The organism is Dermacoccus sp. GAS27A (assembly GCF_044909235.1).
GTDB classification, from domain to species: domain Bacteria; phylum Actinomycetota; class Actinomycetes; order Actinomycetales; family Dermatophilaceae; genus Dermacoccus; species Dermacoccus nishinomiyaensis.
Map to the genome: position 1 here is coordinate 1 of NZ_JBIYDW010000005.1, position 115,343 is coordinate 115,343.

The following is a 115,343-nucleotide window of genomic DNA, read 5'->3' on the forward strand; positions in this document are numbered from 1 at the left end:
CCACGCGCGAACGGCTCGCCACCGCCCACGGCGACGTGGTCGCTGCTGCCGGTGACGCCTCGAGCGCCGCCGACATCGCCGAGGTCATCGCCCTCGCCGAACGCGAGTTCGGTGCGCCGGTCGACGTCTACGTCGCGAACGCAGGCGTCGGCGTGGGCGCAGGTCTGGCCGACGAGGCGAGCTGGGCCACCGCGATCGACGTCAACCTCATGGCGCACGTGCGCGCCGCGCAACAGCTCGTGCCGGGATGGGTGGAGCACGGCCGCGGCTACTTCGTCTCGACGGCGTCGGCTGCCGGCCTGCTCACGCAGATCGGCTCGTCGACGTACGCGACGACGAAGCACGCGGCGCTCGCCTTCGCCGAATGGCTCGCCGTGTCGTACGGCGACAAGGGCGTCGGCGTCAGCTGCCTGTGCCCGATGGGCGTCGACACGAACCTGCTGACCGAGACCGGCGGCGCCTCGCGCGTCGCGCAGCGCGCCGTCACCGAATCGGGCCCGGTGCTCACGCCCGCGCAGGTGGCGGACGACGTCATGCGCGCGATCCAGAACGAGACGTTCCTCGTGCTGCCCCACGCGAACGTGCTCGACATGTACCGCGCCAAGGGCGCCGACTACGACCGGTGGATCCGCGGGATGCAGCGCTTCCGCGCGCACTTGGCGTCGAACTGACGTACGCGACGGTGGGGCCGGGCGACGGTCGACCGGAGGGAATACCCCCTGGGGGTATGGTGTTGTGTCAGAAAAACACGACGAAGGAGCAGTCATGGCTGAGCAGAACACCAGCACCTACACCGTCATCGGCATGACCTGTGGCCACTGCGAGATGAGCGTGCGCGAGGAACTCGAGGAGATCCCCGGCGTCAGCGACGTCGTCGCCAACCACGAGAGCGGCGTCGTGACGTTCACCTCCGAGCAGCCCGTGAGCCGCGAGCAGGTCGACGCCGCCGTCACCGAAGCCGGATACCAGCTCGCCTGAGGATGATCGAGCCGACCACGCAGACCCCGACCCCCACCCCAGCGGCGTCAGTAGCCCCCAAGGCTCCGGCAACGCCGACGCAGAGTGTCGAACTGGCGCTGACGGGCATGACGTGCGCCTCGTGCGCGAACCGCATCGAACGCAAGCTCAACAAGCTCGACGGCGTCGAGGCCAGCGTCAACTACGCGACGGAGAAGGCACGCGTCGCCTTCGCCGACGACGTGACGCCCGACGACCTCGTCGCAACGGTCGAGAAGACCGGCTACGGCGCGAGCGTCATCACGCCGGAACCGGTTTCCCCGCCGTCATCGGCCGACGCTGACGCCGCGCACCTCGGCGCTCACGCCCGCGAAGCGGGCGAATCACCGGCCGACGCGCACGTGCGCGAGCTGCGGCAGCGCCTCGTCGTCAGCGCTGTGCTGACCGTGCCCGTCGTGCTCATGGCGATGATTCCGCCGCTGCAGTTCACGAACTGGCAGTGGCTGTCGCTGACGCTCGCGGCGCCCGTCGTGGTCTGGGGTGCGTGGCCGTTCCATCGCGCCGCGTGGACGAACCTCAAGCACGGCGCGACGACGATGGACACCCTCGTCAGCGTCGGCACGATCGCGGCGTTCGCGTGGTCGCTGTACGCGCTGTTCTTCGGCGACGCCGGCATGCCGGGCATGAAGCACGGCTTCGACTTCGGCGCGACGCGAGGGCACGGTGCGTCGAACATCTACCTGGAGGCGGCCGCCGGCGTCACGACGTTCGTGCTGCTCGGACGCTTCGTCGAGGCGCGTTCGAAACGCGCGAGCGGCGCCGCGCTGCGCGCCCTGCTCGACCTGGGGGCCAAGGAGGCGACCGTCCTGCGCCCCGGCCCTGACGGCGTCGAGCGCGAGCAGCGTGTGAACGCAGGCGAACTCGTCGTCGGCGACCGCATCGTCGTGCGACCCGGCGAGAAGATCGCGACCGACGGCGAGGTCGTCAGCGGTGACAGCGCCGTCGACGCCTCGATGGTGACGGGCGAATCGGTGCCCGTCGACGTCGGCCCCGGTGACGCCGTCATCGGGGCGACGCTCAACACGAGCGGACGGATCGTGGTGCGCGCCACCCGCGTCGGCGGGCAGACGCAGCTCGCGCAGATGGCGAAGCTCGTCGAGGACGCCCAGAACGGCAAAGCGGACGTGCAGCGGCTCGCCGATCGCGTCTCCGGCGTCTTCGTGCCGGTCGTCATTGCGCTGTCGGTGCTGACCCTCCTCGGCTGGCTCGTCGTGACGGGCGACGTCGAAGCGGCGTTCACCGCAGCCGTCGCGGTGCTCATCATCGCGTGCCCCTGCGCGCTGGGTCTTGCGACGCCGACGGCGCTCATGGTGGGTACCGGGCGCGGCGCGCAGTTCGGGGTGCTCTTCAAGGGCCCCGAGGTGCTCGAGGCGACGCATCGCATCGACACGGTCGTGCTCGACAAGACCGGAACGCTCACCTCCGGCGAGATGTCGGTCGGTGAGATCGTCTGTGCCGGTGGTGAATCCGAGGACGACGTGCTCGCTGTTGCGGCAGCCCTCGAGAGCGGCTCGGAGCACCCGATCGCTCGCGCCATCACCGACGCGGGCCGCGACCGCGTCGGCGATCTGCCGACCGCCGACGGTTTCATCAACATGCCCGGCGAGGGCGTGACGGGGCGAATGCGCGTGCCCGGCCCGAACGCGGAGGCAGCCGCCATGGTCGACGTCATCGTGGGCCGCCCGGATGCTCTCGCGGCCCGGGGCATGGCTCTCGACGGCCACCTGCGTGGAGCCTTCGACGATCTCGAATCGGGTGGTGGGACGGTCGTCGCCGTCGGATGGGGCGGCGCGGCGCGTGGCGTCATCGCCGTCACCGACACCGTGAAACCGACGAGCGCGGATGCCCTGCGCGGACTGTCGCGCCTCGGCCTGCACACCGTCCTGCTGACGGGCGACAACGAGCGCGCCGCGCGGAGCGTCGCCGACGCGGTCCGCATCGACGACGTCATCGCCGGTGTGCTGCCGGCGGGCAAGGTCGACGTCATCACGCGTCTGCAGGGTGAGGGGCGCGTCGTCGCGATGGTCGGCGACGGCGTCAACGACGCTCCCGCGCTCGCGCAGGCCGATCTCGGCATCGCGATGGGAACGGGCACGGACGTTGCGATCGAAGCGGCTGACGTCACCGTCGTGCGCGGCGATCTGCGTCTCGTCGGCGACGCGATCCGCCTGGGCCGCAGGACGCTGAACACGATCAAGAGCAACCTGTTCTGGGCGTTCGCGTACAACGTCGCAGCGATTCCGTTGGCCGCCGCGGGGCTGCTCAACCCCATGATCGCGGGCGCCGCGATGGCGTTCAGCTCGGTGTTCGTCGTGCTCAACAGCTTGCGGTTGCGCCGCTTCGCCGGGACGGCGGAGCAACGGCCGAGTCATCGATCGAACGAGGAGGGTGGGCGCGCGTGAGCGAGACGAAGTCGAAGGAGCCGGCCGTGGAGGCGATGCGGCAGGAACCCGTCGTCGACGCACTGACGGGGGCTGAAGACGCCATGGTTGACGCTGTGGAGCCGGGCAACGGGGTGTCCGATGGCGGCGATCACGCCGCGGGGTCGTCGTGCTGTGAACCGTCGAAACCGGGGTACGAGAACGCCGGGTCGAAGGATGCTCTGTCCAAGCGGCTCAAGCGCATCGAGGGGCAGGTGCGCGGCGTCGAGAAGATGGTCGCGGACGACCGGTACTGCATCGACGTCCTCACCCAGATCGCGGCCATCCAGTCGGGGTTGAAGGCCGTGGCGCTCGGGCTGCTCGACGACCACATGGCCCACTGCGTCGTCGAGGCTGCTCGAGCCGGGGGCGACGAACAGGCCACCAAGCTCGCCGAGGTCAGCGACGCCCTGCGCCGATTGGTGCGCTGACGCTCGCCCGCCTCGCGCAGCCGGGTCAGTTGATGCTGGCCGAGTTACGCAGGACTGACTCGGCCGGCACCAACTGACTCACCTGCGCGGCGCCTCGGTGCGAGCGCTGGATCGATCACGCCCCACACACTCGAGCACGCGAAAGGCGTCAGCTGTTCATGCCCCGCGCTGCGACGGCCCAGGTGTCCACGAGCGTGCCGTTGCGTACGACGTCGACCGCGTTGGCCAGGTTGATCGCGTTGCAGCAGTGATTCGGCACGACGCGCGCCGTCGAGCCGAGCGCGGGCAGGGAGGCCCCGGCCATGTCGACGACGGCGTGATGCTCGGACATCTGCACGATGCGCGCGTCGGGATGGTCGAGCAGTCGACCGTGGCCGCTCGCCCAGGGCGCCTTGTCGGCAGCGAGCGTCTTCGACCCGGCATCGAGCACGAGACGCCCACCCGAGTGTGAGACGACCCGCGCGTGTGCGGTGAGCGCGATGTCCCCGGCCGTGCAGGCTCCGAGTTCCCACTGCTGCGCATCGTTGAAGACGTACGCACCGGGCCGCATCTCCGTGGGGGCGACATCCGTCGACGGGCCCGCGCCGTCGTTGACGGCGGAGGTGGCGCCAGGCAGGCTCGTGAGGGCGCTCCCCGACGACGACGCAGCCCCCGGCATGCCCGCGCGCGCGCCTTCGCCGGCGCCGTTGCGTGCAGCGAACGCCATGCTCGGGCTCGACCCGCCGCTACGAACGTGCGGTTCGATTCCCTTGGCGCGCAGGGCTCGTGACGCGCCGGCGAGCGCAGCGCGTTCGTCGTCAGCGGACTGGGCTCGGCCTTCCGGCGAGTACGAGTGGCCGGGAAAGGTGAAGACGCCGCGCACGTCGAAGCCGAGGCTCGCGATGCCCGCGGCGAGCTCGCCTGCGTCACGCGCCGGGATGCCGGTGCGGTGCTGACCCGAGTCGAGCTCGACGAGGACCTCGACCACCGCAGAGCCGAGCGGCTTGCGCAGCTGGCGCGCGGCCGTCATCGAGTCGCAGCCGACGCCGACGCGCGCGCGTTCCGCGAGGGCGCGCAGGCGCCGCCCAGCCTCGTCGTCGACCCACAAGGGGTAGGCGATGAACACGTCGTCGAAGCCCGCGTCGACGAAGACCTCGGCCTCACCGATCGTCGCGACGGTGATGCCGTGCGCCGCCGCGTCACGCTGCATCGTGGCGATCTCCGGCATCTTGTGCGTCTTGACGTGCGGCCGCAGCGCGACACCGGCGTCACGACCCAGGCTCGCCATGGCGTCGATGTTGCGTTCGAGCACGTCGAGGTCGGCGACGAGGCGGGGCGTGGCGGTCACGAGCACTCCTGACGGTCGGATGCATTCATTCTGCCGGTCGCCGGGCCGCAATCTTTTGCTCCCTGCGCGGGAAACCTCGCTTCACGTGATGCGTGGCGACGAATCGTGACGTGCGCGGGCGCGTCACCAGTCCGCGCGGGTCGTCTCGTGCTGTCCTTCGAGTTCGGTGAATCCGGCGTCGATGATGCTGACGCGGCCCGGCGTCGCGGCCCAGTGCGCCTCTGTATCGCGCACGATGCGGACGCGGTGGTCGTCGGCCGCCCACCGTGCGCGCTCCTCGCCGCTCATCGATTCCCACGCTCGCTGCGCCGCGTGGGCGCACTGGGCGGCGCTCTTTCCGCTCGTCATCGTGACGAGGGGGCTGAGGCGGACGGTGACCATCGCATCCACGTCCTGCGGGTCGCGAGCGTCGCTCGTTCCATCGTCGGGGTGCGACGGGAGCTGCGTGCCCTCGACCTGCATCTTCTTCAGCTCGGGCGGCAGCGGTGACGTCGGCGCCGGCGTGAACGTACGAGCCTCGGCGCTGCCGTGACGCGCCGTCACCCCGTCGAGGGCCTGCGCGTCACTCCAGCGCTTGCCGCTGCAACGCCTCACGATCTTGCGGATGGCGATGCCGCGCCAGGCGTCGACGGCGTCGAGCATCGCCGTGTCGGGGGCGGGCGTCTCGATGCCGCCAGCGGCGCCGCCGTCGTCGGTGCCGTCGGCGCCCTCGGCGTCAGGAGACATGACGGGGTGCGCACGGCGCTCGGCCTCGACGAGCAATCCGACGCAGGCCTGCGCGGCCGCGGCGCAGGCGTCGAGTTCGTCCGGTGGCGCGGTCTTCTCGACGCGCAGCGCGATCTGCATCGCCAGAGGCGGGGCGTCGGTCTCGGGCGCGGGTCTCGTCTCACTCATCGCACCATTGTGGTGCAGGCGCGGCCCGGGCGCGAAGAATGGCGACGATGCGAGCTGCCCCGTGTCCGACGCCGCGAAGGCCGCGCCCGAGGCGTCGGGCGCGGCCTTCGCCGTCACGGCTGGCGGTGCGAAAGTGACCGAAATTCGCGGATGGAATCAGGAATCGCGAAGGTGGCCGATAATCGCAGATGTGGCCAGGAATCGCAGATGGTCACGGCGTGCGGGTGGGGGAGGCGGAGTCGTTGGCGGTGTTGCCCTCTGTCACGTTCGGGGCGGTCTCCTTCTGGAACCACACGACGGGCAGCACACAGATCGCGACGACGGCGATCATCGCACCGGGCGCGGGCGCCCAACCCGTCGAGTCGATGAGCTTCTGCCCAACGAGCGGCGCGAACCCGCCGAAGATGGCGGTCGCCGTCGTGAATCCGAGCGCCATGCCCGACATGCGGGCCTTCGACTTGAACTGCTCCGCGATGGCCGACGCGGCCACGGCGCTCCACCCGCCCGCGACGGCGGCGAGCACGAGGGCGCCCGCGAGCGCCGCGCCCGTCGAGCCGTCCGCCATGAGCTGGAACATCGTCAGCGACGTCACGGCCGCGAGCACCCCGAAGATGAGCAGGATGGGACGGCGGCCGAACCGGTCGGCGGCGAGGCCCGCCAGCGGCGTCACGAGGATGACGGCGATCGCCGCCGCGGTACCGAGCCACAGGGCGTCGGACTCGCTGAACTTGCCTGCGGACTGCAGGAACGTCGGCGCGTAGCCGATGCCGACGTAGTACGTGATCGACCCGAGCGCCGAGATGGCGAAACCACGCCACACCGCGGCGGGCTCGGTCTTGAGCACCTCGACGAGCGGGTTCTTCGACTTGTCCGCCTCGGATTCCTCTTCGAACACGGGCGACTCCTCCATGCGTGAGCGCATGAACAGGGTCGTCGCAGCCATCGCCGCGCCGATGAAGAACGGCACGCGCCAGCCCCAGGAATCGAGGTCGTCACCGACGAAGTACGACGTCGTAATCGCCGAGAGGCCGACCGCCAGCAGGCCACCGATCTCGCTCGCCGCGGAGGCCAGCGACGTGACGAAGCCGCGGCGGTGCGGTTCGGAGCCCTCGACGAGGTACGTCATGACGCCCGAGTACTCGCCGCCGACGCTGAACGCCATGAGGGCGCGCAGCGCGATCATCAGGTAACCCGCCATGGGCCCGATGGAGGCGTACGTCGGCAGGCATGCCGTCGCGAGCATCGCCAACGTCATGAGGGCCATGGAGATGAGAAGGACGGGCTTGCGCCCGATGCGGTCGCCGACATGGCCGAAGAACGCGGCGCCGACGGGGCGCATCAGGTAGGTGCCGGCGAAGACCAGCAGCGTCCATGCGGTACCGCTCGTGCCGCCGCCGAAGAAGACGCGCGAGATGACCGTCGTCAGGTACAGGTACAGCGTGAAGTCGTACCACTCGATGACGGTCGACGACCCCGCGACGGCGAGCGACGTCTTGCTCAGCGGGCGATGGGCGTCGAGGGCGCGTGGCGCGTCGACGGGGATGGCTGCCATGGGAGATCCCTTGTGCTGGAGGCGTCCTCGGCTCGGGTGGTGCATCGAGCGTCATGGTGCGAGGGGCGGGCGCCAGGGGCGAATAGGTGACCTCCAGCCAAGCACGATGGTGCGACGAATGCCACGCCCGTGACAGTGACATGTGAAGGTTCGCAACCTTTGCGCGTAGACTGGATGCTTCGTGCAGGTGGCCGACTCGCCCCTGCGCCTCCCCTCGAATCGGAGCGCCCCGCGCTCGTCGTGCGCCCGGCGCGCGGCAGCGCCGAACCGGGCAGCCCACGTCGTCGAACGACGCCCTCCGATCTCGGGAACGCGTGGCGCATGAGAGTCGGACGATCGTCGAGATGCGAGATCGCCTGCGACGCGCGGATTCACCGCGCGGGCTTTCACCATCGATCGTTCGTCTTTCCATGCAACCTCTCCAGGAGTCATCTGTGCCCTCGTTCTCCGATCTCGGCGTGCCCGCCGTCCTCGTCAAGACCCTCGACAAGCTCGGCATCGACACGCCGACACCCATCCAGGCCGCGACGCTGCCCGACTCGCTCAAGGGCCGCGACGTCCTCGGCCGCGGCCGTACCGGCTCGGGCAAGACGTTCGCGTTCCTGCTGCCGCTCGTCGCCCGTCTCGACGAGACGCGCTACGAGATCGACGCCTACCGCCCGCGCTCGCTCGTCCTCGCGCCGACGCGCGAGCTCGCCAACCAGATCGCCGACTCGCTCAAGCCGCTGGCCGCGGCGGCCGGGCTGTCGTACACGACCGTCTTCGGCGGCGTCGGGCAGAACCCGCAGGTCAAGGCTCTCAAGGCGGGCGTCGACGTCCTCATCGCGTGCCCCGGGCGTCTGGAAGACCTCATGGGCCAGGGCTTCTGCGACCTGTCCGACGTCGAGGTCTGCATCCTCGACGAGGCCGACCACATGGCCGACATGGGCTTCCTGCCCGGCGTCAAACGCATCCTGACGAAGGTGCCGCGCGAGGCGCAGCACCTGCTGTTCTCCGCGACGCTCGACGGTGGCATCGACGTGCTCGTCAAGAAGTTCCTGTCGAACCCGGTGACGCACCAGGCCGATTCGGCGCAGTCGCCCGTCGCGACGATGGAGCACCACGTCTTCGCCGTCGACTCCGACTCGCGCATCGACGTGCTCACCGACCTCGTCTCCGCACCCGGACGCACGGTCGTGTTCACCCGCACCAAGCACGGCGCGAAGAAGCTCGCTAAGCAGCTCGCCGGCCGCGGCATTCCCGCCGTCGACCTGCACGGCAACCTGTCGCAGAACGCTCGCGTGCGCAACCTCGACGCGTTCCACTCGGGCGCCGTCGAGACGCTCGTCGCGACCGACATCGCCGCGCGCGGCATCCACGTCGACGACGTCTCACTCGTCGTCCACGCCGACCCGCCCACCGAGCACAAGGCCTACCTGCACCGCTCGGGCCGCACCGCCCGCGCCGGCGCCGCGGGCACCGTCATCACCCTCATGACGCCGGATCAGCGCGGCGACGTGAAGTCGCTGCTGCGCATGGCGAAGATCAACGCAACGACGACGAACGTCACCGCCTCGCACCCGCTGCTCGAGAAGCTCGCGCCCGGTGAGCGTCGCACGATGAGCGCCGACGAGGTCGCCGCAGCACTGCCCACCGCACCCGTGCAGGAGCCCTCGCGCAAGAAGGCTCCGAAGGACGGCGGCGAGCAGCGTCAAGGCGGACGTGGCCAGGGCGGACGCTCCGGCGGCCGCAACCAGGGCGGAGGACGCTCCGGTGGCCGAGGCGCTCAGAGCGGCGGCCGCGGCGGTCAGGACGGCGCCGGCCGTGACAACCAGGGCAGCGGACGCTCCGGCGGCGCTGCGACCGGTGGTCGCGACGGCAACCGGGCGGGCGGGCGTCCGTCCGGTGGCTCGGGTTCACGGAGCCAGGGTGGCTCGCGTGGTGGTTCGGGTGCGCGTGGCCAGGGTGGCTCGGGTGCGGCAGGACGCTCCGGCGGCGCTCGTCGCAGCGGCGGTGCAGCCGGGTTCTCGTCGAACTCGCGCGCCGGGCGCTGACCCTCCCGCGATTCCCGTCCACATCGGCGAACGGCGTCCACATCGGCGATTCTCGTCCCCTTGTGCGCTTTTCGGTCACATCTGCAGATCTGCAGATGTGACCGAGAACCGCCGGTGGGTACGGGCGTCGATCACAACCCTGCGGCGTCGAGGGTCTCGGCCATGATGCGCTGACCGTCCTCGACGGCACGTCGCTGCACGTCCTGAGCGCGGCCGACGACGGAGATGCGCGCGACGTCGGCGGGCGGCGCCACCTGCGTCACCCGGTCGTCGTGCGACATGAGGTGCTCGAGCTCCTGCTTGCGCAGGTTGCGGCGCGTCCAGGCCGCGCTCGCGCCGGGCGCGTGACGGGACATCCACCGCGCGACGAGTCGCTTCTCGACCGCCTTGTCGCGGCTCAGATCCAGCGACGGCGCCTTGGTGCGCAGCACGAGCACGTGCGTCGCGCCCTGGGCCAGTGCTGTCTCGACGGGGATGTTCTCAGCGATCCCGCCGTCGATGAAACGTCGCCCGTCGATCTCGACGGGTGCGCCGCCGAGAACCGGCAGCCGCGCCGTGGCGCGCAGTGCGTCCTGCAGGCTCGCCCTGTCGTGGATCATCGGCGCCAGGTCGACCGCGTCGCCACTCGCCGCGTCGGTGGCGATGGGGTGGTACTCGACATCGCTCGCGAGGATCTCCTCGAACCCCATCGGCGTGACGTTCTCGTACAGGTCGTAGACGATGACGTCGGTGTCGACGACGGGTTTGCGACGCAGCGCGTTCGACGGGCGGATCGTCGCATTCATGCTCTCCGGCGCCCACCAGCCGTGCAGATTGGCCCGGGCGCGGCCACAGATCAGCCAGGCGCCGTTGAGAGCTCCGGCCGACGCGCCGTAGACCGCATCGACGGTCGTGAGCAGGTCGCGAGCCTCGAGCTCGGCCACCATGCCGCCGCCGTAGGCCGCGCGGGAACTGCCGCCTTCGAGGACGACGGTGACGCGCGCGTGGTCGTGACGCCGCAGGGGCTGGCTCGAGTTGTCGCGCCGGTGGCGCATGACGTCGAGGACGGTCTTCACGGTTCCCCATCCTGACGCGCGTCGGCCCCACGGGCCAAACGCGAGGGTGAAACCCTCCCGACCGCCCCAGGCCACCAACGCGGCCCGCTGACCAGAGGAACGGCGGCGGGGGACGACCTGCTTGGATGTGCGGATGGAGTTCACCGCCGCGATGCTCGCCGCCGTCGTCGCGGCGATCCTCGTCGGCGCGGTGCTCCAACGCCTGTCGGGTTCGGGCATGGGGCTCGTCCTGGCTCCGACACTGACGCTCATCATGGGCGCCGCCCATGGCGTCCTGCTCGCGAACGCGACGACGACCGTTTCCGGCCTGCTGCTCACCCTGACGTTGCGACGTGACGTCGACTGGCGGCGCGCCGGCATCATCTGCGCCTGTGTCGTGCCGGGCGCTCTCGTGGGTGCCGTGGTCGTACGCGAGGTCAGTGCGGCCTGGCTGCAGGTCGTCGTCGGAGTGGCGGTGCTCGGCGCGATCGGCTTCACCGTCGGCGCCGATCGCCTCGGCCGTCTACCGCACGTCACGTCCGCGTGGGTGACGCCCGTCGCAGGCGTCATCGGCGGATTCTTCAATACGCTGTGCGGGGTCTCGGCGCCCGTCCTCGTCATCCACTCCCGGCTGACGCGGTGGGAGCACCGATCGTTCGCCGCGACCCTCCAACCCATCTTCATGACGATGGGGGCCATCTCGGTCATCGCGAAGACGACGCTCGGGTCGACGGGCTCGACCGAGTTGCCGCCCTGGTGGCTCATGCCGCTCGTCGTCGTGCTCGTGCTCATCGGTGTCCGCATCGGCGAGGGTCTCACGCCTCGCGTGACGACGGCGCAGGCGAAGCGACTCGCGATGGCGCTCGCCGCGCTCGGTGGCGCGTCGGCGCTCGTGCGGGGTCTTCTCACGCTCTGACGCTCACCTGACGGGCATCTGCGACGCGCCGCCGCCTGCCCCCAGGCCGACGTGGTCGAATGACGCATGAGCACTTTCACTCTCGCCGGTCATCGCGTCGGACGCGTCGGGTACGGCGCCATGCAGCTTCCCGGGCCGGGCGTGTTCGGTCCGCCACGCGATCACGACGAGGCCGTCCGCGTGCTGCGTCGCGTCGTCGAGCTCGGCATCGACCACATCGACACGTCGCAGTTCTACGGCCCGAACGTCTCGAACGAACTGATCAAGGAGGCGCTGCACCCCTACGCCGACGATCTCGTCATCGTCTCCAAGGTCGGCGCCGTGCGGGGCCCGTCGGGTGAGTGGCTGCCGGCGCAGCGCCCCGACCAGCTCGTGGCCGCGGTCCGCGAGAACCTCGTGACGCTCGACGTGGAGCGGCTGCCGGTCGTCAACCTGCGCGTCCTGCCCGTCGACGAGATCGGCGAGGAGAACGCCTGCCCCCTCGAGGAGCAGCTCGGTGCCATGCAGGGCCTGGTCGAGGCGGGGGAGCTCGAGGCGTTCGGCGTCAGCAACGTCTCGACCGAGCAGGCGCGCGTCGCGCTCGACGCGGGCGCCGTGTGCGTGCAGAACGCCTACAACCTCCTCATGCGCGACGACGACGCCACGCTCGAGCTGTGCCGTGAGCGTGGCGTCGCCTACGTGCCGTTCTTCCCGCTCGGCTCGGCGTTCGAGCACCTGCCGAAGGTCGGCGACGACCGGACGGTGCGGCGCCTGGCCGCCGAACGCGGCGCCACGCCGGCGCAGGTCGGCCTGGCCTGGTTGCTCGCGCGCGCCGAGAACGTTCTGCTCATCCCTGGCACATCGTCGATCGCGCACCTCGAGGAGAACACGGCGGCTCGCGACGTCACCCTCACCGACGATGACCTCGTGACGCTGAACGCCCTGCGCTGAGCGGCGCGTGCCGCGCACCGTCGGAGCGGCAGCATCTGACGTCGACGGGAGCGTTCTTCCGTGCCCTCACAGACCAGATGCTGCCCTCCGACGTGCGTCAGATGTCGGCGCCGAGCGACCGAGCCAGGCGTCGCACCGGGGCGGCCTCGTCCTTCTTGCCCGCACGCTCGAGCGAGCGGGCCAGCAGCACGGCGGCGTCGACGTTCGTCGGGTCGACGTCGAGCAGTTCACGGGCCGCGACGGTGGCCTTCGTCAGCTGCGCCGAGTGGTAGTAGCTGCGGGCGAGCAGTTCGCGAGCATCACGCGACGCGCCCTCCGGCGTGCCGGTCATGCCCTTGATGAGACGCGCCGCCTCGGTGTACTTGCGCGCGTCGAACAGCTCCTTGGCCGTGCGCAGGGTCTCGTAGGGGTCGCCGCTCGGGTCGGTGATCGTGTGCAGGCCTGACGGGCTGGTCGCCGCGCCGAGCATCTGCTCCATCGTCGGCGTGGCCGCCGGCTCGTGCGCCTTCATCGGCGTGGTGGGCTCGAAGGTCTCGTCGCTCATGGCTGCTCCTGTGCGTCGCGGTGTCCGCGTCAACCATCGCTGCGGCGCCGCTGTTCCCGATCACCTCGCCTCCGAACCGCGCTCCGACGAGTGGTGGCAGCACACCGCGGGGTTCGTCAGTCCGTCGTGCGTGCCGCTTCGGACGTCGACTCGTCCTCCGCGTCCTCCGCGGCGTCGAGGGGTACGGCATCGACGTCGGGCGAGTCGTGCGGGCCGTCGTATCCGGCGAGGGAGCGGCGGCTGCCGCGGGCGACGAGCGCATCGTCGCCGGTGACCATCCCGCGCAGCGTCGTCGCACCGCCACGCAGTCGCGAGAGGAAGCGCACGAGCGAGCGGCGCTCATCGGGGTTCGTGCGCTGGTCGATCTGTCGATCGCGAGGGTCGTCGTGCGCGGCTTCGGGGTGCTGCATGTGCTCGACGGTCAAGGCGGCCACGGCGCCGGCGTGCGCGTACATGACGGAGTGCGCGGCGCTCGGGATCTCCCAGGCGCGTGCGTGCGGCGTGATGTCGCACAGGTGCCGTGCCCAGGAACGCGGGCTGGTCGCGTCGTGCTGCCCACGCAGGATCAGGGTGTGCGCGCGCACGTGCGGGAGCCGCTCTTCGATCGGGTAGTGCATCATCTTCGGCAGCACCTTGAAGAACCACCACGGCCCGCAGAGCACGTAGGAGATGAGGACGTGCACGGTGATCGCGAAGGGTTCGCGCCCGGCGCACTGCGCGAGGCGCCACGCCTGGCGCGGGATGCTGCTCTCGGCAGAGTTCACGACGGGGCCGATGAGGACGATGGTGCTGAGTTCCGAGCGTCGCGCCGCGACCTCGGTGACGACCTGTGAGCCCATGGAATGCCCGACGAGAACCGGGTCGTCCAGGTCGAGCTGGGTGATCGCGGCCTCGACGAGATCCGCGAATCCTTCGATCCCGGGCGCTTGCTTGCCGTGCGGAACACCGCCGAACCCGGGAAGGTCGATGGCGTGGACGGTGCCGACCTGATTGAGATCGAGGGCGAGGCGAACGTAATAGTCGGAGGCCACTCCGATGCCGGCGACGAGGACGAAGTCGCGACCGCGGGGGCCGCTGATCGAGGTGACGCGCGCTTGGGAGGGGCCGTGCTGCACGCGCGAGACCGTCACGTTTCCGCTCGTCGCGTGTTGCTCGGGCTCTGTCCGCATCGTCGCTCTCCATCGTCCCGCAGCGCCGGCGAACCCACACGCGCTCGCCCTGTCTATCCCGCGATCCTACCCAGGGGTAGTGGCGGCGTCCGCGCGACGGGCGAGGCTCGTCCAAGGCTGACGAGACGGGGCCCGGAGAAAACTTCTGCGACGGGGAATGAAGTGCGGATCAAACAAGTTGAGTCAAGTAACAGCAACTTTGGTGAGCCGAGGGTTGACACTCACGGCGAAACAGAGTTGAGTCATCATCAGTCAATCTGACGGTGTGGGCCACGCCTGCAGGGCGCGCGCACAGATCGTCGTTTCCTCGAACGAAGGAGATCCCACCATGGGTCGCGCAGTCGGTATTGACCTCGGTACCACCAACTCGGCCGTCGCCGTTCTCGAAGGCAACGAGCCCAAGATCATCGCGAACGCCGAGGGCGGTCGCACCACCCCATCCGTCGTCGCGTTCACGAAGAACGGCGAGATCCTCGTCGGCGAGATCGCGAAGCGCCAGGCGGTCACGAACGTCGATCGCACCATCCGTTCCGTCAAGCGCCACATGGGCACGGACTGGACGACGGAGATCGACGGCAAGAAGTACACGCCGCAGGAGATCTCGGCCCGTATTCTCATGAAGCTCAAGCGTGACTCCGAGGCCTACCTCGGCGAAGAGGTCACGGACGCCGTCATCACGGTTCCCGCCTACTTCGACGACGCCGAGCGTCAGGCCACGAAGGAGGCCGGCGAGATCGCGGGCCTCAACGTCCTGCGCATCGTCAACGAGCCCACCGCCGCGGCCCTCGCCTACGGCCTCGACAAGGGCAAGGAGGACGAGCTCATCCTCGTCTTCGACCTCGGTGGCGGTACATTCGATGTCTCCCTGCTCGAGGTGGGCAAGGACGCGGAGGACGGCTTCTCCACCATCCAGGTGCGCGCCACCTCCGGTGACAACAAGCTCGGTGGCGACGACTGGGACAACCGCATCGTCGAGCACCTCATCAACAAGGTGAAGAGCGAGTCTGGCGTCGACCTGAGCAAGGACAAGATCGCCATGCAGCGTCTGCGTGACGCCGCGGAGCAGGCGAAGAAGGAGCTGTCGAGCTCGACCTCGACGAACATCTCCCTCCAGTACCTGTCGATGGGCGAGAACGGCCCGATCCACGTCGACGAGACGATCACGCGTGCTCAGTTCGAGCAGATGACGAAGGACCTGCTCGAGCGCTCGAAGAAGCCGTTCGAGAACGTCATCAAGGACGCGGGCGTCAAGATCTCCGACATCGACCACGTCGTCCTCGTCGGTGGCTCGACCCGCATGCCGGCCGTCGTCGAGCTCGTCAAGCAGTTGTGCGGTGGCAAGGCGCCGAACAAGGGCGTCAACCCGGACGAGGTCGTCGCCGTCGGCGCCGCGCTGCAGGCCGGTGTGCTCAAGGGTGAGCGCAAGGACGTGCTGCTCATCGACGTCACGCCGCTGAGCCTCGGCATCGAGACGAAGGGTGGGCTTTTCACCAAGCTCATCGAGCGCAACACGGCCATCCCGACCAAGCGCACCGAGGTGTTCTCGACGGCTGAGGACAACCAGCCGTCCGTCGACATCCAGGTGTTCCAGGGTGAGCGCGAGATCGCCAAGGCCAACAAGGCTCTCGGCAACTTCGAGCTCACGGGCATCGCTCCCGCGCCGCGTGGCGTGCCGCAGATCGAGGTGACGTTCGACATCGACGCCAACGGCATCGTGCACGTCTCCGCGAAGGACCGTGGCACGAACAAGGAGCAGTCGATGACGATCTCCGGTGGCTCCGCGCTGCCGAAGGAGGACATCGAGCGCATGGTCCGCGAGGCCGAGGAGCACGCCGCCGAGGACGCGAAGCGTCGCGAGGAGGCCGAGGCCCGCAACACGGGCGAGGCTCTCGTCTACTCGACGGAGAAGTTCCTCGAGGAGAACGGCGACAAGGTGCCCGCTGACGAGAAGTCGGCCACCGAGAGCGCCCTCGCCGAGCTCAAGGAGGCCCTGAAGCCGGAGTCGTCCGCGACGCCGGAGGACATCAACGCGAAGGCCACGGCGCTGTCTGAGGCCAGCCAGAAGATGGGCGCCGCGATGTACGCCGCGCAGGCCGAGAACGGCGACGCCGCGGGTGCGGCCGGTGCCGAGGGCGCTGCAGGCGAGCAGAAGCAGGGTGGCGACGACGTCGTCGACGCCGAGGTCGTCGAGGACGACGACGACACCTCCAAGTGAGTGCCTGACCGGGGTGCCACGCGCACCCCGGTCGGCGCCTGACACGAGTACGGCCGGTGGGCTGCCCACGGGGAGCCCACCGGCCGCTTCGCCACCAGGAGGTGGCAGGAAGGAGTCCGTCATGACGGACCAGAACACGAGCGGCGCCACGCCCGACAACGCCGACGGTGCGACGCAGGGCGAGACCGACAACTCGTTCGCCGGCGGTGTGGGTTCCGACCTGCCCGGCGGAGAGCAGCCCGAGAACCTGCAGACGCGTTCCGACGAGGCCGCCACGCAGGACGGCCCCGACGCGACGAGCGCTGACGACGCGGTCGCCGAGCACCCGGACACGAAGCTCGCTGCGGAGCGCCTGTCCGACCTGCAGCGCATCCAGGCCGAGTACGTCAACTACCGCAACCGCGTCGAGCGCGACCGGGCTCGTGAGAAGGAGACGACGATCGGCTCGGTCGTCGAATCCCTCATCCCGGTGCTCGACGACATCGAGCTCGCGCGCCAGCACGGCGACCTCACCGAGGGCCCGATGAGCAAGATCGCCGACAAGATCGAATCGACGCTCAACCGCTTCGGTGTGGCACGCTTCGGCGCGGTCGACGAGGCGTTCGATCCCAGCGTCCACGAGGCGCTCATGCACGTCGAGGCCGAGGCGCCCGAGGGCGTCGACGGAACCTTCGTCGTGCAGGTGCTGCAGCCGGGCTACAAGGTGGGCGAGCGCGTCGTGCGTCCCGCCCGCGTCTCGGTCGCAGGCTGATCGAGCGCGCCGCGGCCGAGCCGAGTCGCTTCGTGCCGCGGGGCAACCTGCTTCGCTGACGTCGCGGCGGCGCCCCCACCGGGCGCCGCCGACACACAACTGAAAACCCCATTCGCACGCGCACGCGATGCACGCCCGGTCCGAGGCCGGCGGGCGTGAAACCACGAAGGAGGTGCGCATGGCCAGTCAGGACTGGTTCGAAAAAGACTTTTACGCCACCCTCGGTGTCGCGCAGGACGCGAGCGAGGAGGACATCAAGAAGGCCTACCGCAAGCTGGCCCGCAAGTACCACCCGGACAAGAACCCCGGTGACACCTCCGCCGAGCAGAAGTTCAAGGAGATCGGCGAGGCCAACCAGGTGCTCTCCGATCCGCAGCAGCGTCAGGAGTACGACGCCGTGCGTCAGATGGCGCGAGGCGGCGCCCGCTTCAGCGGCGGTGCCGGCGGCGCCGAGGACGTTTTCTCGTCGATGTTCGGCGGGGGCGGCGGCAGCGGTTACCGCACCTATTCGAGTGGGGCGGGTGGCCAGCAGGGCATCAACCTCGAAGATCTGCTCGCCCAGTTCGGTGGCGCCGGCGGAGGCTTCGGGGGCGGTGGGTTCAGCTCCGGCTTCGGCGGCGGCTCCCGTCAGCGCGCCGCCCAGAGAGGCGAGGACGTCGAGGCGCGCGCGTCGATCACGTTCCGTCAGGCCGTCGAGGGCAGCGAGGTGCGCATCAGCGACGCCGATGGTCAGAGCTTCACCGCGCGCATTCCGGCCGGGGTGAAGGACGGGCAGAAGATCCGGTTGCGCGGCAAGGGCCGTCCCGGCTTCGGCGGTGGCCCGAACGGCGACATGATCCTGCACGTCAGCGTCGGCACCGACCCGGTCTTCGGCCGCGACGGTGACAACCTCACCGTCGAGCTGCCCGTGACGTTCGCCGAGGCCACCCTCGGCGCCACGGTGCAGGTGCCCACCTTCGACGGCAAGAGTGTCAAGGTCCGCGTCGCGCCCGGCACGCCCTCGGGCCGCAGCCTGCGCGTCAAGGGCCGTGGCGTGAAGACGAAGAAGGCGACCGGCGACCTCATCGCGAAGGTTCACGTCGTCGTGCCGAAGGAGCTCACCGACGAGCAGCGTCAGGCCGTCGAGACCCTCGCCGCGGGCGAAGCCGACCCGCGCGAAGAGCTGCTCGCGAAGGCGCGTCGGGCCGCGTCGTGACGCCGTCACGGGTCGAACGGCGGCTCGGCGAGATCGTCGACGACCACAACGGACGCGTCGGTGACGAGCGGCTGCACGGCCTCGACGATCCGGCGAAGCCGGTGTACGTCATCTCCGTCGCCGCCGAACTCGCCGGGATGCACGCCCAGACGCTGCGCCAGTACGACCGTCTGGGGCTCGTCACCCCCGAACGCACGGGTGGCGGCGGTCGCCGCTACTCGATGCGCAACATCGCGCAGCTGCGTCGGGTGCAGGAGCTGTCGTCGGAGGGAGTCTCGCTCGCCGGCATCCAACGCATCATGGAGCTCGAGCACCAGGTCACGGCGCTGCGGGCGCGGATCGAGGAGCTGAGCGAACAGAACGCGCAGTACCGGGACGCACTCGAATCGCGCTCTCACACGCGCGTCTTCGCGGCCGGACGCGACGGCATCGTCGCGCTGCGGCCCGGCGAACGACCGCGCCCGCGCTCGATCGGGCGTTCGCTCGTGCCGTACAGCACCCGCTGAGCCCGAGCTCGTCACGACACACGTCGCACCCTTCAGCGGCGGCGCGACGCAGCGCCACACCGTCGTCGTACGACACCTGCATGGCCGAGGCCCTCATCCCCGACTCGGGATGAGGGCCTCGGCGCGCGATGCGGGCGTCAGGTTGCCGTCACAGGATGCCGTGCTCGCGCAGCAGCACGCCGATCTCGGTGGAGTCGAGCCCCTTCGCGATCTTGCGGCGCAGTACGGCGGGGCCGGGCAGCTCGGTCTTCTCGCCGTCCTTGAGGCGCGCCGAGGCATCGAGCAGCGTCCGCACGTCGTAGGTCGAGTTGAACACCTCGGGCACACCGCGCTCGACGCGGAACAACTGGTAGGTGGCTTCCATGCCGGTGCGCACCGAGTACTCGGTCGTGAAGATGCAGTCGCGGCTGGTCTCGGCGAACTGGCCGATGAAGGCGAAGTTCTCCGCGCCCTCCGGCACGACGTCAGGGCGGTCACCGGCCTTGCGGGGCATGAAGAACGACGTCACGTACGGCATCATGACCGGTACGCACTTCGCGCCCGTCGCGGCGAGTTCGGGAATGTCAGCCTCGGGCACGCCGAGGTGGTAGAGCCACTCGGCGGTGATCTCCTCGCCGGTGCACTCGCTCATCGGCTTCTTGACGTAGTCGCCGGGCGTGTCGACGAACAGGCTGTAGACCCACACGACGATCTGGTCCTTCGGCTGCTTCTTGAAGTGCGGCTGGCGGTTCACCGTCCAGCTCATGAGCCAGCTCGAATCCTTGACGGTGACGATGCCGCCCGTCACGACCCGTCCGCTGAAGGGGTCGCGCTTGGCGATGCGCCGGATGTACTCGGGGATGCGCTCATCGAGCGTCGTGACGGTCGCCGACTCCCACTTCGTCTCGTCGATGGAGCTGCAGAACACCTCGGGGCGCCCGAACGACGGATCCTTGCGCGCGATCTTCTTCCACAGGTCCCACGCCGACGCAGGGCCGCGGTTCAGCGTCGCGGCGGTGTGGTGGTCGCCCTCGTCGGAGTTGTCGACGAGCGAGCCGATCGTCAGCAGGACGTAATCGTCGTCCCCGAGGTTGACGCCCGTGTCACCGGCGTGCTCACCGGTGCGGGTCCACTCGATGCGGGTCGCGCGCTTGGCCGACGCCGTCAGGTCGAACTCGACGTCCGTCACCTCCGTGTCGTACTGGAAACGCACGCCCTGCTCGCTCAGCCACTTCGTCATCGGCAGCACGAGCGACTCGTACTGGTTGTACTTGGTGAACTTGAGCGCCGAGAAGTCCGGCAGTCCGCCGATGTGGTGGATGAAGCGGTGCAGGTACAGCTTCATCTCGAGTGCGCTGTGCCATTCCTCGAACGCGAACATCGTGCGCCAGTAGAGCCAGAAGTTGCTGTCGAGGAAGTCGCGGCCGAACACCTCGTCGATGCGCTTGTTCTCCATCTCCTCGCGCGTCGCGAGGAACACCTTGACGAGGTCCTTCTGCGCCTTCTTGTTCAGCGTGAACAACCCGTCGGTGTGCGCGTCCTGGCCGCGTTCGACGGTGGCGCGCTGCAGCGAGTAGTTCGGGTCGTCCTTGTTGAGCCAGTAGAACTCGTCGAGCACGGACGCGCCCTCGACCTCGAGGCTGGGGATCGTGCGGAAGCAATCCCACAGGCACTCGAAGTGGTTCTCCATCTCGCGTCCACCGCGGATGACGAACCCCTTCTCGGGCTCCTCGATCCCGTCGAGGGCGCCACCGGCGAGGGAGCCCTTCTCGAGGATCGTGATGTTCTCGCCGGGGACGGCGGCGTCACGGATCATGAAGACGGCCGCCGCGAGGCCCGCGAGGCCGCTGCCGACGATCCAGGCGTGCTTGCTCGCGGCGTCCTTCGGCGGGCGGGGACGGGCGAAGGCTTCGTAGTTTCCACTGCTGTAGTACATGGGACCTCCTCGAGGTCGGGTGCGCGAGATCATCGCGCCGGACGATGGATGAGCGGACGTGCGCCGTCAGGGCTGCAGGATGAAACGGATCGGGTTGCCGTCCTTGCGCGCGAGCCGCTCGAGCACCTCGGGCGCTTCCTCGAGCGGGAAGACCCCGCTGATCGACGCCGACAGGTCGAGCCGCTTCGTGCGGGTCAACGCGACGAGCTGGTGGACGTCCGTTCCCTCGCTGCCGTAGTGGCCGCGCAGCGTCAGCTGCTTGTAGGCGAATGCGGTGTCGGACGGAATCTCGATGGGCCGCCCGGCGAGGCCGACGATGACGAGACGTCCCTGCGGCGCGAGGGAGGCCATCGCCTGGGCCCGCACGGGGGCCACGCCCGCGAAGTCGAAGGCGACGTCGAGACCGCGGGGCGAGAGCTGGCGGATGGCGTCCTCCGCGTCTTCAGGGGCGCACGCCACGTCGGCGCCGACGGCGAGCGCCCGTTCGCGCGCGGCCTCGAGCGGGTCGATCGCGACGATGGGGGAGGCGCCGATGAGACGCAGCAACTGCACGGCGTGAATGCCCAGCCCGCCGAGGCCCCAGACGCCGACGGCCTCGCCGGCGCGCACGCGCCCGCTCGTCTGGATGGCTGCCCACGGCGTCGAGACGGCGTCGGGGATGATGGCGGCCTGCTCGAACGGGAGGTCGTCGGGGATCGGGACGAGCGTCTCGGCCTGCGCGAGGGCGTATTCGGCGTACCCGCCGTCGTAGTCGACGCCGCGCGTCAGGATGCGGCCGTTCGGGAGGCGGTGGCCGGCCTGCAGCAGGACGCGGCTGCCCACCTCGATGCCGGGCAGTGCCGGCACGCCGTCACCGAGGGCGGTGACGACGCCCGCGACCTCGTGACCGAGCGTCACCTTCTCGCTGTCGAGGAACTGCGGCGCGATGAGCCCTTCGAGCAGGTGCACGTCCGACAGGCAGACGCCCGCCGCCTTCACCTCGATGACGGCTTGGCCCGGCCCTGGCGTCGGGACGGGTACCTCCTCGACGTTCAGGGTGTGGTGCGTGACGTCGAGGCGTGCGGCCTTCATGGTGTCCATGGTGTCTCCTTCGTTTCCGGATATTTTTGACTGTACTCATTTTTTGTGGCGCCGCCAGGGCCTTTCGGCCCGGGTAATGTTTCGATCCATGTCGCTTCCCCTCAGCGCCACGGCCGCCTCCGCGGCACCGTCGGCCGGTTCGACGGCCCCGACGAGGCCGGCCCCCACACCGGGTACGCCTGACGCCACGGTCGTGACCCGCCGACGTCCCGTCGTGAGCGGCGCGGACCAGCAGGGTCGTCGCGCACGCAACAAGGCTGACAAGCAGGCCCGCATCCTCGCGGCTGCCGAGAGCCTGCTCGGTGAGGTGGGGTACGAGCGCATGACGACGGCCGAGGTGGCCAAGCGCGCCAACGTCGCCGCCGGCACCGTGTTTCAGTACGCCCCGACGAAGGCGGAACTGCTCATGATGGTCGTCGAACACGAGTGGCGTGATCTCGTCGACGATCACCTGCCCGACGACGCCGGTGACGGTGGGGTGCGCGAGCACGTCCTGCGTCTGCTCGAACCGTTCGCGCAGCAGGCCCGTGACTACCCCGAGAACGCGATGGTCGTCGGACGGGAGGTGCTGTTCGGTGCGCCCGGACCGTATCGCGAGAAGGTCGTCGCGCTGGTCGCCGGTCTCGAGGACGCCATCGCGGGGCTGCTCGTCGCAGCGGGGGGTGACGCGGAGCGCAGCGTCGTCGCCGCGGGCCTCATCGTCTCCGGTGGGGTGCTCGAGCTGAACCGCACGCGTACCGGGCGCGCCGAGGTCGAATCCGTGGCGCGCCGCCTCGGGGATCTCGTCGACGTCGCGGTGCGCGGCGCGGGCGTCTGATCGCCCGTAACGCGGGCGCTCAGCCGGCGTGGCGTTCACCTGCGCGTGCCCTGACCTCGACGGCGTCGCCCGCGCGCGCACGGGCCAGTCGCTTCATGCCGTCCGCGGGGCGGATCGGTTCGGGCCACTTCGGGGGGAGCGTGTCGCCCTCACGGACGCCGTTGATGCGGCGCCGGAAGAGAGGGATCACCTCGGTGGCGAGCCATCGGCTCTCGGTGCGGATGCTCTCGCGCCAGTGCGGCGCCTCGAACGGAGGCAGCTCCGGCAGTTTGAGCGTGTGGGGGATGCCGAGTTCGGCGAGCACGTAGGCGGCGAGGTGCTTGTGCCCGAGCCGGCTCATGTGGATGCGGTCGAACGCCCACATGCGCGGGTCGTCGAACTCGCGAAACTGGGTGTGATCGACGAGCAGGCAGCCGTACTGGCGGGCCAGTTCGCGCACGGCGTCGTTGTAGAAGACGATGCGCCGCCGCAGCGGCTCGAGCGCCGTCGAGATCTTCACGTCGAACGTCGTGAACAGCAGCACCTCCGCGCCCGATCCGACGAGGCGCTGCAGCGCGGCCTCGTAACGCTCCATGATGGCGGGCATGTCGGAGCGGACGGCGAGGATGTCGTTGCCGCCGGCGTAGAACGAGATGAGCGTCGGTTCGAGCGCGAGGGCGGCGTCGAACTGCTCGTCGACGATCTCGTCGAGACGCTTGCTGCGGATGGCGAAGTTCGCGTACTCCCACGTCGCGTCCACGCGCCCCATCTGGCGGGCCATACGATCGGCCCACCCGCGCACGCCGTTGGGGTACATGAGGTTCGCGTCACCGACGCCCTCGGTGAACGAGTCTCCGACCGCTACATAACGTCCCTTCATCGGGCTGACGGTAGGTCGTTCGCGTGGCCCGATGTCGGCGTCCGGCTGGCCGTGGCTGATCCGGGGCATGAAGCCTGGGTGAACTCAGGTGGACGAGCAGCTATCGACGAGACGCCGTGACCCTCTGCGATTCCCGTCCACATTCGTCGATATGAGCAAGAATCGCGAATGTGGACGTAGATCGCAGGTGAGGAGCGGGCCACGAGAAGAGTGACCTGACGCGGCTTGACGCGCTCTGACGCCGGCGGCAGGGGCGCCAGTGGCACGTCAGAGCTGGGGGTTGTTCTTGGCGATGACTTCGACGGCGTTCTTGCTCTCGAGCAGGCCGAGGCCCGTCGCGCTGCGATACATCGCGATGGCCTCGATCTCGCGACCCTTGTGCACGAGGTAGCTGACGCGCTCGGACAGATCCTGGCCCGCACGCAGATCGGTGATCTCCTCCTGCAGGTGACGCACCTGCTTCTGCAGCGTCAGGTTGCTCCACCCGATGAGCAGGAGCAGGACGACGGCGACGACGAGGGCCCACACCATGACGATTCCTCACATTCGATCCACGCGCTTGACTCGAGCCGCTCGACTGGAGTCGTCTGACTCGAGCCGCCCCACTCGAGTCGCCAATCTACCGCCTCGCGTGGGCGCGGCGACGATGACAATCCCCAGGTTTCCTTGGCACAGTAGTGCCCATGACCGAGTACCTCATGTTGTTTCCCGAGCGTGATGTCGCCGAGGAGATCGCGGACGACCTGCTCGAATCGGGTGACTTCACCGACGTGCGCGTCGTGCGTGAGGCGCTGGCGGGTGAGGAGGACGACGAGGATCACGAGTGGGGCGTCTACGTCAAGCAGGACACCGTCGACGATCCTGCCTCGGCCGTCGCGCAGGCCCTCACCGAGCGTTTCGACGCGCTCGCCAAGGAGCATGACGGCTGGCTCGACCCCAACCCCGCGCAGCTGCCGACGCGCTGAGCGACGCGGCGTCGGAAGAGCTGACGCGACGCACGTCGCGCCGCCGGTCGTGCTGACGCGTTGAGCTAAACGCCGTCGGGCGTGCTGACGGGCCAAGAGACGCGCCGGGTGGTGACTGCGCGACCTCACCGACGCGTTGCCGCCGTCGACCGGCACATCGGACTAGTTGCTCCCAGCATCGGTGAGGCCCCATTCCCGCGCGGGAATGGGGCCTCACCGATGAACGGGCGTCAGTTCGACGTGGCGCGCTCTTCGAGCTTCGCGAGCGACTCCTCGAGGGCGTGCTTCTCGACGAGGGGGAAGTGCACCTTCTTGAGCAGTTCCTTGTCGGTGACCTTGCTCCAGTCGTACGTCAGGGTTACGGCGGTCTCCTTCGGGCCGTGGGCCTCGAGCTCGTACATCCACTCCCAGCCCTTGGGCTCGGTGCCGGCGGGCGCCGTCTGCCACGCGACGAGCTTGTCATCGGCGTACCCGGTGACGTGGTTGTCGGTCTGGTATTCGCCCCCCATGTGCTCACCGACCATGTTCATGGTGAACACCTGGCCGACCTTCTGGATGCGGTCTCCGTGGTCGACGCTGCGGATGAAGCCCGAGCCGTCGAGCTTGACGTGCTCGGCCGGGTTGGTGAGGACGTTGAAGATGTCCTGCGCCGGGGCCTCGATGGTGCGGGTCACGATGATCTTTTTCTCGTCAGTCATGTCTTCACCTTGGCTCACGGCGCGCGTCTTCGCAAGGCGTCCAGGGCGTTTCGGCGTCGATGCGGGCGACGTGTGTGGGCGGGCGCGCTCGCGGCGAAGGGGCGGCGGCAGGCTGAGGGCCATCGGGCGCCGTTGTCGAATCACGCACGTGGCGCGTGCACCTGGACGGCAGCCGCGCCCTCCCGGTGAGCGCCTGGCTCACCCCGAGAGAGCATCGCGCCGTGACGGGCGCTCGGGTAGCGTGATCGTCGAACGGGGCCGCCATGGCCCCCAACCGATCACGGGCGCAGCGGGGTGCCGCGCTCACCCCACGAAGGAGTCTGCAGATGACGAAGAACCGCCCTGACGAGCGTCCCTTCGACGCCGAGGCCTACGAGCAGGACACGCGTCAACAGGCTGCCGGAATGCGTCGCGATGGCGTGGGCGCCGACGAAGCGGGCGTCGTCCTGCACGAGGAGCGTCTCGTCGCGGGTGTCGAGCGCGCCGAGGCCGGGCGCGTCGAGGTGCGCAAGCGTGTCGTCGTCGAAGAGGTGACGATCACCGTCCCCGTGCGCCGCGAGGTCGTCGATGTCGTGCGCGTGTACGACGACGGCAGCGAGGAAGCCGTCGACGTCCCCGCCTCGACGTGGCAGCCGCGCATCGAGAACCTCGACGGCGGTTCGGCGCTGGGCGAGCACACGCATGCCGAGGGTGAGGTGTACGACGTCGAAGCCGCAGAGGGCACGCACACGCGTGACGCCGACCGGCGCGACGAGGACGGCGTCATCGTGCTGCACGAGGAGCGCCCCGTGCTCTCGACGCGGATCTACGCCGTCGAACGGCTGCACCTCGGCATCAGTGCGACGAAGGAGAACGTCACCGTCACCGAGCCGGTGCAGCGCGAGGTCGTCGAGGTCGACGAGGTCGACGAGGTCGACGACGTGCGCGACCCACGTGGTGAGGGCGGTTCGGCGCGCGCGTGACGACCTTCCCCCACGCGATGACGTGCCGGGCAAGCTGCTGAGCAGCGCCTCCGTGGGCGCCCAGTGCAGCGTCAGGAGGGCGGTACCCGATCGGGTACCGCCCTCCTGACGTTCCGGCCGAGCCGAGCCGTCAGTAGATACCGTCGACGGCACCCGCCGGGCGGAAGTCGCCGATGACGCTGGAGGCGACCGTCTGCCCGAGCGCGACGCTCTGGTCGCGATGACGATCGGAGCTGCCGCTGTTCCTAGAACCGTCCGCGTATGAGGCAATGGTGCGGGCCAATCGGTTGTACTCCGCGACCTTGGCGTCGTAGTAGTTCTGGCACGCAGCGCCCTGCCCGGACGTGAGGGCGATGGGCTCGAGGGTGGGCGGCAGGGGCGTGTTGGGCATCAACGGGGTGATGCGGATCTCGTTCGTGATGCGGCCCCTGAACATGAAGCCGTCCTGTCAGTGGAATCAGAAGTCCGCCTCGTTGTCGCCCTTGCCACAAGCGGGACAGTGCCGACGAACGTCCAGGTGTAGGTGAGGGTTCCCGTCGTCTTGTCGAAGCCACCGCGCGTGATGGTGTGCTACGAGGTGGACGGCCAGGTCCCCGCCCGCTCGGTGTCCTTGGGTCCGGTGCGCCCGACGACGTCGACGCGCGGCGCCAGGGGGTGGTCGGCCGCGAAGCGCAGGGGGACGTCGCTGTCGTTGCGCAGGTTGAGCCAGGATTCGCCCTCGAATCCATTGGCGCTCAGGACCAACTGGTAGAAGTTGACCGTCAGCGAGCCCTGCTTCGTCGGCAGGTCGGCGAAGGCGAGATCCATGGTCGCCCTGCTCTCAGGGCTGCGTGCGGTGTTCGAGGCTGTGCCGGACGGGCTCGCCGCGGCGATCGTGACGGCGGGGATGCTCCACGCGGTGCCTGGGACGACGGTGCGGCGGGGTCATCAGAGGAAATTGACCGGCCGTCCAGAGTGTTCTCTGAGGCCGCTCAGGGGCGAGGCGGCGCTGGTGAGCACCCTCCACACGCGCATCCGATCCTGTCGCGGAGGCTCTCCGCCCCGCGCTAACCTCGACGCATCGGCCGGCCATCGGGTGGCTGCCGACGCGCGCGAGAGGCGCGCCGGACACAGGAGGGTGGCTCCATGGGGATGACATCACGACGCGCGACCATACGCGCCGATCTGCCGGGCACCGACGCGGCGTCACGGCGAAGCGCAGCCGCGCGCGGCCGCATCATGCGGGGCACGGTCGTCACCGTCGCGGCCGCGCTTGCCGTGACGGGGTGCACGAGCGCCACGACCGGTGGCTCCTCGGCGCCCACCTCGGCGCCCGCCTCGGCCACCACCTCGGGACACACCGGCGCCGCGTCGTCGCCGTCCGCGAGCACCCCCGGATCGCAGGCGTCCACCTCGAGCCAGCCCATCGATGTGTCGAAGGTCGTCGTGCGAGGCGACCGGCGCAGCGACGCCGCGAAGCTCGCGACGGCCGCCGTCGCGGACCTCGAACGCTACTGGGGTCGGCAGCTGCCAGCGGTCTACGGCTCGGCGTTCACACCCATCAAGGCCTACTACTCCGTCGACACCAAGGCGGGACGCCGTTCACCGTCGGTCTGCGGTGACGTCACCGGAAATGCCTACTACTGCTACGAGGACGGGGCGATCGCCTGGGATTCGACGGGCCTGCTCACCGACATGCGCAGCGCCTACGGCGACATCGCGCCGCAGGTCATCATGGCGCACGAGTTCGGGCACGCGGTGCAGCACCGTTTCGGCTACCGCGGCAAACCCGTCGTGCAGGAGCTGCAGGCCGACTGCTTCGCCGGCGCCTGGCTCCATCACGCGATCGACGACAAGGTCGTCGCCGCCTCGTCGGAGACGCCGACGCAGGCCGCCGCCGCGATCCTCGCGGTGAAGGACCCGGTGGGTGAGGACCCGCGCTCCGAACAGGCGCACGGCAACGGCTTCGACCGCGTCAACTCCTTCCAGACGGGCTACGACGACGGCCTGAAGGCGTGCAAGGCGTACACGAGCGAGGAGCCCGTCGTCACCGAGCTGCCGTTCACGAGCTACACGGACGCTGCGAGCGGCGGGAACCTGCCGTACGAGTCGGCGATGCAGAGCGGCGCCTACGACCTCGACGACTACTGGGAGCACACCTACCCCCAGGTGACGAACGGTCAGCAGTGGAAGCCGATGGGCAAGCTGACGCCGTTCGCGACGAGGAAGCCGGCCACGTGCGGCGACGAGACGGTGACGGACGCCGTCGCGTACTACTGCCCGAGCGACGACTCGATCGGGTGGAACGACGACGTCACGCGTGAGATCTACCGGGAGACAGGCGACTTCGGCCCAATCGTGCTCCTGGCCGCGCAGTACGGCAAGGCGGCCCTGAGCCGCTCGGGCAAGCCGCTCGGCGACGACGCCGCCGATCGCGGCGTCTGCTACGCGGGTGCCTACTCCGCCGACGTCATCCTGCACAACCGTCCGCAGACCAGCTCGTTCACGATGTCGCCTGGCGACCTCGACGAAGCCATCCAGGCACTGCTCATGGTCGGTGGCTCCGACGGTTTCGACCTCATCCGCGCCTACCGCAAGGGTGCGCTCGACGGGCCGAAGGGCTGCGCCGGCGCCAAGGTGTCCTGACGGCGGTGCTCACCCGGCGATGTCGTAGGCCTTGAGGCGCTTCTTGTCGCGCTTCGACCCCGACGCCTGCAGGGCGAGCAACTCGGCGTAGATGCCGCCGGAGGTGGCGAGCTCAGCGGGCGGGCCGACCTCGTCGATGCGTCCGTCGCGCAGGGTGACGATGCGGTCGACGGCGCTGATCGTCGACAGGCGGTGGGCGATGATGAGGGACGTGCGGCCCTCCATGAGCTCGTCGAGGCCGGCCTGCACGAGTCGCTCCGACTTGGTGTCGAGCGCGCTCGTCGCCTCGTCGAGGATGAGGATCGGCGCGTCCTTGAGCATCGCTCGCGCCACGGCGATGCGCTGCTTCTGGCCGCCGGACAGCTTGAGGCCGCGTTCGCCGATCGTCGTGTCGTAGCCGTCGGGGAACTGGCGGATGAACACGTCGGCGTTGGCGCGTTCGGCCACGGCCCGGATCTCCTCGTCGGTGGCCTCGGGGTGGCCGTAGGCGATGTTCTCGCGAATCGTGCCGCTGAACAGCGACGCGTCCTGGAACACGACGCCGAAGTCGCTGCGCAGCTCGTCGAGCGGCGTCTCGGCGGTGTCACGGCCGAAGACGCGCAGGTGCCCGTCATGCACCGTGTACAGCCCGAGCAGGAGGCTGATGAGCGTCGTCTTGCCGCCGCCGGACTCGCCGACGAACGCGACATGTTCACCCCGTTCGACGGCCAGCGTGATGTCCTTCAGCACGTCCCGGTCGGCGTCGTAGCCGAACGAGGCGTGATCGAACTCGATGACGGACCCGGTGCATGCGGCGGCGCGCGCCCGCGCGGCGTCGATCGTCGCACCCGGCGCGGTGTCGGCGTCGCCGAGCAGGTCGAGGCCCTCCCGCTCTGGTCGTTCTTCGAGGACGCGGAAGTAGTCGCGGCTGCCGGCGACGGCCCGCTGGCCCGAGTCAATGAGGTAGCTCATCATCATGACGGGCTGACGCGCCATGTTGACGAGTTGGATGAGCAGCACCATGTCACCGATGGAGAAGTGCCCCTCGACGGTCTGCACGAAGATGATCGAGTAGACGCCGAAGAAGATGACGTTGAGGGCGCCGCGTCGCGCGCCATCCATGAGGTGCCAGTAGCGCGACTGCTCGCGCGTCGTCGCGACGGTGCTCGCGTACCGCTCGTCGAACGACGTGAGCTCGCGGCGCTCCTGACCGAAGCTCTTGACGACGCGGATCTGCCCGACGACCTCGGCAAAACGTCCGCCGGCGATGTCGAACTGGCTGTTCTTCTCGCCCTCGAGCACCTGCCACTTCTTGCTCGTCAGCGTCGTCAGGTACATGAAGACGGGGAAGACGATGAGCAGCAGCAGCGCGAGCGGCCACGAGTAGATGGCGGAGATGACGAGCACCGCGAACGTCGTCAGCAGCATCGGCAGGAAGTTGTTCGCGAACGAGTTGAGGAACTGTGTCGTCTCCGAGATGTTCCGCGAGAGGCGGTTGATGATCCTGCCCGTCAGCTCACGGTCGAAGTAGCTCTGCGGCAGCGTCAGCAGCTTCTCGAAGTAGCGCGTCGACAGGATGCGGCGCAGCCGCACCGCCGTCACGTCGCCGATGTACCCGCCGATGTTGCTGATCGCCGTGTTCGCGAGGTCGGCCACGAGCAGGGCCACCGCGAACCACATGATGGTCGTGACGTGCCCCGACGGGTTCGCGCCCGTCTTGACGACGGAGACCACCTCGTCCGTCGCACCCGAGATGATGAACGGCATGACGAGCGACGTCGCCGTGATGAGAACCGAGCTGACGACGATCGCGAGGTACGACGGCCACAGCGCGCGGGTAGAGGACAGGATCTTGCCGATGCTTCGCACGGATGAAGCGTGCCACCCGGCGCCGACAACCCCGAAATCTCGCGGCGACGCGGTTTCCGGTGGCCGACACGACGACGCGGGCCGCCCCGGAGAAAGAAGGTGCAGCCCGCGGTGTCGGAGCGGCCGGTGCGTTCGGCGTCGCAGCGGTGTCGTCAACACTTGTTCGATGCGTCGAGCGACTTGACCTGGTACGGCAGCGTCGTGCCGTCGGACAGCGTGACGGTGACGTCCTGCACGTAGCTGAGTCCGCCCTGCGCCACACCGCACCAGGGCGGGGCGTCGACGTTCGAGTAGTTCGTGATGAAGCGACCCGAAGGGCCGGTGGTGAAGTTGCGGCACGTCGTACCCGTGTCGTAGATGACGCCGCCGCTGACACGAGGTGTGGGGGCGCCACAGGTGGATGCCGCCATCACGGGGGCAGCGCCCGCAACGGTGACGGCGGGGATGCTCCCGGCGGCCCCGCGGGCGACGGAACGGCGTGAGATGGGTGTGGTCATGTGGATCCCCAGGCGATGAAACGTTTTTTGAGCACACTCAGTTGTGCATTCGAGGTCGCCGTCATCAAACGAGGGCCGTCCGTGTGGACACACTCATGAGCTTCGTGTGTACCCGTGAGTTGAGTGGAATACGCGCAACTTTGTTGCGGTTGTGCCTGACAGGAAGATGCGCGACCAGCCATACTGAAGGTGCGGTCGCTGTCGAGCCACCGGGCCGTCAGCGAACGTCGTGCATTGCAGCAAAAAGACGTTCAACGACAAGGAGTCAGCAGTGGATCTTCAACTGACCACGAAGGCGCAGGAGGCCCTCTCGGCCGCCGTGACGGCCGCGCAGTCGGCCGGCAACCCCTCGATCGAGCCCGCGCACCTCCTCAAGGCGCTCGCGGAACAGACCGACACGACCACCGGGCCGCTGCTCGAGGCGACAGGCACCACTCCGCAGGCCGTCATCGCGCAGGCCGAGGCCGACCTGCGCACATTTCCTAGCAGCTCGGGTGCAAGCGTGGGCCAGCCCGGCATGAGCCGTGAGCTGCTCAACGTGCTCGAGAAGGCGCGCAGCGACATGAGCGCCATGGGGGATGCGTTCACCTCGACCGACCACCTGCTGCTCGCGCTCGCTCGCACGGGCAAGTTCTCCACGCTGAACGCGGAGGCGATCGAGCAGGCGATCCCCGCGACGCGCGGTGGCCGCAAGGTCACCTCCGCCGAGCCCGAGGGCACGTTCGAGGCGCTGGAGAAGTTCGGCACCGACCTGACGGCCCTCGCCCGTGAGGGCAAGCTCGACCCCGTCATCGGCCGCGACAGCGAGATCCGTCGCGTCGTACAGGTGCTGAGCCGCCGCACGAAGAACAACCCCGTTCTCATCGGTGAGCCCGGCGTCGGCAAGACGGCCGTCGTCGAGGGTCTCGCGCAGCGCATCGTCGCCGGGGACGTGCCGGAGAGCCTGCGCGACAAGCGCCTCATCTCCCTCGACCTCGGTGCGATGGTCGCCGGTGCGAAGTACCGCGGCGAGTTCGAGGAGCGCCTCAAGGCCGTCCTCGAGGAGATCAAGAACTCCGACGGGGAGATCGTCACGTTCATCGACGAGATCCACACCGTCGTCGGCGCGGGTGCCGGCGGCGACTCGTCGATGGACGCCGGCAACATGCTCAAGCCGATGCTCGCGCGCGGCGAGCTGCGTCTCGTCGGCGCGACGACGCTCGACGAGTACCGCGAGAACATCGAGAAGGACCCGGCGCTCGAGCGTCGTTTCCAGCAGGTGTTCGTCGGTGAGCCGAGCGTCGAGGACACGATCGCGATCCTGCGCGGCCTCAAGGAGCGCTACGAGGCGCACCACAAGGTCGCCATCGCCGACCAGGCGCTCGTCGCCGCTGCGACGTTGAGTGACCGCTACATCACGAGCCGACAGCTGCCCGACAAGGCGATCGATCTCATCGACGAGGCCGCGTCGCGTCTGCGCATGGAGATCGACTCGAGCCCCGTCGAGATCGACCAGCTGCGCCGCAGCGTCGACCGCATGAACATGGAAGAACTGCACCTCGAGAGCGAGACCGACCCGGCCTCGCGCGACCGACTCGCGAAGCTGCGGGCCGACCGCGCCGACACCGAGGAGCAGCTCGCCGCGCTGACGGCGCGTTGGGAGGCTGAGAAGGCCAGCCTCAACAAGGTCGGTGATCTCAAGGCCCAGATCGACGACCTGCGCACGCAGGCCGAGAAGCTGCAGCGCGAAGGTGACTACGGCAACGCCTCGAAGTTGCTCTACGGCGACATCCCGGCTCTTGAGAAGCAGCTCGACGAGGCGCAGGCAGCCGAGGCGACGTCCTCGAAGGCCGGCGGCGAGGCGCCGATGGTCTCCGACGAGGTGACGGCCGACGACATCGCCGAGGTCATCGCCAGCTGGACCGGCATCCCCGCCGGGCGTCTGCTCGAGGGCGAGACCGAGAAGCTGCTGCGCATGGAGGACTTCCTCGGCGAGCGCCTCATCGGTCAGAAGGCCGCGGTCCAGGCTGTCAGTGACGCCGTGCGCCGTTCGCGCTCCGGCATCGCCGACCCCGATCGTCCGACCGGTTCGTTCCTGTTCCTCGGCCCGACGGGTGTGGGCAAGACGGAGCTCGCGAAGTCGCTCGCCGACTTCCTCTTCGACGACGAGCGCGCCATGGTGCGCATCGACATGTCGGAGTACTCCGAGCGTCACGCCGTCGCGCGCCTCATCGGTTCGCCCCCCGGCTACGTCGGGTACGAAGAGGGCGGTCAGCTGACCGAGGCCGTGCGCCGTCGCCCGTACTCGGTCGTGCTGCTCGACGAGGTCGAGAAGGCGCACCCGGAGACGTTCGACATCCTCCTGCAGGTGCTCGACGACGGGCGCCTGACGGATGGTCAGGGCCGCACGGTCGACTTCCGCAACGTCATCCTCGTCATGACGTCGAACCTGGGCAGCCAGTTCCTCGTCGATCCGACGATGGCGCCGGACGCCAAGCGTGACGCCGTCATGGGTGCGGTGCGCGCGCAGTTCAAGCCCGAGTTCCTCAACCGTCTCGACGAGGTCGTCATCTTCGACCCGCTGACGCAGGACGAGCTGTCGCACATCGTCGAGCTGCAGGTCGCGTCGCTGAGCAAGCGGCTCGCCGACCGCCGCATCACCCTCGAGGTGACGCCGGCCGCCCGCGAGTGGCTCGCCGAGACGGGGTACGACCCCGCGTACGGTGCGCGTCCGCTGCGTCGCCTCGTGCAGAAGGAGATCGGCGACCGTCTGGCTCGTGCGCTCCTCGCCGGCGAGGTGCTCGACGGCGAGAAGGTGACGATCGACGTCGAACGTGGCGCGGCGCTGAAGCTGCCGGAGGGCGTCACGGCACCGGAGGGCGTCGAGCCTCCGGTGACGGGTCTGCGCATCGTGTCGGAGAGGATCGAGCCCGACGCGGGCGTCGAGAGCTGATCGTCACGACAGCTGCCTGAGCAGCGTGCCGCACACTGAAACGGGCCGGACACCGATCACGGTGTCCGGCCCGTTTCGCGCGTCCCCTCTGCGATTCCCGTCCACCCTTGCGATTTTCGATCACATTCGTATCGCGGCGCTGATGGCACGGCATCGGGGCAGGTAGATTTGACGTATGACAGAGAACACACCCGCAGTGACGACTCCTGGCACGCGCTACCTCGTGGCCTGGGGTGGGGACAAGCGTTCCGAGGACGCCCTCAAGCTCGGCGCCGTGCTCGCGCGCACCTTCGAGGCGAAGCTCGACATCGTGTACGTCGTCTTCCAGCAGACGAACGGTTTCACCGTCACCGCGGGCGACCGCACCTTCGAGCAGGAGGTCGGGCGTGAGGCGGCCGGCTGGCTGAAGACGGCCGCGAAGTCGGTCGGCGAGGGCATCGAGGTCGAGACGCACGTCGTCTACGGCGAGTCGATCACGCAGGGCATCCTCGCCGCAGCCGAGCAGCTCGGCTCGCAGGCCATCGTCATCGGTGCCGGTTCGGGCGCGGGTCAGCCCGTCGCAGCGAACGCCATCGTCGGCGGCCTGTTGCACTCGAGCCCGGTCCCGATCGCCATGGCGCCGCGCAACTACCGCAAGGTGAAGTTCGACTCGCTCTCGTCGCTGTCCGCCGCCATCGGCCCGCGCCCCGGCGCGCACCAGGTCGCCATCGAGGCCGCAGACGCGATCAAGCGCGTCGGCCTGCCGCTGCAGCTCATCTCGCTCGTCTCGCTCAAGCAGGACAAGCAGTTCCACGTCGACGGCTTCGACGAGGCCGAGCGCGTGCTCGCCGACGCAGCCAAGCGCGTCGGTGACCGCGCGGAGGTCACGACCGTCGTCGGTCAGGGCCGCTCGCTCAAGCAGGCCGTCAAGAAGATCGATTGGGACGAGCGCACGGCGCTGTGCGTCGGCTCGTCCCGGCTCGCGCAGAACCGACGCACCTTCCTCGGCTCCGCCGCGACGCGCATGCTCTCGTCGCTGCCTGTGCCGATGATCGTCGTCCCGCGACGCGACGCCTGAGCCGCCACCTCGCGCACAGGCGTCTCGAGCGGGACGCCTGAGCGCGGCCGCGGCAGGCGCACGATGGCCCCGGCGTCACGCGGACGTGACGTCAGAGCCCTGATCGTTCGCGCCGGCCTGCGTGATGACGTCGCCGATGGCGTCGGTGACGAGGTCGGGCTCCTCGTACGTCAGCATGTGGCCCCGGCCGTCCACGATGTCGAGGTGAGCGTCGGGCATGGCCTCGGCGAGAGCCATGGAGTGGCGCTTCGGCGTCAGCAGATCACGCGAGCCGACGAGGATGCGCACGGGCACCTTGCTCAGCGCGGCCAGCGCGGCGAGCTCGTCGTGCGCCATGAGCGCGGTGTAGAACGCGCCGCTCGTCGAGATGCGCGTGGCGGCGATCTGGTCGCGCGCGGCCCGGACGTCTTCGTCGCGCGGGTCGATGCCGAAGCCGCCGCGGCGCTGTGAGGCGAGGGTGACGAGACGGCCCGGGCGGAGCGGAACGTGCTTGAGCGCCTTGACGATCCACTTCTCGCCGGGGACGGTGAAGCCGCGCAACTGCCCTGACGACGTCGAGACGAGCACCGCGCCGACGACCTTTTCACCCAAGAGCTCAGGGTGCAGCCCGGCGAACGCCATCACCGTCATCCCGCCCATCGAGTGACCCGCGACGATGACCGGTGATCCCTCCGGTGCCGTCTCGGCGACGACGCTCGCGAGGTCCTCGCCGAGCGCGCGCACGGTCTCGTCGCCGGGGCGCATGCGGCCGCCGGCGAACGTCGAGTCGCCGTGCCCGCGCTGATCCCACAGCACGACTCGCACGCCGCCGCGATCGAGCAGACGCTGCGCAACGGGTTCCCACGAGCGGTGGCTCAGTGTCCAGCCGTGGGACATGACGACGGTCGGCGCGTCGGGCGCGAGATCGGCCGGTTCGGCGGTGAAGACGGCGAGGCGCGCGCCGTCGGCGGCGGTGACGGTGGTGCGGGCGAATTCGTGGTTCACGCGACCCACTCAAACACACCCGGAGACGGTGAACCGCCCCGTTTCGGAACCTGCATTGCATAGGCTGCGTCACAACGACAGGTGAGCATCCGCTCACGACCCCCGACGGACAGGTGAGCTCATGACCTCCCACATGCCCACGCGCCGCAGCGTCATGACGGCAGCGCTCACGAGCGTCGCCCTGACGGCGTGCTCGTCGGCGAAGAAGTCCGATTCGAACGCCTCCAGCGGCGAGGACGTGACGAAGCGTCTCAAGGCCGCGCAGGACAAGCTCGGCAAGACGTCCGGGTACCACACGAAGGTGACGTGCTCGGCCGCGCCGAAGGACGAACCGGCGCTCAAGGCGGGGGAGGGCGACGTCGTCAACTCGCCCGCCGCTTTCAAGGGTGACGTGACGGCGAGCACGCAGGGCAACGAGATCAAGGCCGGCATCATCAGCATCGGCGAGAAGAACTGGGTGAGGCCGAGCTTCTCGCCCAAGTACCTGACGGTGAACCTCAAGTCGCTCGGTGTGCCGTCCCCGACGTCGCTTTTCAACGCGACGAGTGGCATCCCGGCGATGCCGCTCATGAGCAAGGACATGAAGCGTTCGGGCGAGAAGCTCGTCGGCGGCGAGAAGGTGACGACGTACAAGGGCACGCTCGACGGCCCGAGCGCCGCGAAAGCGATGGGTTTCGGCAAGACGCGCGGCGACTACACCGTCGAGGTCGGCCTCACCGACTCCGACGAGGTGCGCACCATGATCATCACGGGCCCGTTCTTCGACTCGGCCGACGCGACGTACACGATCGACATCTCCAAGTACGACCAGAAGGTCGAGATCAAGCAGCCGTGATCGCCGCCTGCCGGTGATGCAGCCCTGCTCGTGACGCACCCGGCCGCCGACTGACCCCCGACGCGAGAGACCTCGACGACCCATGACGCTCACCGCTGCCACCGCGCCCGACGCCGACGTTCCGGCGATCGCCACCCGTTCGAAGGCGCTGCTCGTGACGGCGGCACTCGCCGTGCTGCTGACGGCGGCCGACACGTACGTCGTCGTCCTCGCGCTGCAAGACATGATGGCGGGCGTCGGCCTCGGCATCGACGAACTGCAGCGGGCGACGCCGATCGTGTCGGGCTTCCTGCTCGGTTACATCGCTGTGCTGCCGCTCATCGGACGGCTGTCCGACCTCGTCTCGCGCCAACGCGTGTTGCTGTGGTGCCTCGTGCTGTTCGGCCTCGGCAGCGTCGTGACGGCGCTCGCCGTCGACCTGCCCGTCATCGTCGGCGGGCGCGTCATTCAGGGCATCGGTGGCGGTGGGCTCGTGCCCGCGACGCTGGCCCTTGTCGCGGATCTGCTGCCGCGCGGGCGACGGGGCATGGCGCTCGGGATGGTGTCGGCGGTGCAGGAAGTGGGGTCGGTGCTCGGCCCACTGCTCGGCGCCGCGATCCTCGCCGTGTGGTCGTGGCGGGCGATCTTCTGGGTCAACGCTGCAGCGGCCGTCGTGCTCGCCGTCATGATCGGTGTGTTGGGGCGATGGACGAGCGCGCAGGTGCCCGAAGTGGGTGATGACGTTGAGCTGGTGGGCGGACGCGGCGCGTCGACATCCGCGGCTGGCGACGGCGCGCACCGCGTCGCTGCCGCGTCGTCAGGCCCCGGGCGCGTGGCCCGCATCGTCGGATGGTTGGGGTGGCTGGCGTTGCTCGTCGGCACCCTCATCGTCCTGCTCGCGCTGTGGGCGCCGGAGCGGCTGACCTCCGACGTCGACTACGGCCTGCCGTTCGTCCCGTACGACGGCTACACCTCGCGCATGGCGACGCCCATCGCATTGCGTGGCCTCGGCGTCCTCGTGCTGGGCATCGCGCTGACAGCACGGATCTGGTGGCCGCGGCTACGCGCCGTCGACCTGCCCGGCGCCGTGCTGCTGACGGGCGCGCTCGCCTGCATCGTGTGGGCGTTCGCCGCGGCCGACACCTCGAAGGAGGTGCTCAGCCCCGCCGGATACGTGCTGCTGCCGGTGGCGGCGGTGCTGCTCGTCGGGTACGTCATCCGTCATCGCACGGCGCGGCGACCGCTCATCGAACGCGGCGTCCTGGCGGGTCGGGTGCCTGTCGCGCTACTGGTGTCGTTCCTCGTCGGCACGGCGCTCGTCGCGATCGTCGTCGAGATCCCGGTCCTCGCGCGACTGACGCTGACGGACTCGCAGACGGCGGCCGCGTTCGTCCTGCTGCGCTTTCTCGTCGCCGTGCCCATCGGGGCGTTCCTCGGCGGGTTCCTGCTGCGCCGCGTGGGGCCGGCCCTCGTCGCCGCTCCCGGTCTCATCATGGCCGGGGCCGCGATCCTCGCGATGAGTACGTGGGGGCGCGACACGCTCGGCGGCGTCGTCATCTCGACGCTCGTGCTCGCCGTCGCGGGCCTCGGCATCGGCCTCGCCATCGCGCCCGTCAACGACGCGGCGCTCGCCGACTCGCCCGACGACGCGCACGGCGTGACGTCGGCACTCGTCGTCGTCGGCCGCATGATGGGCATGGTCGTCGGCCTCGCACTGCTGACGGCGATCGGCCTGCACCAGTTCAGCGTCGAGATGCAGAAGGCCGCTCATACGAGCGAGCAGACCGTTCGCGACGCGGGCGTCGTGCAGGTGCACACCGTGTTCGTCGGCGCAGGAATCGCGGCGCTCGTCGCGGCGGTGCTGGCGTTCTTCTTCCTGGGGCGCCGGGTCATCGGTTCACGCCGCGTCGAGAGCTGAACGGCCGCGGCGCCGACAGGGCCGATGACGGTGGCCTCGACCGCTGGGCGTCGACGTTGACCTCGGCGGCCTGCATGCCCGGCCCGCCATCAAGGGCCTGCCGGAACCTCGCCGTCGAGGGCCCGACGTGGCCGCGATGCGGGATGAGCGGGCCCTGGGCGCCGCCGCAGCGCCAGCTCGGAGCAGCCTCCGTCATTGCCCCACCGGCCGCGTTGCGTCAGTTCGCGCGCCGCAGGATCTGCTCGGCCTGCTTGAACACCGGCCCGTCGACCATCTGTCCCTCGAACGTGAACACGCCGCGTTCGTGCTTCGCCGCGTCCATGAGGCGCGTGGCCCAGTCGATCTGCTCATCGGTCGGGGCGTAGGCGTCGCGGATCGTGGCGACCTGCTTGGGGTGAATGGCGACCTTCGCGTCGAAACCGATGGCGACGGCGTCGTCGGCCTCGGCGCGCAGGGCGAGGAGGTTGCCGATGTCCATGAACACGGAGTCGAGTGCGAAGCAGCCGTGCGCCTTCGCGGCCAGCAGGACGTTGCCGCGCACCTGCTGAACGATCGGGTGGTAACTCCCGTCGGCCAGGCGACTGCGGCGCCCACCGAGGCCCGCCGTCAGGTCCTCGGAGCCCCACATGAACCCGGCGACGTTCGGGGCGGCAGCGATCTCGGCGGCGTTGACGGCGCCCAGAGGAGATTCGATGAGGGCGATGACGTCGTGGTCTGGCAGCGCGTCGACGTCGGCGCGCGTCTCGGTCTTGGCGAGCATGACGCGACGGACGGGTAGCTGCTCCAGGCAGACGAGGTCGGCGGCGAACTCGTCCGTCGTCGCGGCGTTGACGCGCACGACGATCGCCTCGACGTCCGGTGCGCCGTCACAATTGAATGCGTCGATGAGGGCCTGACGTGCCGCGGGCTTGTCCGCCAGGTTCACGGCGTCCTCCAGATCGAGGATGACGATGTCCGCCGCCGCAGCGGCCTTCGCGTAGCGCTCCGGGCGGTCCGCCGGGCAGAAGAGCCAGCCCGGCCCCGGCATCGTCCACGAGGTGCTTGTGTCCATGAGTTCCTCCGGTCGGTAGACGGTGACGGTTGGGGTGGATGGTGACGTCTGAACGTCCCCATCCACCCCAACCGTCACCAGGTGTGCATCAGGCCGACGGCGCGCACTTCACGAGCGTCTGACGCACCGCGACGGCGACGACGTCACCGAGCTGGTTCTTCGCGACGTGCCGCAGCGTGACGATGCCCTGGCCGGGGCGCGACTTCGATTCGCGCTTGTCCTCGATCAGCGTCTCGGCGTACATCGTGTCACCGTGGCGCATCGGCTTGGGAAAGCTGATCTCGCTGAACCCGAGGTTCGCGACGATCGTGCCCATCGTCAGCTGGGCGACCGACAGCCCGACGAGCGTCGAGAGCGTGAACATCGAGTTGACGAGGCGCTCGCCGAATTCCGTCCCCGCGCCGTACTCGGCGTCGAGGTGGAGGGCCTGAGTATTCATCGTCAGCGTCGTGAACAGCACGTTGTCGGCCTCGGTGACGGTGCGTCCGGGGCGGTGCTCATAGATCGCGCCGACCTCGAACTCCTCGAACCACAGTCCACGCTGCGTGATGCGCTTGGGCTGTCGCTCGCCCGATTCGGGGCCGGTAGCGGCGTCGTCGCCCGAGGCGTCTTGGGGTGTTTCAGGAAGGGGCATGACGGCCTTTCGTCGAGTCGATCTTTCGTCGAGTCGATGTTGCCCGGGTTTCGGGGCGCCCGCGCCCCGAAACCCGGGCAACATCGGGGGTCACAAGGACAGTTCGCGGGCGATGAGCATGAGCTGCACCTCGGTGGTGCCCTCGCCGATCTCGAGGATCTTCGAGTCGCGGTAGTGACGCGAGACGACGTACTCGTTCATGAAGCCGTAGCCGCCGTGGATCTGCGTGGCGTCGCGGGCGTTGTCCATCGCGGCCTCCGACGCGACCATCTTCGCGATCGACGCGGCCTTCTTGAACGGCTTGCCGGCGAGCATGAGTGCCGCCGCGTTGTAGTACGCCGAACGCGCCGTGTGAGCCCGCGCCTCCATGCGGGCGATCTTGAACTGAATGGCCTGGTACTCGCCGATCGCGTGCCCGAACGCCTGACGTTCCTTTGCGTACTTCACCGATTCGTCGACGCATCCCTGCGCCGCACCGACCGCCAGGGCCGCGATGGCGATGCGGCCCTCGTCGAGGATGCGCAGGAAGTTCGCGTACCCGCGGCCGCGTTCGCCGAGCAGGTTCGCCTTCGGCACGCGCACGTCCGAGAACGACAGCGGATGCGTGTCGGAGGCATTCCAACCGACCTTGTCGTAGGCGGGTTCAGCCGTGAAACCCGGCGTGTTCGCCGGCACGATGATTGTCGAGATCTCCTTCTTGACGCGCCCATCAGCCGTCTGCGACTCGCCCGTCACCGCCGTCACCGTCACGAGCTTCGTGATGTCGGTGCCCGAGTTGGTGATGAACTGCTTCGAGCCATTGAGGACCCACTCGTCGCCGTCTTCCTTGGCCGTCGTGCGCGTGCCGGACGCGTCAGAACCGGCGCCGGCCTCCGTCAGACCGAAGCCGCCGAGCGCCTCACCGGACGCGAGCATCGGTAGCCACTGCTCCTTCTGCTCCTGCGAACCGAAGCGGTAGATCGGCATCGCGCCGAGCCCGACGCCCGCCTCGAGGGTGATGGCGACGCTCTGGTCGACCTTCGCGAGTTCCTCGAGCGCGAGGCACAGGGCGAAGTAGTCGCCGCCCATGCCACCGAACTCCTCGGGAAATGGGATGCCGAACAGGCCCATCTCGGCCATGCCGGAGACGACCTCGTACGGGAACGTGTGGTCCTTGTCGTGCTGCGCCGACACAGGCGCGACGACACGCTGCGCAAAGTCGCGCACGCCCTTCGCGAGGTCGGCGTACTCGTCGGGCAGATTGCCCTGCGCGATGAAGTCGGTCATGGCGGTCTCCTACGGGTGTGTGGGCGTCTACCCCTTCTGCGTGCAAGTGCACCCGGGTGCACTTGCACGCAGAGTTTCAGGGCTCGGCGGGGGGCTGAAGAGGCGGAAAGAGTGGGGTGGGATGCGGAGGGATGGGGTCAGGAGGCGTCGGGCGGTGTGATGCGAGCGAGCACCTCGTCGACGGCCACCTGAGTGCCTGCGGGGGTGAGGATCTCGACGGTGCCGTCGATCGGTGCGGTGAGGGAGTGCTCCATCTTCATCGCCTCGACGATGACGACGACGTCACCCGCCACGACCTCGGCACCATCGGCCACCTGCACGGCGATGACGGCGCCCGGCATCGGGCTCGTGATGCCACCACCGGCGCTGGCCGCAGCCGACGACCGCAGGCTGACGTGTGGTGCTTCCTTGAGCGCGAACGTCCCGTCTGGTGAGTCGACCCACACCGTGCGGGTGCCGCTCTTGTCGCTCGAGATCGCGGTGCGATACGTGCGGCGTTCGCCGTCGGCGTCGATGACGAATCGCGTTCCGTCGCCGGTGTCTTCGCCCGCGATCACGACGGCGAGTCGCGTCGACTCACCGTCGCCGCGGGCCGCCGTCACGGAGGCGGGCACGTCGCGGCTGATCGTGACGTCCTCGCCGTCGCGGTGGTGGGTGAGGGCGACCTCGACGATGCCGCTGGCATCCTCACTCGGGTCGGTGACGGCGAAGCGGGCGCGCCGAGGGCTGTTGTGGCCGGTGCGCCATCCGTCTCGCCCGGCCCACAGGTCGCCACCGTCGGCGAGCCCCAACGAGGCCGACGCTGCGGCGACGAGCACGCCGTCGGGCGCGGGGGTGGCGACGTAGTCGGCGACGCGCGCGTCGAGCAGGCCGGTGGCGAGGCGCCCGGCGACGACGTCGGGGTCGGCGAGCAGGAAGCGGCAGAAATCGATGTTGGTCACGACGCCGCCGATGTGCGTCTTCGCCAGCGCCGCGTCGAGGCCTCGCAGGGCGGACGCGCGGTCGGGGCCGTAGGCGATGACCTTGCTCAGCATCGGGTCGAAGTTGCTGCCGACGATCGTGCCGACGCGCAACCCCGAGTCGACGCGCACCCCGGCGCCCGTCGGCTCGGACAGCGAGATGACCTCGCCGCCCGTGGGCAGGAAGCCGCGCGCCGGGTCCTCGGCGTACACGCGCGCCTCGATGGCGTGGCCCGTCAGCGTCACGTCGTCCTGCGTGAACCCGAGCGGCTCACCGGCGGCCACGCGCACCTGCCACTCGACGAGGTCGAGGCCTGTGACGAGTTCGGTGACGGGGTGCTCGACCTGTAGGCGCGTGTTCATCTCCATGAAGAAGAACTCGTCGGGCACGTCGGCGCTGACGATGAACTCGACCGTCCCCGCACCGACGTAGTCGACGGATCGTGCTGTGTTGCAGGCCGCTTCGCCGATTCGTGCACGCGTGGCGTCGTCGAGCAGCGGTGACGGTGCCTCTTCGATGACCTTCTGGTGACGGCGCTGCAGCGAGCACTCGCGCTCGCCGAGATGCACGACGTTGCCGTGCTTGTCCGCGATGACCTGCACCTCGATGTGCCGCGGGCGCAGCACGAACCGTTCGAGGAACAGCGTGTCGTCGCCGAAGCTCGAGGCGGCCTCCCGACGGGCGCGCGCGACGGCGTCGGCCATGTCCTCGGCGCGCTCGACGGCGTGCATGCCCTTGCCGCCGCCGCCGGCGCTCGGCTTGATGAGGACGGGGAAACCGACCTCGCTCGCGGCCGCGACGAGCTCGTCGTCGCTCAGGCCGGGTCGGGCGAGGCCGGGCACGACGGGCACGTCGAACGCGCTGACGGCTGTCTTCGCCGTGATCTTGTCGCCCATCGTCTCGATGGCGCGGCTGCCGGGGCCGAGGAAGGCGATGCCCGCCTCCTCGCACGCAGCCGCGAACGCGGTGTTCTCCGACAGGAACCCGTAGCCCGGGTGCACGCCGTCGGCGCCACTGATGCGGCACGCCTCGATGACGGCGGGGATGCTGAGGTAGTTCGTGCGAACCGGGGCGCTGGCGTCACCGCGCGCAACGTCGAGACGGTCCAGGTTGATGGCGACGTCGGCTTCGCGCACGTGCAGCGCGCTCGCGTCGGCGTCGGTGTAGACGGCGACGCTGCGGATGCCCATGCGGCGCAGCGTGCGCATGACGCGGACGGCGATCTCGCCGCGGTTGGCGATGAGAACCGTTGCGATGTCGCGCTTCTCGACGTTCGCGTCGGGGGCGGAGGTCGTGTTCGAGGTCATCTCACTCACATCCGGAAGACGCCGTAGCTGACGTCGGGCAGGTCGGTGCCGGAGCAGGCCTCGAGGGCGAGTCCGACGAGGTCGCGGGTGGAGGCGGGGTCGATGACGCCGTCGTCCCAGAGGTGGGCGGTCGAGTAGTAGGGGTTGCCCTGCGTCTCGTACTGCTCGCGGATCGGGGCCTTGAACGTCTCGGCGTCGTCGTCGCTCCACGGGGTGCCGGCGGCTTCGAGCTGGTCGCCGCGCACCGTCGCGAGCACGCTCGCGGCCTGTTCACCGCCCATGACGCTGATGCGCGCGTTGGGCCACATCCACAGGAATCGCGGCGAGTAGGCGCGCCCGCACATCGAGTAGTTGCCGGCACCGTAGCTGCCGCCGATGACGACGGTGAACTTCGGTACGCGCGCGCAGGCGACGGCCGTCACCATCTTCGCGCCGTGCTTGGCGATGCCCCCGGCCTCGTACTCGCGGCCCACCATGAAACCGGTGATGTTCTGCAGGAACAGCAGCGGCGTCTTGCGCTTGTCGGCAAGCTCGATGAAGTGCGCGCCCTTCTGCGCGGATTCGCCGAACAGCACGCCGTTGTTCGCGATGATCGCGACGGGGTGGCCGTAGATGTGCGCGAACCCGGTGACGAGCGTCTTGCCGTACTCGGCCTTGAACTCGTGGAACCCCCCGGCGTCGACGATCGTCTCGATGACATCGTGCACGTCGTACGGTGTGCGCAGGTCGACGGGGACGACGTCGTAGAGGCGCTCCTGGTCATGGACCGCGTCGCGGGGTTCCACGGTGCGCCAAGGGATTTCGGGCTTCGGCCCGAGCGTGCTGACGATGCTGCGCACCGTCATGAGCGCGTCGTGGTCGTCATCGGCGAGGTGGTCGGTGACGCCGGAGACCTTCGAGTGCAGGTCGCCGCCACCGAGATCCTCGGCCGTGACGACCTCGCCCGTCGCAGCCTTCACCAGCGGCGGGCCGCCGAGGAAGATCGTGCCCTGCTCGCGCACGATGACGGTCTCGTCGCTCATCGCGGGCACGTAGGCGCCGCCGGCGGTGCACGAACCCATGACGGCGGCGATCTGTGGAATGCCCTTCGCCGACAGCGTCGCCTGGTTGTAGAAGATGCGGCCGAAGTGGTCGCGGTCGGGGAACACGTCGTCCTGCTTGGGCAGGAACGCTCCGCCGGAGTCGACGAGGTAGATGCACGGCAGGTTGTTCTCGCGCGCGATCTCCTGCGCGCGCAGGTGCTTCTTCACCGTCATCGGGTAGTACGTGCCGCCCTTGACGGTCGCGTCGTTCGCGACGATGACGCACTCGCGACCCTCGACGCGGCCGATACCGCCGATGACGCCGGCGCCGGGGCACTCGTCGTCGTACATGCCGTCGGCGGCGAGGGGCGCGAGCTCGATGAACGGGCTGCCCGGATCGAGCAGCGTCTCGACGCGGTCGCGCGGCAACAGTTTGCCGCGGGCGACGTGGCGCTCGCGCGACTTGTCGCTGCCACCCTTCGCAGCGCGGGCCAGCTTGTCGTTCAGCTCGTCGAGCAGGCGCAGATGCTCGGCTCGGTTGGCGGCTTGGTCGAAGGCCATGCGTTCGCTCACCCCGTGACGTCGGTGGGACGGGTCGGTGCGAGCGATCAGGTGACCTGCGTCACTCGCGCATTCAGTTAATCACAATTAACTCAAGTGTGGTGAGCGGGGAGGTCTGCCCGGTGTCCTCGCCCGAGCACGTGGCGGGAGTCGTCGCAGTGAGCGGTGGGCGGTGGGCCGCTCGCGGCGCGCAGCGTCGTCATCCGGCCGTGTCGCATTCGTGTCACGGGGTTTCCGAGTCGGCGAGGCGAGCGTCATGGTGAGTGGGGTTGCGCATGCGCGCGGCTGGATGGCGACGGCCGTACGTGCCGCGGCATCGCATGTGAAGGGGTGGCCGCGAGCGCGGCCGGCTCGCGCGGCGCGTGTGAGCCGCAGTGTCGTTTCTTGACGGGGTGCCGCAGTTCGCTTCTGCGCCGTGGCGGCACGACCGGCATAACCCGGCACCCGGTGTCGGGTGGCGGGGCCCTGTGTCAGGGGCAGGTTTCGTCGAGCTTGACGGTCTTGAACCGCACGTCGACGCCGTCCTTGACCTCGGTTCCGGCCGCAGGGGTCTGTGAGCAGACCTTCCAGTGCTTGTCGAGCAGTTGGGGGCGGCTCGTGCCGAGCGCGTCGTCCGAGTACGAGACGTAGAGCGGGTTGCCGGAGACCCGCTGCACGTCGTCCTGCGCGGCTTGCAAGGTCTTGCCGGTCTCGTCGGGCATGGTGAACGGCTCGGCCTGTGCCCCGACGGCCTTGGAGCTGGCATCGCCGGCTGCGCTCGATGCTGCGGAGCCTGCGCTCGCCACCGCGCTCGTGGCCTGCGACGCAGCACTGGTTGCGGCGTCCTCGGCCTTGTCGGTGTCGTTGCTCGAGCAACCGGCGAGGGCGAGGGCCGCGGTCAGGGCGAGGAGGCTGGTCTTGTTCACGTGTCGAGGGTATCGGTCGCAGCGCGGCCCCGTGCGGGGTTCGAGCGTCATGGCGCGACGAAGCCATCGCGCGGCCGGGTCCACTGCCCGTCAGTCCGCGGTCCTGCGAGCGGGAGCCGCGGATGTTCCGGGCAGCGGGGCGCTGGCACGGGTGTCGAACGTGGTGCTGGCGAGGCGACGCTCTGCCCACGTGATGGTGTCGAGGACGCCGGGGCAGACGAAAGCGCGACGAGCGTCGCCGATCGACTTCGTCTCGAGAATGCCCGCCGAGCAGAGCTTGTCGAGAGCGCGCATGGCTGCCACCTCGGAGACGTCGTGGATGCTCGCGACGGTGGCGGCCGTGAGCACAGGCGTCGCGGGAAGCTGCGAGAGCACCCTGGCGGTGGCGGAGTCGGCGCGCGGTCTGGTGCGGGTGCCGCGCTCCCGGCGTGCGCGGGTGACCTTGTCGTCCCAGTCCGCACGAATCTCGTGCAGTTCGTGTGCGATCCGACCGGCTTACTCGCAGGCGAGCAACGCGGCCTCGGCGAACGAGTGGACCCACTGCGCGCGCGCCCGCAGACCGGCAGGCGTCAGGGGCGGCGCATCCGTACGGTAGATCGTTAAACCCTCGACGTAGGTCTCGCGCAGCGTCGAGAGCGCCAGACTGATGGGCAGGATGGCGTCCGTGGTGAACCCGCGGCGGGCCAGCACCGTGTGGATGAGGGCTCGTCCGACGCGTCCGTTGCCGTCGGTGAACGGGTGGATCGTCTCGAACTGGGCATGAACGAGGGCGGCCTGCGCGATCGGTGAATGCGCGGCGCCGTTGACATACGCCGCGAGGTCACCCATGCGGGGGCGCACCTCGTTGGGGGGCGGAGGAACGAAGTCTGCGTCGATAGGGTGCCAGTCGGAACCGCCGATCCAGTTCTGCACGGTTCTCAGGCCGTGACGTCGCGGCTCGTTCGGCAGGAGGGCGGCGTGGACCTCGACAATTGCCTCCGTCGTGAGGCCGGGCATCTCGACGAGTCGGCTCGTTGCGTCGCGCACAACCGTCATGTTGTCGGCCACCATCTGGGCCTGTTCGCTGATTCCGTGTACGGCCTCACGTTGCCCCAGCTCTGCGAGTGCCACCTGGCGAGCTGACGGCGCGATTCCCTCGATGCGCGACGAGGCGATCGCCTCCGATCGCAGCAAGAAACTGGGGATGCCCGCGAGGTCGCCCGCTGCCTGCGAGAGCGTGCGGACGCCACGTTCGGCTGCGGCGAGCAGTTCGTCCGTCTCCGGCGGGCGTGCTCCCCGAGCAGCCTGCGCAGTGAGTGGCCGCTGGGAGGCGGGTGAGGCTCGAGGGCATCGTCGGACCTCCGCAATTTCAGTTCATTGTGATTAACTCAATCGTTGGTATCTGTCTCTCGCCCACGGGGGTTCGCATGGCGCTCGACGTCGCGGCAGGCGCGGAGCTGACGGCCCGGGAGCGCAGCAAGGCTGCCCGGCGTCAGCAAATCCTCGATGCCGCTGCGGGCCTCATCGCCGAGCGTGGGCTCGCGGGGGTGCGTCTCGAAGACCTGGGCAGCGCAGTCGGCATCAGCGGCCCCGCCGTCTACCGCCACTTCGCGAACAAGGAAGCGGTGCTCGCCGAACTGCTCGTCGGCATCAGTCGATATCTCCTCGAGAACGGTTCGCGCGTCGTCGCCGACGCCGCCACGGCTGACGAGGCGCTCGAGAACCTCGTCGACTTCCACATCGACTTCTCCCTGACCAAGCCGGCGCTCATCCGCGTGCAGGGCCGCGATCTCGCAAGCCTCGACGCAGCCGCTCGTCGCGACGTGCGACAGCTGCAGCGCCAATATGTCGAGATCTGGGTCGGCGTGCTGCGCGACGTCGACCCCTCTCTCAACGACGCCGAAGCCCGCATCAAGGCCCACGCCGGCTTCGGCGCGCTCAACTCGACGCCGCACTCGACAGGCAGGACGAAGACCGCGGTCGAAGCTCACCGCGAACGCACCCGAGCCGTCCTGCGCGCGATGGCGCTCGCGGCGCTGCGCCCTGCTGGGTGAAGCCGGGTCGTTCCGCCCGTCGAGAAATTCAGTTAAGAACCATTAACCGAGACGGTGTGATGTGGTTCACTGAAATCCTGTGATGCGAGTCACGGATGACTCGACCGGAGGAGAGCCGATGTCCGCCACCGACACCCTCGAGAACGACCTCGACCCGACGCTCAGCCACACGCGTGGGGCGCCCGAATCGCCTCTGATCGAGCAGACGATCGGCGACAACCTCGACGCGACCGTCGCTGCACATCCCGATCGTGAGGCGCTCGTCGACGTGGCGAGCGGCCGTCGCTGGACGTACACCCAGCTCCTCCACGACGTCGACGCACTTGCCCTGGCCCTGCTCGACGCCGGCGTCGCGACGGGCGACCGCGTCGGCATCTGGGCGCCCAACTGCCCCGAGTGGACGCTCACCCAGTACGCGACGGCCAAGATCGGCGCCATCCTCGTCAACATCAACCCCGCCTACCGCAGCCACGAACTCAAGTACGTGCTGGGCCAGGCCGGCATCACGACACTGATCGCCGCCCCGAAGTTCAAGACGAGCAACTACGCGCGCATGATCGAGCAGGTGCGCGGCGAGTGCCCCGACCTCGCGTGCGTCGTTCTCATCGGCGAGACGTCGTGGAGCGACCTCGCCGACGCGGGCGCGAAGGCTCTCGCTGACGGCGGACGCGAGCGCCTCGCCGCCGTCCAGAAGTCGCTGAAGAACACCGACGCCATCAACATCCAGTACACGAGCGGCACGACCGGCTTCCCCAAGGGCGCGACGCTGAGTCACCGCAACATCCTCAACAACGGCTTCTTCGTCGGCGAACTCTGTTCGTACACAGCCGAAGACCGCGTCTGCATCCCCGTGCCGTTCTACCACTGCTTCGGCATGGTCATGGGCAACCTGGCCTGCACCTCGCACGGCGCGACGATGGTCATCCCCGCGCCGGGCTTCGACGCCGCCGTCACCCTGCAGACCGTCGTCGACGAACGCTGTACGAGCCTCTACGGCGTGCCGACCATGTTCATCGCCGAACTCGCGCTGCCCGACTTCGACCGCTACGACCTGACGAGCCTGCGCACCGGCATCATGGCCGGCTCGCCCTGCCCCGAGCACACCATGCGTCAGGTCATGGCGCGCATGCACATGGAGGAGGTCTCCATCTGCTACGGCATGACGGAGACCTCGCCCGTGTCGCTGCAGACACGCAAGAACGACACCGTCGAGCAGCGCACGCAGACGGTCGGGCGCGTCGGCCCGCACCTCGAGGTCATGGTCGTCGACCCCGTCACGTACGAGCCCGTCAAGCGCGGTGAGCCGGGTGAGTTGTGCACCAAGGGGTACTCGGTCATGCTCGGCTATTGGAACCAGGACGACAAGAGCGCCGAAGCCATCGTCGACGGCTGGATGCACACAGGCGACATCGCCGCCATGGACGACGACGGGTACGTCGCGATCACGGGGCGCATCAAGGACATGGTCATTCGCGGCGGCGAGAACATCTACCCGCGAGAGATCGAGGAGTTCCTCTACAACCATCCCGACATCGTCGACGCGCAGGTCATCGGCGTGCCCGACGAGAAGTACGGCGAGGAACTCATGGCCTGCGTCCGCATGGTCGACGGCGCCAAGCCGCTGACGGTCGAATCGCTGCGCGCCTACTGCGACGGCAAGCTAGCGCACTACAAGGTGCCGCGCTATGTGCGCGTCATGGATGAATTCCCGATGACGGTGACGGGCAAGATCCGCAAGATCGACCTGCGCGAAGAGGCGCCGCAGTACATGAAGTGACGCTGGTAGGTTCGCGGGCGTGCAGATCGTCCTCGTCGCGCCGCAGATCGCGCCCAACACCGGCAACATCATCCGCCTCGCCGCGAACGTCGGCGCGAGCCTGCACCTCGTCGAACCGCTCGGTTTCTCGATGGACGCCCGCCTGCTGCGCCGCGGCGGGCTCGACTACCACGAGTTGGCCGACGTCCACGTGCACGCGGACATCGACGCGGCCCGCGCCGCTTGCCCCGGGCGATGGCTCGCGCTGACGTCGCATGCCCGGCGACGGTACGACGCCGTCGACTACCGTGACGACGACGTCCTCGTCTTCGGTTGCGAGTCAACAGGATTGCCTGACTATCTCCTCGCGACGTTCAGCGCTGACGAGCGACTGCGCATCCCCATGCGCCCCGACAACCGCAGCCTCAACCTCGGCAACGCGGTCGCCGTCGTCGCGTATGAGGCATGGCGTCAGCTCGGCTTCACCGGCGCGGCTGATGACGGCACCGGCACCCTCGAGGCGCTGAGCGCTGACGCCCAACGACGGGAGGCATGAGTTTCCCGCGTGAGACGCGAGGTGCCCGGTGCGGGGTGTGCGGCGGGGCGGTCATGAACACAGGATGCGACGCCGGCTCGACGCGGGGAGGTCGCCTTGGCAGGATGGCGGCATGGCCGCTCACATGCCCCTGACCGACGCTCCGCGCGTGCTCGCCATCGTCCAGGCCGGAGGTAAGGGCTCACGGATGGGTGTGCTCACCACGCACCGCGCGAAACCGGCGCTGCCGTTCGGTGGCACGCACCAGCTCGTCGACATCGCCATGTCGAACCTCGTCAACTCGGGTATCTCCAGCGTCTGGGTTTCCGTGCAGTACCGCGCGGGCACGCTCGACAAGCACCTGCAGCACGGACGCCCTTGGGATCTGGACCGCAACGACGGCGGTTTCCGCCGCATCGTGCCCGAGGAGATCGACGCCGTGCGCACGGGTGGGTTCGCCAGCGGCAACGCGGACGACCTGTACCGCATCCGTCATCAGATCGCCGACGAGAACGCTGACGTGACCGTCGTGCTGAGCGCCGATCAGGTGTTCACGCTCGACCTGCGGGACGTCGTCGCCGCTCACCTCGCCAAGGGCGCCGACCTCACCATCGTCACCACCGAGGTGCCTGTGACGGAGGCGTCGAACAAGGCTGTCGTGACGAGCGACGCCACCGGCAAGGTCACCCGCATCGACGAGAAGCCCGAGGACCCGGCCCACGGAACGATCTCCGCGGAGGTCTTCGTCTACCGCACGGCGGCGCTGCTCGACGCCCTCGACGAAGCCGAGAAAGCGACGCGCCCTGAAGCCGACGGTGAGGACGAGACCGGCCTCGGCGACTTCGCCGAGCACCTCATCCCGACGCTCGTCGCGCGTGGACGTGTGCGCACCCACGCGCTCGAGGGGTACTGGATGGACATGGGCCGCCCCGAGACCTACCTGCGGGCCCACCGTGACCTCGTGCGTGGTGACGTGCCGATCTTCGACGACGAGGCGTGGCCGATGCGCACCCTCGCGACGAACAAGTGCGCGGCGCGCGTGCGCGAAGGGGCTGTCGTCGACGCGTCCTACGTGTCGCCGGGGTGCGACATCGCCGGCACCGTGCGCCGCTCGGTGCTCGGGCCGGGCGTGATCGTGCGCGCGGGGGCCGTCGTCGAGGATGCCGTGGTGCTCGACGGCACGGTCATCGAGAAGGGTGCCGAGGTGCGCACCGCGATCGTCGACGTCGACGTCGCGGTGCGCCGAGGAGCGCGCGTCGGCTCAGCCCCTGCCGCCACCGCGGCGCGCGACGCGGACATCGCCGTCATCGGCGCGGGTGCCACCGTGCGCGATGTCGTGAAGCCGGGGGAGCAGATCGAACCCGGCGACGTGGTTGGCTGAGCCGCGCCGGGGGCGCCCCGGCAACCCCGTGGGGTGACGCAGGGGCGCCGACGGCTGTGGACGATGACGGCTGCGCGGCCTTCCGCGGCCGTCCTGCACCCTCGTCCACAGGGTTTGCGACCGGCGCCGACGGCACACCCCGTGACATGCCTACCGTCGACGCATGACTATCTTCGCAACTCACGGTGTGCTCGCGGTCGCGGACGATCCCAACGCGGAGGCGCTCGCGACGTTCATCCACTGGTTCGTCGTCGTCGCCGTCCTGCTCTTCGTCGTCGCCCCGGCGCTGTGGCTCACCGGTGCCATCGTGGCGACCCGCAGCCTCAAGAAGTGGCCGAGTCTCGTCGCCGACACCGAGGACGCCATGTACCGCTGGGCCCTGCTCGTCGGCGTCCTGCCCGTCGTGGGCCCGCTCATCTACGCCGTCTCGTTCCAGCAGGCCAAGAACCGTCGGACGCCTGAGCAACTCGTCCTCGCGCGGATGACTCATCGGGAGCGCCATCGTCAGGCGCAACTCGCCGGCATCGGGCGACGGTAGCCGGGCTCTCGTTCGCGCATGACAAGGCGCGGGAGCGCAGGTAAGGCGAACGACTCCGGCCGGCTCGCCGGTGTGCTCAGGTGAAGAGGAAGTCGACGGCCGACGGCTCGGTGAGGCGCCGTTCGTATTCGCCGACCCCGCCGGGCCACAGGGTGCGGTTCTCGCCGTCGTCATCGAGGTACCAGGAGGTGCAGCCGCCCTGCGTCCACACCGAGCGACCGCTGCGTTCGCGCATCTCACGCGTGAAGGCGGGCACGAGTTCGGGGCGCACCTCGACGGCGTGGGCGCCTCGGCGATCGCGTTCGTCGAGCAGCGTCATGACGTGGGCGATCTGCGCTTCGATCATGAGCACGACGCTCGTGTGCCCCAGGCCCGTGTTGGGCCCCAGCAGCATGAAGAGGTTGGGGAAGTCGGCCATCGTCACGCCGAGATAGGACTCGACACCGGTCTGCCATTCCTCGGCGAACGAGCGGCCGTCACGCCCGGTGATGTCGAGGTGGGCGTACGAGCCGCGGGGGTCGAAGCCGGTGGCCAGCACGAGGGCGTCAACCTCGTGCAGGGTACCGTCGGCGGTGACGACGCCGTCGGGCGTCACGCCCACGACGTCGTCGGTCACGACGTCGACGTCGGCGCGCGCGAGGGCAGGATAGTACGTGTCGGACAGCAGGACGCGCTTGCACCCCATCGTGTAGGTGGGGGTCAGCTTCTCGCGCAGCTGCGGATCCTTGATCTGGTTGGCCAGGTGCCGTCGGGCCTCGCGGGAGGCGAGTTCGAGCAGCCGCGGCTGGCTGTCGAACGCGACGGCACGCAGGTCGTTGCGTCGGCGCAGTGCAGCCCGATGGGCCCGCATGAGCGCGGGGTGACGCCGGAAGCGGTCGATCGTCGCGTCGCAGTACTCGCTGTTGCGCTGCGGCATGATCCATGGTGCGCTGCGCTGGAAGACGGTGAGGTGCTCGGCGTCCTCGGCGAGCGCCGGGATGGACTGCACAGCCGACGCGCCCGTGCCGATGATGCCGACGCGGCGGCCGAACATCGAACTGTCGCGAGGCCAGGCTGCGGTGTGGATGAGTTCGCCGGCGAACGTGTGCAGCCCGTCGATGAGGGGGATGTGCGGCAGGTGCAGCGCACCGACGCCGAGCACGAGTGCGCGGGCGGTGACGGTGTGCGTCGAACCGTCCGAGGAGTGCGTCGCGATCGTCCACACGCCGCTCGACTCGTCGAAGTCGGCGGCGTGCAGCGCCGTGTCGAAGCGGATGTGCTCGCGCAGCTCGTACTTCTCGACGACGGCGAGCAGATAGTCCTGGATGACGTCACCGCGCGAATAGGTGTGCGACCAGTACGGGTTGAGCTCGAAGCTGAACGAGTACAGGTGGCTCGGCACATCGCAGGCAACACCGGGATAACGGTTGTCACGCCACGTGCCACCGATCTCGTCGGCCTTCTCGAGGATGACGAAGCTGCGGCCGGCGTCCTGCAGCGCCACGGCCATGCCGATCCCGGAGAAACCGGTGCCGACGACGACGACGTCCACCTCTGCCACAGTGCTCACCGCACCAACCTAACGGGGCCGACCGCCGCCATCGCGCACCGACACAGCCGACGGCGCGTGATGGCGCTGCTCGCGCCGCCACTGCGTCAGTCAGTGCCGGTTGCGTCACGCAGGACTGACTCGAACGACACGGACTGACGCAGCTGGGCTCGGCTGATCGCACCGTGCGCCGTCACGCTGCCAGCCGACTCGTCAGTCAAGACGCTGTCAGTCGAGCTGCACGATGACGGGCGCGTGGTCGCTCGCACCCTTGCCCTTGCGCTCGTCGCGGTCGATGACGGCGCCCTGGACGCGCCCGGCGAGGGCGGGGGAGCACAGGGCGAAGTCGATGCGCATGCCCTGCTTCTTGGGGAAACGCAGCTGCGTGTAATCCCAGTACGTGTAGGTGCGCGGCTCGTTCGTGTGCGGGCGCACCACGTCGGCGTAGCCTGTGTCGATCATCGCCTGGAACGCGTCACGCTCGGGTTGCGTCACGTGCGTCTTGCCCTCGAAGAACGCCGGATCCCAGACGTCTTCGTCTCTCGGCGCGATGTTCCAGTCACCCGTCAGCGCGATCTGCGCCTCGGGGTTCTCGGTGAGCCACTTCTCGCCGTCGGCGCGCAGCGCGGCGAGCCAGTCGAGCTTGTACTCGTAGTGCGGGTGGCCGATCTCGCGACCGTTCGGCACGTAGAGCGACCACATGCGCACCCCGTCGCACGTGGCGGCGATGGCGCGGGCCTCCGCCGCGATGGGGTCGCCGAAGCCGGGCATGTCCTCGAAGCCGATCTGCACGTCCTCGAGGCCGACGCGCGAGGCGATCGCGACACCGTTCCACTGGTTCAGCCCGTGATGGGCGACCTCGTACCCGGCTTCCTCGAAGCGGGCCATGGGGAACTGCTCGTCCTTGCACTTCGTCTCCTGCATGGCGAGCACGTCGACGTCACCACGTTCGAGGAAGGCGATGACGCGGTCGACGCGGGTGCGGATGGAGTTGACGTTCCACGTGGCGATTCGCATGCCTCAACCCTAGACGGGCCCTGCGACAACCCTCGAAACCAGCGGGATCCTGCGGTTGTCGGCGACGAGTGGCACAGTGGTGAGCATGACGAAATGGGCACTGGTCACCGGCGCGAGCGCCGGCATCGGCAAGGAGTTCTGCGAGCAGCTGGCGGCGCGCGGCGACAACGTCGTCCTGGTCGCGCGGCGCGCCGACCGGCTCGAGGAGCTCAAGGAACACCTCGAGAAGCGCTACCGCGTGCACGCCGAGGTCCTCGCGGCCGACCTCGCCAACGCTGACGATCTCAAGCGCGTCGCCGAGCGTGTCGCGCAGGCGAGCGACCCCATCGAGGTGCTCGTCAACAACGCCGGCTTCGGGCTCAAGACGGCGTTCCTCGACACCGACGTCGAGAAGGAGATCGCCTCCGTTGACGTCATGGTCAAGGCCGTCGTCGTGCTCAGCCACGCCGCAGGCCGCGCGATGCGTGAGCGGGGGCGGGGCGCGATCATCAACGTCTCGTCGGTCGCGGGGTTCATGGCGAGCGGCACCTACTCGGCGGCGAAGTCGTATGTCACCGTGTTCAGCGAGTCGCTCGCCGGCCAGCTCGCGGGCACGGGCGTCACGGTGACCGCGCTGTGCCCAGGTTTCACCCACACCGACTTCCACGCGAGCGCCGACATCGACGTCGACAAGACCTCGGCCATCGGCAAGCGACTCTGGCTCGACGCCGACCGCCTCGTGCGCGACTGCCTCGCCGACGTCGACGCCGGCCGCGTCATCTCGGTGCCGGGGAAGCAGTACAAGGTCGCGACGCAGTTGCTGCGCCACGTGCCGCGCTCCATCGTGCGCGCGGGCGCTTTGAGCAACCGTCATCGGCCGCGCGACTGAGGAACCCCCGCCAAATAGAATGGACGGCATGACGAACATCGCCGAAGACCGCGCCCGCCTGCTGCAACTCATCAAGGACAACGCCATCGTGCACGGCAAGGTGACGTTGAGCAGCGGCAAGGAGGCCGACTACTACGTCGATCTGCGTCGCATCTCTCTCTCCGGCGAGGCTGCGCCGCTCGTCGGACGCGTCATGCGCGATCTGACGAAGGACTTCGACTACGTCGCCGTCGGCGGTCTGACGCTCGGTGCTGACCCCGTCGCGACGTCGATGCTGCACGCTGCGGCTGCTGCGGGGGAGCAGGTCGACGCGTTCGTCGTCCGCAAGGCCGGCAAGGCGCACGGCCTGCAACAGCGCATCGAGGGCCCCTCGATCAAGGGTCGTCGCGTGCTCGTCGTCGAGGACACGACGACGACGGGTGCCTCGCCGCTGGAAGCCGTCGCCGCGTGCCGTGAGGAGGGCGCCGAGGTCGTCGGCGTCGCGACCATCGCCGACCGTGCCACCGGTGCGCAGGAGAAGATCGAGGCCGAGGGCCTCACCTACGTCAGCGCGTTCTCGATGGAAGATCTCGGCCTCGCCTGAGCGTCTGTCACGCCGCGCCTCTTGGCTGTACGCGAACGAGCCGCCACCGTCACCGGTGGCGGCTCGTTCGTCTGTGCACCAGGGGTGCGCGCCGTCGCCACGGAGCCGGACACCGCTGCAGGTGAACACCCGGTGAATCGGGACCATGGCCCCTTCGCCGACGTCCCGCTGCGCTCGTACGGTGGGATGACACGACCCGTTCCCGGAGGAAGCATGCGCCAAGACAGACCCACCCACGTCGTCGTCATCGGCGCGGGGATGGTGGCCCACAAGTTCGCCGAGACGCTCCTCGCGAAGGACGAAGCGCGCCGCGTCTCGCTCACGGTCATCGGTGACGAGCCGTTCGCGCCGTACGACCGGGTGCATCTGACGAGCTTCTTCTCGGGCTCCACCGCGTCAGATCTGCTGCTCGACGAGAGTGTCTGGGACGACGAACGCGTGACGTTGCGCACGGGCACGCTCGTCACCGGCATCGACCGAGACGCGCGAGCCGTCGAGACGGAGGGCGGCGAGCACATCTCCTACGACGCCCTCATCCTGGCAACGGGCTCGCACGCCGCAGTGCCGCCCATCGAGGGGCGCGACGTCACGGGTTGTTTCGTCTACCGCACCCTCGACGATGTCGAGGCGCTTCGGCGCTACGTCTCGGACACGGCCGGACGCCACCCCGAGCGGCAGGTGCGCGGCGCCGTCATCGGAGGTGGTCTGCTCGGCCTCGAGGCCGGTGGCGCGCTGCAGGCGATGGGAGCGGATACGACGGTCGTCGAGTTCGCTGACCGCCTCATGCCCATGCAGGTCGACGCGGGAGGCGGCGAGGATCTCAAGCGCATCATCGAAGGCACCGGCGTGCACGTGCGCACCTCGACCGCCACGGCACGCATCAACGCGGGCGACGACGGTCGCGTCGCCTCGATGGACTACGCGAGTGGCGAGCGGGACGACGTGGACGTCGTCGTCTTCGCCACGGGCATCCGTCCTCGCGACGAACTCGCGCGTGCCGCGGGCCTCGAGCTCGGGCCTCGCGGCGGCGTCCTCGTCGACACCCACTGCGCCACGACGGACCCGGCCATCCACGCGATCGGTGAGGTCGCGTGCATCCAGGGGGAGGTGTGGGGCCTCGTCGCACCCGGGTACACGATGGCCGAGATCGCCGCTGCGCATCTGCTCGGCGAAGCGCCGGACTTCGACGGCGCCGATTCCTCGACGAAGCTCAAGCTCATGGGCGTCGACGTCGCGAGCTTCGGCGACGCGTTCGCCGCGACGCCCGGCGCGCGCGAGGTCGTCTACTCGGATGCCATGACCGGCTGGTACCGCAAGCTCGTCGTCGCCGATGACGGACACACCCTCCTCGGCGGAGTGCTCGTCGGTGATGCGAGCGCGTTCCCGAGCCTGCGGGCGATGGTCGGCCACGACCTCGCAGCGCCGAGCGCCTTCGTCATCCCCGAGGACGAACGCGGCGCGAAGGCCGAGATCAACCTCGAACTGCCCGACGACGCGGGCGTCTGCTCGTGCAACAACGTGAGTGCGGGCCAGATCCGTGCGGCGTTCGCGGACGGTGCCACGACGGTCTCGGACATCAAGACCTGCACCAAGGCAGGGACCTCGTGCGGATCATGCCTGCCGCTCGTCATCAAGCTCGTCGAGGTCGAGCAGGCGAAGGCCGGTATCGAGGTCGACAGGTCGTTGTGCGAGCACATGCCATTGTCACGAAGCCAGCTGTTCAACGCGATCAAGGTCGCGAAGCTCACGTCCTTCGACGACGTCATCGAGCGTTTCGGCGCCGGGCGTGGCTGTGACGTGTGCAAGCCGACGATCGCCAACATCCTCGCCAGTCTCGAGAACGGCCACGTGCTCGACGGTCAGCAGGCGACGATGCAGGACACGAACGATCACGTCCTCGCCAACATGCAGAAGGACGGTACGTACTCGGTCGTGCCGCGCATCCCGGGTGGTGAGGTGACGCCGTCGGGTCTCGTCGCGATCGGGCAGATCGCCGAGAAGTACGGCCTCTACACGAAGATCACCGGCGCCCAGCGCATCGACATGTTCGGTGCCCGCATCGACCAGCTCCCCGCCATCTGGCGCGAGTTGCTCGACGCGGGCTTCGAATGCGGCCAGGCATACGGCAAGAGCTTGCGTGCGGTGAAGTCGTGCGTCGGGCAGACCTGGTGCCGCTTCGGCGTGCGCGACTCCGTCCGTCTCGCGATCGACCTCGAGACCCGGTACAAGGGGCTGCGCAGCCCGCACAAGCTCAAGATGGGTGTCTCCGGGTGCGCGCGCGAGTGCGCCGAGGCGCGCGGCAAGGACGCCGGCATCATCGCGACGGAGAACGGGTGGAACCTCTACGTCGGGGGTAACGGTGGCTTCAAGCCGGTGCACGCGCAGTTGCTCGCTGAGGACCTCGACGAAGAAGAACTGATCCGCACCATCGACAGGTTCTTCATGTTCTACATCTCGACAGCCGAGCGGCTGCAGCGCACCGCGCCGTGGCTCGCCGAGCTCGAGGGCGGCACCGAGCACCTGCGCGAGGTGATCATGGACGACGCGTTGGGCATCTGCGCCGACCTCGACGCGATGATGGAACGTCACGTCAACGCCTACTCCGACGAGTGGCGCGACGTCCTGGAGGACCCTGAGAAGCTCGCCCGGTTCACGGCCTTCGTCAACGACGACACGAACGTCGACCCCGATCTGCTCTACGTCGTGGAACGTGACCAGCCCCGCCCGGCGACCCCGGCCGAGAAGGCCGACGCCACCCTCGAACTCATCGACTCCAACCGACGTCCCGTCCGGATCGCAGGCGAGCGCATCCCCGTCGGCGCAGGCGCTGCACAAGGAGGCCAGGGATGACAACCCCCACGCCTAGCGAGGCCGGTACCTCGTGGACCCCGGTGTGCGCCGTCGACCGGCTGACACCGGAGCGGGCCGTTGCGGCACTCACGCCGGACGGCGCGCAGGTCGCCCTCGTGCGCCTCGCGAACGACGAGGTGTTCGCCGTCGGCCACCGTGACCCGTACGCCCTCGCGAACGTCATCGCCCGCGGCGTCGTCGGGACGCGCACTCTGGACGGTGAGACGTACGACGTCATCCAGTCGCCGCTGTACAAGCAGGCCTTCGACGTGCGGACGGGCGAGGACGTCGCCGACCGCGCCGTCCGTCTCGGCACCTGGGCCGTGCGTGAGCGCGACGGGATGATCGAGCTGGGCGAGCGCACGAGCGACTACGCAGAACCGGAGCAGACGACGCGCTGATCGTCCGGCCGCCTCGCCAGGTCGGTCGCCTGCGGCGGGGACGGTGGCGATGTGCCCGGCCAACCGCGATGATGGGACGGTGGCCATCCTCATCGACCCGCCGATGTGGCCCGCGTGGGGCACGGTGTTCTCGCATCTCGTCTCCGACAGCTCGCTCGACGAGCTGCACGCGTTCGCGCACGATCATGGCGTTCCGGATGCTGCGTTCGACGTCGACCACTACGACGTGCCGGAGCGCATGTACGACGCGTTGGTCGCGGGTGGCGCGCTGCCCGTGCGCGCCACTGAGCTCATTCGCCGATTGATCGCCGGCGGTGTGCGGGTTCGTGCCGTGGAGCGCCGATCATGAAACTGCTCGACGGGTGCTGCGCGGGCGTGAGTGCGCGTCGCTTCTCGCGTCACGAACATCACGGCGGCCGCGGCGCGTCGCTGCCTAAGGTCGGGGAGTGAACACAAAGGGCCGCAGCGAGGAGGAACGGATGAGCGACGCAGTCGCGGCGGGGCGCGTCGTCCTCGTCGGCGGCGGACCGGGTTCGCTCGACCTGCTGACGCTGCGTGCCCTGCGCGAGCTCGAGCAGGCGGACGTCATCGTCGCCGATCGCCTTGGCCCGCGGGACGAACTGGCGCGTCTCGATCTGAGCGCCGAGATCATCGACGTCGGCAAGAGCCCGCACCATCACCCCGTTCCGCAGGACGAGATCAACGCGATTCTCGTGCGTGAGGCGCGGGCCGGGCGGCGGGTGGTGCGCCTCAAGGGCGGCGATCCGTACCTGCTCGGCCGCGGGGGGGAGGAATACCTGTCCTGCCACGCGCACGGCATCGACGTCGATGTCGTGCCCGGCGTGACGAGCGCGCTCTCCGCGCCGCTCGCCGGCGGCATCCCGGTGACGCATCGCGGATGGTCGGCGGGCCTGCTCGTGCTCTCCGGGCACGACGAACTGGCGCTGCCGGCGCTGGCGGCATGGCCGCACACCATCGTCGTCCTCATGGGGATGGGACGCCTGGGCGAGCTGACGGCCGGCCTCGTCGCGCACGGCAAACCGGCCGCGACGCCCGCGGGCGTCGTCCACCGTGCGTGGACGCCGCTGCAGCAGGTCGTGCGTTCCACCCTCGACGAGCTCGCCGGCGAGTGCGCCACGCGGGGCATCGGCAACCCGAGCGTCATCGTCATCGGCGACGTCGTCGACGTCCTGCCCGACGCGGCGATCATCGACATGACGACGCAGCAAGCCACCACCGAGGGGACGGGTGAGACCGATGCGTGACCAGCAGCCGGACGGCGCGAGCGCCCCTCGAGACGCCGCTCGGCGTGCGTCGCACGCCTCTGCCGTCGCTTCGGTGGAGTTCGCTTCGGATTCCGCTCCCCAGCAGCGACAGGCGCCGCACGACCTCGCCGGGCGGCGCATCGTCATCACCGCGCAGCGCAAGGCCGATGAGTTCGCCGCACCGCTCGAACGTCGCGGCGCCGAGGTGGTCCGGGCAGCGACGATGTCGCACGTGCCGCACGTCGACGACCCTGAGCTGCTCGCCCATACCCGCGCGCTGACCGAGGAGCCGCCCGACCTGCTCGTCGTGACGACGGGCATCGGGTTCCGGGGCTGGTTCGAGGCCGCGGAGGCAGCCGGGCTGCGCGAGCGACTCCTCGACGCACTGCGGACGACTCGCATCTACGCCCGCGGGCCGAAGGCGCGCGGCGCTGTCGTCGGAGCGGGTCTCGAGGTCACGTGGACGGCCGCCTCGGAGACGGCCGAGGAGATCAAGGAACGTCTGCGCGGGGAGTCGCTCCACGGCGTCCGCGTCGCTGTGCAACACCACGGCGCCGGTTCCGACGGCATCGACGAGACCCTGCGCGCCGCAGGTGCTGACGTCGTCTCGCTCGTCGTCTACCGCTGGGGCCCGGCGCCCGACCCCTCTGCGGTCGCGCGCGCCGTCGATCTCGTCGCGCGATCCGACGTCGATGTCGTCGCGTTCACCGCAGCTCCCGGCGTCTTCGCCTTTCTCGACGCCGCGCGCGCCTCGGGTCAACAGGATGCCGTGCTGGACATGCTGCGCGAGGGGCGCGTCATCGCGGCCTGCGTCGGTGACACCACCGCGGCGCCGCTGCGCGAGTGCGGCGTCGAACCGATCGTGCCGACGCGCTTTCGCCTCGGCGCCTTGACGCGCCTGGTCGCCGACACCCTCGGCGGGCACAATGACGGCCATGCCTGACGACATGACGGTCGCCCCGACCGCGCCCGATCTCGCGCCCCCTGAATCCTCCGCTGTTGCAACGGCGCCCGCGCGTGGCGGCCGGCGAGCCGCACTCGTCCTCGTCGCCCACGGGACGGCGAGCCCACAGGGCCGGCGGGTCGTCCACGATCTCGCCGACGCGGTTCGCGCCGCGCGCCCCGACCTCACCGTCACCGAGGCGTATGTCGACGTGCAGGAGCCGAAGGTCGCGGACGTCGTGGCGCGCTTGGTGCCCGAGTTCGACGAGGTCGTCGCCGTGCCGCTGTTGTTCTGCGGCGGCTACCACGTGCGGGTCGACGTCGCGAAAGCCGTTGCGCCGCACGACAACGCGCGCTCGACGGGCGCGCTCGGCCCGTCGCGACCCATCGCGGAACTGCTCGCGCAGCGCCTCCGCGAGGCAGGCGCGCGTCCCGGCGACGCGATCGTCATGGCCGCCGCCGGGTCCAGCCGCGCCGAGGCCACCGCCGACGCCCGCGCCCAGGCACGTCTGCTCGCTGACGTCTGGGGTACCTCGATCGACGTGGCCTTCGGCTCGGCTGCCACCCCGTCCGTGCCCGACGCCGTGAGCGCAAACCGCGACCACCCTCACGTCCGTGTCGCCGTCGCCGCGCTGCTGCTCGGCGAGGGGCACTTCCATGACAAGCTGACGCGTTCGGGCGCCGAAATCGTCACCGCGCCGCTGGGCGCATCCCCCCAGATCGTCGAGCAGATCCTCACCCGCTTCGACGAGGAGTGACCTCCAGTCCCCAGGCGCAGCCGGCCCCGCCGGGGGCGAATCGCGCCGTGACACGCATCGAGCGCTGACGGTGGTCGCTGCCGTCGGCTAGGGTCGAAGCAGACATGACCCCTCGAAGCAGGAGCCACTCATGACGTTCGTCATCATCCTTCTCGTCATCATCGTCGCGCTCGTCGTCGCAGCCGTCATGATGTACAACGGCCTCGTCAAGCAGCGCAACACGGTGCAAGAGGCCTGGCACCAGATCGACGTCGAGCTGACGCGTCGTCACGACCTCATCCCGAACCTCGTCGAGACGGTCAAGGCGTACGCGAAGCACGAGGCGGGCACGCTCGACGCCGTCATCCGCGCGCGTGGTGCGGCCGTCAACACGAACGGTTCGCCGGCGCAGGTCGCCGAGGCCGAGGGTGAGCTGAGCCAGGCGCTGGGTCGCCTCATCTCCGTCTCCGAGGCCTACCCCGACCTCAAGTCGAACCAGAACTACCAGCAGCTCATGGGCGAGCTCAGCTCGACCGAGGACCGCATCTCCAACGCGCGCCGCTACTACAACGCGTGCGTCAGCTCGCTCAACTCGAAGGTCGACTCGATCCCGACGAAGTTCATGGCCGGCCCCGCGGGCGTGACGAAGGCCGAGTACTACGAGGCCGACGAGGCGACGAAGGGTGCCCCGCGCGTCAACATGACGAACGACCAGGCGCCGAACGTGCAGTTCGACGCGCCGCAGAGCCAGCAGCGTCCGTACAACGAGCAGCCGCAGCTGCCGCCGTCGCAGATGCCGTACCCGACGCAGAACACCGCGAGTGGCCAGTACCAGGCGCCCGGCCAGGAGGGTTACGGGGTGCCGTACCCGGAGCAGCGCAAGTGAGCCGAGCCCACCTGCGTCGACGCCCCGAATCGCCTGTGCGGTTCGGGGCGTCGTCCGTCGCCTCCCGATGGACGGGCTGGGGCGTGGGCCTGCCCGACGACGCGATGGGGTCGCTCTGGGCAACCTCGGGCGCGTTTCGCGTCCTGACGCTCGCGTACAGCCTCTTCATCCATTCGATGGCGATCTCGCACTATTCGCGCCCCCACCTGGCAAGCGCCCTCATCGCGGTGCAGTGCATCTGGTCCGGCATCGCGGCGTACACGATGTTCGCGCGCCGCACCTGGCGGCCTGTGCTCATCGGGCTCGACCAGGTCGTCACGCTCGCGCTCGTCTACTCGACGTGGATCGTCGCACCCGAGAGCTGGTGGGATCACAAACAGAGCCTGCCGACGACGATGTGGGTGACGAACGCCGTGCTCACCGCCGGGATGATGTGGGGTGTCGGCGCAGGTTTCGCGAGCGCCGTCGTCCTGGGGCTCGCGTGCCTGCACGTCGGCGGAGATCTGTCGTGGCTCGAACGTTCACCGACGCTGCCCATTCTCGTCAGTGCGGGCATCGCCGCGGGGGTGGCGAGCCACGGTGTGCAGCGCGCCCACGAGCAGTTGACGAGGGCGCTCGAGCTGCGCGCCCGGGCCGCGGAGCGCGAACGGCTCGCCCGGCAGGTGCACGACGGAGTGCTGCAGGTGCTCGCCTTGACCGCGCGCGAAGGGGAGCGCGCGGGTGGTGAGTTCGCGCGTGTCGGGCAGCTCGCCGCCGAGCAGGAGCAGGCTCTACGCCACCTCATCGCGGACGGCGACGACAGCGCGCGCCGCGACGGCACGTGGGCGGGCAACGCGGGGGCAGTGCGTCTTAATGGTCTCGCCGGGGGAGTCGCCTCCAGCCTGCGTGATGCGGGTCAGAACGGGGTGGCGCGGGGTGGGGGAGCTCTCGACGCCGGCATAGAGGCGTCGTCGGTGGACGCGCCGGCGCGGGGTGCTGCCCGCCGGTCTGACGCGCCTGACCCGACGGATCTGCGCCAGGCGCTGCTCGCCCTCGAGAGCCGTCGGTGCCACGTCAGCGCCGGAGCCGAGGCGGTGACGCTGCGCCCCGACGTCGTCGCCGAGATCACCGCGGCGGTGCGGCAAGCCCTGACGAACACCGATTTGCACGCCGGGCGTGGTGGCGCACCCGCGACCTCGTACGTCCTGCTCGAGGATCTCGGCGATGAGGTCGTCGTCACCGTCCGTGACGACGGCGTGGGCATGTCGCCGGAACGGCCGGCGCAGGCACGCGCCGAAGGGCGACTGGGCGTCAGCGGATCGATCGTCGGACGCATCGAGGCGATCGGCGGACGCGCGCATCTCACCACCGCGCCGGGCGAGGGCGTCGAGTGGGAGTTCACGGTGCCGCGCTGAGGCGCGGCAAGCGGCCTCGATCATGATCGTGTCGCGCGACGGGCGTTCTCATCCGCCGCAGCAGTGGAGCGCCGCAGCGCCACGGTGGCTCGCGATCTTGGCGTCCGCGACAATGTCGTCATGAATGACTCGTCCCGTGAGCCCCAGGCCCGCGTCATGATCGTCGACGATCATCCGATGTGGCGTGACGCCGTCGAACGCGACCTCGTCGCGCGCGGCTACGACGTCGTCGCCACCGCCGGGTCCGTGCGCGAGGCCGTCGATCGCGCTCGTGCGACGCGCCCCGACCTGGTCCTCATGGACATGAATCTGCCCGACGGCAACGGTGCCGACGCGACGTCCGCCATCATGCTGACGCTCGCCGAGGTCAAGGTGCTCGTGCTGTCGGCGTCGTCGGCGCGCAGCGACGTGCTCGACGCCGTAAAGGTTGGTGCGTCGGGCTACCTGCTCAAGAGTGCCAGCGCCGCCGAACTCGTCGACGCGGTCGAGGCGACGCTGCGCGGAGACGCGGTGTTCACCCCCGAACTCGCCGGGCTGGTGCTCGCGCACCTGCGTGGCCGCGTCGACACCACGAACGACCCGGCGAGCGCCCTGACGCCCCGCGAGAGCGAGGTGCTGCGCATGGTTGCGAAGGGGCTCGCGTCGAAGCAGATCGCCTCGCGGCTCGGCCTCAGCAGCCGCACCGTCGACAACCACGTCGCCGCGACGCTGCGCAAGCTGCACCTCGCCAACCGCGTCGAACTGACGCGGTTCGCTCTCGAGAACGGCCTCGACTGACGTTCGCCGCACCTGCGTGGACAGGGGCGTCCTGAGCACTCACTCGCGTCCATTACTCACGTCGTCTGAGTAGTCCTGCTCAGGCGCCGAAGCCGACGGCCGACGAGGCTCGAAGGCATGAATGAGAACCAGCCCTCGAACTCCTTCGACCCGTCCCGCCCGGTGCCGCCCTACGGTCCGTCGTACTCCGGACGCCCTGCCTTCGACGCTCCTGACGGCCACTCGACGCCGCCGCCACCGTTCATGGGGGCGACGCCGAACAGTGGTCATCGGCAAGGCCAGTACAGCGGTGCCGCTCCCGGCCCGGCCCCCCATGACGGGCGCCCTGGTGCAGGACCGGCACCCGCATTTCCCGGTTCGCTCGCGTTCATCCCGCCGCCACCTCCCGAACTAAAGCCTCGACGGTTCGACAACCAGCAGATCGTCGCGGTGCTGCTGGCAGCCGCGGGTGTCGTCGTCACGCTCGTCGGGGTCGTGCTCCTGCTCGTCATGGCGGCGCGTGAAGGCATCCTGACGCCGCCGGTCCGCGTCGTCGGTGGCGCCGCGGGTTCGGCGGCTCTCGCCGCGGCCGCGTCGTGGGTGCGCCGTCGACCGGGTGGCCAGATCGGCTCCATCGCGCTGCTCGCGACGGCAGCGTCCGCGGCGTACTTCGACGTCATCGCCGTCACCCGCCTCTACGCGTGGGTGCCGTTGAGTGTCGGCCTCGCGATGGCGTTCGTCGTCGCGGCAGCCGCGTTCCTGCTCGCGATGCGCTGGGACGAGAAATGGCTCGCCATCGCGATCATGGTCGCGGTCTGCGTGTTCGCGCCCTCCTTGACGCAGGGCCCCGGCCTCGCGCTCGTCGCGTTCCTGTTCGTCATCCAGCTCGTCGGCGTCGCACCCGAGCTGACGCGTCGCTGGGACGAGCTCGGCCTCGCGCGGACCGTCCCCGTCGTGCTCGCCGCGACGTTCTGGATCGACCTCGACCACAGCGTCCAGGTGCCCGTCATGATCGGCCTCATCGCCCTCACCGCGGTGACGACGACGCTGCTCACCGCGACGGTTCGTCCCGACGCGCGCTGGGGTGCGGCCGCCTACGTCAGCGCCTGGCTGCCGATGTGGGTCTTCATGATCCGCGCCGACCGTTCGACGTGGACGCTGCTGGCCCTCGGGGCGATGCTCGTCGCGGCACTGACGTGGTGGGCCCTGCGGCACGCGGGGCGCGAGCTGCGCCTGGGCGCGCTCGTCGTCACCGTCATCAACGCGCTGACGTTGGCCTTCGCCATGACGACCGGGCCGTGGCTCGCCCTGCCGTTCCTCGCCGCTGCGCTCGTGCTGTTCGCCGCGCAGGGCATGACGCGTCAGCGCATGGACGGTCAGCTGGCCCTCGGAGCGCTGGGTCTCGCCGCCGTTGCGCAGCAGGTGGCCTCTCCCACGATCGACCTGTTCTACCGGGGGCGTGCCGCTGAACTGCCGGCATCCGTCGCGGTGAGCGGGCTGCTCATGCTCACGGTGGCCGCCGTCGCGACCTGGTCGGTCCGGGGCCGGACGATGCCCGCGCCGCACGTCCAGATGACGCTCGTCGGTGCCGGCTTCATCGGTCTGCTGGGCTTCGCGATGTCGCTGATCACCTGCCTGGGTCGCACGCCGTCGGGCTTCTTCCTCGTGCACCTCGTCATCACCGTCGGCGCGATGGCGCTCGCCGCGCTCGTGCTCGTCGCCGGCCTGACGCGGCCGCGCCACCTGTCGGCGTCGATGACGTGGGGTCTCGCGCTGCTCGGCTGCGCCCTTCTCAAGTTGCTCATGTTCGATCTCGCCTACATGGGCGCGATGACGCGGGCCATGACGTGCGTCGTCGCAGGCCTCGTCCTGCTCGCGGCCGGCACCACGTATGCCCGCACCTACGCGCTGGCCTCGAAGGAAGCGAAGCAGCCGAAGGCATCGTCGGAGCCGCGTCAGGAGCGTCACGTCTGACATGAGCCAAACGCGCACCGGTGACGGGTGGGGCGGACCCGCCCGTCACCGGTGCGCGTGCGTCGTTCATGCGGCGCGCCAACCCTCGAGACCCAACCATGTCGCCATGGTCGTGAGCTCGTCGCTCAAGGCGTCCGCGGCGCCTGGGTGTGCGGCGGGGGCGCCCGGCTCCCAGTGGATCGCGTGAGCGCGCAACACCCCGGCGGCGCGGTCGGCCTTCAGATCGACGCGCGCGACGAGGCGCTCGCCGAACAGGAACGGCAGGACGTAGTAGCCGTACTGACGCTTCGCGGCGGGGGTGTAGATCTCGAGGCGGTAGCGGAAGTTCCACAGTGCCTCGGTGCGTTCGCGCTGCCAGATGAGTGAGTCGAACGGCGACAACAGCGCGGCCGTCTCGATGCGGCGAGGGATCTTTGCATCGACGTGGCGCCACGCGGGTTTGTCGAAGCATTCGACGTCGACGGGTTCGAGTTCGCCCGCCGTCACCAGGTGCTCGATCGCCGGACGCACCTGCGCGCCCTTGAGTCGAAAGTAATCCCGTAGGCACAGCTCGGTGCCGACCCCGTGCGCCATCGCGCTGCGTCGCACGAGTTCGACGACGTCGTCGAAGTAGGCGACGTCGCTGCCCGCAGGGGCGTCGATCAGGGGGGTCGGTGAGAAGAACTCCTCGGCCAGTGCGGCGTCGGCGATCTGGTTCGGCAGGACGCGCTCGAGGCTCGCGTAGCGACGTTCGAACTGCGGCGTGCGTCCGGCCGAGGTGATGCGGCCCGCCCAGAACAGGTGCTCCAGGGCTGCCTTGACGAGCGACCAGTTCCAGCCCCAGTGGTCGTTGTTCAGCTGCTCGTCGTGTTCGAGCGCGACCTCGATCTCGCGGGCTGTGGCGGGCGGGTGCGTCGTGACGTGGGCGTGGACGCGTTCGACGAGGTCGGGGTGCTCGGCTGCGACGCGACGCATGCCACCCCAGGCGTCCTCATGGGCGCGCGCCATGCGGTGACGCAGCAGCGGCCACACCTGCGGCGTCACGAGACTGGCCTCGTGCGCCCAATACTCGACGAGACGACGTGGCGCGCGGTCCCGAAGCGCGTCCAGGTCGCGCTGCGCATACGGGCCGAGGCGGCTGAAGAAGGGGAGGTAGTGGCTGCGCGTGAGGACGTTGACGCTGTCGATCTGCACGACCTGCAGGCGCGCGGCGGTCGCCGTCAGGTGGCGTGTCGTGACGCTCTCGGGGCGTGCCTTCGCGAACCCCTGGGCGGCCAACGCGATGCGGCGTGCCTGCGCGGTGCTGAGGCGTCGCGGACTGCGGTTCGTCATGTCGCCGACAGTAGTGGGCGGCCCCGACAACCCCGTCGGCTCGGGGTTTTCCGGCCCCGTGACGGCGTGGCGACGCGCCGGCGTCCGGGCAGCACTCGGCACCTGACGGGCGGCGCCGAAGGCCTGGAATGAAAGGGTTGTCGCCGGCGCGCGGTAGCGTTCGCGCCATGGACGACGTGCACGAGGAGAGTTTCTCGACCGCGCTGCTGGCGCGCGGCAAACGGCTCGCGATCGTCGGCGCTGCGCTGCTGTGGGTGGCCTCGCCACTGCTCATCGGCGCGTGGGTGACGGTAGCCGTCAAGCTGGCCGACCGGGGGCATGTCGGCGCGCTGCTCCATGCCGCCATGGTGGTGTGGGCGCTGGTCTGTCTCGTCGTCCTGCTCGCCGGGTTCGCGATGCTGCTCGGCGGGGTGTTCTTCTGGTGGCGCTCGCGCGCCGTCACGCAGCCGCCGACCGCCCGCCGTGCGTCGGCGGGCGATGCTGCGTCGCGCTCGGCCCGTGCCGACATGCTGCGGCAGATGCAGCAGCAACTGCGTGAGGACAACGCCGGCAGCAGGGACGGCGAGCACGAGCGCGATGCAGGCTCGGATGACGCCGGCATCGAGGCCGCCGAGCCGAGCGTGACGCGCGTCGAGTCCGACGATTCGGACCCGCCGCACACGCGCCGGTAAACTCGAAAAGTTACTGTTCGACGGGGTGCCGCACGCGCGAGCCATCCCACCCGAGGTCGCCCGTCGGCCTCATGAGCAAAGAGGTGCGACGTGCCGGTCGGCAAGGTCAAGTTCTACAGCGCCGAGAAGGGCTTCGGCTTCGTCTCCGGGGACGACGGCGTCGACGTCTTCGTGCCCGCGAGCGCGCTGCCTGCCGGGGTGAGCCAGCTGCGTGGCGGAATGCGCATCGAGTACAGCGTCGTCGACGGGCGCAAGGGCGCGCAGGCGATGCACGTTCAGCTGCTCGACGCGCCGCCGTCGATCGCCGAGCGCAAGCGCAAGCCCGCTGAGCAGATGAGCGTTATCGTCGAAGACGTGATCCGTCTGCTCGATGACCTGTCCTCCGGGTTGCAGAAGGGGCGTTACGCCGACCGCAGCCATTCGAACAAGATCGCGACGGTGCTGCGCGCCGTGGCCGACGACCTCGAGGTCTGATCATGTCTGACGTCCCCTTCGTGCCCTCCGCGGCGAGCGAACCCGTCGAGCCGGCGCCCGCGTCGTCACCGAAGGCTCGCCGCGTCAAGGTGGTGAAGAACGACGCCGTCCTCGCCGCTGACGCCGCACGCGACATGGCGCGCGCCGCCGTCGTCGAGATCGCCTACCGCGACACGGTCGGTGAGCACGTGCGCTTCGAGATGAACTCGGAGCGACTCGGCACGCACTACTTCGCGAGCCTGGCCAAGGGCTACCCCGACTGGCAGTGGGCCGTCTCCGTGGCCCGCGCGCCCCGCGCGAAGGTCGCCACCGTCTGCGAGACGAATCTCGTGCCGACGGCGTCGTCGATCCTCGCGCCCGAGTGGGTGCCGTGGGCTGACCGGCTCGCCCCGGGCGACCTGAGCGCCGGCGACGTGCTGCCGTACAAGGAGGACGACCCGCGCCTCGAAGGCGGGTTCGAGGCAACCGGCAACGAGGACGTCGACCAGGTCGCCATCTTCGAGCTCGGCCTCGGCCGCGCGCGCGTGCTCTCGGCAGAGGGGCGCGACGAGGCGGCTCAGCGCTGGTACGACGGAGAGAACGGGCCGTCGTCCGACGTCGCCCGCAAGGCTCCCGCGCCGTGCGCGACGTGTGGCTACTTCCTGCCGATGGCGGGTGTGCTGCGTCAGCAGTTCGGTGTCTGCGCCAACGACTGGTCGCCCGCCGACGGCAAGGTCGTCGCCCTCGACTTCGGGTGCGGCGCCCATTCCGAGGCCGACATGGAAGCTCCGCAGGCGCACGACCATCAGGATGCGCCGGTGCTCGACGAACTTGACGTCGACCTCGAGGTCTCGGACGGCGGCAAGGGTGCGCGCGAGAACACCGAGCACGAGAACACCGAGCACGACGAGGCCTGAGGCAGCGATCATGCGGCGAGGGCCGCCCACCACGTGGTGGGCGGCCCTCGCCGCATGATCGCTGCCTCAGCTGACGCCGAGGATCTGCTTGACCGGTTCGATGCCGAAGTAGACGAGGAAGAAGAGCCCGACGACGTACATGAGTGGGTGCACGTCCTTCGCCTTGCCCTTGACCAGCTTGATCAGAATGAAGCTGATGAACCCGGCGCCGATGCCGACGGCGATCGAGTAGGTGAAGGGCATGAGCGCCATCGTCAGGAAGGCGGGAAGGCCGATCTCCATGTCCTTCCAGTCGATGTCGTTCGCCTGCGTCATCATGAGGTAGCCGACGATGACGAGGGCAGGCGCGGCGGCCTCCGAAGGCACCATCTCGACGAGCGGGGCCAGGAAGGTCGTGAGCAGGAAGCACACGCCGGTGACGATGGAGGCGAGGCCGGTTCGCGCGCCCTCGCCGACGCCGGACGCCGATTCGATGAAGGCCGTGTTGGAGCTGATGGAGCCGGCGCCGCCGGCCATCGCGGCCACGGAGTCGACGATCATGATGCGTTCGGAGTGCTCGGGCACACCATCCTCGTCGAGCAGGTCTCCCTCGGCGCCGACGGCGTACATCGCGCCCATGAGGTCGAAGAAAGCGCCGAGCACGAGCGTGAAGATGATGAGGATCGTGGAGATGGTGCCGATCTTGCCGAAGGCACCGAACAGCGAGAAGTCGCCGATGATCGAGAAGTTCGGCTGCGAGACGAACGAGTCGGGCACCTGCGGCACGGTGAGGGACCACCCTCCCGGGTTCACGACGTCCCCCTTGGCGTTCGTCTTGCTGCCGATGTTGCCGACCGTCTCGGCGATGACGGCGAGCGTCGTCGCACCGAGGATGCCGACGAGCATGGCGCCTTTCACCTTGCGGGCCATCATCGCGGCGATACCGAGCACGCCGATGATGAAGATGAGCACCGGCCAGCCCTGCAGCGTGCCGCTCGGGCCGAGTTGGAGGAAACCGCCGCCGGCGGAGTTGAAACCCGCGTCGTGGAGGGCGACGAGGCAGATGAACAGCCCGATGCCGACGCTGATGGCCGTCTTCAACGAGTGCGGAATCGCCGCGAACAGTGCCTTGCGAAAACCGGAGATGACGAGCAGGAAGATGATGAAGCCCTCGATGACGACGAGCCCCATGGCGTCAGGCCAGGTCATGCCCGGCAGCTTCGCCACGGAGTAGGCGACGAATGCGTTGAGACCGAGGCCGGTCGCGATGGCGAGGGGGAACTTGGCGATCGCGCCCATGAAGATCGTCATCACACCAGCGACGAGGGCCGTCACGGATGCCACGAGGGTGAGGTTCGGCGACGTTCCGCCGCCGATGTAATGGCCCGTCGAGTCCGGCACCGTGCCGATGATGATGGGGTTGAGGACGACGATGTACGCCATCGTGAAGAAGGTGACGAGGCCACCGCGGATCTCCCGTCCGACGGTGGAACCGCGTTCGCTGATCTTGAAGTAGCGATCCAGGGCGTTCGCGGGCGGCCCGGGGGCGGGGGCCGAAGTGACTGTGCTCGACATGGCGCACATCGTATTTGGCGCCCGTGTGCGCCGGGAAACGTGCTCAGCGGGTGGTCGTCGCCGCCTCGTCGGGTGCGCGCCCATGACCGGGCCCGTGAGTGACGTCTGCCGTCCCTTCGCCCCGCTCAGCAGAGGCGCACCGCCGGGTCTGAGGGCGCCGGCACCGAGCTCGGCCGTCGGTGCTTCGCCGCCCGTCAGGGGCGCGTCAACTAGGCTGTGACGGTGAGCCCAGACCAGCGTCAGCCGAAGCGCGCGCCGCGTGCTGACGGTGCGACGCCCCGCTCGATCGAGCGCGCCCGCGAGATGCGGGAGCGCGCCGAACACTCGATGTCCTACGAAGCTGGCGTCGTGCTCCCCGCCGAGGGCGAGGCGCGACTCGAGGAATCGCCGTACGAGAAGTTGTTCACCGGCGGCGACACCGTCATTCCGAAGCCGCAGCCGCTGCACGTCGACACACCCAAGGTGATCCTCGTCGGCGTCGCGTGCTGGGTCGTCATGCTCGTCGTGACGCTTCTCGTGCCCGCCCTGCACACGGGCGAGCGTGACTGGTGGCCGTGGACGTGCGTCGCGGGCGCCGTCCTCGGACTCATGGGCTGGGCCTACGTGCGTCGCGGACGTGGCAACGCCGAAGCTGCGTGAGCTCCGCGGACGGCGTCTTTCGCACTTCGGCCGAGACCACGGTCGTCCTGCAGTAGCCACCGGGCGACGTGTGTTTCGAGCAGGATGCTCATCGCTCGGCGCCGAGCAGCGCCCCGACGAGCGTGTCGGTCTCATCGCCGAAGGCGTCGTCCGCCGTCGTCCACGACGCATCGAGTGTGCCGAACCTGACGGGCTCGGCGACGTGCGGGACGAGGTCGACGATGGGCCGCCCTGCCTTGGCGATGGTGATCGACTCGCCGGCCTCGGCCCTGGCGAGCAGCCGGGAAAGGTGAGTCTTCGCCTCGTGGATGTTGACCGTCGTCATGTGGTTGGTCTACCGAACCAAGCTGCGCGGGGAAGGGCTCAGATGTCGCTCTCGTCGACGATGCGGTAGGCGTAGCCCTGCTCGGCGAGGAAGCGCTGACGGTGCGCGGCGAAGTCGGCGTCGACGGTGTCGCGCGTGACGATCGAGTAGAAGTGCGCGGTGCGTCCGTCGGCCTTCGGGCGCAGGACGCGACCGAGGCGCTGGGCCTCCTCCTGACGCGAGCCGAACGTCCCGGAGATCTGGACGGCGACACTCGCCTCCGGCAGGTCGATCGAGAAGTTCGCGACCTTCGACACGACGAGCTTGGTGATCTCGCCGTCACGGAACTGCTGGAACAGCTTCTGCCGCACCGCAACCGACGTCTCACCGGTGATGAGGTCGGCGTTCAGGCGTCCCGCGATGGTCTCGAGCTGGTCGAGATACTGGCCGATGACGAGGGTCGGTTCGCCGTCATGCTTGGCGACGATGCGTTCGACGACCGGATCCTTGACCGTCGCGCACGAGGCGAAGCGGTAGCGCTCGTCGGGTTCGCTCGTCGCATAGGCCATGCGGTCGGAGTCGGAGAGCCCGACGCGCACCTCGACGCAATCGGCGGGCGCGATGTAACCCTGGCTCTCGATGTCCTTCCAGGGTGCGTCGTAGCGCTTCGGGCCGATGAGGGAGAACACGTCGTCCTCGCGGTTGTCCTCACGCACGAGCGTCGCCGTCAGGCCGAGACGTCGACGGGCCTGCAAGTCGGCCGTCATGCGGAAGATGGGCGCGGGCAGCAGATGCACCTCGTCGTAGACGACAAGGCCCCAGTCGCGCGCATCGAGCAGTTCGAGGTGCGGGTAGACGCCCTTTCGCTTGAGCGTGAGCACCTGGTACGTCGCGATCGTGACGGGGCGGATTTCCTTGCGCGCACCGGAGTACTCGCCGATCTCGTCCTCCGTCAGCGTCGTGCGCTTGAGCAGCTCATCGCGCCACTGACGGGCCGAGACGGTGTTCGTCACGAGGATGAGGGTCGTCGCCTTGGCCTTCGCCATGGCACCGGCGCCGACGAGCGTCTTGCCGGCGCCACAGGGCAGGACGACGACGCCGCTGCCGCCGTCCCAGAACCCGTCGACGGCCTGACGCTGGTAGGGGCGCAGCTCCCAGCCGTCGGTGTCGAGGTCGATGGGATGGGCCTCGCCGTCGACGAAACCCGCACGGTCCTCGGCCGGCCAGCCGACCTTGATGAGCTCCTGCTTGATCGCGCCACGCTCACTTGGGTGGACGGCGACGGTGAAGTCGTCGAGGCGATCGCCGACGAGTGGCTTGATCTTCTTGTGCCGCAGCACCTCTTCGAGCACGGGCTTGTCGGTGGAGTGCAGGACGAGCTGGTCGCCGTCCTTCTCGAGGACGAGACGGCCGTAACGATCCATCGTCTCGGCGACGTCGAGCAGCAGCGGTTGCGGCACGGGGAAACGGCTGTGCGTGATGAGGGCGTCGACGACCGTCTCGGCATCGAGGCCTGCAGCGCGGGCGTTCCACAGGCCGAGCGGCGTGACGCGATACGTGTGAACGTGCTCGGGGGCGCGTTCGAGCTCGGCGAACGGAGCAATGGCGCGACGCGCCGCCTCGGCGTTCTCGTGATCGACCTCGAGCAGGATCGTCCGATCGCTCTGCACGATGAGTGCGCCGTTGTTCACGCGTTGCCTCTCGGTGGGGTCTGCGGCATCGACAGGTGCCGCGTTCAGGGTAACGGGCGCCAGCGACGGGGCATTCCGACCGGGGTGAGCACCGAGACGGCCGATGTTGTGTCATGAACGCGTGAGATAGCGCGCGTTCATGACACAACATCGGCGCCGCCCGTCATCGAGTGGGCCGTGACGCGATCTCCGTTACCGATGCGTTATTGAGCATTGCTCAACAAGTGACGAGTGGGGCTCTAGGGTGTGCTTCAGATCACATGAAAATGTCATCTCCCGTCGAGCAGGAGGCCCCCGTGACTGCTGTATCCGCACCTGACGTCGCCATCGATCCGAAGCGCCGCAAGCGGCTGCTCGCCGCCAGCCTGCTGAGCAGTTCGATCGAGTGGTACGACTTCTTCATCTTCGGGACCGCAGCAGCGCTGGTGTTCCCTCATGTGTTCTTTCCCGACAGCTCCGCCTTGACCGGAACCCTCCTGTCGTTCGGGACGTTCTGGGCGGCCTTTCTTGCCCGCCCACTAGGTGGCGTGCTCGCCGGCCACTACGGCGACAAGTACGGGCGCAAGCGCGTCGTCGTGATCTGCGTCCTGGCCATGGGAGGGGCGACGTTCCTCATCGGCCTCCTGCCCTCTGCCGCGACGATCGGCGTCCTCGCGCCCGTCGTCCTCGTGACCCTCAGGTTCGTCCAGGGCCTTGCGGCCGGTGGTCAATGGGGCGGCATCATCCTGCTCCTGACGGAATCCGAGGGGCCGAAACGCCGCGGCTTCGCCGGCACCTTCGGTCAGATGGGCGTCCCGATCGGCGTGTTGCTCGGCAACCTCATCTTTCTCGTCGTGTCGCAGAGCGTCTCCAAGGCTGACTTCGTCTCGTGGGGTTGGCGCATCCCGTTCCTGCTGAGCGTCGTCCTGTTCCCCCTCGGGTTGTACATCCACAACAAGGTCGAGGACTCGCCGGAGTTCAAGGAGCTGCAGGCGCGTTCCGCCGAGCGGATGAACGACGCCCCTGCTCAGGCGCCCGCGCTCGACGTGGTCCGCAAGGCGTGGAAACGCATTCTGCTCGGTTGCCTCACGATGGGGGCGACGAATTCGATGTTCTACGTCGGCATCGTCGGTTCCCTGAGCTACGCCTCGAGCGAGCTCGGGATGAAACGAGAGAGTCTCCTGCTCGTCACTCTGGTGCTCTCGGTGCTCAACATCCCCATGATCTTGTGGTCGGGCGCACTCTCGGACCGGATCGGACGGAAGCCCGTCGTGTTCTGGTCAGCCATCGGCCTCGCAGTCGTCATCTTTCCCTACTTCGCTCTGCTCGGGACGAAGAGCATCGCGATGTTCGCCATCGGGGCTTTTCTCACGAGCTTCTTCCAGTCGACGATCTACGGCCCGCTCGCCGCCTATCTTGCAGAGATCTTTCACCCGTCGATGCGGTACTCGGGCATGTCGTTGGCGTATCAGTTGGCCGCCATCGCACTGGCCGGCCCGACCCCGATGATCATGGCCTCCGTCATCGACAGAACGGGCAGCACGCACGGGATCGCCGCCTACATGGTGGTGCTCAGCGTCCTGACGGCCGTCGGGGCCTGGCTGCTGCCGGAGACGAACCCCAAGTCAGTTCGCGACGACCCGTCGGCGGTGCCCGGGGTGGGTCTCAACGATGCTGTCTGAGCTCGCGCGGTGATCCGCGGATGACGGTTGTCGGTGCGAGGTGTTTGGATGGACATCAGCTGAGAAGTCCTCGACCTCCACGAAATCTGAGGTGTTCGCATGACCCGCAAGTCCGGCCTCGACGTCGACACGTTCGACGCGTCCGTCCGCCCCCAGGACGACCTGTTCGCCTACGTCAACAACACGTGGGTTCGCGAGCACCCCATCCCCGACGACAAGTCGCGCTACGGCGCGTTCGACCGCCTTCGTGAGAAGAGTGAGGCGGCGATGCGCGTCATCATCGAGGAGGCCGCGCAGAAGGCGGAGGACGCCGAGAACGGCAACCCGCCCGAGGGCTTCGGCCCGGCCACGCAGAAGGTCGGCGACCTGTACCGCTCGTTCATGGACACCGAGCGCATCAACCGTCTCGGCGTCTCGCCGATCGCGGAGGATCTCGCCGCCATCGACGGGCTGACGAGCGAGCACGATCTGCTCATGCTCCTCGGCCACCTCGAGCGCTACGGCATGGGCGGTCTGTTCGGTTTCTACGTCAGCGCCGACGCGAAGAACAGCGACGAGTACATCGTCTACATCGGCCAGAGCGGCCTCGGGCTGCCCGACGAGGCCTACTACCGCGAGGCGCAGTACGCCGAGATCCGCGCCGCCTACCAGGAGCACATGGTGCGGCTGCTCGAACTCGCGGGTGTCTCCACGCCGGAGGCCGTCGCCGACCGCGCTTACGCCCTCGAGGTCGACCTCGCGAAGCACCACTGGGACAACGTCTCGACGCGCGACGCCATCAAGACCTACAACCGCTACACGCTCGACGAGCTGCGCGACGTGCTCGGCGCGTTCGATCTCGACGCGTGGATGGAGGGCCAGGTCGTGCCGGACGGCGCGTTCGCGAACGTCGTCGTCGGGGAGCCGAGCTACCTCGAGGGGCTCGCGGAACTGTTCGCCACCCGTCCGCTCGAGGATTGGAAGGCATGGATGACGTGGCACCTCGTCACCTCCTTCGCGAACTACCTCGGCGACGCCGTGGTCGAGGAGCGCTTCGACTTCGCCGGCCGCACCCTGTCGGGCACGCCGCAGCTGCGTGAGCGCTGGAAGCGCGGCGTCGGCCTCGTCGAGGGCGTCCTCGGCGAGGAGGCCGGCAAGCTGTACGTCGAGCGTCACTTCCCGCCGGAGGCGAAGGGGCGGATGCAGGAACTCGTCGGCAACCTCGTCGAGGCGTTCCGTCGCAGTTTCCGCGAATCGACGTGGATGAGCCCCGAGACGCAGGTCAAGGCGCTCGAGAAGCTCGACGCGTTCACGCCCAAGATCGGATACCCCGACGAGTGGCGCGACTACTCCGACCTGCAGATCGTCGCCGACGACCTCGTCGGCAACATCAAGCGTTCCGCGTCATTCGAGACCGACTACCAGCTGGCCAAGATCGGGCAGCCCATCGACCGCAACGAGTGGCTCATGAGCCCGCAGACGGTCAACGCCTACTACCACCCGATGATGAACGAGATCGTCTTCCCGGCCGCCATCCTGCAGCCGCCGTTCTTCGACGTCGACGCGGACGACGCCGTCAACTACGGCGGCATCGGCGCCGTCATCGGACACGAACTCGGCCACGGCTTCGACGACCAGGGCTCGCGCTTCAACGGAGACGGTGAACTCGTCGACTGGTGGACCGAAGGCGACCGCGAGCGCTTCGACGCCCTGTCGGCCAAGCTCATCGCGCAGTTCTCCGAGCTCGAGACGCGCGACGCCCCCGGCCTCAAGGTGAACGGTGGCCTGACGGTCGGTGAGAACATCGGCGACCTCGGCGGACTGACGATCGGGTACAAGGCGTACACGATCGCCTGCGAGGACGCTCCGGCACCGGAGCTCGACGGTTTCACGGGCGCGCAGCGCTTCTTCCTCGGCTGGGCTCAGGTGTGGAGCGGCACCGCTCGCGAGGCCGAGGCGAAGCGTCTGCTCGCCACCGACCCGCACTCGCCGATGGACGTGCGCGCCAACGCAGCCCGCAACCTCACCGAGTTCGTCGAGGCGTTCGACGTCAGGGCCGGCGACGGCATGTGGGTCGACGAGGACGAGCGCGTGCGCATCTTCTGAGGCACCTTCCGAGGCCCTGAACGGCCACCAGACGGATCGTTCTTCCGGCCGCGGGCGCGGTGCGGTGGGATTGGGCTCATGACCCCACGCCACATCGCGCTCGCGCTGCTCGTCGTTCTCATCTGGGGGCTCAACTTCGTCGTCATCCACGAAGGGCTGGCCGGCATGCCGCCGCTGCTGTTCGTGGCGATCCGGTTCGCGTGCATCCTGCCGATCATGGCGTTCGTGCCGCGCCCGCAGGTCGCGTGGCGCGACCTCGCACTCGTCGGGCTGCTCATGTCGGCCGGGCAGTTCGGGTTTCTGTACTCGGCGATGGCAGCGGGTCTGGCCTCCGGGCTGGCCTCGCTGATCCTGCAGGCTCAGGCGCTGTTCACCGTCGTCATCGCCGCGGCCATCCTGGGGGGAGCGGCGGCGACCCATCCCACTCATGGGCATGGGCATCGCCGTGGGTGGGCTCGTCGTCGTGGCCCTCGGACGCTCGGGGGCGACACCGCTCGTCGGCGTCCTGCTGTGTCTCGCGGGAGCGCTGAGCTGGGGTGCCGGTAACGTCGCCTCGCGACGCTGCGCGGGAGCGTCAGGCCTCGGTTTGACGGTGTGGGGCAGCCTGTTCGTCCCGCTGCCTATGCTGGTGTTGTCGCTGCTCGTCGACGGCCCGGGCGCTGTCGGTGACGCGCTCACGCACTTCGGCGGCGCGGCGATCGCGTCGACGGCGTACACCGTCATCCTTGCGAGCCTCGTTGGCTACACGATCTGGAACGGGCTCATGGGCATCTATCCGGCATCGAACGTCGCCCCGTTCACGCTGCTCGTCCCCGTCGTCGGCTTCCTCGCCGGCTGGGTCTTCCTCGGCGAACGCCCCAACGCTGCCGCGTTCGTCGGCGGCGCGCTCCTGCTCGTTGGCGTGGTCGTCATCGTGCTCGGCCCGCGCGCGCTGACGCGGCTGGGCGCCAGCCGTCAGAGCTCGAAGCGCTCGAGCGTGACGCCGTCCGCGCCGTAGACGAACAGGGCGTGCTGCAGGGTGCCCGCGAGCGCGCGGGGCATCCAGTGGCGCGCATCCGGCCACATCTCGACGTACGGAATCTCGTCCTGACGCACCCACCGGCCGGCGATCTCGTCTGAATCCTGCACCGCGCCGAGGGCATCGGACGCAATGAACACATGCGCCCGCATGTCTTGGGTCAGGTCGTCGTGGGAAAAGCGAAAGTCGAGGACGCCGGCTGGCGCGAGCGTCTGCGCGCGCAGACCCGTCTCTTCCTCGAGCTCGCGGGCGGCCGCCTCCTGCGCGCTCTCACCGGCGTCGATCTTTCCGCCGGGGGCGACGACGCGGCTACGACCGAAGCCGCGCAGCTTTCGCCCGAGCAGCACCTCGTCCGCCCCGTCGCTCGTACGGGTGACAAGGACGAGGCAGGTCTCGAGGGGCGTCGCGGACGTCACGCCGACGCCACGCCCGTGATGCGGTGGATCGAGAACGTCCGCGTCACTGGCGAGGCGTCGCCCAGCTGGCCCGTGACGCGCCCGCCTGTCACGCTCGCGGGGCGGAACAAGCCGCGCTTGATGTCGCCGCCGGCCTCCACGTAGCCGATCCACACGGGAACGCTCTCGGCGGCCGCGTCCTGCAGCAGCGCCAACGTCACCGTCGGATCACAGGACGGAATGCGCGTGTGCGCGTCGTGCTCGCTCGGACGGACGGCGTCCTTCTCGGCGGCCCGTAGACGGCCGGCCAGCTGCTCGGCCTCACCGGCGTCGAGCGTGTGCACCTGGACGGGGGTGGTGCGGCGCGACGGCGTCGGGGCGCGCTCGACGGTGGCGGCGCGCACGACGACCCCGCCATCGGAGGTCTCGGCGACAGGCGCGTGACGATGCTCGCGCAGGACGTCGAGCAGCGTCGCCGCAGGCATCGGGGAGACGCAGACGGTGGGTGCGATGCGGCGCAGCTGCAGCGACGCGAGACCCGTGTCGGCGACGAGCGCGTCGAGGGCGGCCTCGTCATCGCTGCGCACGTACGAACTGACCGAGCCGACGCGCACGTGGCCGTGGCGGCGCGCGACGTCGCCGAGCAGGTATTCGAGAGCCTGCGGGATCGGCGTCATGCTGTGGCGACGCAGCAACTCGAGCGCCTCCGCCGAGGAGACCCCGTGGTCGAGCAGGCGACGCAGACTCGCGTCGCTGAAGCGGAAAACCGTTGCACCACCGCGGGATTCGACGTCGGCGGCGCGACGCATGAACGTGGCGGCCTCTTCCGCCAGCGGGCCGGGCGCGACGGCGGTGAGGTCGCCCTGGAGCATGACCTGATCGACCGGCTCCGGGAGCGCGGTCGACATGGCGGTCGTCACGGCCTCGACATCCGCGGCGGACGACGGGTCGGCCGCGAGCAGCGCACGCCCGGCGCTGGTGAGCGCGCCCCGGCCGAGGACGCCGAGCCATGCCGCTTCGCGCAGGACGACATCAGCGTGGGTGGGCGCCCCGGCAGGCAGGCGGAGCGGTCGGCGCCAACGCAGCAGCGCTTCGACGCCGTCGATCGTGGGGGCGCTGCCCGCCGGGAGGGCGGCGAGGACGTCGAGCACGTCCCGGCGGCGGGCCCGCATGAGCGGCCACGCGGCGTCCTTGCCGAGGACGTTGACGAGCGTCCCGTCGACGCTCTGACCCGCGAGGCCGGGGGCGCGGACGGTGTCACGCCACGCCAGAGCGAGGGCCGTCCAGCGTCGCGCCGGGCTCCAGGTCGTCCATTCGTCGTACAGATCGGTCGGTCGCCACGTCGCGTCGATCTCTCCGTCGGAGGCGAACAGGCCTGCGGCGTGGCCGATCTCGAGGACGAAGGCGGTCAGTTCGCTCGACGCATCGAGCCTCGCGGCGAGACGACGGTGATCGCGGACGGACAGACCACCGGTGCGCAGGACACGCGGCGCCTCCTCATCCCAGGCGGCGGCGACGTCGTCGAGTCGCCACAGCAGATCGAGCACCTCCCCGGCGGCAGCCGTGTCGGCGTCGGCCTGGTCGACGTGACGTGGCTCGGGTTGTGGCGGCGCCCACGGTTCGCGCGACAGCCGGCCGCCGCGCAGGGCGAGGCCCACCTCGCGCGGGATGACGGCGTCGTCACCGTCGAGGGCGACCATGAGCCCGGCGCGGACGAGTTCGTCACGGACGGCGCGCAGGGCGGGCGTCGTGAACGAGGCGCGGGCGCTGCCCCAGCGCAGTTGCTCGATGACGGCGCGCGCGCGATCGGTGAGACGTGCTTCGGCGTCGGCGACCTCGTCGGGGGTGGTCGTGGGCGAGAGCGCGAGGGTGCTCGGATGTGTCACCAGCTCGGCGGCCGAACGTCCCAATCCTGCTGGGTGCGTGAGGATCTCACCGACCGCGCGAGCCGTTCGCCAGCCGTCGGAAGCGCGCCAGACGAGCGCCTTCGCCCAGAGCTCCCGGATCCCCTGTTCGACGGCCTTCTTCGACGCGCCGAGCGCGGCCGCGGCGCCGTCAGCACCGACGACGAGGAGGGCTTCGACGAGGCGCAGCGCGCCGCCGTCGAGATGTTCGAGCGCACGCTGGACGCTGGCGCGCGTCGCGGCGCGAGCCGCGAGGGAAGTGATGTCCGCCGGCGCCGGTCGCGTGAGGTCGGGGCGCGCGAGCAGGAGGGCCGCGAGCTCGTCGTCGCTGCGGGCCCTCAGATCATCGGCAAAACTGCGCGCGGCTCTGGGCACCCGCACCACGGTAGTCGGCGGCGCGGCCGGGGGCACCTCGACATCCGGTGAAGACGTCTGTGGCGAGACGGCAGAGCGCACCATGGACGTCGGCTGGGTGGGCGGGGGCTCGAGTGCGCGGTATGACGGCCTGCTGAATATGAGCGAAATTCGCACATGCGGACAGGAATCGCGGATGTGGACGTGGATCGCGAAGGTGGACAGGAATCGCCGATGTGGATCGCGGATGGGGACGGGTGGGGCCAGTGTTTTGAGGGTCGGGGTCGTGAGGATCAGTGGCGTGAGGAGATGCCGAAGGAGGCTGTCCATGTTCGGCCGGGGTGCAGCACCATGAGGCCCTCGCCCGTGTTGAACGCATTGGCGGGGCACGTCATCGGCTCCACGGCCAAGCCCGAGCGTCGGTTCTTCGGCTCCGGCAACCCGTCGCCCGTGAACAGCTGCACGTAGCCGAACTCGCGCGCATCGGCCCACAACGTCGTCACCCGCGACGACGTGCTGACGCTGACCTCCCAGCGTGCGGCGTCGTTGCTCGACGACGCGGCTCCGTCAGCCCGTGGCGCCGCGTCTGCAGGCCGCGAGGGCATTCCGCTGCCCGGGCGGGCTCCGATACCGGTGAAGCACGTATCGAGGGTGACGCCGCGCAATGATGCGCTTTCGGTGAAGTCGATCGAGGCTGGTCCACGCCCCACCGGGATGAGCCGCTCGTCGACGGTAAGGGCTTCGTCTAGAGGGGCGGTCAGCGTCACGTCGTCGAGTGAGCTCTCACCTGCCGTCAGATAGGGGTGCATGCCGAACCCGAACGGGCATGGCGTGTTGGAGAGGTTCGTGGCGCGCGGCGTGATCGTCAGGCCGTCGGGGCCGAGCACGTACGTCATCTCGAATCGCACCGTCCACGCCCATCCCGGCTGCGGGTGCAGCGTGACGCCGACGGTGACGCGATGCGTCGCGTGCTCCACGAGCTGCCACGGTTGCCAGCGCACCAGCCCGTGGGCGGCGTTGGCGTGCTCCGGTTCGGTCAGCGGCAGCAGGTACGTGTCGCCGTCGAACGCGTAGCGCCCGCCTGCGATGCGGTTCGGCCACGGCGCGAGGACGTGCCCGCGGGCCGCGTCGGCCATGGTGTCCTCGGCGTATCCATGGACGATGTCCTCGCCGTCGTGGCGCAGCGTCCGCAACCCGCCGCCGACCTCGACGATCGTCGCCTCGTACCCGGACGCCCTGATGTGCCACTGCGTGCCGCTGGGAAGGGTGGGCTGCTCGTCGTTCGTCACGCCCACAGCGTAGGGAACGGGCGCGTCGTTGGGGTTGTCGGCGCCATGCGCCAAGATGGTGAGCGTGAATCCTTCGACTGCCATGGCAAGCGTGATCATCGACGAACTCGTGCGGCTCGGCGTCAAGGACGTGGTGCTCTCGCCCGGTTCGCGTTCGGCGCCGCTCGCGTACGCGGTGGCCGCGGCCGACAAGGCTGGACGGCTACGTCTGCACGTGCGCGTCGACGAACGTTCGGCCGGGTTCCTCGCCCTCGGTCTCGCGAAGATCTCGCGCAACCCGGTGCCCGTCATCACGACGAGCGGCACGGCCGTCGCAAACCTTCACCCTGCCGTCCTCGAAGCACATCACGCGCAGGTGCCGCTCATCATCATGAGCGCCGACCGCCCCGCAGAACTGCGCGACACGGGCGCCAACCAGACGACCGATCAGGTCAAGATCTTCGGCTCCGCGACGCGGTGGTTCCACGAGTTCGCGACGCCGAGCGAGCGCGCTGGGCAGAACACGGTGTGGCGCTCGGTCGTCGGTCGCGCGTTCGCCCACGCGACGGGCGTCCCGACGGGCGACGTCGGGCCGGTCCACCTCAACCTGCCGTTCCGCGAGCCGCTGACGCCCGACGTCGCCGACCTCGCGATGGCCGGAGCCGTTGCGGGCGCGGGGGCGATCGTGGCGAGGGACACGAGCGCGACGTCCGATGAGGAAGGCCGGGCTGATGACGCCCCCCCAGCGACGGCACCCGTGTGGCCCGAAAGCCTCGAGGGGCGGGATCGCGGGCGCCCCTGGATGCAGTTGCGTGCTCCGGCATCGACGGTCACCGTCGCGCCCGGCCCGGGCATCGCACCGGTGCCGCGTACGCTCGTCCTGCTCGGTGATCTGCCCGATCCGAAGCTGGCCGCCGAGGTCGCCGAACTCGCCGACGCGGCGGGCTGGCCCGTCATCGCCGAGCCGTTCGGCGATTACCACCGCGGGCGCGCCATGCCGCACGGTTCGCTCATCCTCGCCGCCCACGACTGGCTCGACGAGCACCTGCCCGAGCGTGTTCTCGTCGCCGGACGCATGACGCTCTCGCGCGACGTCGCGAAGCTGCTGCGTCACCCCGAGGTGACCGTCGAGGTCATCACGGCCTCGACGTCGTGGGCCGACCCGTCGCACGTCGTGCAGCGCGTGCACGAGTGGGCCGCCATCGCGCGCTCGCACGAACTCGTCGCGGCGTGCGCGGACCGTCGGTGGTCGAGCAGTTGGCGCATCGCAGGGCAGCGTCTCGCGCAGCGCATCGGGCCGCTCGTCGCGCGGTCGTGGCCGTCCGGCCTGGCCGCGACGTCGACGCTCGTGCAGCATGTGCCGGCCGGGTCGGCGCTGCTCATCGGGTCGTCGAACACGGCGCGCGACCTCGATCTCGGTCGCAACCCGCAGCGCATCGCGCGTCAGGTCTGCTCCGTCGCGAACCGCGGGTTGTCGGGCATCGACGGGGTGGTCTCGACCGCCGTCGGCATCGCGCTGTCGCACGACGGCCCGAGTTTCGCACTCATGGGCGACCTGACGTTCCTGCACGACAGCAACGGCCTGCTCATCGGCCCCGGCGAGCCGCGCCCCGACCTGACGATCGTCGTCATCAACGACGACGGCGGCGGCATCTTCGGCACGCTCGAGCAGGGGCGCAGCGAACTCGCCGAGCACTTCGAGCGCGTCTTCGGCACGCCGACGAACGCCGACCTCGCGCTCGTGTGCGAGGCCCGCGGTGTCGGGTATTCGCTCATCGGGTCGCGTGACGAACTCATCGAGCGCGTCAGCGACCCGGCGCCCGGGCTGAACGTCATCGAGGTGCGCATCGAGCGTCACCTCGAGCGTCAGGCGCGCCACGACCTTTTCGCGGCCGCCATCGACGCCGTCGCCGACGCCGGTGAGATGGACGCGCGCTACGAACGTCGATGACGCACCCCACCCTCAGGTATGGTGCGCGCCCGCGTCATCTCGGCAAGAGTGGCAGGAGGCGACGCCCGCCCGGGCGCCGCAGCCCACATGGTGGCGCACCACACGATGAAGGAGAGACGACATGACGGTTGCGACCGACGCAGTGTTCGAGATGCCCGAGGACGGCGACAACGACGGTGAGCGTCTGAGCGAGCAGGACGCCTCCAACATCGACACCCCCGACGCCGGCGGCGAGGCCGACACGGTGGACGAGGACAACGTCCCGCACTCCGGCCTCGACAGTGACAAACTGCAGGAGAACTGATCGCGCTGCCCGGCCGCCCGCGAGGTTGCGGGCGCCCGGGCATGATGCGCGAGACGACGACACGAGGAGATGACGAGCATGGCACTGTCCGACTTCATCGAGCAGCTCAAGGCGCGCCTGAGCGGCGCGTCCGATAGGACTGGAGAGACGGCTCAGAACGCAACCGACAAGGCTGGTTCGATCGACGAAGGTGACCCCACGCGCACCATCGTCAGCAACGACCCGGGAACGCCGACGGACCACGCCGTCTGAACCGCATCGTCTGAATCACGCCTCACGCGGGGGCCGAGCAGGCCCCGGTGAAGGTCACGTCGGCCTCGTCATGCACCACGTGCGTGGCGGGGCCGTTCGCCACTGTGATGTCGTAGCCGGTCAGGTGGGACGGGCGACCACTCGAGGTCACGCGAACCTCGATGATCGCCTGATGCCCGGGCAAGATTTCGTGTGGGTGCGCGACGGCGGGAAGTGACGCAAACCCGACGCTCATGGGCGTCTCGGGATCGAGGCTGCCTTCGGCAGGCCCCGCGTCGATGACGGCGAAATCGCGCACGTCGACACGCGACGATCCAGCGCTCGGCGTGATGGCGATGATTCGGGCCGTGTGCCGATCCGTGTTGGCGATGACACCGCTCGGGAAGGCCTTCGGTTCGGACGCGCCGCAGGCCCCGATCGCGAAGGCGACGTTGCCTCCATCGGTGCGGCGCACGTCCTTCGGCCCGCCGAAGGCCGCGACGAGGGCCAGGGCGGTACCCAACGCGACGACGATGGCCGTCCAGGTGCGCGCAGGCTTGGACTCGCCCTGTCGGGGACGGAACGCTGACATCGGTGGGGCCTCTCCGCGTCACCGCGCGGTGACTGCCGCCTCACCCTATGTGTTGCGCCGCCCACCGCGGGCGCTTCCGGGGCGATCGGGGCTGCCCTCTGGCGGGTGCCGGTTGTCGCGCGTCACGACCGAGTGGCCCGGCGCCGCGCCGGCATGGTCACGCGCTTGAATGCACCAGCCCATGTGAGTTCACCAGCCCAGCGCAGACGGCGAGGTGGATGCTCAGTCCAACAGGTGTGCCGCGACGGTGGCTCCGAACTCGCGGGCAGCGGCGAGGTCGTCATCACCCACGTCGCCGAGACGTTCGAAGGGCTCGGCGACGAGGCGCAGTTCGAGGCCCGTCGTGATGGCGTCGAGAGCGCGGCGCGCGCCCGTCGCGTCGCTGCGCCCGTGCACCCAGTAGCTGAACGGGCGCCTGCGGACGTGCCCCTGCAGCGCGCCGTACGTCGAGTCAAAACTGTGCTTGAGTGCGCCGGAGAGGTAGCCGAAGTTGACCGGTGTGCCGAACACATACGCATCGGCGTCGAGGTAGGCCCGCGGGTCGGTCGCCTCCAGCGCTTCGATCGCGACGACCTCGACGAGTCCGTCGAAGAACTCCGGGTCGCTCGCCCCCGCGATCACTGCATCGCGCAGGGACACCGTGGCCAGGGTCGGTGCGTGGCTGATGACGAGAAGACGCTTCATCTGATCGACGCTACCGCCCGGCCGCCGAGCGTGGAACCAGCCGTCCCGCGCGGAGCTGAAGTACCGCATGGCAGGGTTGTGGCCATCAACTCGCACCGTGAGGGCTGAAAGTCGGCATGGCGCGATCGCAGCTCCGAACGCACACAAGAACCGGAGCGACGTCGCCAAACCTGCCCTCCTCGCGCGTCAGTCGTCGCGCAACGCCTCGCGCATGGGTGAGAGCTTGGCGACGGATTCGGCGACCTCGCTCACCGGATCGGACCCGGCGACGATGCCGCACCCGGCGAACAGCCTGATGCGGCAGGGGTTCTCGATGTCGATCTGGCCGCTGCGCAGCGCGATGCCCCACTCGCCGTCGCCGGCGGCGTCGATCCAGCCGACGGGCCCGGCATAGCGTCCGCGGTCCATGTGTTCGAGCTCGTCGATGACGAGCGCCGCCTCGTTCGTCGGCGTCCCGCACACTGCAGCCGACGGGTGCAGCGACGCCGCGAGCGTCAGCGACGACGCACCCCCGGCGAGCGCGCCGGAGACGTCCGTGGCGAGGTGCAGCACGTTCGGCAGATTGAGCACGAACGGCGCGTCGGGCACGTTCATCGACGAACAGTGCGGCCGCAGCGCCGCCTCGACGGAGCGGACGGCATACTCGTGCTCCTCGAGGTCCTTCGAACTGCGCGCGAGGCTCGCGGCGAGCGCCAGATCCTGCTCCTCGCTGGAGGCGCCGGCCCCGGCGCGACGGATCGTCCCGGCGAGGACGCGTGAGGTGACGAGCCCCTTCTCCGAGCGCACGAGCAGCTCCGGCGTCGCGCCGACGAGACCATCGACGGCGAACGCCCACGTGTCGCGGTAACGCGCCGCCAGGCGCGTCAGCAGCCAGCGTGGGTCGATGTCGGCGTCTGCGACGTGGATCTCGTCACGCGCGAGCACGACCTTCTCGATGCGCCCCGTGCGGATCATCTCGATGGCGTCGCTCACGGCGCTGCGCCACTGCGCGGGCGTCAGCGCGCCGTCACGGGCCTCGACGCCCGTCGGTGCCAGCGCCGGCGTGACGTCGGGCAGGCGGTCGCTCGTGCGGTTGATCGTCGTGAGCCACGCTCGCCCGCCGCGGCGCCCGACGACCATCTCGGGCACGACGAGCGCCGAACCCTCGTCGGAGGAGTTGCGGAAACTGAACGAGCCGAACGCGACGAGTCCACTGCCGGGCAGGGCGACCTCGTCCTCGACGTCGGCTGCCGCGACGAGCGCATCCCACCACGACTCGGCGTCGGCGAATCGCTCGTCACCGCTCGTCGCGATCGACGCGGCGCGCCCCCACGCGACGAGACCCTCACCGCGGCGCACCCACGACATCACGTCCTCGGCCGGGCGGCCCGCCGGAACGAGCGAGACGAGATCGCCCGGGTCGGCGAGCTCCTGGGTGCGCACCCGCAGGTGCGGCGTGCGCGCGGCGTCGGCGGGCGATGGGGAAAGGCTCACGAGACACCAGCCTAACCCCGTGCCGCGGACGGCTCGGTGGCGCGAGGCGCCGCCGTCAGCGACGCGTGATGACGCCCCGCGCGCCTGCTCATTCAGGTGACCGCGAGGGCACGCGCGCGCGAGTGCGAGAATGGCCCCATGAATCGTGCTGGCCTGGACAAGCGACCCAGCGATGTCGCGCGCATGTTCGACGACGTCGCGGCGCGCTACGACATCATGAACGACCTGCTCTCCCTCGGCCAGGACCGTCGCTGGCGCAAGCAGGTGCTGACGGCGCTCGACCCCAAGCCGGGCGAGATCGTCCTCGACATCGCCGCAGGCACGGGCACCTCGTCGGAGCCCTTCGACGCCGCGGGCGCCCACGTCGTGCCCGCCGACTTCAGCCTCGGCATGCTGCGCGAGGGCAAGAAGCGCCGCGCCGACCTCGGATTCACCGCCGCCGACGCAACGAAGCTGCCGTTCGCCGATGCCTCGTTCGACGCCGTCACGATGAGCTTCGGCCTGCGCAACGTCGTCGACGTCACGGGCGCGCTCGCCGAGTTCGCGCGCGTGACGAAGCCCGGCGGGCGCCTGCTGATCTGCGAGTTCAGCCACCCGACGAACGGGCCGTTCCGCCGCGTCTACACCGAGTACCTCATGCAGGCGCTGCCGCCCGTCGCGCGCGCCGTCAGCTCGAACCCGGAGAGCTACGTCTACCTCGCCGAGTCGATCCAGAGCTGGCCCGCGCAGCGTGAGCTCGCCGAGCAGATCAAGACGGCAGGCTGGGCCGACGTCGAGTGGCGCAACCTCACCGGCGGCATCGTCGCGCTGCACCGCGCGGTCAAGCCCGCGGCGAAGAATGCGCCGAAGAACCAGCAGTCGAAGAACCAGCAGGCGAAGAAGAAGGGCGGCGCGGCGTGAGCGACGCCGTCAGCACCAGCCCCCAGGCAGCCACCGAGAGCGCCGACGTCATCGTCGTCGGTGCCGGCCCGGGTGGTTCGACGATGGCCGCGTACCTCGCGCAGGCCGGCCTCGACGTCCTGCTGCTCGAGAAGACCCGTTTCCCGCGCGAGAAGGTGTGTGGTGACGGGTTGACGCCGCGCGCCGTCAAGGAGATCGACGCGCTCGGCATCCCAACGCCCGAGAGCGAGGGGTGGATCCGCAACAAGGGGCTGCGCCTCGTCGGGCGTGGCATGCGTCTGCAGGTCGACTGGCCCGACGAGGGAGCCTTCCCCGCCTACGGTCTCGTGCGCACGCGCCAGGACTTCGACGACATCCTCGCCCAGCACGCCGTCGCCCAGGGCGCGCGGTTGCTGCAGGGCGTCAACGTCACGGCGCCCATCGTCGAGAACGGCCGCGTTGCCGGCGTCGAGGCGAAGCTCCTCGGCGGGGACGGGCGTGCCACCGGCGAGAAGGCGACGTACCGTGCCCCGCTCGTCGTCGCCTGCGACGGCAACTCGAGCCGCCTGGCGCTCGCCGTCGGCCGCGAGAAGCGCGAGGACCGGCCGATGGGCGTCGCCGTCCGCGCCTATTACACGAGCCCGCGCACGCACGACGACTACCTCGAGAGCTGGCTCGAACTACCGTCGACGAACGAGCGCGGCGAGAAGATCCTGCTGCCCGGCTACGGGTGGATCTTCGGCGTCGGGGACGGCACGAGCAACGTCGGCCTCGGCATCCTCAACACCTCGAAGGCGTTCGGCAAGACCGACTACCGCGAGGTCATGCGCCGCTGGGTCGCGACGATGCCGCCCGAGTGGACGTTCGGCGACGCGACGATGGTCGGCGACATCCGCGGAGCGGCGCTGCCGATGGGCTTCAACCGCACCCCGCACTACGCCGACGGCCTCATGCTCGTCGGCGACTCCGGCGGCATGGTCAATCCGTTCAACGGTGAGGGCATCGCGTACGCGATGGAGGCCGCGCGCCTCGGTTCGAGCGTCGTCGCGGACGCGTTCGGCGCCGCGAAGAACGGCGGCGACGTCGCCCGCGAACGCATCCTCGCCACCTACCCCGACGTCATGAAGCAGGCCCTCGGCGGCTACTTCACGCTCGGACGCCACTTCGCCACGATGATCGGTAATCCGCAGATCATGAAGCTCGCCGTCACGTACGGTTTGCCGCGCGAGGACCTGATGAAGATCATCGTCAAGGTGATGGCGAACCTCGCCGACCCGGGCGGTAAGAGCGCCACCGATCGCCTGTACACCGTGCTGACCCGCCTCGCGCCCAACGCGTGAACGGCCCAGGAAGAGTTGAACCATGAGTGCTGAATCCGCGCGCACCTCGAGCGCCCAGTCGGTCGCGTCCGCGATCGTCCCGGACGCCTCGGCGGAGCTGAGCGACCGCCTCGTCGACGGGTTGGAGCGCGTCAACGCACGCCTCGACGTCGTCGTCGACCACGACAGCCCGCTCGTGCGTGAGGCCAGCCACCACCTCGTGGACGCCGGCGGCAAGCGTTTCCGCCCGATGCTGACGTTGCTCACCTCGATGCTCGGCACCGGCATCAGCGACGAGGTCGTCGACGCGGCGGCCGGCGTCGAGCTGACGCACCTCGCCTCGCTGTACCACGACGACGTCATGGACGAGGCCGACATCCGCCGCGGTGTGCCGAGCGCCAACGCGGTGTACGGCAACTCGACGGCCATCCTCATCGGCGACCTGCTCTTCGGCAAGGCATCCGAACTCATCGCCCACCTCGGCCCGGAGGCCGTCATCCTGCAGGCCCGGACGTTCGTGCGCCTGTGCGCCGGCCAGATCGAGGACGAGCGTCAGACACCCGACGGCGCCGACCCGATGGAGTACTACCTCAAGGTGCTCGCCGACAAGACGGGCGTCCTCATCGCCGCCGCCGCGCAGTACGGGGCGATGTTCTCCGGCTGCGACGAGCGCACCGTCGAGGTGCTGGGCCGCTACGGCGAGCTCGTCGGGCTCGTCTTCCAGCTGAGCGACGACATCCTCGACATCGCGAGCGAGGCCGAAACGTCCGGCAAGACCCCGGGCACCGACCTGCGTGAGGGCGTCGCGACGCTGCCGACGTTCTACGTCAACGCCTCGAGCGACCCCGCCGACGCGCGCCTGAAGGCACTGCTCGCGAGGCCACTGACGGACGACGCCGAGCACGCCGAGGCCCTCGAGCTGCTGCGCGCGCACCCCGCCATGGAGCAGGCCCGCGCGCACACGCTGACGACAGCGCGCGAAGCCGCCGCTCTCATCGACGAACTCGGCGAGGGCGAGGTGCAGGACGCGCTCAAGGAGGTTCCGCTGAGCGTCGCGACGCGTTCGGCGTGACGGACGCCGATGCGGGGACGTTGAGACCACGTGCTGACACCGCGTTCCGTCCCGAGGCGTGAACGCCGGGTGTTCAGCAGGTGACCATCTGGGTGTCGAATGTGGTGCCAGACACATGTCCAGTTGAGGGGGCGTTAGAGTCGCAGTTATGCCTCGGCTAGACATCGAAACGCGACGCGCGCAACTCATCCAGGCGGCCGTCGCGATCGCCCTGCGGGACGGCCTGGACAACACGACCGTCCGCCGTATCGCGACGGAGGCGGGCGTCTCGCTCGGCACCGTCCACTACTGCTTCGACAGCAAAAAGGCGCTGCTCGAAGCCATGGTCGAGTCGATCGCGACTCGCGACATCGAGGCGGCGTCACTGCCGTTGCCGGACGACGTCTCGCCCGTCGACGCCATCCGCGCCGCGTTCCGCTACTACTGGTCGATCAGTGGTGCGCAGGCGGACCGGCAGCGACTCGTCTACGAACTCGTCGCCTACCTCGTGCGTCAGGAAGACTCGGGCCCCGAACTCGCGCGCCGCATCTTCGCCACGAACTACGCGATCGTCCACGACTTCGTCGAGACCTTCCAGACACGCTGGTCGAACGACCTCGGCATCCCGACCGAGGTCGTCCAGCGCATGGTCATCGCCATGACGGACGGCGTCGCCCTCGCCTGGCTCGCCGACGGTGATGACGACAAGGCGCTCGCCGTCCTCGACGCCTTCGCCGGCCTGTTCGCCGACCGAGTGTCCGCGTGAGCGTCTTCGACACGCCGTTGGGGCCGATCGGGGCGCCGACGGCCGTCCTCGACCGCGCAGCGTTCACGCGCAACCTGACGGCGCTACGCGACGTCGCGGCCCCCGTGCCGCTGCGCATCGCGACGAAGTCGATCCGCGTGCGCTCGCTCATCGAGGAGGCGCTGCGCCACGACGGCTGCAGCGGTCTGCTCGCCTATTCGGTCGCCGAGGCGCGGTGGCTCGTGTCTCACGGGCTACGTGATGTGCTCGTCGCCTACCCGAGCGCCGACGTCGTCGCGATGCGCGCCATCGCCGACGACGAGGACGCACGCGCCACCGTCACGCTCATGGTCGACTCGCCCGAGCACGTCGCGATGATCGCGCGCGGCGCCACGCAGGCGGGGGTCGTGCTGCGCGTGGCCATCGACGTCGACATGACGTTCAAGGTCGGTCCGTTCACCGCCGGCGCGCACCGGTCCGACGTGCGTACGCCCGAGGACGCCGTCAGCCTCGCGCAGTGCATCGAGCGGACGCCGGGCGTCGAACTCGTCGGCTGCATGTTCTACGAGGCACAGATCGCGGGCGTGCCCGATTCGACGCCCGGTCACCGCCTCATGAAGTGGGCGTCGATGCGCGAGATCGAGGGCCGCCGACGCGCCGTCGTCGACGCCCTGCGGGCGTACTCCGACCTCGAGATCATCAACGGAGGCGGCACGGGATCGGCGCACATCAGCGGGCGTGACGGCGTGCTCGGCGACATCGCCGTCGGCTCCGGTCTGTTCGCGCCGCGTCTGTTCGACGGCTACCGCGCGCTGCGCACCGAACCGGCCTGCTGGTTCGTCTCACCCGTCGTGCGCAAACCCGACCCGCAGACCGCCGTCACGTATTCGGGCGGCTACATCGGCTCCGGGCCGCCGTCACGCTCGCGGGTGCCGGTGCCCGTGCATCCGCGCGGGCTCAAGTACTACGGCCAGCTGGGCGCGGGGGAGGTGCAGTCGCCGCTGCACGGAGAGTCCGCGCGCGGGTTGAGCATCGGCGACCACGTGTGGTTCCGCCACTCCAAGGCGGGGGAGATGTGCGAGCGGTTCGACTCGATCCTCGTCGTCGAGAACGGCGCCCTCGTCGACGAGGTCGCGACCTATCGGGGAGAAGGGCAGAACTTTGGCTGAGTGGAGCAACTGGGCCGGCAACGTGACGGCGACGCCGCGCGAGGTCGTCACGCCGCGATCGCGCGACGAGGTCGTTGCGCTCGTGCAGCGCGCCGCGGCGTCGGGCGGGCGGGTCAAACCGGTCGGTGCAGGGCACTCGTTCACGGCGATCGCGGAGCCCGTCGACGTCCAGGTGCGTCTCGATGCGCTGAGCGGCATCGTCGTCGACGAGACGACGAACCGAGTGCGCATCAAGGCGGGGACGCACCTGTACGACCTCGTCGAGCGGCTCGCCGAACACGGGCTCGCGCTGCCCAACATGGGCGACATCGACCGTCAGACGATCGCGGGGGCGGTCTCGACGTCGACGCACGGCACAGGGCTCGGCTGGACCGGGTTCGGCGGCGCCGTCGTCGGCGGCGAGATGGTGACGGGCACCGGCGACGTTCTGCGCTGGAGCGATGGCGGGGAGAACGCCGACCTCGTGCCGGCACTCGCCGTCACGCTCGGGGCGCTCGGGGTGATCACCGAGGTCGAGATGCAGTGCGTGCCGGCGTTCACGCTGGCCGCGACGGAGGGCCCGTCGACGATGACGGCGGAGTTCGCCGGCCTCGACGCGACGCTCGCCGAAATCGACCACTACGAGTTCTACTGGTTTCCGCACACCGACAAGGTGATGACGAAACGCAACGTCCGCAGGGGCGGTGACGCGGCGGTCAAGCCGCTGCCGCGCTGGAAGGGACGACTCGAGGATCAGTTCCTGTCGAACACCGTCTTCGGGTGGCTCAACGAGCTCGCGGTGCGACGGCCGTCGCTCGTGCCGCGCCTCAACGACATCTCCGCCTCGACGCTGTCGGCGCGCGAGTTCTCGGATCGCTCGCACGCCGTGTACGCCTCGCCGCGGACGGTGCGGTTCCGCGAATCGGAGATGGCCGTGCCGCTCGAGGCCGCCGAGCCGATCCTGCGCGAGATGCAGCGGTGGGTGAAGCGCACCGGTGAACCCGTCGCGTTCCCCGTCGAGGTGCGCTGGGCTGCCGGTGACGATCGCTGGATGTCGACGGCCAACGAGCGTGACAGCTGCTACATCGCCATCCACCAATACGTGAAGGCCGACCACCGCGCCTACTTCGCGCACTTCTGGGACGTCGCCCGCGAACTCGGCGCGCGCCCTCACTGGGGCAAGATGCACGACTACGACGCCGACTACCTGCGCTCGGTCTACCCGCGTTTCGACGACTTCGTCGCCCTGCGCGATCGTCTCGACCCGCAGCGGGTGTTCGCCAACCCGTATCTGGAACAGGTGCTCGGGGCCTGACGGCTGGGCGCACGGGGCCGAGCCGGGCCGAACACGAGCGAAATCGGTGGGATCGAGCGCTGCAGTGCTTGATCCCACCGATTCGCTCGATCGTGGTTGGTTGTCCACAGGGCGACGTCGTTCGCCCAGCACGCCGTGCCCTCGATGGGCGACAGTGTGAGAGTGAATCCGCCACCCGAGCTGCTGCGGCAGCGAATGCAGCACGGACCCCATCATCTGCACGTGAGTGAACTCGCCACCCATGGGCTGACGCATGACCACGTCCGACGCTGGGTCCGTGACGGTTGGCTCGAATCGCTCGGCAACGGCAGCTATCACATCGTGACGCCGCCGACGTCCGAGAATCCGGCGGTGTGGCGCCGCGAATTGGCGCGACGCCGTGTTGCCGCCACGCTCACGGCACTGCCAGACGTGCTTGCCCTCTATGACCGTCGCAAGGGGGGTGAGCATGGCGCGCGTCGTCGTCGATCTCGCGGACGCCCGGGTCGAGTCGCCGGGGGAGAGCCGGCTGCGCTGGTTGTGCCACACCTACGGGATCGCCTTGGAACCGCAACACCCGATTCGCGACGAGACGGGCGGCGTCTTCGCCCGGGCTGATTTCCGGGTTGCAGTACTCGTGTCCTCATCGAGTTCGACGGGCTCGGCAAGTACGACAGCCCGCGCGCCCTGCAGGCCGAGAAGCTGCGTCACCTGCGTCTTGAGCGTCTTGGCTTCATCGTCGTGCGGTTGACGTGGCATGACCTCGCTGACCCGGCGCGCGTCGGCGCCATGATCCGAGTGGCTGCGTGTTCAGGCGGCGGCTGCGACGCGTCGGGCGCGGCGGCTGCGGGTGGCGTGCTGCAGCGAGTCGAGCGTCAGGGCGACGAGGGCGAGCCACACGAGGCCGAAGCCGACCCAGCGTCCGGCACTGATGTGCTCGCCGAGTACGAGCACGCCGCACAGCAACTGCATGATCGGCGTCATGAACTGCAGCAGCCCGATCGTCGTCAGCGGGATGCGACGGGCAGCGGCGGCGAACAGCAGCAGCGGGATGGCCGTCGCGACGCCGCTGAAGGCGAGCAGAACGCTGTGCGAGACGCCGTGCCCGCTCCACGTCAGATCCTTCGACGGCAGCACGAACAGCAGCAGCGCGGCGGCCAACGGCGCGAGGACGACGGTCTCCGCTGTCAGCCCTTCGAGGGCGCTGAGGTGGCCGCCGATGCGCTTCTTCATGAGGCCGTATGCGGCGAACGACAGCGCGAGGGAGATGGAGATCCACGGCGGGCTGCCGTAGTCGATCGCGAGGTAGACGCACGCGACGACACCGATCGCGACGGCGAGCCACTGCAGACGCCGCAGCTTCTCACCGAGCACGAGGACGCCGAGCATCACCGTCACGAGAGGGTTGAGGAAGTACCCGAGCGCGGCCTCGGTGACGTGGCCGCTCGTCACGGCGACGACGTAGATCGTCCAGTTCGCGGCGATGAGGAGCGCCGCGATCGTGATGGCGCCGAGCCTGCGCGCGTCCCTGAACAACCCGCCCAGGAAGCCCAGATTGCGGGTGATCGCCAGCAGGACGAGACACAGCAGCAGCGTCCACAGGATGCGATGGCTGAGGATCTCCCACGCGCCCGCCGGTTCGAGGGCATGGAAGTACAGCGGAAACAGACCCCACGCCAGGTAGGCGAGGAAGCCGTAGATCGTGCCTTGGCGCTGCTCGTCAGCCACGCTTCTCCATCGGTCGTCGGGCCGGGTGATCCCGGCGGGGCAGGTGACACCGGTCAGTGCATCAGAAATCTATCCATTCTCGGTTTTCGTCTCGCGCTGGATGTTCGTCTCACGCAGGCGCCGCGCCAGCCCTGACGCTCGGCGCACCGGGGTGCGCACCGCGTGCTCGATGGCGTCGTCCGTGCCGACGACGGTGAGGTGCGCACTCGCGCGGGTCAGCGCGGTGTAGAGCATCTCGCGCGTCAGCAGCCGCGAACTGACCGGCGGCACGATGACCGTGACGTGCTCGGCCTGGCTGCCCTGCGCCTTGTGCACCGTCATCGCGTGCATCGTCTCGACGTCGGCCAGGCGCCACGGTGAGAACTCGGTGCGTTTCTTCGTCTCCTCGCCCGCCTTCTGCCCGCGGTCGACGAGGACGACGAGGTGCCCGCCCGCGTCGATGACGACGCCCGTGTCACCGTTGAAAAGCCCGAGGCTCGGGTCGCTCTTCGTCACGATGACGGGCCGGCCGACGTACATGCGGCCCGCCACGATGTCGACGCCCCGATCGGCGAGCGAGGCCTCGACGAGGCGGTTCCAGCGGGCGACACCGTACGGTCCGGTGCGGTGCGCGCACAGGAGACGGTGGTGACGCAGGGCGCCCAGCGCCGCGTCACGATCCCCGGCAGCGGCCGCCTGACGCAGCTGCCACGCCGATTCCGCGACGTGCGGCAGCGCGGCCAGGTCGACGTCGCCCTCGCTGAGGTGTTCGACGTCGCCGCGCCCACCGCGCAGCACCGCGGTGACGCCCGCGACCTGTTCGTCCGGCGTCGGCGCCGCGAAGGCCAGCGCGAGATCGCGGCGGGATTCGCTGAGCCGGTGATGCGTCGTGAGGCGCACGATCTGCGCGTCGTCGAGCCCGGAGACGAGGTCGCTCAGCACCGAACCGGCCTCGACGGATGCGAGCTGATCGGGGTCGCCGACGAGGAGCAGGCGCGCCGTCGGCTTGAGCGCTTCGAGCAGGCGCGCCGTCATCGCGAGTGACAGCATCGACGCCTCGTCGACGACGACGAGATCGTGCGGCAGCGGGTTGCTCGCGTCGTGCACGAAGCGCTGCGAGTTCGTGCGATCCCACCCGAGCAAGCGATGCAGGGTGATGGCGTCGGGGGCCGCGTCGGGGCCGACGCCGTTCTCACGCAACGACTCCGTCATGCGCGCCGCCGCCTTGCCGGTGGGAGCCGCGAGCGCAAGGCGTAGGTCGGCTCCGAGCCCCGCGTGGGCGGCGCGGATGATCGCAGCGAGCGTGTAGGTCTTGCCCATGCCCGGGCCACCGGTGAGGACGGTCAGCGATCGCGTCAAGACCGAGTGCACCGCTCCGCGCTGCGCGTCGTCGAGCGCGATGCCGGCGATGGCCGCGTCGGCCTCGGCCTGCGACTGCGTGGTGAGGGGAGCCAGCAGTGATTGCCGCTGTGCGATGAGGTCGGCGATGAGGTTCTCGTCGCGGTCGTGACGATCCATGATGAGCAGCGGCGGATCTGCGGCGTCCGCGCCGTCGCCGCGCAGGTGCACGACGCCTTGGTGCGCGAGCGCACTCGCACGCACGAGATCGGCGAGGGCCGCAGGGTCGGGCACGGCGATCACCTCGGCGAGCGTCGCCACCGCGAGGTCGACCTCGTCCTCCTGGTCACGCGCGACCTCGGCGCCCGTCGTGGCGACGCCTGTGAGGTCGAGCGCGCTCGATCCTTCTCGGGCCGCGCGTACGGCGAGAGCGAGCAGCGCGAGCGGCCACCCGTCGCGTTCACCCACGGCGCGGGCGATGCGACGGGCCACGAGTTCGTCGCCGCGGCTGACGAACTCGTGCTCGGCGAGGACGTCGAGCGGGTGGCGTCCGTCTGTGCGACCCGCGTCAGGTGCGACAACCGCTGATTCAGGCGCAGTCTCGACATGGTGGTTGGTCATCGCAGCCTCCCTCGCTCGCGACCGTCGATGATGGCGGACAGCGCGACGACGAGCGCTGCCGGTGGGCGCCACGTGAAGACGCCGAAGGGGGTGTCGTCGTCACCGCGGGGCGTGTCAGCCCCCGCCATGCCACGCACGTAGAGATACATGACGCCGCCGAGGTGGGTCTCGGGGTCGTAGCCGGGCAGGCGCCAGCGCAGGTAACGGTGCAGGACGACGGCGTACAGAATTGCCTGCAGCGGGTAGGACGAGTGATTCATCGCCGCGGCGAGGGCCTCGGGGCCGTAAGCAGACAACGTGAGCGGGGCATCCGGATCACCCAGGCGGTTCGTCTTGTAGTCGACGACGAAATAGCGCCCGCCGTGACGGAACGTCAGGTCGATCGAGCCGGTCAGGTACCCGCGCAGCGTCTCCTCGCCGAGCAGGGAGGCCTCGAGGTGGTCGGCGTAGGGACGCAGCGGGTCGTCTTCCGGCAGGTGACGGCGCAGGACGTCGGCGAACGCACGCAGGGTCGCCCGGGCGTGGGGGGTGTCACCGCCACCGAGGGGGATCTCGAAGTCCATCTCGGCGATGCGGTCGCTCGTTGCGATCCGACGCAGGCACACGTCGTCGGCCAGGGGCCCGAACGGGGTGGCGAGCACCCCGCGCAGCGCTTCGACGAGGGCGTCGACGTCGACGTCGGCCGGCCAGCGCAGCTGTTGTTCGACGATGTGCCGGTGCAGCTCGGCGTCGAGGTCGTCGGCCTGGAAGTCGGCCTCCTCGAGCACACCGTGCACGAGCGAGCCGAACGTCGCGCCGAGCGGCTGGTCGTGCATGGGGGAGAGAGCGTCATCCCCCGGGACATCGGGCGCCGACGGTGCCTGCGGCAGCGCGAGGTCGACGTCCGGGTCGAGCTGGGCGCCGACGGCGTCGGGCTCGCTGACGACGCCCGCCAGCTCGTCGGCGCGCTCGCCGGCGGCCGACAGCGCGGAGTACGACGTGCGTCGCCAGGACGTGTCGACGAGGCGTGGGTCGAACCGTGAGAGGTTCATCTCGTCGCTCGAGACGGCGACGTGAACGGGCGTCGGCTTGGCGCCGGGCACGACCTCGGTGAGGGTGAAGGCCCGGTGTTCAGCCCAGGTCTGGAGGATCTCGAACCGCTTGTCACCGCGCGGCAGGCCGTTCTGCTCGGTCGTGGTGATGACCTCGCTGCCCTTGTCGCTCGTGCGGCGCGTCAGCAGTTCTCCCAGCGACGCGGGGTCGGCGGCCTGACCGAACAGCAGCCGGTGCAGAGCGCTCTTCGAGGTACTGCGTGCCGTCGGTGCCCACCACAACACCACCTTGCTCTGCGCGCGCGTCATCGCCACGTACGCGAGGCGCATCTCCTCGCCGGAGGCCTCCTCGTGCGATCGCGACGCGTTGATGACGCCCGGATCGAACGAGACGACACGGCCCGCCTCGGTGTAGACGATGTCGGGAACCGAGCGGTCCTTGTCCCATCGGTTCCACAGCGTCGGCGCGAAGACGACGGGGTACTGCAGCCCCTTGCTCGCGTGGATGGTCGACAGTGTCACGGCCTGCGCGTCGGAGTCGAGACGCATGAGGCGCGCGTCGGCGGTGACCTTGGCATCCGCGGCGCTCTGCTCCTGCACCCACGCGACGAGCGCCGCGATGCCGCCGCCGGTCGCGAGCTGACGCTCCGTCAGCAACTGCGCGCAGTGCTCGATGTCGGTGACGTCGCGTTCGCCGCCGACGCGGGCGAGGAGGCGTTCGAGCATGCCGTGCGCTCGCAGCGCATCCATGACGGCGGGGATGCCGCCCTCGTCGAACTGCGCCGCGAGCGCGTGGACGAGTTCGGCGGATTCGTCGGCGTCGGCCGTCTCGAGTGCGTCGATGCGGGCGACGTCCCAGCCGATGAGGGGCGTCAGGCACGCCGCTCGCACGCGCTGCGCGCGATGGGGTTGTTCGAGGGCGAGCAGGAGCTCGAGCCACCAGGCCCCGGCGCTGCTGCGCAGTACGGAGTCGCCACTCATCATGACGGCGGGGATGCCGGCGGCACGCAGCTGCTCGCGGACCTGGAGCAGCTGTGCGTGGGTGCGCGCGAGGACCGCCATGTGGTGCGGCGCGAGCGGCGCGTCGGCGAACGTCGTCCCGCTCGCCAGCAGTTCGCTGGCGCGTACCGCGAGGTCGTGCGCGACGGCGCTGCGCGCGCCAGCTGCGGGCAGCGGGTCACCGTTGACCCAGCGCATCTCGATCGGCGCGGCGTCGCCGACGAGGCGGGACGTCTCGCGGTCGGCGGTGACGGGGTGCGCGACGATGCCGGGCGAGAGCGTCACGTTGCCCATGAGGCGGCCGAGGGCGTCGACGAGCGGGCCGTCGCTGCGGTAGTTCGTCGGCAGCGTCGAACGGTGCTCGGCGGTCTGCGACGCCCGCAGGTAGGTGTGGACGTCGCCGCCGCGGAAACCGTAGATCGCCTGCTTGGGGTCGCCGACGAGGATGAGGGAGCGGCCCGCCTCCGAGAACGCCGTCTGGAAGACCTCCCATTGCACGGGGTCGGTGTCCTGGAACTCGTCGACGAGCACGACACTCCACCGCGCCCGCATCCGTTCGCGGGCGATCGACGGGGTTGCACGCAGTGCGGTGCGCAGGTCGACGAGCAGGTCGTCGTACTCGAGGATGCCGGCGCGGCGTTTGCGGCGCGCGTACTCGTTGCGCAGCGCCTCAGCGAAGTCGATGACGGCGCGTTGGCTGTCGTCGGCGGGCGCGTCGAGGGCGGCGCCGGTGTTCGTCAATACGCAGTGGCCGATGAATCGTGCCCGCTCGTGCGAGAGGTCGAACGACGGATCCTGCGCGCGGCGGGCGACGTAAAGGTCGTCGATGACCTCGTCGCGCAGGCCGGTCGTGTCCTCGACGAGCGTCGCGAACGAGTCGGAATCGCCGGCGACGCCGAGGCCCTTGAGCACGTCGTGGCAGAACTGGTGGATCGTCGCGATGAGCGCCGAGTCGAACGACGCGAGCGCCCGGGCGAGGCGGTCGCAGCGCTCGGCGAGCACGCCTGGGTCGTCGCTGCGCAGGGCTGCGACGAGGACGCCGTCGTCGTCGCGGGGCGCCTGACGCAGCTGCGTGAGCACGCGTTCGAGCTGTTCGCGCACGCGTTCGCGCAGTTCTTGGCTGGCGGCGCGGGAGAAAGTCACGACGAGCAGTTCCTCGAGCGGCAGCCCCTCCTCGGCCACGAGACGGGTCACGAGGGCGCTCAGCGTCCAGGTCTTGCCCGTTCCGGCGCTCGCCTCGATGAGGGTCGTGCCGTGCGGGATGGGCGCCGTGACGTCGAACTGTACGGACGGCGGCGGCGCGGGTGCCCCGAGCGGGTTCGTCGCGACGGGTGCTGGGGTCTCGGTCATCGCCCGATCGGTCCCTTCTGGTCGAGCAGCGGCATCCACAGCCGTTTGCTCCGGTCGATGAACACGTTGCCCGCATTGAGCCGGTCGAGTGAGGGCACCTGTGGCGCGTAAACGCGCTGCCACCAGGGGTCGTCGCGTTCTCCCTCGCGATCGAAGGTGCCTTCCCAGACCGGGCGGGCCTTGCTCGCCCCGACGTTGAGGGCGAGTTCTTCGGTGGCGTTGCGCGAGCGTCGCCCGGTGCGGTAGCCCTCGATGAACGCGAGCGACGTCTTCGCCGGCACCGGCAGGGGCGCGCGCAGACCGTCGAGGCGCAGGGCCGCGAGGTCGGTGAGCGCGCCGAGCGGGTCATCGGGTGCGGTGAGGCGGCACTCGCCGTACTTGCCGCGCACGGCGGCGCTCCACTCCTGCCCAGGACGCGAGGCGGCGACCGCGAGGACGCTCACCCAGGCCCGCGCGAGGTGCCGAGCACTGACGGAGCTGTAGTTGACGATCTGGATCTCGTCGCCGATGACGTGCGGGACGACACCCGTCAGCCGGACGGAGGCCGGCCCGCTCGGCCCGTTGAGCGTGAGGGGGATCGACACGTCGATACTGCGTCGCTCACCCGGCGGCAGGCCCTGAAGGATGGCGCCGACCTTGCGCGTGATGTCGCCGATCTTCGACGGCAGCGGGCTCGGTGGCAACGCGCCACTGTGGCTCTCCTCGGCGCTCGCCTGCTCCAGCGGCACCCCGCTGAGGGTGCGACGCAGGAGGCGATCGCCGACGGCCCACTGTTCGAGCGGGTCGAGGTCGATCGGTAGCGCATCCTCGGTCTCGTCGGCCTCGTACGTGACGCCCGTCTGCAGCCGGTCGGACAGGAACGTGCGGGCCGGGTTCTCGATGAACCTCACGAGCTCGTCGAGGGTGACGTCACGGGGTTCGCGGGCCGGCAGCAGGCCGGTGAGCAGCGGCGGCAGCGAGGTCTCGTCGGCGACGTCGCGTCCGCTCTCACGCGCCTGCCGCAACGAACGCGCGCCGGCGAGCGCGGCCGCGTCGTACGAGCCACCCGGCAGGGGTGAACTGAACGTGAAGTTGCGTTCGTCGAACGGTTGCAGCGGGTGGACGAACTCGAAGGGGTGACGCTCGGCGTCCTCGGGGGTCGGCGCGCCGGTCGCGGCGGCCGCGGCGATGAGCTCCTGCAGCGGGACGGCGGGCGGGCGGCGAGTGCCGTCACGCTCGTCAAAGCCCGAGTAGAACGCGATGAGGTGCTTGCGCGACGCCATGACGGCATCGAGGAGCAGTTGCCTGTCCTCACTGCGCGGGTCGCGCTCGCCGAGATGAGGGTCGCGAGCGAGCGCGTCGTCACCGTCGACGACGAAGGAGCGGGGGAAGCTCTCGTCGTCGAGGCCGAGCAGGATGACGGCCTGGTGCGGCACCGAACGCATCGGCGTCAGCGTGCACACGCTGACGGCGCCGTTGCGGAAGTTGCTGCGCGACGGGCGCGGGCCCCAGCGCTGCTCGAGCATGACGCGCATGTCGGTGAGACGCAGACCGGTGCGGGTGCTGCCCTCGGCGAGGAACGCCAACTCGCGCTCGAACGCTCCGAGCTGCCACGCCTCGTCGCGTGACGGAGCAGCGACGGCGCCCACGTGACGCCGCAACCAGTCGAACCATTCCTGCGGCGTGAAACTGCCCCGGGGAAGGTCGACGCCCGCTGAGCTCGTGCCGCGCACGGCCTTGGCGGCCGCCGTCACCTCCGTCATGAGGGTGACGAAGGCGCTCGCCGTCTCGATGTCGGAGGTGCCCAGATCGTCGATCGGCAGCAGGGCGCCCGCCGGAGCTTCGGTGTCGGCGCTCATCGCGATGCCGAGTGCGAGCCGGTCGAGAGCCAGCGTCCACGTGTTGGCCGGCATCTCGAGGAGGCCGTACTCGCGGCGGTGCTCGGCGTCGTAACCCCAACGTGCTCCGCTCGTGCGCACCCACCGGCTGATGCGGTCGAGGGCGTCCGTGTCGAAACCGAATTTCTCGCGCACGGCGGGCAGGTGCGCGAAGTCGAGCACCTCGGATGCGGTGGCGCGCCCGCCGGCGAGGCCGAGCAGTCGCAGGGCCACCTCGGCGAGGGGGTTGGTGGCGGCGAGGCCGCGGTCGGCGAGCTGCACGCGCAGACGCCGACCGGGATGGTGCGCGCCGTCGTCGTCGACGGAGGCGAACGCCGCCTTGATGAGCGGCGCGTAAGTCTCGACGTCGGGGCACATGACGACGATGTCGCGCGGCTGCAGACTGCCCTCGGACTCGTCGAGCAGCCACAGCAGCGTCTCGCGCAGTGCGTCGACCTGACGGGCCGGGCCGTGACAGGCGTGAACCTGGAAGGAGGTCGTGTCGTCGATGGTCGAGACGGCGCTCGGGGCGCGGTTCGCGCGGATGTCGGCCTGCAGCTGCTCGAGGCGCGTGCCGGCAGCAGCCCCGCGCGAGGATCCCTCACCGGCAGGCCCCTGCCCAAACGGGGCGGCCGCCGGTGCGCTCGCGTCCTCGACGTCGCGTCGCAGCAGCGTCAGTTCGAGTTCGCGGACGTCACGCCCGAGCGTGGCGAGCAACGGGTGCTCCGCGGCGCGCGTGCTGTCGTCGTCGCGGCGCCGGAGGCCGCCGGAATCGAGCTGGCGCAACCGCTGCCAGAGGGCGTCGCTCGGGTGCGGCAGCCACAGGTGCGTCTCGTGACGTGCGGCGAGCGCTTCGAACAGGTCGAGTGTCGCCGTCGACACCCGCGTGTAGCCGAAGAAGTTGACGCGCCGCGGCAGGGACAGCGTGAGCGTGCCGTCGCGCAGGCCGGTGCACACGCGGTCGAGCCGCGCGACGGGCGACTCGTCGATGCCGTGCGTGCGCGCCACGTCGAGCACGTCACGCCACAACCGGGGCTGCCACGCGAGGTCGGGCGCGACGTCGCCGCCGGCACCGCTCTCCCAGGCACGAACGAGCGCGGGACGCTCGTCGCTGTAGCGCGCGAACAGCCCCGCGAGGCGCCGCGCGACCGCGTACCGACGAGACTGGCGGGCACGGTGGAACCACGCGTCGTTCTTCGACGCGCCACCGGGCAGCGCATCGGCCCCGAGGTGGTGGGCGAGCGTCTCGAACCCGGGGCGCTGCACGGCCGCGTCGACGGCTTCGAGGACGAGCCAGGCGAGCCGGTCGGGGTGCCACGGGTCGTCGAACTCGCGCTCGAGGGCGAACGACATGAACGAGTACGGCGTGTGGACGCTCAGCCCGGCGCACACCCCGTCGTCGCCGATGTTCGCGCCGAGCTCGTGCGCGAGACGTTGACTCAGCCAGCGCTCGACGCCGGGGGAGGGCGCGATGACGAGTTCACGGTCGAACACGTCGAGCGGATCGCTCGCGAGGAGCGAGCCGAGCTGCTCGGCGAGCGCGGTCGGGGAAGCTTCCCGATGCAGGATGAGTGCCACGTCACAGACAGTAGACGCTGCCTCCGACAACCGCGGGATTCCGGGGTTCTTGCGTCCCATCGGCGACATCGCACCTGCCGGCAGGAGCCTATGAACGCCACGGCTGCGGGTGTGGGCCTTCAGCCTCGACGAACCCCCGTCGGTAGCAGGGGCAGACAGGCTCCCCACTCCATCTGTGAGAGGGCAGCCGCACGATGCCCGGCGTCACCGCAGAACGCCCACAGGCGAGACACACGCGCCAGCCTCGCGGGCGCAGGTGGCGCGCCCCGATAGGCTGGGCCGGTGAATTCCGGTCTGCTGGGCTACCTCGTCGTGCTCGGCGTCACCCTCGGGGGCGTCGCGCTCTTCGTCGCTGCCATGGTGGTCCGTCGTGTCCTCGCACCGCGCGTGCCCAGCCCGACGAAGCTGACGACGTACGAGTCGGGCGTCGACCCCATCGCCGGCAACTGGCAGCAGTCCGGTTTCCGGTACGTCGCGTTCGCGTTTCTCTACGTGGTGTTCGCCGTCGACGCCGTCTACCTGTTCCCGTGGGCGCTCGTCCTGCGCACGAGCGGTCTCGGCGTCGCTTCACTGTTCGAGATGGGCATCTTCATCCTCGTCCTGCTCGTCGGCCTCGCGCATGCCGCGCGCCGGGGCCTGCTGGCCTGGCTGTGAGGTGACCCGACGATGACCGACGATTCCCGCACGCCCGCCGCCGACGCGACCTCCCCCACGGCGGGGCCGATCGAAGCGACCGCAGCGCCCGCCGTCGACCTGCCGATGCCGACGGTGCGTCCCCACGTCGGCATGGCGCAGGAGCATGCACCGAAGCCGATGCGGCTCGTCCTCAACTGGGGGCGCCGCTACTCACTGTGGGTGTTCAACTTCGGCCTCGCCTGCTGCGCCATCGAATTCATCGCCGGCTCGATGTCGCGCCACGACTTCATCCGCCTCGGCGTCATCCCCTTCGCGCCGGGCCCACGTCAGGCCGACCTCATGGTCGTCTCCGGCACCGTCACCGACAAGATGGCGCCCGCCGTCCGTCGCCTATACGACCAGATGCCCGAGCCGAAGTACGTCATCAGCTTCGGCGCGTGTTCGAACTCCGGTGGGCCGTACTGGGATTCTTACTCCGTGACGAAAGGCGTCGACCAGCTCGTGCCCGTCGACGTCTACGTGCCCGGTTGCCCGCCGCGCCCCGAAGCGCTGCTGCAGGGCATCGTCACGCTGCAGAACCAGATCGCGCAGGAGAAGCTGACCGGCGAGAGCATCATGTCGCGCCTCAACCCGTTCTCCACCAAGCGCCGCAGCGCCGCGTCCGTCCAGCGTCCGCTCGTGACGAAGCCGGGGCACGACGTCCCCTCGACGAAGGCGACGGGCGCCACCAAGGCCGACGCCCCGACACCCGACACCCCCACGACCGGTGATGACGCATGAGCCGCGAGCCGCGCCGCGTCGACGTCGCGCTCGACGAGTGGATCGCCACGCATGAAGCGCACCGCGCCGACGGCTACACGTTCTTCGACTTCGTCACCGCCGTCGACGAGACCGATCGCGATCTGCCCGACAAGCCGGCCGGTTTCGACCTCGTCAGCCACCTCTATGAGATCGGTGACGGCGACGTCCCCGGCGTGCGCGCGAGTGTCATGACGCGCGCACGGGTGCCGCTCGCCTCGGGTGACGACCCGGCGCACGCGCCGAGCCTCACCGGCCTGTGGCGCGGCGCGGCATGGCACGAACGTGAGACGTTCGAGATGTTCGGCATCGTCTTCGACGGGTTCGACGACGGCACGGGCGCCGGTCTGCGCAAGCTGCTGCTGCCCGAGACGTTCATCGGCACGCCGCTGCGAAAGTCGTTCGTCCTCACGGCGCGCGCGAGCAAGGAGTGGCCGGGCATCAAGGACCCCGGCGAGTCCAAGGGTGAGAGCCCTCGCGCGGGAGCGGCGAAGCGCCGCAAGGTCATGGCGCCGGGCGTCCCCGACGACACGTGGGGGCCGCGATGAGCGTTCTCGACGTCACGTTGCGCAGCGTGGCCGTGCTCGCCTGTTTCATGGTGCTGCCGCTCGTGCTCGGCCAGGTCGAGCACAAGGTGATGGCGCACATGCAGGGGCGCCTCGGCCCGATGGAGGCGGGCGGTTTTCACGGGTGGGCGCAGCTCGTCGCCGATGGCGTCAAGTTTGCGCAGAAGGAGGACGTGACGCCCCGCGCCGCTGACCGGGGCGTGTTCAAGCTCGCGCCGGCGGTGTCGATGTTCAGCTATCTGCTGGCGCTCGCGGCCATCCCGTTCACGCCGAGCCTCGTCGCCGGTGACCTGCCCGCGTCGCTCGTCTACGTGCTCGCCGTCTCCGGCATCGGCACGGTCGCGACGCTCATGGCAGGGTTCGGTTCGGGCAACAAGTACGCGACGCTCGGCGCGTTCCGGTCGGCCGCGCAGCTCGTCAGCTACGAGGTGCCGCTCATCCTCGCGTGCGCGTCGTTCGCGATGGCTGCGGGTTCGCTCAGCATCTCCGGCATCGTCCACGAGTGGCACCCGATCTGGTTGCTGTGGCAGCTGCCGGGCGCGTTCGTCCTGCTCGTCGCGATGACGGCCGAGCTGCAACGCCCGCCGTTCGACATGCCCGTCGCCGACTCAGAGGTCGTCATGGGCGTGATGACGGAGTACACCGGCCTGCGTTTCGCGCTGTTCCTGCTGAGCGAGTACGCAGGCATCGTCGTGATGTCGGCACTGTTCGCCGCGCTCTACCTCGGCGGGTGGAACGGCCCGTTCGAGGGCGCGCTCGGGTTCGTGTGGATGCTGCTCAAGACGGCCGTCGTCGCCTTCGTCATCTTGTGGATGCGCATGAGCTGGCCGCGGCTGCGTGAGGACCAGCTGCAGCGTTTCGCCTGGTTCGTGCTCGTCCCGCTCGCACTCGTCCAACTCGCTCTCACCGCGGCAGGAGTGATCTACACCGCATGACTCAGCCTCACGAGAACGACGCGTCCGCCTCGGGCGACGCGACTCCCGACGCCCCGCGCGATCTCGGTCGCCACGTCCACCCGCTGCCCTCCTCCGGGCGTGAGGCGGGTCCGATCCGCGGCCTGCTCGCCGGGATGCGCACGACCGCGCGCACGATGACGAAGAAGACGTCCGTGCAGCAGTACCCGGACGTCAAGCCCGACCTGCCGCCGCGCAGCCGCGGCGTCATCGCGCTGCTCGAGGAGAACTGCACCGCCTGCATGCTGTGCGCTCGCGAGTGCCCCGACTGGTGCCTCTACATCGACTCGCACAAGGAGACGGTGCCGAGCGAGGCGCCCGGTGGGCGCGATCGTCAGCGCAACGTCGTCGACCGGTTCGCGATCGACTTCTCCTTGTGCATGTACTGCGGCATCTGCATCGAGGTCTGCCCGTTCGACGCGCTGTTCTGGAGCCCCGAGTTCGAGTACGCGACGAACGACATCCGCGACCTGCTGCAGGAGAAGGACGAGCTCGGCGCGTGGATGCGCACCGTCCCCGCGCCGCCCGATCTCGACGACGGCGCACCCGGGGCCGCCGAGGTGGCTGCGGCGAGCAAACCCGCACGCGTGCAACGACGTCGGCCGACGCAGTGAACGCGAGCACCACGACGACGCGGGCCACCGCCCGCCACACCGAAGCCGACACGCCCATCAGCAGCCGGACAGCCAGGACCAGGGGGGAGCGACCATGACCGTCCATGACGCCCTGTTCGCCTGCCTCGGCCTCATCAGCGCCGCGTCCGCGATCTGTGCGGTGGCGACGCGGCAGATCGTCCACGCGGCACTGTGGCTGACGGTGTGCCTCGCGACGCTGTCGGGCTGCTACCTCGTCCTCGGCGCCGAACTCGTCGCGCTCGTGCAGTTGCTCGTCTACGTCGGCGCGGTCGTCGTCCTCGTCCTGTTCGCCGTCATGCTGACGCGCGCGCCGATCGGGCGCAGCGGCGACCACGACGCGCCCATCATGACGCGGATGGCCGCCCTCGTCATCGCCGCGGCGACGGGCGGTCTGTTGTTCTCTGCGTTCGTCTCGGCGTTCGGCACACGCCGCGCGCGCATCGACTCGGGCACGACGACCGACCTCGCGCAGAACCTGTTCGGCCGGTTCGCGTGGCCGTTCGAGGTCGTCTCGCTCGTCTTGCTCTCCGCCCTCGTCGGGGCCCTCGCGATGATCGGTTCGCGACGCTCGGGAGGCGGTCGATGATCCACCTCGTGCTGCCGTTCGGCCTCGCCTCGATCCTCGCCGGCGCCGGTGTCTACGCCATCCTCGCGCGCCGCAACGCCGTGCTCATGCTCATCGGTGTCGAACTCGTGCTCGCGGCCGCGAACCTCGTGCTCGTCACGACGAGCGCGATCCTGCCCGATCCGGGCGGCTCCGCCCAGATCATGTCCCTGTTCGTCATCACCCTCGCCGCCGCCGAGGTGACCCTCGCGCTCGGCATCATCCTGTATGCGTTCCGCGCGCGCGGTCACATCGACCTCGGCGAAGGACTCGACGCCGACGAGGTACGCGCCGACACGCGTGAGGTCACGGGCGAGAACAGCGGCGCTCGCGAGGCGAGCGCGACGGCCACCGCAGCTTCGCCGGCCGCGACGTCGACCACGTCGCCGGCATCCTCATCATCCTCGCCGGAGGTGACTTCGTGACGAGCGTGACGTCTCACCTCGCGCAGGCGGCTCTCGCGCTGCCGCTCATCGGCGCGCTGCTGGCGTTCGTCCTCGGACGCCGCAACGTCGTCGCCTTCGTCCTCGCCTCCGTGACGACGGCCGCGGCGCTCGGCGCGTCCGTCTGGCTGGTCCTGCGTCATCTCGGTTCGGGGGTGGCGCAGGACGTCACGACGCTCGACGCGCTGCCGCTCGGGCCCACGCTGCGGGTGCCGCTGCAGTTGCGCGACGACGCGACGAGCGCGCTCATCGTCGCCGTCGTGCTTCTCGTGCCACTGACGGTGCAGCTCTTCGCGCGCTGGTACCTGTACTCCGATCCGCGCTATCGCGTGTTCGCCTCGAGCGTCGCGCTGTTCACTGGAGCGATGGTGCTCGTCGTGCTGTCGAACGACGTGCTGCTCACGCTGATGGGCTGGGAGGTCATGGGCTGGTGCTCGTACCTGCTCATCGGTCACGAGAGCGAGCGCGCTGCGGCCCGCCGCGCAGCGTTCAAGGCCTTCGTCGTCACCCGCCTCGCAGACGCGCCGTTCATCGTCGGCCTCGCGGCGCTCGCGATGGTCGCGCACACGACGCGTATCAGCGACATCCTCAGCACGTGGACGCACATCGACGGCCCTCTGCGACTCGCCGTCCTGCTCGGCCTCGTCTGCGGCGTGCTCGGCAAGTCGGCGCAGCTGCCGTTCAGCGACTGGCTGCCTGATGCGATGGAGGGCCCGACGCCCGCCTCCGCGCTCATCCACGCCGCGACGATGGTCGCCGCCGGCACCGTCGTGCTCGCCCAGTTCGAGCCGCTGCTCGCGCTCGAACCGACAGCCCGCCTGACGCTCGTCCTCGTCACCGGTGTCACGTCGCTGCTCGCGGCGCTGGCCGCGTTCTGCCAGTTCGACCTCAAGCGGTTGCTCGCGTGGTCGACCGTCAGCCAGGTCGGGCTCATGCTGCTGGCCGTCGGCGCCGTCCCGCCGGGTGACTCGGCCGACGCCGCGCTGCTCCACCTCGTCGGCCACGCCTTCTTCAAGTCGATGCTGTTCTTGCTGCTCGGCTGGCTGTCCGTCGTCATCGGCAGCACGCTCGCGAGTCGCATGTCGGGGTCGCTGCGTCGCCTGCCGCGCACGTTCGTTCCGGCGACCCTCGGCCTGTTCACCATGGCGGGGCTGCCGCCGACGATCGCGTTCGTCTCGAAGGATGCGATGATCAACGACGCAGCGCGCTCGCAGGCGGACGGACACGTCGAAGGGCTCATCGGGTTCATCATGCTGTTCCTCATCGTCGCCGCGACTGCCGCGTATTCGATGCGTGCCTGGCTCATCCTGCAGCACCGCACGACGCTGGAGCGCCGCGGTGAACGTCAGGTCCTCAACGACTCGCACGTCGTTCGCGACGTCGACATCGTCGAACTACTGCGCACCTCGCCCGAGGTCGACGAGCACGGCGAGGAGATCGCCGCCGTCGAGGAGTACGACGAGGACGAGGTGCTGCCGCGCCCCGGCGTCATGGTGCGGTTCATGATGTGGGTGCTCGCCCTCGGCGGCATCTTCGGTGGAGCCCTCGCGCTGACGCCGCTCATCGACATCGACACCCGGCATCTCAACCTGCCGATGATGGGGGCCACCGTGCTGCTCGTGCTCGCGTCGGTGCTCGTCGTGCGCATCATGTCGCTGCGTCAGCTCTACGGTGACGCCTCCCGGCGCCTGCCGCGTCGCATGACGCTGCTCGCCACGCGCGGGTTCGGCCTCGACCGTGCCTACCTCGCGCTGGCGCGGCCGATCGTGTGGTTCGCCCATGTCGTCCACGGCACCGATCTTCGTCTCGCCGCAGCGCACGACACGCTGCCTGCCGGCATGGCGCGCCTCGGCGACCTCGCCGACGCACCGCACACGCGCCGCCCCTCGACGGGCCTGTCGTGGGTCATCGTCGGCGTCGTCGTCGCCTCGGTCGTGGGGGTGACGTTGTGGTGATCGCCCTGCTCCTCGCCAGCGCCCTGCCGCTCGGTCTCGGCGCCGCTCTCATGGCGGCCGACCGTCTCGGACGTCCGCTGTCGCACACCGCCGCCTGGTGCATCGCCCTCCTGACCGCGGCTGCGTCGCTCGGCGCCGGCCTCGCCGCGGCGATGGGGGACGCCGTCGTCGACCGGCCGTGGGTGCCGCAGATCGGGCTGCGCCTGCACCTGACGATCGACGGCATCAGCGCGCCCCTCGTCGTGCTCGCCGCAGCGGTGACGCTGCTCGCCGTCGCCGTGTCGTCCCGTCAGCGTCCGAAGGGCACGCCGGGGCTGTTCTACGGCAGCCTGCTCGTCGTGCTCGGCGCGGCCGTCGCCGCGTTCACGGTGCGCGACGTCATCGGCTTCTTCATCGCCTTCGAGGTCGCCCTCGTGCCGATGTGGGTGCTCATCGACCGCTTCGGTGACGCTGCGCCCGCCGAGCGTCGTCGCGCCGGGTGGATGTTCGCGCTCTACACCGTCGGTGGCTCCATGCTCATGCTCGCGGGGCTGCTCGTGCTCGTCGCCGCGACCGGCACGAGCGACCTCGACCACCTCACGACGGCCGCACACCGTCTGCCATTCACGACGACGCTCATCGCCGCGACGCTCATCAGCGTCGGCCTCGCCGTCAAGGTGCCGCTGCTCGGCGTGCACGCGTGGCTGCCGCGCGCTCACACGGCGGCACCGACTGCCGGTTCGATGATGCTCGCCGCCGTGCTGCTCAAGCTGGGCACGTACGGTTTCGTCCGTCTCGTCGCGCTGCCGATGCCGGACGCATGGCGCCGCATCGCGCCGATCGTCGCGATCCTGGCGGTCGCCGGCATCATCGTCGGTGGCCTCGTCTGTCTCGTCGAACACGACCTCAAACGCCTCGTCGCGTGGTCGTCGATCGCCCACATGGGTTTCGTCATGCTGGCGCTCGCGGCCGGGCAGGTCATCGGTTTCGGCGCCGCGCTCTACGGCAACATCGCGCACGGTGTCATCTCGGCGCTGCTGTTCGCGATCGTCGGTGCGCTGAAGGCGCGCCGTGGGCCGGTCGACGTCGACGCGCCCGCGCTCGGATTGCGTGACACCGATCCGCGACTCGGGTTCGCCCTGGTCGTCGGGGTCGCCGCTGCGTTCGGGCTGCCGGGGCTCGCCGGTTTCTGGGGCGAAATCCTCGCACTCTTCGCGGCGTGGGATGCGCCGTCACGACCCAACACCCTGTTCCACGTGCTGACGGCACTCGCCGCCCTCGGCGCCGTGCTCGCCGCAGTCTACGGCGCACGCGTATTGCGCGCCGTCTGGGCCGGCGACCTCGAGGACGACGCTCGTCGCGCGGCTGTCGATGACGCCCGTCGAGCGACTGCGAACGCTGCGTCTGACGCGGCGGCACAGCCTGGCGCGAGGACGACCGAGCTCGGCGCGGAACCGGCCGGTGCGAGTTCGTTCGACGCGACGGTCGTCGCCGACGCGTCGGATGGCGTGGCAGCCGTCGCGTCGCCGGCCGACGGCGCCGCGGCCACGCAGCGCGTCACGGGCGCGGAGTGGCTCGCGATCGGCGTGCTGACGCTCGCGACGATCGCCCTCGGTCTCGCCCCGAGCCCCCTCATGCATCTCATGAACGACGAGCTCGTCACGCTGCTGGGAGGCGTCAAGTGAAGATCTCCGTCGACGCTCTCGCCCTCGCACCGGCTGCCGCGCCGATGGTCGCGGCGCTTCTCGTGCTGCTCGTCGACGTGGTCTTCCACGCCAAGGCGCGGTTGCCGTGGATCATCGCGGCTCTCGGTCTGGTCGGTGCGTTGGGTGCCCTCGTCGTCGCGGGGCGCCGAGGGCACGTGGCGACGTTGTGCTCCGGCGGGCAATGCTGGTGGCGTCTCGACGCGCCGGGTACGGGCCTCGTGGGGTTGGCGCTCGTCTCGGCGCTCGTCGTCGTCGTGCTCGCGGCGCTCGAGCCGGTGCGTCCGACGTCCCCTCAACGCGCCGCGGTGCGCGCCATGCTCGTGCTGTCCGCGACGGCCGGATGCGTCGGCGTCGTCGCCGCGCGAGACCTCGCATCGTGGCTCGTGCTCCTCGAACTCGCGACGCTGCCGAGCATCGCCCTCGTCGCGTTGCGCGGTGGCCGGGCGGCCGCGCACGGTGCGTTGACGTTGCTCGTCACGGCGCTCGCGTCGTTCGCCGTGCTCGCGCTGGGGTGTGCGTTGTGGTTTGCTGCGACGGGCACCATCGCGATGAGCGGTGACGCCGTCATCACGGCGTTCGCCGACCCGGCCCGCAAGCCGCTCGCCGTCGTCGCGATGATGCTCGTGCTCGCCGGTGT

At 69.6% G+C, this 115,343-nt stretch carries 103 protein-coding genes (1 of these 103 running past the window's edge); 63 read left to right on the forward strand and 40 right to left on the reverse strand.

Annotation, left to right across the window (positions count from 1 at the left end):
• The 4 genes from ABH936_RS06405 to ABH936_RS06420 all read left to right on the forward strand — a co-directional run.
• Window positions 1-671: SDR family oxidoreductase (locus ABH936_RS06405; RefSeq protein ID WP_404602875.1), on the forward strand; the 671-nt coding region annotated here is incomplete at its 5' end.
• A 94-nt stretch (window positions 672-765) separates the two neighbouring features.
• Window positions 766-978 carry a heavy-metal-associated domain-containing protein gene (locus ABH936_RS06410; RefSeq protein WP_074045985.1) on the forward strand — a complete coding sequence of 71 codons (213 nt, stop codon included), beginning with the start codon at window positions 766-768 and terminating at the stop codon, window positions 976-978.
• A 2-nt stretch (window positions 979-980) separates the two neighbouring features.
• Complete coding sequence (locus ABH936_RS06415; RefSeq protein WP_404602876.1) at window positions 981-3,419, forward strand: heavy metal translocating P-type ATPase; 2,439 nt, start codon at window positions 981-983, stop codon at window positions 3,417-3,419.
• Window positions 3,416-3,868 (forward strand): metal-sensitive transcriptional regulator, encoded by a 453-nt coding sequence (locus ABH936_RS06420; protein WP_311200878.1) that lies wholly within the window; start codon window positions 3,416-3,418, stop codon window positions 3,866-3,868. The genes ABH936_RS06415 and ABH936_RS06420 overlap by 4 nt, the downstream gene beginning before the upstream one ends.
• 148 nt (window positions 3,869-4,016) lie before the next feature.
• Here the strand turns inward: ABH936_RS06420 and ABH936_RS06425 are convergent, their stop codons facing one another.
• The 3 genes from ABH936_RS06425 to ABH936_RS06435 form a co-directional block, all read right to left on the reverse strand.
• A complete protein-coding gene (locus ABH936_RS06425; protein WP_404602877.1) occupies window positions 4,017-5,195 on the reverse strand; it encodes an alanine racemase in 1,179 nt (392 codons plus the stop codon).
• 123 nt (window positions 5,196-5,318) lie between these two features.
• A complete protein-coding gene (locus ABH936_RS06430) occupies window positions 5,319-6,089 on the reverse strand; it encodes a peptidyl-tRNA hydrolase (RefSeq protein WP_404602878.1) in 771 nt (256 codons plus the stop codon).
• Window positions 6,090-6,300: 211 nt separating this feature from the next.
• Entirely contained in the window at window positions 6,301-7,641 is a 1,341-nt protein-coding gene (locus tag ABH936_RS06435) for an MFS transporter (protein WP_404602879.1), read from the reverse strand.
• Window positions 7,642-8,051: 410 nt separating this feature from the next.
• Here ABH936_RS06435 and ABH936_RS06440 point away from each other — a divergent pair, with 410 nt between their 5' ends.
• Window positions 8,052-9,674, forward strand: coding sequence for a DEAD/DEAH box helicase (locus ABH936_RS06440; protein ID WP_172462956.1), 1,623 nt, complete (start codon window positions 8,052-8,054; stop codon window positions 9,672-9,674).
• A 131-nt stretch (window positions 9,675-9,805) separates the two neighbouring features.
• Here ABH936_RS06440 and ABH936_RS06445 read toward each other — a convergent pair whose 3' ends face one another.
• Window positions 9,806-10,729 (reverse strand): patatin family protein, encoded by a 924-nt coding sequence (locus ABH936_RS06445; RefSeq protein WP_144693557.1) that lies wholly within the window; start codon window positions 10,727-10,729, stop codon window positions 9,806-9,808.
• Window positions 10,730-10,862: 133 nt separating this feature from the next.
• Here ABH936_RS06445 and ABH936_RS06450 point away from each other — a divergent pair, with 133 nt between their 5' ends.
• Together ABH936_RS06450 and ABH936_RS06455 are read left to right on the forward strand one after the other, a co-directional pair.
• Entirely contained in the window at window positions 10,863-11,624 is a 762-nt protein-coding gene (locus ABH936_RS06450; RefSeq protein WP_312294057.1) for a sulfite exporter TauE/SafE family protein, read from the forward strand.
• A 66-nt stretch (window positions 11,625-11,690) separates the two neighbouring features.
• A complete protein-coding gene (locus ABH936_RS06455; protein WP_404602880.1) occupies window positions 11,691-12,554 on the forward strand; it encodes an oxidoreductase in 864 nt (287 codons plus the stop codon).
• 97 nt (window positions 12,555-12,651) lie between these two features.
• Here the strand turns inward: ABH936_RS06455 and ABH936_RS06460 are convergent, their stop codons facing one another.
• Window positions 12,652-13,098, reverse strand: coding sequence for a M48 family metallopeptidase (locus tag ABH936_RS06460; RefSeq protein WP_222121120.1), 447 nt, complete (start codon window positions 13,096-13,098; stop codon window positions 12,652-12,654).
• 116 nt (window positions 13,099-13,214) lie between these two features.
• Window positions 13,215-14,228 carry an alpha/beta fold hydrolase gene (locus ABH936_RS06465; RefSeq protein WP_404602881.1) on the reverse strand — a complete coding sequence of 338 codons (1,014 nt, stop codon included), beginning with the start codon at window positions 14,226-14,228 and terminating at the stop codon, window positions 13,215-13,217.
• Window positions 14,229-14,595: 367 nt separating this feature from the next.
• On the opposite strand from ABH936_RS06465, the gene dnaK reads away from it, so the two are divergent.
• From dnaK to ABH936_RS06485, 4 genes are all read left to right on the forward strand, one after another.
• Window positions 14,596-16,482 (forward strand): molecular chaperone DnaK, encoded by a 1,887-nt coding sequence (gene dnaK / locus ABH936_RS06470; protein WP_404602882.1) that lies wholly within the window; start codon window positions 14,596-14,598, stop codon window positions 16,480-16,482.
• 121 nt (window positions 16,483-16,603) lie between these two features.
• Window positions 16,604-17,233, forward strand: a complete 630-nt coding sequence (locus ABH936_RS06475; RefSeq protein WP_312294046.1) for a nucleotide exchange factor GrpE — start codon at window positions 16,604-16,606, stop codon at window positions 17,231-17,233.
• Between the two features lie 178 nt (window positions 17,234-17,411).
• Complete coding sequence (locus ABH936_RS06480) at window positions 17,412-18,428, forward strand: DnaJ C-terminal domain-containing protein (protein WP_074046458.1); 1,017 nt, start codon at window positions 17,412-17,414, stop codon at window positions 18,426-18,428.
• Window positions 18,425-18,934 (forward strand): heat shock protein transcriptional repressor HspR, encoded by a 510-nt coding sequence (locus ABH936_RS06485; protein ID WP_083607377.1) that lies wholly within the window; start codon window positions 18,425-18,427, stop codon window positions 18,932-18,934. The genes ABH936_RS06480 and ABH936_RS06485 overlap by 4 nt, the downstream gene beginning before the upstream one ends.
• 148 nt (window positions 18,935-19,082) lie before the next feature.
• Here the strand turns inward: ABH936_RS06485 and ABH936_RS06490 are convergent, their stop codons facing one another.
• Both ABH936_RS06490 and ABH936_RS06495 read right to left on the reverse strand, forming a co-directional pair.
• Complete coding sequence (locus ABH936_RS06490; RefSeq protein WP_404602883.1) at window positions 19,083-20,849, reverse strand: oleate hydratase; 1,767 nt, start codon at window positions 20,847-20,849, stop codon at window positions 19,083-19,085.
• A 66-nt stretch (window positions 20,850-20,915) separates the two neighbouring features.
• A complete protein-coding gene (locus tag ABH936_RS06495) occupies window positions 20,916-21,929 on the reverse strand; it encodes a zinc-binding dehydrogenase (protein ID WP_404602884.1) in 1,014 nt (337 codons plus the stop codon).
• A gap of 88 nt (window positions 21,930-22,017) precedes the next feature.
• On the opposite strand from ABH936_RS06495, the gene ABH936_RS06500 reads away from it, so the two are divergent.
• Entirely contained in the window at window positions 22,018-22,746 is a 729-nt protein-coding gene (locus tag ABH936_RS06500; RefSeq protein WP_404602885.1) for a TetR/AcrR family transcriptional regulator, read from the forward strand.
• Window positions 22,747-22,765: 19 nt separating this feature from the next.
• Here the strand turns inward: ABH936_RS06500 and ABH936_RS06505 are convergent, their stop codons facing one another.
• Both ABH936_RS06505 and ABH936_RS06510 read right to left on the reverse strand, forming a co-directional pair.
• The gene (locus ABH936_RS06505; RefSeq protein WP_040014827.1) at window positions 22,766-23,605 is read right to left on the reverse strand and encodes an SGNH/GDSL hydrolase family protein; all 840 of its coding nucleotides are present in this window, start codon (window positions 23,603-23,605) and stop codon (window positions 22,766-22,768) included.
• 267 nt (window positions 23,606-23,872) lie between these two features.
• On the reverse strand, window positions 23,873-24,136 hold the full coding sequence (locus tag ABH936_RS06510; protein ID WP_006946272.1) for a hypothetical protein: 264 nt from the start codon (window positions 24,134-24,136) through the stop codon (window positions 23,873-23,875).
• 152 nt (window positions 24,137-24,288) lie between these two features.
• Between ABH936_RS06510 and ABH936_RS06515 the strand changes: the two genes are divergently transcribed.
• On the forward strand, window positions 24,289-24,570 hold the full coding sequence (locus tag ABH936_RS06515) for a hypothetical protein (RefSeq protein ID WP_006946280.1): 282 nt from the start codon (window positions 24,289-24,291) through the stop codon (window positions 24,568-24,570).
• A gap of 230 nt (window positions 24,571-24,800) precedes the next feature.
• Here ABH936_RS06515 and ABH936_RS06520 read toward each other — a convergent pair whose 3' ends face one another.
• On the reverse strand, window positions 24,801-25,268 hold the full coding sequence (locus ABH936_RS06520; RefSeq protein ID WP_040014869.1) for an SRPBCC domain-containing protein: 468 nt from the start codon (window positions 25,266-25,268) through the stop codon (window positions 24,801-24,803).
• 326 nt (window positions 25,269-25,594) lie between these two features.
• Between ABH936_RS06520 and ABH936_RS06525 the strand changes: the two genes are divergently transcribed.
• Window positions 25,595-26,230, forward strand: coding sequence for a DUF2382 domain-containing protein (locus ABH936_RS06525; RefSeq protein ID WP_404602886.1), 636 nt, complete (start codon window positions 25,595-25,597; stop codon window positions 26,228-26,230).
• A gap of 130 nt (window positions 26,231-26,360) precedes the next feature.
• Here ABH936_RS06525 and ABH936_RS06530 read toward each other — a convergent pair whose 3' ends face one another.
• Together ABH936_RS06530 and ABH936_RS06535 are read right to left on the reverse strand one after the other, a co-directional pair.
• On the reverse strand, window positions 26,361-26,666 hold the full coding sequence (locus tag ABH936_RS06530) for a hypothetical protein (protein ID WP_404602887.1): 306 nt from the start codon (window positions 26,664-26,666) through the stop codon (window positions 26,361-26,363).
• 134 nt (window positions 26,667-26,800) lie between these two features.
• Window positions 26,801-27,037: a hypothetical protein gene (locus ABH936_RS06535; RefSeq protein WP_040014825.1), complete on the reverse strand. Its 237-nt coding sequence runs from the start codon at window positions 27,035-27,037 to the stop codon at window positions 26,801-26,803.
• A gap of 318 nt (window positions 27,038-27,355) precedes the next feature.
• Here ABH936_RS06535 and ABH936_RS06540 point away from each other — a divergent pair, with 318 nt between their 5' ends.
• Window positions 27,356-28,855, forward strand: a complete 1,500-nt coding sequence (locus ABH936_RS06540) for a neutral zinc metallopeptidase (RefSeq protein ID WP_404602888.1) — start codon at window positions 27,356-27,358, stop codon at window positions 28,853-28,855.
• Window positions 28,856-28,864: 9 nt separating this feature from the next.
• Here ABH936_RS06540 and ABH936_RS06545 read toward each other — a convergent pair whose 3' ends face one another.
• Both ABH936_RS06545 and ABH936_RS06550 read right to left on the reverse strand, forming a co-directional pair.
• Window positions 28,865-30,703: an ABC transporter ATP-binding protein gene (locus ABH936_RS06545; RefSeq protein WP_062256170.1), complete on the reverse strand. Its 1,839-nt coding sequence runs from the start codon at window positions 30,701-30,703 to the stop codon at window positions 28,865-28,867.
• 152 nt (window positions 30,704-30,855) lie between these two features.
• Complete coding sequence (locus ABH936_RS06550; RefSeq protein ID WP_404602889.1) at window positions 30,856-31,200, reverse strand: hypothetical protein; 345 nt, start codon at window positions 31,198-31,200, stop codon at window positions 30,856-30,858.
• A gap of 271 nt (window positions 31,201-31,471) precedes the next feature.
• Between ABH936_RS06550 and clpB the strand changes: the two genes are divergently transcribed.
• Window positions 31,472-34,132, forward strand: a complete 2,661-nt coding sequence (gene clpB, locus ABH936_RS06555) for an ATP-dependent chaperone ClpB (protein ID WP_404602890.1) — start codon at window positions 31,472-31,474, stop codon at window positions 34,130-34,132.
• Window positions 34,133-34,307: 175 nt separating this feature from the next.
• Entirely contained in the window at window positions 34,308-35,189 is an 882-nt protein-coding gene (locus tag ABH936_RS06560) for a universal stress protein (RefSeq protein ID WP_404602891.1), read from the forward strand.
• A 75-nt stretch (window positions 35,190-35,264) separates the two neighbouring features.
• On the opposite strand, the gene ABH936_RS06565 is transcribed toward ABH936_RS06560, so the two are convergent.
• Entirely contained in the window at window positions 35,265-36,173 is a 909-nt protein-coding gene (locus tag ABH936_RS06565; RefSeq protein ID WP_404602892.1) for an alpha/beta fold hydrolase, read from the reverse strand.
• 121 nt (window positions 36,174-36,294) lie between these two features.
• Here ABH936_RS06565 and ABH936_RS06570 point away from each other — a divergent pair, with 121 nt between their 5' ends.
• Both ABH936_RS06570 and ABH936_RS06575 read left to right on the forward strand, forming a co-directional pair.
• Entirely contained in the window at window positions 36,295-37,008 is a 714-nt protein-coding gene (locus tag ABH936_RS06570) for an LppX_LprAFG lipoprotein (RefSeq protein WP_404602893.1), read from the forward strand.
• 82 nt (window positions 37,009-37,090) lie between these two features.
• Window positions 37,091-38,905, forward strand: a complete 1,815-nt coding sequence (locus tag ABH936_RS06575; protein ID WP_404602894.1) for an MFS transporter — start codon at window positions 37,091-37,093, stop codon at window positions 38,903-38,905.
• A 217-nt stretch (window positions 38,906-39,122) separates the two neighbouring features.
• Here ABH936_RS06575 and ABH936_RS06580 read toward each other — a convergent pair whose 3' ends face one another.
• From ABH936_RS06580 to ABH936_RS06615, 8 genes are all read right to left on the reverse strand, one after another.
• Window positions 39,123-39,956 (reverse strand): HpcH/HpaI aldolase/citrate lyase family protein, encoded by an 834-nt coding sequence (locus ABH936_RS06580; protein ID WP_404602895.1) that lies wholly within the window; start codon window positions 39,954-39,956, stop codon window positions 39,123-39,125.
• 88 nt (window positions 39,957-40,044) lie between these two features.
• Complete coding sequence (locus tag ABH936_RS06585) at window positions 40,045-40,590, reverse strand: MaoC family dehydratase (protein ID WP_404602896.1); 546 nt, start codon at window positions 40,588-40,590, stop codon at window positions 40,045-40,047.
• A gap of 90 nt (window positions 40,591-40,680) precedes the next feature.
• Window positions 40,681-41,856, reverse strand: coding sequence for an acyl-CoA dehydrogenase family protein (locus ABH936_RS06590; RefSeq protein WP_241725096.1), 1,176 nt, complete (start codon window positions 41,854-41,856; stop codon window positions 40,681-40,683).
• Between the two features lie 137 nt (window positions 41,857-41,993).
• The gene (locus ABH936_RS06595; protein WP_404602897.1) at window positions 41,994-44,123 is read right to left on the reverse strand and encodes a biotin carboxylase N-terminal domain-containing protein; all 2,130 of its coding nucleotides are present in this window, start codon (window positions 44,121-44,123) and stop codon (window positions 41,994-41,996) included.
• Window positions 44,124-44,128: 5 nt separating this feature from the next.
• Window positions 44,129-45,706 carry a carboxyl transferase domain-containing protein gene (locus ABH936_RS06600; RefSeq protein WP_404602898.1) on the reverse strand — a complete coding sequence of 526 codons (1,578 nt, stop codon included), beginning with the start codon at window positions 45,704-45,706 and terminating at the stop codon, window positions 44,129-44,131.
• A 470-nt stretch (window positions 45,707-46,176) separates the two neighbouring features.
• A complete protein-coding gene (locus ABH936_RS06605; RefSeq protein WP_404602899.1) occupies window positions 46,177-46,611 on the reverse strand; it encodes a PASTA domain-containing protein in 435 nt (144 codons plus the stop codon).
• Window positions 46,612-46,701: 90 nt separating this feature from the next.
• Complete coding sequence (locus tag ABH936_RS06610; RefSeq protein ID WP_259879150.1) at window positions 46,702-46,905, reverse strand: hypothetical protein; 204 nt, start codon at window positions 46,903-46,905, stop codon at window positions 46,702-46,704.
• Window positions 46,906-47,106: 201 nt separating this feature from the next.
• Window positions 47,107-47,646 (reverse strand): Fic family protein, encoded by a 540-nt coding sequence (locus ABH936_RS06615; protein WP_404602900.1) that lies wholly within the window; start codon window positions 47,644-47,646, stop codon window positions 47,107-47,109.
• Between the two features lie 371 nt (window positions 47,647-48,017).
• Here ABH936_RS06615 and ABH936_RS06620 point away from each other — a divergent pair, with 371 nt between their 5' ends.
• From ABH936_RS06620 to ABH936_RS06640, 5 genes are all read left to right on the forward strand, one after another.
• Window positions 48,018-48,644, forward strand: a complete 627-nt coding sequence (locus ABH936_RS06620; RefSeq protein WP_404602901.1) for a TetR/AcrR family transcriptional regulator — start codon at window positions 48,018-48,020, stop codon at window positions 48,642-48,644.
• Between the two features lie 118 nt (window positions 48,645-48,762).
• The gene (locus ABH936_RS06625) at window positions 48,763-50,421 is read left to right on the forward strand and encodes an AMP-binding protein (RefSeq protein ID WP_404602902.1); all 1,659 of its coding nucleotides are present in this window, start codon (window positions 48,763-48,765) and stop codon (window positions 50,419-50,421) included.
• A 19-nt stretch (window positions 50,422-50,440) separates the two neighbouring features.
• Complete coding sequence (locus tag ABH936_RS06630) at window positions 50,441-50,956, forward strand: tRNA (cytidine(34)-2'-O)-methyltransferase (protein WP_404602903.1); 516 nt, start codon at window positions 50,441-50,443, stop codon at window positions 50,954-50,956.
• A 112-nt stretch (window positions 50,957-51,068) separates the two neighbouring features.
• Window positions 51,069-52,316 carry a glucose-1-phosphate adenylyltransferase family protein gene (locus ABH936_RS06635; protein WP_404602904.1) on the forward strand — a complete coding sequence of 416 codons (1,248 nt, stop codon included), beginning with the start codon at window positions 51,069-51,071 and terminating at the stop codon, window positions 52,314-52,316.
• Window positions 52,317-52,479: 163 nt separating this feature from the next.
• On the forward strand, window positions 52,480-52,854 hold the full coding sequence (locus ABH936_RS06640) for a hypothetical protein (protein WP_131940591.1): 375 nt from the start codon (window positions 52,480-52,482) through the stop codon (window positions 52,852-52,854).
• Window positions 52,855-52,930: 76 nt separating this feature from the next.
• Here ABH936_RS06640 and ABH936_RS06645 read toward each other — a convergent pair whose 3' ends face one another.
• Together ABH936_RS06645 and ABH936_RS06650 are read right to left on the reverse strand one after the other, a co-directional pair.
• Complete coding sequence (locus ABH936_RS06645; RefSeq protein ID WP_404602905.1) at window positions 52,931-54,403, reverse strand: flavin-containing monooxygenase; 1,473 nt, start codon at window positions 54,401-54,403, stop codon at window positions 52,931-52,933.
• 207 nt (window positions 54,404-54,610) lie between these two features.
• On the reverse strand, window positions 54,611-55,399 hold the full coding sequence (locus ABH936_RS06650; RefSeq protein ID WP_006946080.1) for an exodeoxyribonuclease III: 789 nt from the start codon (window positions 55,397-55,399) through the stop codon (window positions 54,611-54,613).
• A gap of 85 nt (window positions 55,400-55,484) precedes the next feature.
• On the opposite strand from ABH936_RS06650, the gene ABH936_RS06655 reads away from it, so the two are divergent.
• The 12 genes from ABH936_RS06655 to ABH936_RS06710 all read left to right on the forward strand — a co-directional run bounded on the left by ABH936_RS06655 (window position 55,485) and on the right by ABH936_RS06710 (window position 68,055).
• Entirely contained in the window at window positions 55,485-56,267 is a 783-nt protein-coding gene (locus ABH936_RS06655; RefSeq protein WP_404602906.1) for an SDR family NAD(P)-dependent oxidoreductase, read from the forward strand.
• Window positions 56,268-56,295: 28 nt separating this feature from the next.
• Window positions 56,296-56,850, forward strand: coding sequence for an orotate phosphoribosyltransferase (gene pyrE / locus ABH936_RS06660; RefSeq protein ID WP_038570314.1), 555 nt, complete (start codon window positions 56,296-56,298; stop codon window positions 56,848-56,850).
• 213 nt (window positions 56,851-57,063) lie between these two features.
• Window positions 57,064-59,700, forward strand: a complete 2,637-nt coding sequence (nirB, locus tag ABH936_RS06665; protein ID WP_404602907.1) for a nitrite reductase large subunit NirB — start codon at window positions 57,064-57,066, stop codon at window positions 59,698-59,700.
• Entirely contained in the window at window positions 59,697-60,101 is a 405-nt protein-coding gene (locus tag ABH936_RS06670) for a nitrite reductase (NAD(P)H) small subunit (RefSeq protein WP_241725085.1), read from the forward strand. Before nirB ends, ABH936_RS06670 begins: the two co-directional genes overlap by 4 nt.
• Before the next feature lie 79 nt (window positions 60,102-60,180).
• Window positions 60,181-60,450, forward strand: coding sequence for a DUF4031 domain-containing protein (locus ABH936_RS06675; protein WP_006946225.1), 270 nt, complete (start codon window positions 60,181-60,183; stop codon window positions 60,448-60,450).
• A gap of 130 nt (window positions 60,451-60,580) precedes the next feature.
• The gene (cobA, locus tag ABH936_RS06680) at window positions 60,581-61,366 is read left to right on the forward strand and encodes a uroporphyrinogen-III C-methyltransferase (RefSeq protein WP_404602908.1); all 786 of its coding nucleotides are present in this window, start codon (window positions 60,581-60,583) and stop codon (window positions 61,364-61,366) included.
• Entirely contained in the window at window positions 61,359-62,309 is a 951-nt protein-coding gene (locus ABH936_RS06685; RefSeq protein ID WP_404602909.1) for a uroporphyrinogen-III synthase, read from the forward strand. Before cobA ends, ABH936_RS06685 begins: the two co-directional genes overlap by 8 nt.
• Complete coding sequence (locus tag ABH936_RS06690; protein ID WP_171969883.1) at window positions 62,302-63,066, forward strand: sirohydrochlorin chelatase; 765 nt, start codon at window positions 62,302-62,304, stop codon at window positions 63,064-63,066. Before ABH936_RS06685 ends, ABH936_RS06690 begins: the two co-directional genes overlap by 8 nt.
• A gap of 130 nt (window positions 63,067-63,196) precedes the next feature.
• Window positions 63,197-63,931, forward strand: coding sequence for a LemA family protein (locus tag ABH936_RS06695; protein WP_062258344.1), 735 nt, complete (start codon window positions 63,197-63,199; stop codon window positions 63,929-63,931).
• Window positions 63,932-64,014: 83 nt separating this feature from the next.
• Window positions 64,015-65,325, forward strand: coding sequence for a MacS family sensor histidine kinase (gene macS / locus ABH936_RS06700; RefSeq protein WP_404602910.1), 1,311 nt, complete (start codon window positions 64,015-64,017; stop codon window positions 65,323-65,325).
• Between the two features lie 120 nt (window positions 65,326-65,445).
• The gene (locus ABH936_RS06705) at window positions 65,446-66,102 is read left to right on the forward strand and encodes a response regulator transcription factor (protein ID WP_239303076.1); all 657 of its coding nucleotides are present in this window, start codon (window positions 65,446-65,448) and stop codon (window positions 66,100-66,102) included.
• A 117-nt stretch (window positions 66,103-66,219) separates the two neighbouring features.
• Window positions 66,220-68,055, forward strand: coding sequence for a DUF3824 domain-containing protein (locus tag ABH936_RS06710; protein ID WP_404602911.1), 1,836 nt, complete (start codon window positions 66,220-66,222; stop codon window positions 68,053-68,055).
• Window positions 68,056-68,121: 66 nt separating this feature from the next.
• Here the strand turns inward: ABH936_RS06710 and ABH936_RS06715 are convergent, their stop codons facing one another.
• Window positions 68,122-69,366, reverse strand: a complete 1,245-nt coding sequence (locus ABH936_RS06715; RefSeq protein ID WP_239303074.1) for a winged helix-turn-helix domain-containing protein — start codon at window positions 69,364-69,366, stop codon at window positions 68,122-68,124.
• A gap of 167 nt (window positions 69,367-69,533) precedes the next feature.
• On the opposite strand from ABH936_RS06715, the gene ABH936_RS06720 reads away from it, so the two are divergent.
• The 3 genes from ABH936_RS06720 to ABH936_RS06730 all read left to right on the forward strand — a co-directional run bounded on the left by ABH936_RS06720 (window position 69,534) and on the right by ABH936_RS06730 (window position 71,407).
• Window positions 69,534-70,037 (forward strand): hypothetical protein, encoded by a 504-nt coding sequence (locus tag ABH936_RS06720; RefSeq protein WP_239303073.1) that lies wholly within the window; start codon window positions 69,534-69,536, stop codon window positions 70,035-70,037.
• Window positions 70,038-70,127: 90 nt separating this feature from the next.
• On the forward strand, window positions 70,128-70,511 hold the full coding sequence (locus ABH936_RS06725; protein ID WP_239303072.1) for a cold shock domain-containing protein: 384 nt from the start codon (window positions 70,128-70,130) through the stop codon (window positions 70,509-70,511).
• Window positions 70,512-70,513: 2 nt separating this feature from the next.
• Complete coding sequence (locus ABH936_RS06730; RefSeq protein WP_404602912.1) at window positions 70,514-71,407, forward strand: DUF3027 domain-containing protein; 894 nt, start codon at window positions 70,514-70,516, stop codon at window positions 71,405-71,407.
• Between the two features lie 66 nt (window positions 71,408-71,473).
• On the opposite strand, the gene ABH936_RS06735 is transcribed toward ABH936_RS06730, so the two are convergent.
• On the reverse strand, window positions 71,474-72,961 hold the full coding sequence (locus tag ABH936_RS06735; protein WP_006946164.1) for an NCS2 family permease: 1,488 nt from the start codon (window positions 72,959-72,961) through the stop codon (window positions 71,474-71,476).
• A 222-nt stretch (window positions 72,962-73,183) separates the two neighbouring features.
• Here ABH936_RS06735 and ABH936_RS06740 point away from each other — a divergent pair, with 222 nt between their 5' ends.
• Entirely contained in the window at window positions 73,184-73,600 is a 417-nt protein-coding gene (locus tag ABH936_RS06740; protein ID WP_235182005.1) for a DUF2530 domain-containing protein, read from the forward strand.
• Between the two features lie 88 nt (window positions 73,601-73,688).
• Here ABH936_RS06740 and ABH936_RS06745 read toward each other — a convergent pair whose 3' ends face one another.
• Together ABH936_RS06745 and ABH936_RS06750 are read right to left on the reverse strand one after the other, a co-directional pair.
• Window positions 73,689-73,925 carry a type II toxin-antitoxin system Phd/YefM family antitoxin gene (locus tag ABH936_RS06745; RefSeq protein ID WP_239303069.1) on the reverse strand — a complete coding sequence of 79 codons (237 nt, stop codon included), beginning with the start codon at window positions 73,923-73,925 and terminating at the stop codon, window positions 73,689-73,691.
• A gap of 38 nt (window positions 73,926-73,963) precedes the next feature.
• Window positions 73,964-75,595, reverse strand: a complete 1,632-nt coding sequence (locus ABH936_RS06750) for a DNA repair helicase XPB (protein ID WP_136788551.1) — start codon at window positions 75,593-75,595, stop codon at window positions 73,964-73,966.
• Window positions 75,596-75,891: 296 nt separating this feature from the next.
• Between ABH936_RS06750 and ABH936_RS06755 the strand changes: the two genes are divergently transcribed.
• The 4 genes from ABH936_RS06755 (at window position 75,892) to ABH936_RS06770 (ending at window position 80,338) form a co-directional block, all read left to right on the forward strand.
• Entirely contained in the window at window positions 75,892-77,256 is a 1,365-nt protein-coding gene (locus ABH936_RS06755) for an MFS transporter (protein ID WP_404602913.1), read from the forward strand.
• Window positions 77,257-77,355: 99 nt separating this feature from the next.
• On the forward strand, window positions 77,356-79,341 hold the full coding sequence (locus ABH936_RS06760) for a M13 family metallopeptidase (protein WP_404602914.1): 1,986 nt from the start codon (window positions 77,356-77,358) through the stop codon (window positions 79,339-79,341).
• 78 nt (window positions 79,342-79,419) lie between these two features.
• On the forward strand, window positions 79,420-79,887 hold the full coding sequence (locus ABH936_RS06765; protein WP_404602915.1) for an EamA family transporter: 468 nt from the start codon (window positions 79,420-79,422) through the stop codon (window positions 79,885-79,887).
• Window positions 79,805-80,338, forward strand: coding sequence for an EamA family transporter (locus ABH936_RS06770; RefSeq protein ID WP_404602916.1), 534 nt, complete (start codon window positions 79,805-79,807; stop codon window positions 80,336-80,338). The genes ABH936_RS06765 and ABH936_RS06770 overlap by 83 nt, the downstream gene beginning before the upstream one ends.
• Here the strand turns inward: ABH936_RS06770 and ABH936_RS06775 are convergent.
• The 3 genes from ABH936_RS06775 to ABH936_RS06785 form a co-directional block, all read right to left on the reverse strand.
• Window positions 80,296-80,775, reverse strand: coding sequence for an 8-oxo-dGTP diphosphatase (locus tag ABH936_RS06775; RefSeq protein WP_136788549.1), 480 nt, complete (start codon window positions 80,773-80,775; stop codon window positions 80,296-80,298). The genes ABH936_RS06770 and ABH936_RS06775 overlap by 43 nt on opposite strands.
• Window positions 80,772-83,033 carry a helicase-associated domain-containing protein gene (locus tag ABH936_RS06780; RefSeq protein WP_260858337.1) on the reverse strand — a complete coding sequence of 754 codons (2,262 nt, stop codon included), beginning with the start codon at window positions 83,031-83,033 and terminating at the stop codon, window positions 80,772-80,774. Before ABH936_RS06780 ends, ABH936_RS06775 begins: the two co-directional genes overlap by 4 nt.
• 272 nt (window positions 83,034-83,305) lie before the next feature.
• Window positions 83,306-84,385: an aldose 1-epimerase family protein gene (locus ABH936_RS06785; RefSeq protein ID WP_082740911.1), complete on the reverse strand. Its 1,080-nt coding sequence runs from the start codon at window positions 84,383-84,385 to the stop codon at window positions 83,306-83,308.
• Here ABH936_RS06785 and menD point away from each other — a divergent pair.
• The 3 genes from menD (at window position 84,384) to ABH936_RS06800 (ending at window position 86,787) form a co-directional block, all read left to right on the forward strand.
• On the forward strand, window positions 84,384-86,231 hold the full coding sequence (gene menD, locus ABH936_RS06790; RefSeq protein WP_241725400.1) for a 2-succinyl-5-enolpyruvyl-6-hydroxy-3-cyclohexene-1-carboxylic-acid synthase: 1,848 nt from the start codon (window positions 84,384-84,386) through the stop codon (window positions 86,229-86,231). The two genes, ABH936_RS06785 and menD, sit on opposite strands and share 2 nt — an antisense overlap.
• A gap of 121 nt (window positions 86,232-86,352) precedes the next feature.
• On the forward strand, window positions 86,353-86,535 hold the full coding sequence (locus ABH936_RS06795) for a hypothetical protein (protein ID WP_074040968.1): 183 nt from the start codon (window positions 86,353-86,355) through the stop codon (window positions 86,533-86,535).
• Window positions 86,536-86,613: 78 nt separating this feature from the next.
• Window positions 86,614-86,787 carry a hypothetical protein gene (locus ABH936_RS06800; RefSeq protein ID WP_165584157.1) on the forward strand — a complete coding sequence of 58 codons (174 nt, stop codon included), beginning with the start codon at window positions 86,614-86,616 and terminating at the stop codon, window positions 86,785-86,787.
• Window positions 86,788-86,809: 22 nt separating this feature from the next.
• Here the strand turns inward: ABH936_RS06800 and ABH936_RS06805 are convergent, their stop codons facing one another.
• The 3 genes from ABH936_RS06805 to ABH936_RS06815 form a co-directional block, all read right to left on the reverse strand.
• Window positions 86,810-87,358, reverse strand: a complete 549-nt coding sequence (locus tag ABH936_RS06805; RefSeq protein ID WP_040014814.1) for a hypothetical protein — start codon at window positions 87,356-87,358, stop codon at window positions 86,810-86,812.
• A 222-nt stretch (window positions 87,359-87,580) separates the two neighbouring features.
• Window positions 87,581-88,042: a flavodoxin family protein gene (locus tag ABH936_RS06810; RefSeq protein WP_062258400.1), complete on the reverse strand. Its 462-nt coding sequence runs from the start codon at window positions 88,040-88,042 to the stop codon at window positions 87,581-87,583.
• Window positions 88,043-88,228: 186 nt separating this feature from the next.
• Window positions 88,229-89,515 carry an isochorismate synthase MenF gene (locus tag ABH936_RS06815; RefSeq protein ID WP_136788547.1) on the reverse strand — a complete coding sequence of 429 codons (1,287 nt, stop codon included), beginning with the start codon at window positions 89,513-89,515 and terminating at the stop codon, window positions 88,229-88,231.
• A 138-nt stretch (window positions 89,516-89,653) separates the two neighbouring features.
• On the opposite strand from ABH936_RS06815, the gene ABH936_RS06820 reads away from it, so the two are divergent.
• The 6 genes from ABH936_RS06820 (at window position 89,654) to ABH936_RS06845 (ending at window position 95,972) form a co-directional block, all read left to right on the forward strand.
• Window positions 89,654-90,415: a demethylmenaquinone methyltransferase gene (locus ABH936_RS06820; RefSeq protein ID WP_050786552.1), complete on the forward strand. Its 762-nt coding sequence runs from the start codon at window positions 89,654-89,656 to the stop codon at window positions 90,413-90,415.
• Window positions 90,412-91,734, forward strand: coding sequence for a geranylgeranyl reductase family protein (locus ABH936_RS06825; protein WP_074040971.1), 1,323 nt, complete (start codon window positions 90,412-90,414; stop codon window positions 91,732-91,734). The genes ABH936_RS06820 and ABH936_RS06825 overlap by 4 nt, the downstream gene beginning before the upstream one ends.
• A gap of 22 nt (window positions 91,735-91,756) precedes the next feature.
• On the forward strand, window positions 91,757-92,785 hold the full coding sequence (locus ABH936_RS06830) for a polyprenyl synthetase family protein (protein ID WP_144707920.1): 1,029 nt from the start codon (window positions 91,757-91,759) through the stop codon (window positions 92,783-92,785).
• 148 nt (window positions 92,786-92,933) lie between these two features.
• Window positions 92,934-93,530: a TetR/AcrR family transcriptional regulator gene (locus ABH936_RS06835; RefSeq protein WP_062258326.1), complete on the forward strand. Its 597-nt coding sequence runs from the start codon at window positions 92,934-92,936 to the stop codon at window positions 93,528-93,530.
• Window positions 93,527-94,678, forward strand: a complete 1,152-nt coding sequence (locus tag ABH936_RS06840; protein ID WP_144707921.1) for an alanine racemase — start codon at window positions 93,527-93,529, stop codon at window positions 94,676-94,678. The genes ABH936_RS06835 and ABH936_RS06840 overlap by 4 nt, the downstream gene beginning before the upstream one ends.
• On the forward strand, window positions 94,671-95,972 hold the full coding sequence (locus ABH936_RS06845; protein ID WP_144707922.1) for a D-arabinono-1,4-lactone oxidase: 1,302 nt from the start codon (window positions 94,671-94,673) through the stop codon (window positions 95,970-95,972). Before ABH936_RS06840 ends, ABH936_RS06845 begins: the two co-directional genes overlap by 8 nt.
• A gap of 789 nt (window positions 95,973-96,761) precedes the next feature.
• Here the strand turns inward: ABH936_RS06845 and rarD are convergent.
• The 4 genes from rarD to recC all read right to left on the reverse strand — a co-directional run bounded on the left by rarD (window position 96,762) and on the right by recC (window position 106,431).
• A complete protein-coding gene (gene rarD, locus ABH936_RS06850; RefSeq protein ID WP_006946240.1) occupies window positions 96,762-97,679 on the reverse strand; it encodes an EamA family transporter RarD in 918 nt (305 codons plus the stop codon).
• 69 nt (window positions 97,680-97,748) lie between these two features.
• Window positions 97,749-99,617, reverse strand: coding sequence for an exodeoxyribonuclease V subunit alpha (gene recD / locus ABH936_RS06855; RefSeq protein WP_404602917.1), 1,869 nt, complete (start codon window positions 99,615-99,617; stop codon window positions 97,749-97,751).
• Window positions 99,614-102,997, reverse strand: a complete 3,384-nt coding sequence (locus ABH936_RS06860) for a UvrD-helicase domain-containing protein (protein ID WP_404602918.1) — start codon at window positions 102,995-102,997, stop codon at window positions 99,614-99,616. Before ABH936_RS06860 ends, recD begins: the two co-directional genes overlap by 4 nt.
• Window positions 102,994-106,431, reverse strand: a complete 3,438-nt coding sequence (recC, locus tag ABH936_RS06865) for an exodeoxyribonuclease V subunit gamma (protein WP_404602919.1) — start codon at window positions 106,429-106,431, stop codon at window positions 102,994-102,996. Before recC ends, ABH936_RS06860 begins: the two co-directional genes overlap by 4 nt.
• Before the next feature lie 282 nt (window positions 106,432-106,713).
• Between recC and ABH936_RS06870 the strand changes: the two genes are divergently transcribed.
• The 10 genes from ABH936_RS06870 to ABH936_RS06915 form a co-directional block, all read left to right on the forward strand.
• Window positions 106,714-107,085 (forward strand): NADH-quinone oxidoreductase subunit A, encoded by a 372-nt coding sequence (locus tag ABH936_RS06870; protein ID WP_006946140.1) that lies wholly within the window; start codon window positions 106,714-106,716, stop codon window positions 107,083-107,085.
• A gap of 12 nt (window positions 107,086-107,097) precedes the next feature.
• Window positions 107,098-107,847 (forward strand): NADH-quinone oxidoreductase subunit B, encoded by a 750-nt coding sequence (locus tag ABH936_RS06875; protein WP_376745315.1) that lies wholly within the window; start codon window positions 107,098-107,100, stop codon window positions 107,845-107,847.
• Complete coding sequence (locus tag ABH936_RS06880) at window positions 107,844-108,413, forward strand: NADH-quinone oxidoreductase subunit C (RefSeq protein ID WP_038567011.1); 570 nt, start codon at window positions 107,844-107,846, stop codon at window positions 108,411-108,413. The genes ABH936_RS06875 and ABH936_RS06880 overlap by 4 nt, the downstream gene beginning before the upstream one ends.
• Window positions 108,410-109,366: a complex I subunit 1 family protein gene (locus ABH936_RS06885; protein ID WP_115297088.1), complete on the forward strand. Its 957-nt coding sequence runs from the start codon at window positions 108,410-108,412 to the stop codon at window positions 109,364-109,366. The genes ABH936_RS06880 and ABH936_RS06885 overlap by 4 nt, the downstream gene beginning before the upstream one ends.
• Window positions 109,363-109,998 carry an NADH-quinone oxidoreductase subunit I gene (locus tag ABH936_RS06890; protein ID WP_144693496.1) on the forward strand — a complete coding sequence of 212 codons (636 nt, stop codon included), beginning with the start codon at window positions 109,363-109,365 and terminating at the stop codon, window positions 109,996-109,998. The genes ABH936_RS06885 and ABH936_RS06890 overlap by 4 nt, the downstream gene beginning before the upstream one ends.
• Window positions 109,999-110,092: 94 nt before the next feature.
• On the forward strand, window positions 110,093-110,605 hold the full coding sequence (locus tag ABH936_RS06895) for an NADH-quinone oxidoreductase subunit J (protein WP_404602920.1): 513 nt from the start codon (window positions 110,093-110,095) through the stop codon (window positions 110,603-110,605).
• A complete protein-coding gene (nuoK, locus tag ABH936_RS06900) occupies window positions 110,602-111,048 on the forward strand; it encodes an NADH-quinone oxidoreductase subunit NuoK (protein WP_083603995.1) in 447 nt (148 codons plus the stop codon). The genes ABH936_RS06895 and nuoK overlap by 4 nt, the downstream gene beginning before the upstream one ends.
• Entirely contained in the window at window positions 111,045-113,021 is a 1,977-nt protein-coding gene (locus ABH936_RS06905) for an NADH-quinone oxidoreductase subunit L (RefSeq protein WP_404602921.1), read from the forward strand. The genes nuoK and ABH936_RS06905 overlap by 4 nt, the downstream gene beginning before the upstream one ends.
• The gene (locus tag ABH936_RS06910) at window positions 113,018-114,685 is read left to right on the forward strand and encodes a NuoM family protein (RefSeq protein WP_136788543.1); all 1,668 of its coding nucleotides are present in this window, start codon (window positions 113,018-113,020) and stop codon (window positions 114,683-114,685) included. The genes ABH936_RS06905 and ABH936_RS06910 overlap by 4 nt, the downstream gene beginning before the upstream one ends.
• On the forward strand, window positions 114,682-115,343 hold the beginning of the coding sequence (locus ABH936_RS06915; protein ID WP_083607224.1) for an NADH-quinone oxidoreductase subunit N. It continues 856 nt past the right edge of the window; only the first 662 of its 1,518 coding nucleotides appear in the window; the start codon lies at window positions 114,682-114,684; the stop codon falls past the right edge of the window. The genes ABH936_RS06910 and ABH936_RS06915 overlap by 4 nt, the downstream gene beginning before the upstream one ends.

Coding starts and splice junctions, on each gene's coding strand:
- ABH936_RS06410 (WP_074045985.1), top strand. CDS start 766: ATGGCTGAGCAGAACACCAGCACCTACACCGTCATCGGCATGACCTGT.
- ABH936_RS06415 (WP_404602876.1), top strand. CDS start 981: ATGATCGAGCCGACCACGCAGACCCCGACCCCCACCCCAGCGGCGTCA.
- ABH936_RS06430 (WP_404602878.1), bottom strand. CDS start 6,089: ATGAGTGAGACGAGACCCGCGCCCGAGACCGACGCCCCGCCTCTGGCG.
- ABH936_RS06435 (WP_404602879.1), bottom strand. CDS start 7,641: ATGGCAGCCATCCCCGTCGACGCGCCACGCGCCCTCGACGCCCATCGC.
- ABH936_RS06440 (WP_172462956.1), top strand. CDS start 8,052: ATGCAACCTCTCCAGGAGTCATCTGTGCCCTCGTTCTCCGATCTCGGC.
- ABH936_RS06450 (WP_312294057.1), top strand. CDS start 10,863: ATGGAGTTCACCGCCGCGATGCTCGCCGCCGTCGTCGCGGCGATCCTC.
- ABH936_RS06455 (WP_404602880.1), top strand. CDS start 11,691: ATGAGCACTTTCACTCTCGCCGGTCATCGCGTCGGACGCGTCGGGTAC.
- ABH936_RS06460 (WP_222121120.1), bottom strand. CDS start 13,098: ATGAGCGACGAGACCTTCGAGCCCACCACGCCGATGAAGGCGCACGAG.
- dnaK (WP_404602882.1), top strand. CDS start 14,596: ATGGGTCGCGCAGTCGGTATTGACCTCGGTACCACCAACTCGGCCGTC.
- ABH936_RS06475 (WP_312294046.1), top strand. CDS start 16,604: ATGACGGACCAGAACACGAGCGGCGCCACGCCCGACAACGCCGACGGT.
- ABH936_RS06480 (WP_074046458.1), top strand. CDS start 17,412: ATGGCCAGTCAGGACTGGTTCGAAAAAGACTTTTACGCCACCCTCGGT.
- ABH936_RS06490 (WP_404602883.1), bottom strand. CDS start 20,849: ATGTACTACAGCAGTGGAAACTACGAAGCCTTCGCCCGTCCCCGCCCG.
- ABH936_RS06495 (WP_404602884.1), bottom strand. CDS start 21,929: ATGGACACCATGAAGGCCGCACGCCTCGACGTCACGCACCACACCCTG.
- ABH936_RS06500 (WP_404602885.1), top strand. CDS start 22,018: ATGTCGCTTCCCCTCAGCGCCACGGCCGCCTCCGCGGCACCGTCGGCC.
- ABH936_RS06505 (WP_040014827.1), bottom strand. CDS start 23,605: ATGAAGGGACGTTATGTAGCGGTCGGAGACTCGTTCACCGAGGGCGTC.
- ABH936_RS06510 (WP_006946272.1), bottom strand. CDS start 24,136: ATGGTGTGGGCCCTCGTCGTCGCCGTCGTCCTGCTCCTGCTCATCGGG.
- ABH936_RS06515 (WP_006946280.1), top strand. CDS start 24,289: ATGACCGAGTACCTCATGTTGTTTCCCGAGCGTGATGTCGCCGAGGAG.
- ABH936_RS06520 (WP_040014869.1), bottom strand. CDS start 25,268: ATGACTGACGAGAAAAAGATCATCGTGACCCGCACCATCGAGGCCCCG.
- ABH936_RS06525 (WP_404602886.1), top strand. CDS start 25,595: ATGACGAAGAACCGCCCTGACGAGCGTCCCTTCGACGCCGAGGCCTAC.
- ABH936_RS06530 (WP_404602887.1), bottom strand. CDS start 26,666: ATGTTCAGGGGCCGCATCACGAACGAGATCCGCATCACCCCGTTGATG.
- ABH936_RS06535 (WP_040014825.1), bottom strand. CDS start 27,037: ATGGATCTCGCCTTCGCCGACCTGCCGACGAAGCAGGGCTCGCTGACG.
- ABH936_RS06540 (WP_404602888.1), top strand. CDS start 27,356: ATGGGGATGACATCACGACGCGCGACCATACGCGCCGATCTGCCGGGC.
- ABH936_RS06550 (WP_404602889.1), bottom strand. CDS start 31,200: ATGACCACACCCATCTCACGCCGTTCCGTCGCCCGCGGGGCCGCCGGG.
- ABH936_RS06560 (WP_404602891.1), top strand. CDS start 34,308: ATGACAGAGAACACACCCGCAGTGACGACTCCTGGCACGCGCTACCTC.
- ABH936_RS06570 (WP_404602893.1), top strand. CDS start 36,295: ATGACCTCCCACATGCCCACGCGCCGCAGCGTCATGACGGCAGCGCTC.
- ABH936_RS06575 (WP_404602894.1), top strand. CDS start 37,091: ATGACGCTCACCGCTGCCACCGCGCCCGACGCCGACGTTCCGGCGATC.
- ABH936_RS06580 (WP_404602895.1), bottom strand. CDS start 39,956: ATGGACACAAGCACCTCGTGGACGATGCCGGGGCCGGGCTGGCTCTTC.
- ABH936_RS06585 (WP_404602896.1), bottom strand. CDS start 40,590: ATGCCCCTTCCTGAAACACCCCAAGACGCCTCGGGCGACGACGCCGCT.
- ABH936_RS06590 (WP_241725096.1), bottom strand. CDS start 41,856: ATGACCGACTTCATCGCGCAGGGCAATCTGCCCGACGAGTACGCCGAC.
- ABH936_RS06595 (WP_404602897.1), bottom strand. CDS start 44,123: ATGACCTCGAACACGACCTCCGCCCCCGACGCGAACGTCGAGAAGCGC.
- ABH936_RS06600 (WP_404602898.1), bottom strand. CDS start 45,706: ATGGCCTTCGACCAAGCCGCCAACCGAGCCGAGCATCTGCGCCTGCTC.
- ABH936_RS06610 (WP_259879150.1), bottom strand. CDS start 46,905: ATGCGCGCTCTCGACAAGCTCTGCTCGGCGGGCATTCTCGAGACGAAG.
- ABH936_RS06615 (WP_404602900.1), bottom strand. CDS start 47,646: ATGACGGTTGTGCGCGACGCAACGAGCCGACTCGTCGAGATGCCCGGC.
- ABH936_RS06620 (WP_404602901.1), top strand. CDS start 48,018: ATGGCGCTCGACGTCGCGGCAGGCGCGGAGCTGACGGCCCGGGAGCGC.
- ABH936_RS06625 (WP_404602902.1), top strand. CDS start 48,763: ATGTCCGCCACCGACACCCTCGAGAACGACCTCGACCCGACGCTCAGC.
- ABH936_RS06635 (WP_404602904.1), top strand. CDS start 51,069: ATGGCCGCTCACATGCCCCTGACCGACGCTCCGCGCGTGCTCGCCATC.
- ABH936_RS06640 (WP_131940591.1), top strand. CDS start 52,480: ATGACTATCTTCGCAACTCACGGTGTGCTCGCGGTCGCGGACGATCCC.
- ABH936_RS06650 (WP_006946080.1), bottom strand. CDS start 55,399: ATGCGAATCGCCACGTGGAACGTCAACTCCATCCGCACCCGCGTCGAC.
- ABH936_RS06655 (WP_404602906.1), top strand. CDS start 55,485: ATGACGAAATGGGCACTGGTCACCGGCGCGAGCGCCGGCATCGGCAAG.
- pyrE (WP_038570314.1), top strand. CDS start 56,296: ATGACGAACATCGCCGAAGACCGCGCCCGCCTGCTGCAACTCATCAAG.
- nirB (WP_404602907.1), top strand. CDS start 57,064: ATGCGCCAAGACAGACCCACCCACGTCGTCGTCATCGGCGCGGGGATG.
- ABH936_RS06670 (WP_241725085.1), top strand. CDS start 59,697: ATGACAACCCCCACGCCTAGCGAGGCCGGTACCTCGTGGACCCCGGTG.
- cobA (WP_404602908.1), top strand. CDS start 60,581: ATGAGCGACGCAGTCGCGGCGGGGCGCGTCGTCCTCGTCGGCGGCGGA.
- ABH936_RS06685 (WP_404602909.1), top strand. CDS start 61,359: ATGCGTGACCAGCAGCCGGACGGCGCGAGCGCCCCTCGAGACGCCGCT.
- ABH936_RS06690 (WP_171969883.1), top strand. CDS start 62,302: ATGCCTGACGACATGACGGTCGCCCCGACCGCGCCCGATCTCGCGCCC.
- ABH936_RS06695 (WP_062258344.1), top strand. CDS start 63,197: ATGACGTTCGTCATCATCCTTCTCGTCATCATCGTCGCGCTCGTCGTC.
- ABH936_RS06705 (WP_239303076.1), top strand. CDS start 65,446: ATGAATGACTCGTCCCGTGAGCCCCAGGCCCGCGTCATGATCGTCGAC.
- ABH936_RS06710 (WP_404602911.1), top strand. CDS start 66,220: ATGAATGAGAACCAGCCCTCGAACTCCTTCGACCCGTCCCGCCCGGTG.
- ABH936_RS06715 (WP_239303074.1), bottom strand. CDS start 69,366: ATGACGAACCGCAGTCCGCGACGCCTCAGCACCGCGCAGGCACGCCGC.
- ABH936_RS06720 (WP_239303073.1), top strand. CDS start 69,534: ATGGACGACGTGCACGAGGAGAGTTTCTCGACCGCGCTGCTGGCGCGC.
- ABH936_RS06730 (WP_404602912.1), top strand. CDS start 70,514: ATGTCTGACGTCCCCTTCGTGCCCTCCGCGGCGAGCGAACCCGTCGAG.
- ABH936_RS06735 (WP_006946164.1), bottom strand. CDS start 72,961: ATGTCGAGCACAGTCACTTCGGCCCCCGCCCCCGGGCCGCCCGCGAAC.
- ABH936_RS06745 (WP_239303069.1), bottom strand. CDS start 73,925: ATGACGACGGTCAACATCCACGAGGCGAAGACTCACCTTTCCCGGCTG.
- ABH936_RS06760 (WP_404602914.1), top strand. CDS start 77,356: ATGACCCGCAAGTCCGGCCTCGACGTCGACACGTTCGACGCGTCCGTC.
- ABH936_RS06765 (WP_404602915.1), top strand. CDS start 79,420: ATGACCCCACGCCACATCGCGCTCGCGCTGCTCGTCGTTCTCATCTGG.
- menD (WP_241725400.1), top strand. CDS start 84,384: ATGGCAAGCGTGATCATCGACGAACTCGTGCGGCTCGGCGTCAAGGAC.
- ABH936_RS06785 (WP_082740911.1), bottom strand. CDS start 84,385: ATGGCAGTCGAAGGATTCACGCTCACCATCTTGGCGCATGGCGCCGAC.
- ABH936_RS06795 (WP_074040968.1), top strand. CDS start 86,353: ATGACGGTTGCGACCGACGCAGTGTTCGAGATGCCCGAGGACGGCGAC.
- ABH936_RS06800 (WP_165584157.1), top strand. CDS start 86,614: ATGGCACTGTCCGACTTCATCGAGCAGCTCAAGGCGCGCCTGAGCGGC.
- ABH936_RS06805 (WP_040014814.1), bottom strand. CDS start 87,358: ATGTCAGCGTTCCGTCCCCGACAGGGCGAGTCCAAGCCTGCGCGCACC.
- ABH936_RS06810 (WP_062258400.1), bottom strand. CDS start 88,042: ATGAAGCGTCTTCTCGTCATCAGCCACGCACCGACCCTGGCCACGGTG.
- ABH936_RS06820 (WP_050786552.1), top strand. CDS start 89,654: ATGAATCGTGCTGGCCTGGACAAGCGACCCAGCGATGTCGCGCGCATG.
- ABH936_RS06830 (WP_144707920.1), top strand. CDS start 91,757: ATGAGTGCTGAATCCGCGCGCACCTCGAGCGCCCAGTCGGTCGCGTCC.
- ABH936_RS06835 (WP_062258326.1), top strand. CDS start 92,934: ATGCCTCGGCTAGACATCGAAACGCGACGCGCGCAACTCATCCAGGCG.
- recD (WP_404602917.1), bottom strand. CDS start 99,617: ATGACCAACCACCATGTCGAGACTGCGCCTGAATCAGCGGTTGTCGCA.
- ABH936_RS06860 (WP_404602918.1), bottom strand. CDS start 102,997: ATGACCGAGACCCCAGCACCCGTCGCGACGAACCCGCTCGGGGCACCC.
- ABH936_RS06875 (WP_376745315.1), top strand. CDS start 107,098: ATGACCGACGATTCCCGCACGCCCGCCGCCGACGCGACCTCCCCCACG.
- ABH936_RS06880 (WP_038567011.1), top strand. CDS start 107,844: ATGAGCCGCGAGCCGCGCCGCGTCGACGTCGCGCTCGACGAGTGGATC.
- ABH936_RS06885 (WP_115297088.1), top strand. CDS start 108,410: ATGAGCGTTCTCGACGTCACGTTGCGCAGCGTGGCCGTGCTCGCCTGT.
- ABH936_RS06890 (WP_144693496.1), top strand. CDS start 109,363: ATGACTCAGCCTCACGAGAACGACGCGTCCGCCTCGGGCGACGCGACT.
- ABH936_RS06895 (WP_404602920.1), top strand. CDS start 110,093: ATGACCGTCCATGACGCCCTGTTCGCCTGCCTCGGCCTCATCAGCGCC.
- nuoK (WP_083603995.1), top strand. CDS start 110,602: ATGATCCACCTCGTGCTGCCGTTCGGCCTCGCCTCGATCCTCGCCGGC.